Genomic DNA, 87,216 nt, shown 5'->3' with positions numbered 1-87,216 from the left:
TTCTTATTCAGTTCTCAAAGGTCTTTGTCTCTCTTAAGACAACTTCTATATTCTAGCAAATCTAGAATACCTTGTCAACACTTTTTTGAAGTTTTTTTACTTCTCGTGTCCGCTATCTCTCGCGAAACAGCTTATTTATAATATCATCTCTAGCTTGTCTTGTCAATAACTTTTTTTAAAGTTTTGGAACCTTTTCAAGTTTGTGGCAAGTCAGTTAAGACAACTTTTATATCTTATCACCCAAATCAATACTTGTCAATAGGGTTTTTTGAAAAAAAATAAAGGAAGCATGTCTCTCAACCTACTTCCCTTCTTTTTTAATTATTTAGCTTCAATCAAACCGTAGTTTCCGTCTTCTCGTTTATAGAGAACGTTAGTTGTATGATCTTCACTATCGGTATAGATAAAGAAGTCATGACCCAACAACTCCATTTGAAGGATGGCTTCTTCAACATCCATTGGTTTCAACTCAATGTTTTTAGTTCTTACAACTTCAACAGTTGGTGCTTCTTCAACTTGTTCGTTATTAAAATCAGCTGAGAATACTTCTCCTGTTGGAACTTTTTCGCGATGCTTACGTGCAATTTTTGTTTTGTTTTTACGGATTTGTCTTTCAATCTTATCCACCACCAGGTCAATAGAACCATACATATCTTGCGAAACATCTTCTGCTCTTAGTGTTACAGAACCTGTTGGAATAGTAACCTCTACTTTAGCTGTCTTTTCGCGATAAACCTTAAGATTTACACGTGCGTTCAATTCTTGGTCTTCGTTGAAGTATTTTTCAACTTTGCTAAGTTTACTTTCAACATAGTCACGAAGTGCTTCAGTTACTTCGATGTTTTCGCCACGGATACTATATTTAATCATAAAAGACCTCTTTCTCGCTTGTTAGCGTTTTCTTTATCTATATTATATCCTTTTCATGAAAATTTGCAAGGATTTTTATTATCTAGCTAGTGAAAAGGTCAAAACTTCTTTAATACCTATAGCTTCTAATAGTTGAACCATATGATATAAAGTGGATCCTGTTGTATAGATATCATCCACTATAATAATCTTATCTGGTACATCTATACCTTTCTTGAGACAGAAGGCATTATCTTGACTTAAACGCTCCTTGCGTGTTTTTGATGATTGCTTCTCAATATCTCTTTTCTCAAAGATATCCTGATAGGGAATTCCCTCTATTAATCCCTCAACTTGGTTGAATCCTCTTTCTACCAAGCGTTCTTCCGACAATGGGACCGGCACTATGGTATAACCTTTTTTAAAAAATGGTTTTAAATTATTTTTTATATCTTTTTGAAATGTTTTTCTAAGACAATAGTCTCCCATAAATTTATAGCGGCTAAAATAATCTTTCATGTTTTCTTCATAGCGATAAATGGCAAGGTGCTTAGGAATATAGCCTTTTTTCATCCAAAGTTTACAATCAATACAGGTATCTCTATGTAACTCCTTATTACAATTTTGACATCTTTCTTTTGAAAGTTTTTTAAACTGATTTTTACAAGATACGCAGGAGTACTCTTCTCTTTGGTTAAACATAATCAGGTCTCTTAATTTTGGCACTGATTCAATCCAGTCATTACATAGTAGACACTTCATTGTTAAATCCTCCTTTTTTATTCATAACCTTTATTTCTTCTCGACAACGAAGCATTGATTTGGATAGTCCTTCATGAAAGAAATAAAGCTTTCCCGTCGGTCTATCTGGGGATCTTCCAACTCGACCTCCTATCTGAATAAGACTCGAACTAGTGTATAAGTGATGATTTGCCATACAAACAAAAACATCTACTTGTGGAAAGGTTACCCCACGTTCAAGGATAGTTGTTGTCACTAAGATGGATAACTCTTTTTCCCGGAACTGCTCTACGGTAGCTGAACGCTCCTCGCTTTTTGATGAAACAAAGGCCATTTTTTCGTCTGGAAGATATTTTTGCAGAATGCTAGTAAACTTTTCACCTATCGCTATATTTGGAAAAAAGATTAATAGAGGGAATTTGGATTTACGTTGCTTTTTAATCTGATAAACAAGAGGTCTTGGAAGCTTGCCTCTCATTAGAGATTTTTGTAGTCTTCCCTGCCAAAAGAATTTAGGAAGTACTAAAGGATTTCCATGGAAACGTCTAGCAAGGTGATGCTTTTCTAAAGATCCAAGTCGCACTTGCTCCTCTAAAGATAATGTAGAAGTCGCTGTTAAATAAATATAGCGACCGGTTTCCTTCTTTGCCTGCTCCACAGCATGATTTAACATGACATTTCCTACAAAAGGGAATGCATCAACCTCATCAACGATAACTAGGTCAAAGTTCTGGTAAAACTTTAGTAGTTGATGGGTGGTAGCTATTACAAGCGGACTACCATCATATGGTTCACTCTCAGCATGAAGCAGAGAAGTACTACAAGTAAAATCCCTCTGCATACGAAGAAATAACTCTCGACAAACATCAACCCGAGGACTTGCGATAGCTACATTACCTTTACTTTCAAGAACATAGGCAACGATTTTATAAATCATCTCGGTCTTACCAGCACCGGTCACAGCATGTACGAGGCTGTCTTTCTGTTTTTGATATGTTTCTAAAAGCTTCTCTGAGACCTCAGCTTGATAGGGAGTCAGTTCCCCCAACCACTTCAAAACAGGAAATTCAATTTCAGATGTTTTTGAAGGAAAATAATAGAGTTCATTTCCTTCTTGATTTCTACCAAAGACAATACATGCTCTGCAATAATACTGACCTTCCGGTAATTGCCAATCTTCCTCTATCTGACTGTAACATCTTTTACATCTAAGTTGTTTATCGACCTTTATCATGCTTTCTAATGTAAATGCCTCTGAGTGATAGTCCACTGGCAACTGTTCTTTCGTAAATAGCCGTCCATAATATTCTTTAGGTACCATATCTTTCTATTCGAAAATATTTTTGAATTCATCTTTTTATGATAAAATTTTTTTATGGATTACAAAACTATTGCCAACGATGGAATCGTTGAAGAAGAAATCAAAAAATCTCGTTTTATTTGTCACTTGAAACGTATTAGTAGTGAAGAAGAAGGAAGAGAGTACATCGCTCAGATTAAGAAAGAACATCACAAGGCTAATCATTCTTGCTCTGCAATGATTGTTGGAGATGATGGTCAAATTAAGCGTTCGAGTGATGATGGCGAACCTTCTGGAACAGCTGGTGTGCCTATGCTTACTGTTCTAGAAAAACAAGGACTTACTAATGTCGTAGCAGTTGTGACTCGTTATTTTGGAGGAATCAAACTTGGGGCAGGTGGTCTTATCCGCGCTTACTCTGGTAGCGTTGCCCATGCTATTGAAGAAATTGGTCGAGTCGAAGTCAAGGAATTAACAGGACTAACCGTAGAGTTAACCTACTCTCAGTACCAAGTTTTCTCCAACTTCCTTGAAAAAGAAGGACTCCAAGAATTTGATACAACTTTCTTATCAGATGTTTCTACTACTTTATTTGTCGAAGAGTCTGAGATTGAAAGACTCGGTCTGGAACTGACTGAGTTCTATCAAGGGAAAGTTAATTATGAAAAATCTGGAAAGAAAATCGTTGAAATTTCTATCTGATAGTCAAACGTTATCACAGTGATAAAGAAGATGTATTTTACAAGTTGAGCCTACCGTCGTATACTTAAAACCATCAATCAAAGATTAAGAGGATTTTAAATATGACAATTTACAACTCAATCACTGAACTTGTTGGAAAAACACCTGTTATTAAACTTAACTCTATTGTTCCAGAAGGATCAGCAGATGTTTACGTTAAACTCGAAGCCTTTAACCCTGGTTCTTCAGTAAAAGACCGTATTGCTCTTCGAATGATTGAAGATGCTGAAAAAGCTGGTACGATTAAACCTGGTGATACCATTGTTGAACCAACTTCAGGTAACACTGGTATCGGTCTCGCTTGGGTTGGTGCTGCTAAAGGCTATAAAGTTGTTATCGTAATGCCTGACACAATGAGTGTTGAACGTCGTAAAATCATCCAAGCTTATGGAGCTGAACTTGTATTGACTCCTGGTAGCGAAGGAATGAAGGGTGCGATTGCTAAGGCTAAAGAAGTTGCTGCTGAACGCAACGGTTGGGTACCACTTCAATTTGCCAACCCATCAAACCCAGCTGTCCACGCGGCTACAACTGGTCAAGAAATTCTTGAAGATTTTGGTGCAGAAGGTTTGGATGCCTTTGTTGCTGGTATCGGTACTGGTGGTACTATTTCAGGTGTTTCAAAAACCCTTAAGGCTGCCAATCCAAATATCAAGGTTTACGGTATTGAAGCTGACGAATCTGCTGTCTTGAATGGTGATAAACCAGGACCACACAAAATCCAAGGTATCTCAACTGGTTTCATTCCTGACACATTAGATACAAAATCATATGACAGTGTTGTGCGTATTCCTTCTGATGAAGCTATCGCTACATCACGTACATTGGGTAGACAAGAAGGTTTCCTAGCTGGTATCTCATCAGGTGCTGCTATTGCTGCCGCCCTTAAGGTTGCTGCTGAGCTTGGCGAAGGCAAAAAAGTCTTGACACTCTTGCCTGACAACGGTGAACGCTACCTCTCTACAACACTTTACGATTTTCAAGACTAATAAAAAAGAAGCTGGAACATAATGTTCTAGCCTCTTTTTTATTGTATAAAATTTAAGCCTGTAGTTCATTAATTACTAGAAAAAGCAAGGATTATAATCTCATTTCCACTGAACTGTTCCTACAAACTTTCTATTTTTTAGGATAACTGAAGTCTAAAGAATTTGTTTTATCTTCTTTATTAGTCTAACTCTTTTGCTTCTGTCTCTACAATTTCAGTAACTGTAAATCCTGCTTCCACAAAAACTTTCTTGAGTTGTTCAATTCCAATCTCTCCTTCAACTTGGAGTTCGACACGAAGTACGGTGTCATTTTTAGGTGCAACAATTGTACGTTCGATGTTGAGATTCTCACTAGCGATAAGATTCGCAATTTTTTCCAAAACACGTGGAGTATCTGGAACTTCCAGCCCAATACGAATTCCCGCTTGACCATAACCAGAAATTTCCAAGAAAGCACGAAAGACATCTTTATCTGTGATAATTCCTGAAATTTGGTCATTGTCCACAACCGGAAGAACTCCAACTTTATTTTGAAGCATGATATAGATTGCATCCTCAAGGCTAGCATATTTGGAAACTGTAAGGACATTCTTAATCATGATATCTCCTACCTTTGTCTTATTAAGGAGATAGTTCATTTCATAAATTGACAAGCTTGTTGCTTTTGATGGTGAAGCCTCTGCCATTGTACCTTCTGTAATAAGCCCAACAAGTTTATCGTGTTCAATTACCGGCAAACGGCGCAACCCTTTATCACGCATAATATCTGCAGCTGCTGCAACTGTTGTTTCTGGTGAGACATAAACCACACGTTTCGTCATAAAATCTTTTACTGCCATGTTTCATTTTCCTCCGAATGATTTCTTACTTGTATTATACCACACTAATTGTAACCGATTGCAATATTTTACTGAAAAATTAGTATTTTACAATCAGTATAAGACGATAGAAAAACGCCCTCGGGCGCTTTTTCTTATCCTCCAAGATAGGCTTTACGAACTTCATCTGATGCAAGAAGTTCTTCACCAGTACCTGAAAGAACCACTTTACCAGTTTCAAGAACGTAACCACGGTCTGCAATTGACAAAGCCTTATTGGCATTTTGCTCGATCAAAAGAACGGTAGTCCCTTGTGCCTTAATATCTTCGATAATATCAAAAATTTCCTGAATAAAGATTGGAGCAAGTCCCATTGAAGGCTCATCCAAAAGCAAAAGTTTTGGACGACTCATAAGGGCACGGCCCATTGCAAGCATTTGTTGCTCACCACCAGAAAGTGTCGCTGCATCTTGATTCTTACGTTCTTCTAGGCGTGGGAAACGTTGGAAGACTTTTTTCAAGAGAGCTGTGTTCTCTTCTTTATTTGTATGAAGGAAAGCTCCCATTTCAAGATTTTCCATTACGGTTAATCCTGCAAATACATGACGTCCCTCAGGTACTTGAGCTAAACCTTCAGCAACAATCTTACGTGCAGGTGTTTTATGAATATCATTTCCGAGATAAGAAATGGTTCCCTCAGTTGGACGAACAAGACCTGAGATTGTACGAAGAATTGATGTCTTACCTGCACCGTTAGCACCGATTAGAGTTACAACTTCACCTTCATTAACTTCAAAGCTGACGTTTTTAACAGCTTCAATAGATCCATATTTAATTGAGAGATTTTCAACTTTCAACATAGCCATTATGCTTCACCTCCCAAGTAAGCTTCAATAACGCGTTTGTTATTCTTAATTTCATCAGGTGTTCCTTCTGCAATCAAGCGTCCGTATTCCAAAACATAGATACGCTCAGTAACATCCATGACCAAACTCATATCATGTTCAATCAAGATGATTGTAATACCAAAGTCTTTTTGAATTTGACGAATATGAGCAGTCAATTCAGCTGTTTCTTGTGGGTTCATACCCGCAGCTGGTTCATCAAGGAAAAGAATTTTTGGTTCTGTTGCAAGTGCACGAACAATTTCCAAATGACGTTGTTGTCCGTAAGCCAAGTTTTTCGCAAGCGTATCTGCCTCTCCATCCAAGTTGAAGATAGCCAAGAGTTTCATAGCTTTTGCTTTTAACCTTTCTTCACTTGAATAGTACTTAGGCAAACGCAAAAGAGATGCAAAGAAATTTGAAGGTTGCTTATTTGACAAACCAACAAGAACATTTTCAAGCACAGTCATGTCTTTGAAAAGACGGATATTTTGGAAAGTACGTGACAAACCGAGTGAAGCGATTTTATACGGTGCCTTACCATTTAGGACTGTACCATCAAGTGTAACCGTTCCTTCACTTGGCTCATAGACACCTGTCAAAAGGTTGAACAAGGTTGTTTTACCAGCACCGTTTGGTCCGATAAGCCCAACCAACTCACCTTCATTGAGTTCCATTGAAACATCACCAACGGCAGTCAAACCACCGAAGTTTTTAGTTAGATTTTTAACTTCAAGAAGTGCCATTTTTATTTGCCCTCCTTAGATTTATTGAAGAATTTTGAGAGATAGAGTTCTTTTGTTCCAAGAAGTCCACCTGGACGGAAGAGCATTACAAGAATCAAAGCCAAGGCGTAAATAATCATACGAAGGTTTGAAACGTTTTGGAGGAACATGTTGATAATACCAAGAACAACAGCGGCAATGATAGTACCTGTGATAGATCCAAGACCACCAAGAACGGCAATGATAAGGTAATCAATTGATTTCATGATAGTGAAATCTTTTGGCACAACTGTACCGATGTAGCTGACATAAAGTGAACCAGCAATCGCTGAAATCATGGCACCAATAACAAAGATAAGAACCTTCATTTTTGTGACATTAACACCCATTGACTCAGCAGCAATTTCATCTTCACGAAGAGTGATTGCTTGACGTCCAGTTGCTGAACGCAAGAAGTTAAGTACCAAAATTGTAATGATAACGACAAAGAAATAAATTACAGGCCAACTTGTATAAGGAAGGATACCTGTCAAACCAGCGGCACCATTAGTCAATTCTCCACCATTAACGATAATGATACGGATGATTTCAGCCATACCAAGAGTTGCAATGGCAAGGTAGTCCCCTTTCAAACGAAGGGTAGGTAGACCAAAGATAAGGGCAACAATAGCTGCGATGATGACACCGACAACCATTGAGAGGTAGAAACCGTCATATGTTGGCATCATACCAGTGATGATAGCTGATGAATAGGCACCAATTGCCATGAAACCAGCTTGTCCAAGTGTAAATTGCCCTGAGAAACCAAGAACCAGGTTAGTACCAAGCCCCATAAGAATTGAGATTCCAATCCCCATTAAGATTTGGATGTAGTAAAGGTTCATGATACCTGAAAGTTCAAGACCTTTCAAGATAAGGAAGAGCCCAATGATAAGACCAAACCAAATAAGGTTTACTTTTAGATTTTTCTTCATGTCTTACACCTTCTCTTTCACATTTTTACCGAGGATACCCGCTGGGCGAACCAAAAGGATAACGATCAAGACACCATAAACGATGGCATCACGGTAACTTGACAAACCAATTGCAGTTGATAATGTCTCCAAAATACCGATAACAAATCCACCAAGTGCTGCACCAGGGATAATACCGATACCACCAAGAACGGCAGCAACAAAGGCTTTAATACCTGGTGTCATACCCATAAGAGGTTCGATAGAGTTATAGTAAAGACCAATAAGGACACCCGCTGCCCCTGCTAGTGATGATCCAAGAGCAAAAGTGAAGCTGATAGTGTTATTAACATTAATACCCATCAATTCTGCTGCATCACTGTCTACAGATACGGCACGCATAGCTTTACCCATCTTAGTCTTTTTAACAATCAATTGAAGAGCAACCATAAGGACAAGGGCAACTACCAAGATAAGCAATTGCACATTTGTTACAGAGATTGATCCAAGATGATAAGTCTTAATTGCAATCTTTTGAGGGAATGAACGTGTATCTGCACCTACAAAGAGAACCATGATGTACTCAAGGAAGAATGAGACACCGATAGCCGTAATCAAGGCAGAAATACGTGTCGAATTACGGAGTGGGCGATAAGCCAAGAACTCAATGACAACCCCTAAAATCGCACAGACAAGCATAGCAAAGACAAGGGCAACCCAGAAATTCATTCCGAGGCTATTAATCGCATAGTAACCAACGAAGGCACCCATCATATAGATGTCTCCATGGGCAAAGTTAATCAATTTGATAATCCCATAAACCATGGTATATCCAAGGGCAAGTAAGGCATAGATACTACCCAAGATGATACCATTGACTAGTTGTTGGGGAAGTTGTTCAAAAAACATATTTAACCAAACTTTCTAGTTCATTTTTAGTATAGATAACAGATTATTTTTCAATTTCAACGGCTTCCGCTGAAACCTCTTCACCATTATCTCTTTTAACCATAAGAGCTGCTTTAATAGGGTTATGATCCTTATCAATCGTCATTTTACCTGTAACCCCGACAAAGTTTTTCAATTGTGCTAAGTTATCAGCAATATCAACCGATGTTTTCGCATCTTTTGATGCTTCTGCAATCATATAAACAGAATCGTAAGCTAGAGCAGCAAACATATTCGGGTCAGTGTTGTAGGCTTTCTTATATGCTTCGATGAATCCTGATGCCTTGTCAGAAAGAGCAACATTTGTTGAATATCCTGATACATAGTAGACGTTTGAAGCATTCTTTTTACCTGCAAGCTCAGTAAATTTCGCATCACTGAATCCGTCAGGTCCAAGGATTGGTTTATCAATTCCAAGGTCACGTGCTTGTTTTGTAATAATACCAGTCTCAGTATAGTAACCAGGCATTACAATAGCATCATAATCAAGGTCTTTAAATTTAGTCAAGGCTGACTGATAATCCTTGTCCCCTGAAGCAAAGGTAGCTTCAGTAACGATTTGACCTTTATACTCACGCTTGAATTCATCCGCAATACCTTTGGCATAATCTGAAGCATTATCATAGTAGAGAACTACTTTCTTAGCATTCAAATTATTGTAAGAATAAGCTGCCAAAACTTTACCTTGGTAACTATCCTTGAAGGTTGTACGGAAAACGAATTTCTTCGTACCTTTAGCATCTACCGTAAGGTCGTCCTGCGTACCTGAAGGTGTCAGCAAAGGAACCCCTGTTTTTTGTGATACGAGGCTAGCCGCAGCAACAGCACCTGATGTCGCTGGACCAACGATAGCATTTACATTACTCTGAATAGCCAAGTTCGTTGAAGATGTTGAAGCTTCAGCATTTTCAGATTTATTATCTTTTGTGACAAGCTCAAGCTTTTTGCCATCGACGCCACCAGCTTTGTTAATTTCGTCAACAGCCAACTTAATACCATTCTGCTCCGCCTTACCATAGGCTGCAACGGCACCTGTCAACTCCATGTTAACACCAATTTTGATTGTATCGCCAATCTTAGTACCATTGGCATTAGCAGTCACATCTGGTGACTTGCCACAGGCAACCAAGAAAATGGAAGCAAAAAAGGCTAACACAATAAGTGTGATCTTTTTAGACATAAGATTTCTCCTTAATATTTTCTTAAAAAAGTTCATCTTATAGCTTACAGAATTATCAGACAATTGTCAACTACACATAACTAAGCTTTAGCGACAGTAATCGTTTCCATTACTTTAAGAATAACTCTTTAAAAAGAAAAAAACTTTTCTCTTATTAAAGAGAAAAGTTCTTAAACGGTTCAGGGACTGAGGTGTCGTAACGTTCCAGACTACCTACAAAGTCCATATCAATATCAGAATAGTAAGAAGGCAGAACTTTTTTCACTGCTTTCATTCCATCGAGCTCTTTCAAAATATCCTCGACCTTGTCCTCATCTACATAAAGGTGCACATAGCGCATCTTAAAAGAATGGTAGACAACATCCCCAAACTTGGCAATTTTACGTAAGTCTCTATTGTAGTATAAATAAACAATAATGCCTTGACGCTTAATCATGACTCATCTTCTCCTTTATGTTAGTGTCTCCCTTTTTATGATGTGGTTTATGAGGGGCAAGAGGTAGCCCAGTATCAATAAAAATCTGATTTGAAACAGCTTGGGCAATCTCCTCACCAAGATTGGCTAAAATAGTCTGTAAATCGAACTCTGCCTGACGATAGCCAATAACCACCTCGTTTAAATCAATTTGACGCTTCATTCGCAAAACCTGACGTTTCAACTCTCTCACATCTGGTCTAAAAGCCTCATACGCCTTAGCAGTATCATAGCTATCCTTTAATTTTTGAAATGCAAAGAGTTGCTCTTGAAGTTCTCTATCATTTTCGAATTTCTGGCGTTTTAAACGGTAATTTTCTACCTCAGGTAGCTTTAGAAAATACGAAACAAGATACTCTATAGCTTGATCAATCGCAAGCAACTCCTCATTGATTATTAACATGTTTTCTATTATAACACAAAAAGCCAGATGAAACGGTCCTTATACAACCGATTTGCATCTGACTTTTATTTAAGACAAGCTCAGTTTATTTTAATTGGTTATTAGCCATGATTTCATCGATGAAACCATATTCAAGCGTTTCTTGAGCACTCATCCAATTGTCACGTTCAGCGTCTACATGAACCTTTTCAATTGGTTGTCCAGAATTATCTGCTAAGATTTGCTCCAAGTTATTACGTGTCTTGAGCAAGTGTTCAGCTGCGATAGCCATGTCTGTTTGTTGCGTACCGCCACCAGTACCACCCATTGGTTGGTGAATCATGTACTCTGCATTCGGCAACATGAAACGTTTACCTTTTGTACCGCTTGAAGCGATAATTGTTCCCATAGATGCTGCCATCCCCATAACGATAGTCTGAACATCAGACTTGATGAAGTTCATTGTATCAACAATGGCAAGACCTGCCGAAACGGATCCACCTGGTGTATTAACATAAAGATAGATATCTTTTGTATTGTCTTGAGCATCCAAGAACAAGAGTTGGGCGATAATTGAGTTTGCCATATTATCTTCAACAGGACCTGTTAACATGATGATACGATCCTTGAGCAAACGTGAGTAAATATCATAAGAACGCTCACCGCGTGATGTTTGTTCAATTACTACAGGAATCATATGAATCCTCCTTTTAATATTGTCTTGATGCTATTATATGATTTTAGTCAAATTAGGTCAAATAAAAAACATCATTCTTAGCACTCTTTCTGAAAGAGTGCTAAAATTCCCTAAACCAATCTCACTTAAAACTTATTAATCTAGTAAAAAAAGGGAAATTTTCCCTTTTCAACTTATTTTGTACCAAAGAGACGGTCACCTGCATCTCCAAGACCTGGAACAATATAACCGTTTTCATTAAGTTTCTCATCCAAAGATGCTGTGTAGATATCGATATCTGGGTGAGCATCTTGCAATTTTTTGACACCTTCTGGTGCTGCAACTAAGCAAACAAACTTGATATTAGCTGCACCACGTTTTTTAAGTGAGTCTACTGCCAAGATTGCTGAACCACCAGTCGCAAGCATAGGGTCTACTACAAAAATCTGACGTTGATCAATGTCTTCTGGTAATTTAACCAAGTACTCAACCGGCTCAAGAGTTTCCTCGTCACGATACATACCAATATGACCAACTTTAGCTGCTGGTACAAGGCTAAGGAAACCATCGACCATACCAATACCCGCACGAAGAATTGGAACAATCGCCAATTTCTTACCAGAAAGTTGTTTTTGTACAGTTTTGGTAATTGGTGTTTGAATTTCAACCTCTTCGAGAGGAAGGTCACGAGACACTTCGTAACCCATGAGCATAGCAATTTCATTAACTAGCTCACGGAAGTCCTTAGTAGAAGTATCCTCACGACGGAGGATTGAAAGTTTATGTTGAATCAGTGGATGTGAAATAACTTGAAATTTACCCATAATAGTTTCTTCCTTTGCTTTATACTCACTCCATTATATCAAAAAGGCAAAAAAAACGCTTGCTTTACTGCAAACGTTTTTGAAAAGGATTATTTTTTAGGCAAATGAATCTTTCCTGTGACCAAACCATAGCCAAGAAGAGCTAGACTTGCAATTGCTGCAAAGATAGTCGCCAAGATTGAAAGAATGTTGCTCTTTGAACCTTCTGAATCACTTGGTGTCTTAGGAGTCGTAGCAAGTTTGGCAGCAACTTTAGTATTGTTGTCTTTACTTGACTCATCAGACTTAGTTACTTCATCAGCTTTAGCGACTCCGTGAGACTGAACTTCCTCTTCAGACTTCGCTGGTTTTGGAGCTTCTGTTTCAGTGACAGACTCTTCTTTAACAGGAGTCGTTGAAACAGTTGGTCCAGTTGCTACAATAGCCTCTGGTACTGGTGACGCAATCTCTGTAGCTTGAGCTACTGGACGACGGTCACCCACAGAACCCTCTGTTGAAGGTTTCGCAGGAACCTCTACATGATGATCATCTGATGAATTATTATCATTAGATGGGCGATCTGTGAAATAAGGGAACGGATTACGAACTGGAGAATCTGGATTCGTCGGCGTTGCTGGTTTATCTTCTTTATTAGTTGATGGTTGATTATTGTCTGCTGGTTTAGAAGGTGTATCTGGTTTGTTAGACTTATCATCAACAGAATGATTACCTTCTGTTGGACTTACTGGTGTTTCTGGCTTATCTGCCTTCTTGTCTTTACCATCTTTAACAGTTACAGTCAAGACACCGTGAGCTTCAGAAACGCCTGTTGAACCATCAACTGTAGGATAAGTATGTGGTTTAAGACCATAACCCGATACCGCATAATAATCTACATTAAAGTCCTCGTTTGGCAATTTAGCACTGTTTTGATCGCCTACGTGTACCAAGCTTTCACTAGATTTATCCCAAATCCAGTCCCCTTGGTTGGTCATCTTAGGAAGAACTTCTGTAGTATCATCTGCATTCATCTTGATAAGGAAGCTTGGAGCCCACGTTGATTTATTCTCAGCACCGGCAATTCCACCACGGTTAGTCATGTAAGAAGTTACCAAAAGAGTATCTGATGAGCCTTCAACAGGAACCGCATAGTAAGAATAGGTAGATGTACGCCAGTCAGCTGGTACAGAGGCTGTCAAAACCACACCTGAGCCATTAAGTGGACGATATTCTCCACGGAGGCTATCTGATACGAATCCGAGCATGACAACGTCATCACCGACAGCTTCACGCGCTGCTACAGTACCTTCAGCATCCGTAGATTTATTGATACGTGAAGCAGTGAAGAGGTAATACTTGTTACCCATCTTAACAACACTTGGACGTTCTACTTCATCAGTAACCAAGTGGCTAGTAACAAGTGGTGTGTAAAGTTCAGCTACAGATGGATTTTTCTCATTGTCGTCAAGTTTCAAGATACCAATAGAACCATTTGCCCATGAAGCAAGGTTATAAAGGTGTTTATTATTGACAATATTGAGGAATGACTTAAGGTTAAAGGCGTCATCTCCTCCATAGTTTGACCAGTTGTAGATTTGTTTTTCGCCTTGGTAGTTTTCGTCACCTGTATTTGATTCGAAAATAAGGTAGCGGCTACCGTTATCTTCAATGATGTGTGGGTCACGAAGACAGTAGTTATCTGTACGGTCTGGATTTCCATCGTGGTTGTGGTCATCGTTGAAAGTACTCATGAATTTTGGATAACTTTGATAATGATAGTTATCCCCACCAAAGAGAATGTGGTCATTTTCAACTGACTTAATAACAACTTCGTCGTTTTCAACAGCTAGGTTAAGTGTAGCACTAGCCAATTGTTGCCAGTTCAATTTACCGCCACTAGTATCATTCTTAGTGTAGTAAAGTTGGATACTACCGTCAGAGTTTACCGTCGCTGAACCTGACCATTGTTGGTCATCTTCAAGGGCATTATAACCAAAGATTGGACCCGCATTTTTCCAATGCGTAAAGTCATTATCTCCGTATTTACTATAGAGCAAGTAAATGTGGTTTGAGTTTTTATTTGGTGCACCGGCCATTGAGATAACCAACTGATAACCGTTCCAGTTGCTTACTACACCTGACTCAGCATCTTGGACTGGCCAAGAATCCCAAACGTCGATTTCTTCTTTTTTCATCGTTTGGGCATCAACAGTGTTGAAAGCAGGCATATTGATGATTGTATCTGCTTTAAAGTAAGGAACTGCCAATTTGCTGTCTTGCTTCAAGAAGCTAGCAACGATATCTTTCAAGTTACGGTAAGTCAAGCTAGTACCTGTACCCTTGATAGCATCATCGCTAAAGTCAACTTTATTAAGTGCTTTAATTTCTTCCTCAGTCAAGGCAACGATTTGATCTGAGGTCATATTATCTTCAACAATAGACTTGATACGACCGTTAAGTTTGCTAAGGTTTGCATTAGCAGCGCTGTTTTCAGTAGGTTTAAGGGCTACTTCAGTATGTGTATCAGCTGTTTCTGAGCTTGCTGTTGAAGTTGGTGCTTCTACTGCAGCCTCTGATGTATGAGCTGGAGCAGAAACCGCAGCAACTGTTGATGAAGGTGTTGTTGCATCTGATGAAGATGTCACTACTGTGCTAGACGCCTTTTCTTCGACTACTGATGGAGTTGTGTTGCTTGGTTGTGTCTCTGTAACTGGTGTAGTTGTAACCTCTGAATGTGCAACTGAAGATTCAACTGCTTCTGAAGTTGCCACACTTGTTGCTGTTTCACTGGCTACCGTTAGAGATGCTGTGCTTGTTTCTGGTGTTGCTGTCGCAGTAGCTACAGCTGGTGCTGTTTCTGTAACTTGATCAGCTTTTACCTGAGTGGCACCTAAAAATGCCAAGGTACCAACAAGTGCTGATGTTGCCCCTACTGCGGCAACCTTACGGATGCTATAACGCATCTTTTTGCACTCTGCTTGCTTTGGTGCTACTGTATTTGACTGTGAATTAACTGTACTATCCATATAAAACTCTCCTTTTAGGTTTTTACATGTTTTATTCTATCATTTTTTAATCTAAATTCCAATCTTTTTTTAATGACAAATTGATATTTTTTGTAAAAAACTATTTTTTTGTTAAAATAATAACTACAAAATAAGTAATTTTATCAGGAAATATCACTATATGGAATCAAAATATTCACCTCTAATTTTAGCTCTCGTTTTTTTAATTTTATTTTTTGTTTTTATAATAAAAAATGAGAACGCTAACAATCCTTCCCAAAAAACAAATAAGGTTTCTGTGAGTCAAACCTTTCATCTAGCATCTCATAAAGGATGGTCTAACGACCTACAGACTATCGTGTGGAATCAAGAAAAAAATTACTATGATATCTATTTTCTACACTCTGTGGATGGGGCTACTGACCCTTTTGGACCCAACGGTCAAGATTGGACACATACAACGACTAAAGATTTTATCACCTATAGTAAACAAGAGACTGCTATACCAGCAAAGGGTGGTGACCCTAAAGAGGGGTGGCATTCTGCTTGGACAGGTAGTGTAGTCACAGATAGTCAGGGGATTTCTGGTATCCAAAACGAAGAACCTGTCGCCTATTTTACTGGACTCATGGATGATGGAAGCCAGGCAATCTATGCTAGTGCATCAAATGACAAGGGAGCTAGCTTTACTAATTCCCTAAAAGATGGTAAACCTTTATTGACAAAGGAACAATCCTATAACGGTAAAGATTTCCGCGATCCTTATGTCTTCCACTTCAAAGACAAATTACTCATGTATGTCGCTGAAGGTAACGCCTTAGGTGTTTATCAATCTCAAGATGGTATCAACTGGACCAAAGCAGATAGCAAGGGAGACTCCAAAATCCTACCTGAAACATTTTTTAAGGGGCGTAACTGGCAGGACAATGCTCCTATCGAGTGTCCCGTTCTCAAAACAATGACAACAACTGACGGTCAGGACAAGCAAGTTCTCTTTTTTGGAGCTAAGGATACAGCTTCAGGCGAAACAACTGGAACCTACTATACTGTAGGGCATTTAGATGGTAACGGCTTATTTATTGCAGATACAGGAACAAAACGCTTAGATCAAGGCTCAGACTATTATGGCGCTAACTTCACTGGAAGCAATCGAATCGAAGAAAGCAATCATAACCTTATCAGTCTTGGCTGGGTTGGTAATTGGAACTACTTCACGTCAGGCATTCACAGTGACCAAGAGGCCAAGAGTGATTTTCTAAAAACTATCGGTTTTTACGCTACACCCAGACAGCTACAACTGGATAAGGACGGTATTATTCAGTCCGCTCCCCTCTATAAAAATGAACAATTAACCCTCAAAAATCAAAACGGCAACATTTCGAGTCAAAGGCCACTCACCAGTGACAATAGAAAACCTTGGATTGATAAAAGTCACAATCAGAATGCTAATGGCCTTCTTGACCTTGCTGAAAAAAATAGTGCGGGGTATTACCAACTGCATTTTTCAAATATTAAGAAAGAAGGAGGCTATATCTACATTGATATCTGGCAAGGCTCTGATTACGTTAAAATCGCCTACCAAATAACAAGTGGTACCTATCAGGTCTCTGCCTATGCTGCTGAACTGAATAACAGCATGGATGGTAGTCAAACTGCCTCTTCTTACTATTACGATGGTCTCTTGGGTAACGGTCAAGGTTATAAAGCTGACAGTCACTATAAGGAAACTGATAATATCACTATAACGCTTATTACAGATAATCGTAGCTTGGAAATTTTCTTCCCCAATGGTCAAACCTACACTCTAGCCAGATTTAATACCTCTGGCAGGCAGGATGTCAAGGTCTTCTCCACTCAGAAAGATCTTCTATTAAACTTGAAAATCTACGATGTACACTCATAACAATAATAAAAGTGATGCTGTTCGCATCACTTTTATTATTTTCCAAAGACAGAAACGAGACGTTTAACTCCTTCTGCAACAACTGTAGTTGGCGTAGCTACGTTAAAGCGGAAATGTTTTTCTCCTTCAGAACCAAAAGTAATACCGTCATTTAGCACTACCTTGGCTTCTTCTTTAAGCAAACGTCCAAGCTCATTATGGTCTTGATCATAGGCTGAAAAATCAAGCCATACCAAGTAAGTTCCCTCAGGTTTCATGACCTTGATATTAGTCTTTTCACTAAGTTCCTTGGTTAAAAGGTCAATATTAGTTTCAAAGACAGTTTTCAATTCCTCTAACCAAGGTTGCCCATAGGTCAGAGCTGCTTGGGTTGTAATCAAACCAATGGTTGGAATTTCATGTTGATTATTTGCCAATTGCTTTTGTTTAAAGGCTTTACGTAAGTCTTCATTTTCAATGATAGTAAAACTGTTTTTGGTACCAGCAATATTAAAGGTTTTAGTAGCCGAACTAAGCACCAAGGTAAAGTCCTTGTAAGCATCTGAAATGGTATTCATAGAGATGTGCTTATTTCCATATAGAGCTAAGTCTTGGTGGATTTCATCAGATACCAAGAGGACACCATGTTTCTGGCACAAATCTGCCACCTTAGTCAATTCTTCTTTAGTCCAGACACGCCCACCCGGGTTATGTGGGCTACAGAAAACATAAAGTTTAACATCATTCTCGACGATATCACGTTCCAATTGTTCAAAATCAATTTCGAAATGGCCATTAACCTTAACAAGACTATTTTCAATCAACCGACGATTATTCAAGCGGACAGAACGAGCAAAAGGTGGATAAACTGGTGTGTTGATGAGAACAGCATCACCTTCTTTGGTAAAGGCTTGAATAGCCGTTGAAATAGCTGGAACAACACCTTCAATGAGAACAATACTCTCTTTATCAACGACGTAACCGTGTTGATTTTTTTCCCAATTAATGATGGACTGATAAAGCTCTTCACTTGGATAAGGATAACCAAAAATATGTGTCTCAGCATAGTTGATAACTGCATCCCTAATCTCAGGAACAGGTAGGAAGTCCATATCAGCAACCCAAAGCTCAAGTAGTTCTGGATTACTTTCGGCTTCGTGCCATTTCATGGTATTTTGATCCAAGCGATTTGGTTGTGTTGTAAAATCATAACGTGTCATAGATAACTCCTTAAAGACTAAGGGCATTTTCCAAGTCAGCAATCAAATCTTGTGCTGCTTCAATACCAATTGAAAGACGAAGCAAGTCGTCTGTCAAACCATAGGAAGCACGCACATCACCTGGAATATCTGCGTGGGTTTGTGTCGTTGGGTAGGTAATCAAGCTTTCGACACCACCTAGACTCTCCGCAAAGGTAAAGACCTTTAGAGAATTGATAATGGTAGGAATCTTGTCTTGATTAGCCACTTTGAAGGAAATCATACCACCCTTGCCTGGATAGAGGACTTCCTTAACAGCTGGTGACTTTTCTAAGAAAGCTACAACTTCTTGAGCATTGGCTGTCGATGCCTCCATTCGAAGTTTTAAGGTTTTAAGACCACGCATGAGCATATAGCTATCAAATGGTGACAAGGTAGGACCAGTAGTATTGAGGTTATAATAAAGTTTATCGTAGAATTCTTGGTTGCTGGTCACAACAACACCAGCCAAAACATCATTATGCCCTGATAGATATTTAGTAGCTGAATGTACAACGATGTCAGCACCTTGAGTAATCGGGGTTTGATAGATTGGGCTATAGAAAGTATTATCAACAATCACCACCGCACCCTTGTCATGAGCAATTTTGGCCACTTTTTCAATATCAAACTCAATCATAAGTGGGTTTGTCGGTGTTTCGATGTAGACAATATCGGTATCTTCTGTAATAGCCGCAATCATCTCGTCTTCTGTATTAGTGTATTCAAAAAAGAAACGCCCTTCTTTTTCCTTGTCATTAAACCAACGGAAAGAACCTCCGTAAAGGTCACGTGCAGCTACAACCTTACTGCCTACTGGGAAAATTTCAAAGGCCAAAACAATGGCGCTCATCCCTGAACTTGTCGCAATAGCATAATCTGCTTTTTCAATAGCTGCAAGTGTTTTTTCCACTGTTGCGCGTGTTGGATTTTTAGTTCGTGTATAGTCAAAACCAGTAGAATGGCCAAATTCTGGATGTTGGTAAGTTGTTGAAAAATGAATTGGTGAAGCCAAGGCTCCTGTTGCTTCATCCGAATTGATTCCTGCGTGTGCCAAAACGGTTTCTAATTGATATTCTTGTGTCATAATGTGCCCTTTCTACATGGTAAAGTGGATATGCTCCATATCTATGACCTCTATTTTATCACTATTTTCTGAAAATAATGGTAAGTTCATCATACGGATTCTTGATAGTTAGTTATAGTTTATTTCTATAACCTAAAAAGACAGATAGATACTGACTCTAATTTAAAATAAGCCCAATTTTTGAGATTTTCGAAAGTAGGTTTTCAAGCATCAAAAAGTGCCTGAAACATTATCGTTTCAGGCGCTAAGAAATGATTTAAAAGTCTTGCTTCAATCTAAGGTATGCCACTGACTTACTTTTTATCAAATAAGCGATATCTGATTTCTTCCAAAGCCATAATAACAAACGGACAAGCAAGTAAATAGAGCCAATCATCAAGTCCAATAGGTGCAGTGTTAAATAACGTGTGGAAGAAAGGCACGTAAGACAGGAGGATAAAGAGGACAATTTCTAAAACAATCCCTAAGCTAATAATACGATTAGCAAATGGATTAACTTGGAATATAGACCCTCTACCTTTACGACTATTCATAGCCATACCAATTTGGGTAAAGATAATAGCACCTAAGGTCATAGTGGTTGCCTCTCGATAAAGAGGACCTGAGCTGGCCAAATGGTTTAAATTACCTTGATTAACCCAATAATTAAGGAAGAAAGCCCCCATAGCTAAGGCTGCTTCAATCAGTCCATACCAGACAAAAGCTTTAATCAATAATTGTCGATTGAGCAAGCGATCTGAAAGACGTCTTGGCGGTCTATCCATAACGCCCTCTTCAGGTGGTTCAACCCCCAATCCCAAAGCAGGTACCATATCTGTCCCCAAGTCAATAGCTAGGATTTGCATAACCGTTAAGGGAAGAGGTATGCGTCCCAAAGAGAACAAGAAGAAAGCAGAGGGTACGGCTTCTGGCGTGTTGGAATTAAAAATATAAGTCAGGAATTTTTGAATATTTCTATAAACTGCACGACCTTCTTCGACAGCATGAACAATAGAAGCAAAATGATCATCTGTTAAGATCATATCTGCAGATTCCTTGGCAACATCAGTTCCTGATACCCCCATAGCTACACCGATATCAGCTTTTTTAAGGGCAGGGGCGTCATTAACACCATCACCAGTAACAGCGACAACTTCACCAAGCTCTTGAAGGGCATTGACCACACGGTATTTTTGTTCAGGAGCCACACGAGCAAAAACGATTTCGCCTTTAAGAGCTTCTTTAAGCTGATTGTCATCCATACCAGCTAGTTCAAGGCCTGAAACAACACGCGCATCGTCTCCTTGTACAATTCCGATTTTCTTAGCAATGCTAAGAGCTGTCAAACCATAATCACCTGTCACCATGATAATACGAATACTAGCTCTATGGCATTTTTCAATGGCTTCACGCACACCCTGACGTGGCGGATCACTCATGGCAACCAAGCCTAGAAAGACCATATTGTCCTCCAAGGTCTGCATGTCCCATTTGTCTTCTCCAATATGCTCACTGTCTAAAGGTCTATAGGCCACAGCTAAAACACGTAAACCGTCTCGGGCAAACTGGTCGTTGGCCGCAAGGATAGCCTGACGCTCAGTAGCTGTCAATGATTTAATCATTCCTTGATTATCATAATAGTCTGAGCAAAGCTCCATCACTTCTTTCGGAGCACCTTTGGTGATAGAAATATGCTGACTGCCATCTAATCCTAACTCAAGCTTATGCACTGTTGTCATCCGTTTACGATCAGAATCAAAGGGGATTTCCTTGAGGCGAGGGGCCCAAGTATGATTGTCATTTAAATTAATTCCTGCTTTTTCGGCGAGAACATTAAGACAAGCCTCAGTTGGATCACCTAAAATTGTAAAATTGGGATTATCAGCACTAGGGGCCACAACTTGAGCATTACTAGCCAAATGAGAGAATCGTACCAAACGATTAAGAAGCTCATTGTCTTCAAGAGAAATAGGTCGTCCTTCCTGCTCAATCTGTCCTTCTGATGCATAACCTAGCCCAGTTACCTCATAACTGTCTGACAAAGTCCACAGATGGTTAACCGTCATGGCATTTTGCGTCAAAGTCCCTGTTTTATCCGAACAAATAACAGAAGTTGCTCCCAACGTCTCAACCGAAGACAGTTTCTTAACCAAAGCATGGTCCTTAGCCATGCGCTGAACGGCCATGGCTAAAGATAGAGTAACTGTGGGAAGAAGTCCTTCAGGAATAAAGGCCACAATCATCCCCAATGCAAAAATAAAGGCTTGAGACAAAGGCTGATGGACAAATAGAGTCGCTGCCACCATAAAGAAGAGACCTACAGACACCGCAATAACTGAAATCTGTTTAGTCAAATGGTCTAATTCTTTCTGAAGGGGACTCTTTTCCTGAGCAAGATTCTGTGTCAAATCCGCAATCTGTCCAAACTCAGTTTTCATCCCGATAGCAGATACTATAAAATGTCCAGAACCAGAAGAGACAGTAGTCCCTGCAAATACCATATTGTCATACTCTAACTCAGTCTTGTCGGGAGTCAAATCTGCTTGATCTGACTTATAAATAGGATTAGACTCACCAGTGAGGGCAGACTGGTTAACCTGCAAATCTGTCACAGCGACCAAGCGTCCATCTGCAGAAATACGGTCTCCTTCTTCAATGAAAACCAAGTCACCTGGCACCAAGTCCTGAGCTAGAATCTTATCCTCCTTACCATCACGAAGAACTCGCGCATAGGATGGAAGAAGCTTATTAAGAGCTGCCGTAGCCTGACTCGCCCTATATTCTTGAATAAAGCTAAAGAGACCATTAATAATGTTGACCAACCAAATTGCAATCCCCAACTCTAAACTATGAGAAAGCATGGCGATAAAGCCACCACCCCACAATAAGAGTGCCATAAGACTAGTAAAATGTCTGAAAAAGGTCAGCCAAATAGGCTCCTTCTTACTTTCCTTCAATTGGTTAGGGCCATACGTCGCCTGCCTCTCCTTAACCTCTTGTGAGCTCAAACCCTGAGGGCTTGTCTGCAAGACTTGGTAAACTTGTTCGGGAGGATAGGTCCCTAATTTTATATGTTCTTGTCTAGAATCAACCATAATCCTTTCCTCGATTCTAAATCATTAAAACGATTTCATTTTTTCACCCCTATTATACTCCTTTTTCAGAAAAGGTTGAAAAGAAAAAAACCAAGCCACATGACTTGGTTTAGATTTTATTTAATATGTAATTTAGCACGCAGACTAGCAGCTCGGGCACCAAGTAGTTGGTCAGCCATACGAGTTACAAGAGCAAGAACGCCGTAGACACCGATTCCAAGGCCTCCTCCAATGACCAAGTAAATCACACTACCCATACGGCTTGTTGGTGACAATACAAACTGGAACAACCAATAGAAGATCGCAACTGGAATAGCCATGAGTACCGTAAGGATACAGATGAGCAAGGCTTTTCTAAACACTGTCTTACGACTAAAGTGCGTAACAGTGTGGAGGTGATTATACATGAGAGCAATTGGAACACCTAAACCGATGGCTGTTGAAATAACCGGGCCAAGGGCTCCTAAGAAAATAATCAATGGCAGCTGTAGAATAGCCTTAACTAAAACCCCAATCGCAAAATAGTTGATAGCTTTGCGGGTTTCAAAGATTGCCTGAAGCATTGGTGCTAAAACGCTATACAAGGCCAAGAAAATAACTTGAATCAGACTGGCTACAAAGAGCAAGTGGGCCTGACTATCTGGCGCACCATAAAAGACTGTATAAAGTGGTTTAGCTAAAATCACTGATCCTACAATGGCAGGAACAATAAAGAGCAAAAGCAACTGTAAGTTATTAATAATCAGTTTAGCTGCTCCCCTAAGATCCTTCTTAACCATATTTTCAGTCAAGAGTGGAATCCCAACCCCAGCAATGGAGATAGCTACAGCAATCAAAATCATAGTAATCTTACTTGGGTTTGAAGACAAGTAAGCATAGAGAACCTGAAGCTGACTGTTGCTATAGCTTGTAAACTTCTCCATAGTACGGATAAAGGTCCATTGGTCAATCAACTGGAAAAGTTGAACTGCTGACCCAGTAATAATGAAAGGAATGGCTTCCTTAAAGGTTTCAATAACAATTGCAGTTGGATTGATATCCGGATGAACAGCCTGCTTGCCAAAAAGACTCTTGAGTTTACCCTCCTTCCAAAGGTAGAAGAAAAGCACCCCATAACTAGCCAACATACCGATAAAAGCGGCAAAAGTCGATTGGACAACTGCTGTCACATAATCGCCTGTCCCAATTTTCATGATGAAGAAGGTCGCCAACAGCATCCAAATAACACGGATAATCTGTTCCGCAATCTGACTCAAGGCATAAGGTTTCATGTTGTTAAAGCCTTGGAAAAAGCCTCGTAAAACAGACATCGATGGGAAAATAACAACTGCCCAAGAAAGACTACGCATGACGCGAACCAGATCCTCGTCTCCCCCAGAAAGGTAAGACATCCACGGCGAAGCAAAGTACATGAAAACGCCAAAGATAAGTCCGAGACCAATCATGTAATACAAGATACGCTTGAGTAAGAAGAAACTCGTCTCCATCTTTCCAAGTGTGTTGTATTTAGACACCTGTTTGGCAATTGCGACTGGAATACCTGCTGTTGAAATCAAGAGGAAAAGAGCATAAATATTATACCCTTGACCAAAAAGGGCATTGGCTTGGTCACCTTGTTTACCCATCCAAGCATACCAAGGAATAATGTAGAGTGCCCCCAATAGACGACTGATAATATTGGATGCTGTCATCCATGCCGTCCCTCTTAGCATCTGCTGCTGCTGTGTATCAGTTTTAGTTTCAGTCATAACTTTCTTTCTAGAGAATAAAATATAATCTAGTTTATTATAAACTTTTGGCTGTGACTTGTAAAACAAGAACATTAAGGCTAAAATAGGAACTATGATTACTATTGAACAAGTTCTAGAGGTTCTTAAAAAGGACCATAATTTTAGAGATATTATCGACCAAGACAACTACTACTATTCATGGACTGGGGTGACTTTTGATCATCTTTCTTATGATAGTCGTGATGTCACACCATCGTCCCTCTTCTTTGCCAAAGGAGCTGCTTTCAAGCCTGAATTTTTAGAGAATGCTGTCAAAGCTGGCTTGAGTTTCTACGTGGCTGAGAAAGATTATCAAGTGGGAATACCTGCCATTATCGTATCAGATATTAAGCAGGCTATGAGCCTCGTTGCTCAGGCCTTCTACCAATACCCTCAAGACAAGCTTAAATTGCTGGCTTTCACTGGGACAAAAGGGAAAACAACAGCAGCCTACTTTGCCTTCAATATTCTCAAGCAAAGTCATAAACCTGCTATGCTTTCAACCATGAACACGACACTAGACGGAAAAAACTTCTTCAAGTCTACCTTAACAACACCTGAGAGTTTGGACCTTTTCCGTATGATGGCTGAAGCTGTTGCTAATGGCATGACCCATCTGATTATGGAAGTCTCAAGTCAAGCCTATCTGACTAAGCGTGTCTATGGACTGACTTTTGATGTAGGTGTCTTTCTTAACATCAGCCCAGACCATATTGGGCCTATTGAACACCCAACCTTTGAAGACTACTTCTACCATAAGCGTCTTCTCTTGGAAAACAGTCGAGTTGTTATTGTTAATAGCGGTATGGATCACTTTGATTTTATCGCTGAGGAAGTTGTGGATAAAGAGCATGACTTCTATGGTAAAAACTCCGACAACGCTGTTAAACATGGCTCTGGTTTTAGCTTTAAGGCAAGTGGGAAATTAGCCGGTGACTATGATATCCAACTTATCGGTGACTTTAACCAGGACAATGCTATGGCTGCTGGTCTGGCCTGCCTACGTCTCGGAGCTAGCCTTCAAGACATCAAGGAAGGAATCGCTCAAACCTCTGTTCCAGGGCGTATGGAGGTTCTAACCCAAACTAATGGGGCTAAGACATTTGTTGACTATGCTCACAATGGAGATAGCCTAGATAAGCTCTTACAAGTCGTAACCAGCCATCAAGATGGTCGTATTAGTCTAATTCTAGGGGCTCCAGGAAATAAGGGTGAAAGCCGTCGTAAAGACTTTGGACATGTCCTCAATACCTACCCTGATGTTGATGTCATCCTAACAGCCGATGATCCTAACAAGGAGGATCCTCTTGCTATCTGTCAGGAAATTGCTAGTCACATCAGTCGCGAGGTTCGTATCATTGTCGATCGAGAGGAAGCAATCAAAACAGCAATGTCTGAGACTACAGACTCTAAAGACGCTGTGGTTATTGCCGGTAAAGGTGCCGATGCCTTCCAGATCGTAAATGGTAAACGCGATAACTATGCTGGCGATATTGAAGTCGCTAAAAAATATTTGTAAACTAAAAAAAGTCAATTGAGGTAATGAATTTAACCTCAATTGACTTTTTTCTATACAAGGAACTAGTCTTTACCTAGTGTTTTCTTAAAAATATCATAGAAAGGATTTAGGGTTTTATCAAAAGAGCCAACAAGAGTCTCTAATTGCCCACCAAACTGACGCTTGAAGTTAAAATTCCCTTTTCCAGCACTTGCCGCTTCAGTTTCGATTGTCCCATAAAAATTAAACCGCTCTTTTCCCTCACACTTAGCATATTGTAGCATTTCCCAATGAAGAAGGACTGCTCCACCAAAATTAAGGTAGGCTTCATCATTCCCACCGTAAAAGCTGACAATTTCTGAACCATAATCCATAAAAAGATAGGCCGAAAGAGGTAATTTGTCACCAGTGACTTGGTAGGTCTTAAATTGCTCTAAACGTTTATAGTAACTTCTAAGCTGATCTTCGGCATCCGCAATCTGACCCTTGGTTCGTTTTTTCTGTGGGCCATCTTTTAAAGCCTGAATCTTAGCTTCAAAAGATTTAATATTCTCATCAAGATAAGCCAAATAAGCTGGACAATCCAAATAAGCCAACATAAACTTTGCAGATTCTCCAAAGTTCCTCTTCAAATCTTGGAAATAGGTCAATGGATGAACTGAAAATCCTTTTCTCTCTGCTGTCCGAACTAGGATGTCATAAAACTGATTGAGATTGTCCTCACGTAGTTCTTCAACTTTGACATGCAAAGCAGTGAATTTTTTTAAATCTCGCTTCAAAGATGGTGAAAAAGCTGCGAGCATCTCATCAGAAGTCGTAAAGGTATCAATTGGTTTTACAAACATCTGATTAACAACTAGAGCCTGTTCTGGATCTAAATACTGCTCAAAACCTAATTTTTCAAATACCTTGGAGACCTCATCAGCCTTTTCTTCTTCAATGATTTCAAGTTCTTCATTCCTAATAAAATCGGTAAGATAGGGATGGATAGAAAGTGATGCAATATTTTTCTTTTTTAAGTAGAGTATCAAGGCCTCTAGAAGGTCTGTCAAATCAGCTATAGAATTGTAATCTAGCAAGGGTCCATGAAACAAGAGAGCTTTTCTAAAGATACGAAAGCTTCTTCTATAGACAACGATGGCTTGACCTATCCGCAGGCCATCCCTTTCAAAAACCAGAGCCTCTACTTCTCCGATATGATTACGGCTTAGCTGAAGCTTAGCCATCTCAGCTGACTGTAAAAAGTTGGCATCTTTATAGTTTGTCTGTGTTTTTTGATAGTCATCAAAACTCACATGTTTAACCATAATAGACATACTTATCATTCCTTCCATTTCATCCTATATCCCACATTCCCCATAAAAATAAATGATTGGCAAAGTTTTCCTAACCAAGTGGGGTACTAAGTATTCATGGATATTACTCACAGATGATGAGGAAAATTTGTTAAATGATTAAATTTACAAACACTATTATATACAAATCCACCATTTTTGTTAAGGTTTTTTTAGTTAATTTTCTGAAATTTAAAAGAAAAAAATAATTACTAACGTCTCTCCATCAAAAAAGCTCTCCTTTTAAACTTAGAGAGCTAACCTATCATATAAAGTTACCGATAACGTCTCAATTGAGGTGGTTCATAAGACTGGACAAAAGCTGCAATTTCTGAAAAATCATCTGTAAAGAGGAATTTTGCTGCTGTTTCAGCCTCCAAAAAATCATGAGCAACCATGGTATCTAACATCGTTTTCATAGCATCATAATAGCCATTGAGATTGAAGAAAACACAGGGTTTGTCCAACTTACCGACTCGAGCAGCTGCAATAGCTTCAGAGATTTCTTCCAGTGTCCCTAAACCTCCTGGAAGGGCGATAAAGAGATCTCCTTGCTCTAGCATGGCAGTCTTTCGTTCTGCCATAGTTTCTACTATGGTCATTGAGGTTAACCCCTCATAAGCTATCTCCCTATCTTTGAGGAATTGTGGCATAATGCCATGAGCCTGTCCACCATTTTCCAAAACCGTATCACCAAGAACTCCCATAAGTCCCATCCTACTGCCACCATAGACTAGGGTATGCCCATTTTTAGCAATCCACTGACCCAAGGCAATTGTTGCTTTCTTAAAGCTAGGATTGTCACCCATATTAGCACCCAAATAGACCGTTACTTTCATTGAAGTCCTCCTTTTTATTCTATTATAACGCAAAATTCCTGCCATAACTGACAGGAATTTTTTCTTAGTCTTTACGCTCCAAATTACGAAGCATTTCATCAATTTTATTACCGTATTCGATAGACTCATCTTTAATAAAGGTCAAATCCGGAATCTTATACATAGTCAATTTTTTACCAAGTTCACGCTTGATTGTCCCAGTAGCCTTTTCAAGACCAGTTTGTGCTTTTTGGTTATCTGAGGCCAAGGTTGAATGAATGGTGTAAAAAATCTTAGCAGCTGACAAATCACCAAGCATCTGTACATCTGTGATAGTGACATCTTGCACGCGTGGATCACGAACTTTCTTTTGAAGAATTTCATTGACCTCACGTTTGATTTCCATACCAACACGGTCTACACGAAATGAATTTCCCATAGTCTTATCCTTTCTCTCTTATTATGATGGAACAAAAGCCAGGCCAGATGACCTAGCTTTGTCTCCTAAGTAAGCTTTCTTAAAAGCTAACAAAATTAACGTTTAATTTCTTCCATAATGTAAGCTTCGATAACGTCATCAACTTTAATATCGTTATAGTTTTCAATCATCAAACCACCCTCTTGAGCGTTTCCGACTTCTTTAACGTCATCTTTAAAGTGTTTCAAGCTTGCCAATTTACCATCAAAAATAACGACACCATCACGAATCACACGGGCACTTGAATCACGAGTAATTTTACCACTAGTAACCATGAACCCACCGATTGTTCCGACTTTAGAAACTTTGAAGGTTTCACGGATAATAGCTTCACCAATGACTTTTTCTTCAAATTCAGGATCAAGCATCCCTTTCATGGCATCTTCGATTTCTTCGATAACCTTGTAGATGATGCTGTGAAGACGAATTTCAACTTCATCAGTTTCCGCTTGTTGACGTGCTTGTGGTGTAGGACGAACGTTAAATCCGATAACAACAGCATCTGAAGCTTCCGCAAGAGTAATATCAGATTCGTTGATAGCACCTACTGCTGAGTGAACAACATTAACACGAACACCCTCAACATCAATCTTAAGAAGTGATGCTGCCAAGGCTTCAACAGAACCTTGTACGTCGGCCTTGATGATAACATTAACAGTCTTCAATTCACCGGCTTTAAGGGTGTCAAAAAGGTTATCAAGACTAACACGATGTGTTTGTTGACGTTGTTTCATAAGGGCACGTTTGGCACGTTCTTCACCGGCTGCACGAGCTGCTTTTTCATCTTCATAAACGGCAAAATGGTCACCCGCCATAGGCGCTTCGTTCAAACCAGTAATTGAAACTGGTGTTGATGGTGCTGCAGTCTTAATACGACGACCAAGGTCATTGGTCATAGCACGGACACGTCCGAAGGTATTACCAACAACGATTGGGTCTTGAACATGCAAAGTACCTTGTTGAACAAGGAGGGTTGCAACCGCACCTTTACCTTTATCCAAACGCGCTTCAATAACGGTACCGATGGCACGAACTGTTGGGTCAGCTTTAAGTTCTTCCACTTCAGCCACAAGAAGAACTGTTTCAAGCAATTCTTCAATATTTTGACCAAACTTCGCTGAAATTTCAACGAATTCGCTATCGCCACCCCATGCTGTTGAGATAACGCCATGCTCTGCCAATTCACCGATTACACGCTCTGGGTTAGCACCTGGTTTATCAATCTTGTTAATCGCAACAATGATTGGAACACCAGCAGCCTTAGAGTGGTTGATGGCTTCAATAGTTTGTGGCATAACACCGTCATCCGCAGCTACAATCAAGATAGTAATATCTGTAACAGAAGCACCACGGGCACGCATAGATGTAAAGGCCGCGTGTCCTGGAGTATCAAGGAAGGTGATTTTCTTACCACCCTCTTCAATTTGGTAGGCACCAATATGCTGTGTGATACCACCAGCTTCTCCAGTCGCAACACGTGAGTTACGAAGGGTATCAAGAAGGGTTGTTTTACCATGGTCAACGTGTCCCATAATAGTAACAACTGGTGCACGTTCTACCATAGCATCTTTATTGAGGTAGTCTTCGTCAACAAAGAAACGTTCGATATCAGCATTATCGACTTCTTCTTTCTTGGTTGCCTCAATACCGTAGTCAACCATCAACAACTCAATAGTATCCCCATCAAGAGATTGGTTCTGAGTTGCCATAACACCCATCATGAAGAGTTTCTTAACGATTTCAGCTGGCTCACGTTTAATACGTTTTGCGATTTCTGCAACCGTCATGCCTTCAGTATATTCAAATTCTTTTGGTAATTCATGGAATTTACGCTCTGTTACTGGTTTTGGAGCTGAATTACCACGGTTATTTTTACCTTTTTTATTTTTGTTTTTATTCCAGTTACTATTTCGTTGATTTCTCACTTGGTTTTGATTATTCCACTTATTATTTCTTGTTTGCTTAGGTCCATCTTCATTCTCGCGACGATTATCACGTGATTTATCTGGACGTGCCTTTTTACGACGTGTATCTTGTGCTTGCGCAGCTGGAGCTGGTTGAGCAACCGGTGCTGGTTTGGGAGCTGGCTTAGCTTCAGCAACTGCTTTTTGAGCAGTGACTTCAGCCTGTTGTTTTTCTTTTCTTGCCTTTTCTTGCTCTTTCGCACGGCGTTGCTCTGCAGCTTTTTCTTCACGGAAGCGTGTTTCACTTTGACGTGAATATTCTGCATTTTGCTCTGCTTTCAAGGCTGCTGCACGCGCTTTAAAGTCAATACGTGGACCTGCCTGATTGTTGCGGGCAGCATCGTTACGTTTATTTCGACCTTGATCATTGCGCTGTTTACCTTGGAAATTACGGTCACGATTACTATTGTTACCGCGGTTCCCATTATTACGGTTGCCTTGACCATTTCCATTTTGGTTGCGACGATCATTATTCTGACGTTTACCTTGATCGTTCCCTTGTTGATTTCGGTTACGATTACGGTTGTCACGGCCTCCGCCGTTTTGACGACGCTCTGCTTCTGCCTTGGCACGTGCTTCACGTTCTGCCTTAAAATTACGGCTTTGTGGTTTTTTCGGAGTCGCAGGGGCTTCTTTGACTTCAGCCTTTGATATTTCTTTAGCTGGAGCTGATTTGGCAACAGGTACCTTATCAACCTTAGGCGCTACCTTTTCCTCTTTAGGAGTTGGTGTCGCTTTAGGAGCTGGCTTGCTTTCAGCCTTAGCTGTTCCCTCTTTTAAACTTGAAGTGATACGATTAGCATCAGCTTCTTCAACTGATGAGGAATGGCTCTTCACAGAAAGACCTAGTTCTTGAGCTTTTGCAACAACAACCTTGCTTTCTACACCAACCTCTTTTGCGATTTCATATAATCGTTTCTTTGACACGTGATGTCCTCCTATTCTTTAGTCCATAAGAGTCCTCATTTTCTTTGAAAATCCAGCATCAACTACAGCAACCGTTTTTCTTGGTTTACCAATAGCCATGCTTAATTCCAGTGCGTTAAACACTGTGGAGACTTCTATATTATAGTAGTTACATTTATCAGTCGTCTTTTTAGTCACGTTACTACCAGCATCATTGGCAAGAAAAACTAGTCTCGCCTGCCCTGATTGAACTGCCTTGATGACAAGTTCTTCGCCAGAAATAAGCTTTCCAGCTCTTTGTGCTAGTCCCAACATATTTGACAATTTTTCTGTGTTATTCAAGACCTAACTCTCTTCTTTTGACCTTGTGATCCACATAAGCAATGAGTTCATCATAAAAACTTTCAGGAACATCCATGGAGAAACTATGGTTAAAAGCACGTTTCTTTTTAGCTTGGAGAGCTTCTTCATTATCTAGTTTAATGTAAGCACCTCGGCCATTTTTCTTTCCTGTTGGATCAATGAAAATCTCACCATCTTTAGTTTTTACGATGCGGAGCAAATCACGTTTATCAATGATTTCTCCTGAGACAACTGATTTGCGTAAAGGTATTTTTCGTGTTTTAGCCATCAAACACCTCTATGTTCTTCTTATTCTGCTTCTGTTGTTTCAATTACTTCTTCTGTTGTGACTTCAACAGGTGTAGCATCTTCTGCAACAATCTCGTCAACAACTTCCTCAGTAGCAGCCTCAGCTTTTTCAGCTTCGAGTGCTTCATATTCAGAAGCTGACTTGATGTCAATACGGTAACCAGTCAAATGAGCTGCCAAACGAACGTTTTGTCCACGACGACCAATTGCAAGAGATAATTTGTTATCTGGTACAACTACTGTCGCACGTTTGCTATCATCTTCGTCAAAGAGAACATAGTCCACTTCAGCCGGTGCAATAGCATTGTAGATAAATTCAGCTGGATCTTCAACCCATTGAATAACATCAATATTTTCCTCAACAGGAACTTCAATTCCTGTCTTAGCATCCAAACGTGTTGGGTGGAAACGGCTGACAACTTTCTTGATGTTGCTTCCACCACGACCAACGATAGTACCAATAGCATCAACGTTAGGGTTATGACTGCGAACAGCAACTTTGGTACGATCACCAGCTTCACGAGACACGCTCATGATTTCTACAGTTCCATCAAATACTTCAGGAATTTCTTGTTCCATGATACGTTTGATGAATTCTGGATGGCTACGGCTTACAAAGACGTTAACACCTTTAGGGTTGTTTTCAACTTTATAAACATAAACATCGATGACGTCGTGTGACTTAAAGCTTTCGCCAGGAATTTGGTCTTGGCGTGACAATTGAGCTTCTAGCGTTCCAAGATTCACATAAATGAAACGTTGGTCAAAGCGTTCAACTGTTCCTTGCATGATTTCACCTTCATGTTGCTTATAGTCATTATAAGTGATTTCACGCATCTGCTTGCGCATCTTTTCCATAATGGTTTGTTTGGCAGATTGCGCTGCGACACGGCCAAATTCATCGACTGACTCTTCAAAACGAATCTTGTCACCAAGCTCGTAGGCAGAGCTGATAGCAAGGGCATCTTTCAAGCTAATTTCCAAACGACTATCAAAGACTTCGTCTACAACTTCACGAACGGTATAAACTTGAAAATCACCTGTTTTTTCATTGAATTCAACTACAGCTGATTCTGACTGACCATAACGACGCTTGTAGGCTGACTTAAGCGATTCAACCACAGCATCAATGATGTCTTCCTTGTTAATGTGTTTTTCTTCTTCCAAGACACGGAAGGCTTCTAGCATTTCTTTGCTCATATTCTTTGTTGTTTTAGCCTCTAGTGGCCAAAACTGGCATCCTTTCTTTATTTACACTAAGAGTTTTAGAGTTTGACTGCCAAACGAGCTTTAGCAACTGTTTGATAGGGAATCTCAACAGTTTTATGGCGAGTCTTATCAAGGTAATCAATTGTTAGGGTTTCCCCATCAAAGGCCACCAAGTCACCTTGGAAAATCTTGATCTTATCAATAGCCTTGTAAAGACTAACATTGATATATTGACCAACAGCATTTGTCAAAGCTTCTTTGGTTTTTAAGGGACGCTCTAACCCTGGACTAGAAACTTCCAGCATGTATTGATCCGGGAAAGGATCAGGCTGAATAGTATCCAAGAGGGGACTGATAATTTCAGTCAAGTTTGCAGTATCTTCTACAGTAATACCTCCTGGCTTATCAATCAAAACTGACAAGACATAGTCACCGCCAAGCTTTTCGTACTCGATATCGACTAGTTCGTATGGCTCAGGAATAGCTGGAGCTACGACTGCCGTCACGAGATCAATAATTTTTTGCGACATTATGACCTCCTTACACACACAAGAGACGAAGTTTCTACTCCGCCTCTCTTTCGTTATTTTCCTATATTATAGCATAGCTCAAAAGCCATTGCAAGGAATAACCATATTGCTATCATTTCATAACAAAAAGGTTGGGAATCACCCAACCTTATTTATTGCGTCGCTGGAACAGTGCTATAAGTAGTCACACCCGATCCATTATTATTGTATGTAGGGGTTGTCGTACCTTGTTCCTGAACATAATTACCGGTGTTTTCACTATAGTTATTGCTATAGGTAGTGCCTCCATTGTAGGTACTTACCGATCCACCACCTGCTGCCTCAGATGACCCGCCCTCATAATTTGAAGATGCCTCACTCGAAGCCGCACTTCCTTTAGAATTAACGAAATCATCTGAGCCATAGTTAGAGCTACCAGAACCATAGAGAACCAAACTAGTCTTAAGATTAGATTCAGAAACTTTCTTCTTACCAACTTCCTGCTTAATGCGATTTTGCACCTTAAGAATATCCTCAGTGGAGGCTACTTGATAGCTTCCTCCATTGATCATGGCATCCGAACCAGCCAATTGGTATGACTTAATATTTTTAAGGGCATCACTATAACCCATCAAGCTACGCAAAGTATTGGTATCACCAAGATCGATACTGGTTTGAACATTTGAACTTACAGCCGACAAAATTTTCTTGTAAGAACCAATAGAGTCCATCTTCAAAAGCTTAGCTACAACTTTTTGAATAACCTCACGTTGACGTTTTTGGCGACCATAGTCACCATCAGGGTCATCGTAACGCATACGTGAATAGACTAAAGCTTGCTCACCATTGATTTTATGGGTTCCGGGCTCAACTTTTGCCTGAAATTCAGGTTCATTTTCTGCAATCGAAATGGGAAAATCAAAATGATTCGTTACCTCAATACCACCAACAGCATCTACCAGATCAATCATACCCTGCATATTAATCAGTGCATAATAGTCAATATCAATATCTAAAACCTTTTGAATGGTTGAAATAGCCAAGTCAGCACCACCCTCAGCATATGCTGAATTTAGTTTTGCTTCACCCGACCCCTCAATATCTGTCAAAAGGTCACGTTCCAAACTGGTCATGGTTGTTTTCTTAGTCTTAGGGTTCACTGTTACCAAAATCATGGTATCAGAGTTTCCTTCCCAGGTTTCCTTACGTTCTTTGGATCCTGTATCTACCCCCATCAAGAGAATAGTTATAGGCTTAGTCTGTTGAATAGCCTTACTATTCCCCGAAGTTGCTTTAGAAGCCCTAAACGTTTTTGACAATTCGCCTGTGGCATAATTATAAGTTGTCGTTAGGTAAATACCAGCAGCTACTACTGTCGTTGCAAAAATCGCCAACAACATCAATAAAATTTTTCGTCCAAGTTTCATGTTTTTTCCTAATCTATGAGTTTAGCCATAAGGTAAACATCTAGAAATTCTCCATTTTTAGTTCTTGCACCACGTTTCTTAGTGCCTTCAATGTCAAATCCGAATTTTTGATAGAGATGAACCGCCCGTTTATTACGTGCTTGAACCGTCAACTCTAAGCGGCGGATAGTTGGTGTATGATCTGCCCAGTCAATCATTGTTTCCATAAGAAACTGGCCAACACCATTCCCCCAGTAGGGTTTAGAAACCGCAATAAATACGTCGCCGATATGACTGGTCTTAGTATCTTGATCAGAGGTAACATTACAAACACCAATGACCTCATGACCCAATTTTGCCACCAAACAAATCTCATTAAGCCTATGCTGATGACTTTCAATATAAGTGGCTAACTGTTCAACACTCAGTATAGAACTTCTATCATCTTGTGCTAGAAAATCCGATTCCAAGGCTACAGTCTCTAGTAAACGAGCTAGAGAGGCAGCATCCTCTCTTTGAGCTTCCTCAATGACTAATTCTTGCTCAGCCATTTACCATTTCCTCCTGAATCTCCTTACTTCTAGGACCGAAAGATTCAAAAAGCAACTGACGTCCATCTCCATGATGAGATATCGAAATTAGGAGATAATCCCCTAACAGACTCTCGTCTAGGAGCTCACCCCACTCGATGATGGTCACACCTTCACCATACAGAAAATCATCCAAATCAATAGAATCAGGATCATCACCAATGCGGTAGACATCTAAATGATAGAGTGGCAGCCGCCCCTCATACTCCCTTACAATAGTATAGGTTGGACTCTTTATCATCTGTGAAATATCCAAACCTTTGGCAATCCCCTTGGTTAAGGTTGTTTTGCCAGCTCCCAGATCACCTGAGAGAACAATTATATCTCCAGAATCGAGCAGTCGACCTAACTTTTGGCCGATACTAATCAATTCTTCTTCATTTTGACTGTAAATCATGTTTTCATTATATCAAAAAATAAAAATATGGACTAGAATCCACTGTAAAAATACAGTAGAAACTTATAAATATCGAATCATTTAAGTAAGAAGTTAAGATGTGTATTTTAATCTTCAATTTATTTTAACCACATCAACCACTCATAGATTAGAAATCATTTTGTAAAACTTACTATAGATTTGAAAGTTAATCAAAAAAACTCTCTCACATTCCCCAGATAAAATCGCAAAAGAAAAAGCCTGACAAATATACAGACTTTTAACTTTCAAGCTTTAGAACACAGCCATACTGATGAAGTTAAGGATAAACAAGATATCCAAAATCCACATAATAAAGTGGACATCCTTAGTTTGACCTTTGACGATTTTGACCAAAGTATAAGTAAGGAAACCAGCTGCGATACCATAAGTAATACTATATGAGAATCCCATGAAAATAGAAGTGAAGAAGGCAGGAATAGCTTCAGACAAGTCTTCCCAATCGACACTCTTAAGGTTAGAGAGCATCATAACACCTACAATAATAAGAATAGGCGCTGTTGCCGCATTTGGAACGATTGACACCACTGGACTAAAGAAACTAGAAATGGCAAAGAGTACAGCAACCACAAGAGCTGTCAAACCAGTACGTCCACCAGCACCAATACCTGCTGCAGATTCAACGTAAGTTGTAACGTTTGAAGTCCCTGCAATGGCACCAATACTTGTACCAACAAGGTCAGAGTAAAGAGCACGGTCAAGAGCTTTTGATTCGTTGTTATCACCTGTTGAAGCAATGATACCAACCTTCTCACCAGTACCAATCAAGGTACCGATAGTATCGAAGATATCAGTCAATGAAAAGGCAAGAATAGCCATAAAGACACCAGGCAAACGAGAAACATCTGCAAAGAGTGATCCCAATCCCTTAGATCCAAGCGCTGCACCAAAGACCTGACCAAGATCCTTAATAGATGATGTCAAGCTAGCTGCGTGCCAGTCAATGCTTCCAAGATCAACGACACCAGCAAAGATAGCAATGATAGTCGTCACGAGGATTGAAAGAAGAACACCACCACGAATACCTTTAACAATAAAGAAAATCGCAATCGCAAGACCAATCAAACCTACAATTACAGTTGGGTTATTGAAAGCAACCAAACCTGGTGTAGCTGACGATGAAGCTGTAATTGAAGCCTTAGCCATGTCAGCACCTTTGCCTGCTACAGTGTAGGTATGTGGATTAATTGAGAATTTCAAGAAACCAGCATTTTTAATCCCAACATAGGCAAGGAAAACACCGATACCTGCTGAAATAGCAGATTTGAGAGCTGTTGGAATAGACTCAATAATCATCTTACGTACTTTAGTTACCGTGATGATCAATGAAATAACACCACATAGAAAGACCATTGCTAAGGCCTCTTGCCAAGTGTAACCCAAAGAAAAGACCACTGTGTAGGTGAAGAAGGCATTAAGCCCCATACCAGGCGCTTGAGCGTATGGTAGGTTAGCATAAAATGCCATCATCAATGTCCCTGCAACCGCACCAATAATTGTTGCTAAGAAAACACCTTGTGCAGGCATTCCTGTTTGGGCCAACATCGCTGGGTTAACAAAGAGGATGTAAGACATGGCAAAGAAAGTTGTCAATCCGGCAGTCACTTCTGTGCGGACGTCAGTACCATGTTCTTTCAATTTGAAAAACTTTTCCATGAAAGTTTAGACTCCTTAATAAAAAATATTGTCAAAATCCGAATAATTTCGGAACATTCTCATGTAGAATGCAACATTACTATTCTACATGAAATCATTTGACGGTGCAAGGTTTATTTCCTGAGACTTTTCTTATGAAAAACCGAACGTTCTTAGAAAGCTCTTTCTTAATCACCAACAAAGGACAGATTTTTGCTATAATAGGAACATGACAAAAAAATTGATTGCACTAGATCTTGATGGAACGTTATTACGCCCAGATGGAACTATTTCAGAATTTACACAAAAAACGATTAAAGACGTACAAAACAAAGGACACCAAGTCGTTATTGCTACAGGTCGTCCTTATCGTATGGCTATTGAGCATTACAAAACACTAGGGTTAGAAACACCACTCATCACCTTCAACGGCTCTTTGACCAATCTTCCAGACCAAGACTGGGCTTATGAGCATTCGGTTAAATTAGATAAGAAATATCTGATTAGCCTCTTACAACGCCATGATGAATTAGAGATGGATTTTCTGGCTAGTGAATATCGAAAACACTTCTATATCACTATGAATCACCCAGAACGTATCCAACCACAACTCTTTGGTGTTGATAAAATTATTGAGGCTATGCGTTTAGAACCAACTAAAATCACGCGCAACCCAAATGCTCTTCTTATGCAAACTCGTCACGAAGATAAGTACCAGCTAGCCGATGATATCAAGAAAGACTTCAAGGAAGAAATTGAAGTTGATTCTTGGGGTGGCCCGCTTAATATTTTGGAGTTTTCACCTAAAGGTATTAACAAGGCCTACGCCCTAAACTACTTACTTAAGGCTATGCGCAAATCAACGGATGATCTGATTGCTTTTGGAGACGAACACAACGACACAGAGATGTTGGAACTTGCTAAAACTGGTTATGCCATGAAGAATGCTAGCTCTGTCCTTCTCCCCCACGCTAACGAACAAATTGAGTGGACTAATGAAGAGGATGGCGTTGCTCGCAAACTCCAGGAACTCTTCTTATAAATAACAAAAGACACCGAAAATTTCTTCGGTGTTTTTTCTTATGATTAAGGTAAAATAGCCACTGCACGCACTGGGGAGCCTGTCGCCTTGTCCCAGTGAGGAAATGCAATCGAAATCAAAGCACCAACGGCTGGAACTTGATCCAATTGATTCAAAACTTCTACCTGATAAATGTTTTGTTCCAAGAGGTAGTATTCGTTTACCAAACCATGTTCTGCTGCTGGAATGCCAGCATCTGTATCAAAAGTCTCGTGACCGACAGCCTTAACCTGACGTTCATAAATCAAGAATTCTAGAGCTTCACGGCTCCACCCTGGACTCTGTTGAACCCCATTTTCATCAAGGTTGCGCATAGCATCTTGATCTGGCCAACGCTTCGACCAATCACTACGAAAAGCGACAAAGGCCCCTTCAGTAATTTGTCCATATTCTGCTTCAAAGTCTAAGATATCTTGTTTGCTCAAAATAAAGTTTGGATTGGCAGCAACTTCTTTAGACTTGTCGATAACATAGAGTGGTAAAAGAAGATCTTTGAGGGCAATCTCATCCAACCAACGACCACCTTCTACAAAGTGAATCGGTGCATCAATATGCGTTCCGTATTGACCAACCACTGTAAATTTTTGAACATGGAAACCATCTTTTAATGTAAAAAGGTCTTCTTGTTTCAAGGCTGGGAGAGCTGGAAAGTGTGGACTTTCTGCATTAATTTTGTGGGTCAAGTCAACCCATTTCTTAGATTGCAATTCTTTATAAATACTTAGTAAATCTGATATAAGGAGGTCCTCTTTTCTTATAGATTTAACATTAAACAGTTAATTGACAAAAATATAGCAGCCATTACTAGCTATTACAAGCATTTATCTCATTTTATCATAATCCCATTTCCTCTATTTAAATATAGCTTCAAACTATATCTAACACCTTTTGTCTGATTGTCTGAAAAGAAAGTATATTTGCGATAATTTGATATTTTTTTCAATTTTATGACACTTTTATTACGAAAAGCATTGACAAATCTATGATAACGTTTTACAATTAGATTGTTCTAATTTTCGAGGGACTAAAAAAATATTGTTGTCATTTTCATGTCATGAATGATAATACCAATAATCATTTTTCTATTCCTAAGAAGCAATATATAAAAGGAGGAAGAACACTAATGGGTATCGGTATTATTATTGCTAGCCATGGTAAATTCGCTGAAGGTATTCACCAATCAGGTTCTATGATTTTTGGTGAACAAGAGAAAGTTCAAGTGGTTACTTTCATGCCAAATGAAGGTCCTGACGACTTGTACGCTCACTTCAAAGATGCCATCGCTCAATTTGACGCTGACGACGAAATTCTTGTCCTTGCAGACCTTTGGTCTGGGTCACCATTTAACCAGGCAAGCCGTATCAAGGAAGAAAATCCTGATCGCAAGATGGTTATCGTGACAGGACTCAACTTGCCAATGCTTATCCAAGCATATACGGAACGTATGGTAGCTCCTGATGCTGGGGTTGAAGAGATTGTCGCTAACATTTATAAGGAAACAAAAGAAGGCGTTAAAGTCCTTCCAGAAGGCCTTATTCCTAAAGAAGACACTAAACCAGCCGACGCTAAGCCTTCTGTTCCTAAAGGTACCATTCCTGAAGGAACAGTACTTGGTGATGGAAAAATCAAATACGTTTTGGCTCGTGTTGACACACGTCTCCTCCACGGTCAGGTTGCGACTGGTTGGACTCACTCAACTCACCCAGACCGTATCATCGTTGTTTCAGACACTGTTTGTCATGATAAACTTCGTACAAACATGATTAAACAAGCCGCTCCATCTGGTGTTCAAGTTCACGTTATCCCAATTAAAAACATGGTTAAAGCAAACAATGACCCACGTTTTGGAGATACACGTGCTATGCTTCTCTTTGAATCTGTTGAAGATGCTCTTGCTGCTGTTAAAGCAGGTGTTGATGTTAAAGAAATCAACCTTGGTTCTTCAGCTTATAAAGAAGGAAAAGTCAACGTTACTAAGGCTCTTTCATTTGACCAAACAGATGTGGATGCTATCAAAGAGTTGCAATCATTGGGTGTCAAATTTGACGTTCGTGGGGTACCAAGTGATAGCCCAGCAAACGTTGATGCCTTGATTAAGTCAGCTGAAACTAAATTAGCAGAGAAGAAATAATTTTGGAGGATGCATAAATGAGTTTAGTACAAATTATTTTAGTCGTAATTGTTGCTTTCATCATCGGTTGTAGCTCAGTTAACGACCAAATCGAAACATACCAACCAGTTGTGGCTTGTTCCCTTATCGGTCTTGTTACTGGTCATCTCGAACTCGGCGTAATGTTGGGTGGTAGCTTACAATTGATCACTATGGGATGGGCAAACGTTGGTGCTGCCATGGCACCAGATGCCTCACTTGCCGCTGTAGCTTCTACAATCATCCTTATCTTGGGTGGTCAAGGAACTAAAGGGATTGGTCCTGCCATCGCCCTTGCGGTGCCTTTGGCTGTTGCCGGTCTTGCCTTGACAATGGTTGTCCGTACAGCAACTGTCTTCATCGCTCATATTATGGATAGCCGTGCAGAAGCTGCTGATATCGCTGGTGTTGAAAGATGGCACTTTATCGGTATGGCCCTCCAAGGTCTCCGTGTTGCTATCCCTGCCCTCCTCTTGCTCTTGATTCCTGCTCACCTCGTACAATCTGGTCTTGAAGCTATGCCTGAATGGTTAAAATCAGGTATGACAATCGGTGGTGGTATGGTTGTAGCCGTTGGTTATGCCATGGTTATCAACATGATGTCTAGTCGTGAAGTTTGGCCATTCTTCTTCCTTGGTTTTGCTTTGGCTGCCCTCAAAGAGTTGACCTTGATTAGCTTGGGTATCATCGGCCTCTGTCTTGCCGTTATGTACCTTGCGCTTGAAGCTAGTGGTTCAAATGGTTCTTCAAATGATGGAGGATCAGGTGATCCCCTCGGTGAAATTCTGGAAGACTTTTAATTAGGAGGAAAGAAAATGGCTGATTCAAAAATTAAATTAACAAAAGCAGATCGTTTCAAAGCTTTCTTGCGCTCATACTTCCTTTTAGCTTCATTCAACTATGAACGTATGCAAAATGGTGGTGTGGCTTACACCCTTATTCCTGCAATCAAAAAACTTTATCAAACTAAAGAAGACCGTGCTGCTGCGCTTAAGCGTCACTTGGAATTCTTCAATACACAACCTTTCATGGCCAACCCAATCTTTGGGGTTACGCTTGCCTTGGAAGAAGAACGTGCCAACGGTGCTGAGATCGATGATGCGGCTATCTCAGGGGTTAAGGTCGGTATGATGGGACCTCTTGCAGGTGCCGGTGACCCTCTCTTCTGGTTTACCCTTCGTCCAATCTTCCTTTCACTAGGAGCAGGTTTGGCTGTTTCAGGTAACGTCCTAGGCCCAATCGTCTTCTTCGTTCTCTGGAACGTTATGGTTGCCGCTGTTAAATGGTATACTCAAGAATTTGGTTACCGTGCTGGTACTGCGATTACAGACGACTTGTCAGGTAACCTTCTCCAACAAGTAACTCGTGGCGCATCAATGATGGGGATGTTCGTTATCGGTTCTCTTATCCAACGTTGGGTAAGCATTACCTTCACACCAGTTGTCTCTGTTGTTAAACAACAAGAAGGTGCTTATATCGATTGGGATAAACTTCCAAAAGGTATTGCCGGTGTTAAAGCAGCCTTCCTAGAACAAGCTGCTGGTAAATCACTCGAAGCCAACAAGGTAACAACATTGCAAGATAACTTGAACCAATTGATTCCTGGTCTTGCTGCCCTTGGTTTGACTTTCCTCTGTATGTACCTTCTTAAGAGAAAAGTTTCTCCAATCGTTATCATTTTGGGTATCTTTGTTCTAGCTATTGTGCTCCACATTATTGGTGTACTCTAATCGGAGCAAGGTATGGTTAAATCGCTCAATACCGAAATGGCTCACACAACTAAGGGAACTTGGTTTCGTGAAGGGCCTATTTACGGAAATATCATGGTCGGAGATAAGGCTTTCGAATTTTACAATGATACGAAGTTACAAGACTACGTTCAAATTCCTTGGGATGAAATCACTTATGTGATTGCCGATGTCTACTTCGGTGGTAAATTCATCCCACGCTTTGAAATCCGTACTAAGCAAAATGGACGTTTCCGTTTTGCCAGTCGAAAAAGCCGAATAACTTTGAAAGAAATTCAAAAAAGAATTCCTCGAGAAAGTTTAAGAAAAGCACCTAGCTTCATCGTTGTTCTCAAACAAGGCTTTAAGAATCTTTTCCGACTCATTGTCAAGAAGAAATAATCTCCGAATATTATAAAAAGATTGTCCAATCTAATAGTTGGGCAATCTTTTTATAATATTTTGCTCATTTTTGAAAGAAATTGACTTCTTTTGAAATTTTATCTCACTAGCTATTGACATTTACGTGAAAGCGTTTTACAATATAATTGTTCTTGATTTCTTATGTTTAAAAAGATTGAGAGACGCTTTTTTTAGCGTCTTGAAAAAAATCGGAGATAGTCTTTTTAAGCCTAGGAAATAATAATTTATAAGGAGGAGAACACGAATGGGTATCGGTATTATTATTGCCAGCCATGGTAAGTTCGCTGAAGGGATCCACCAATCAGGCTCTATGATTTTTGGAGACCAAGAGAAAGTTCAAGTCGTAACTTTCATGCCAAGTGAAGGTCCTGATGATTTGTACGCTCACTTCAACGACGCCATTGCACAATTCGATGCTGATGATGAAATTCTTGTTTTGGCTGACCTTTGGTCTGGTTCACCATTTAACCAAGCTAGCCGAATTGCTGGAGAAAATCCAGATCGCAAGATTGCTATCATCACAGGACTTAACTTGCCAATGCTAATCCAAGCATACACTGAACGTATGATGGATGCTAACGCTACTGCAGAGCAAGTTGCTGCTAATATCATCAAGGAAGCTAAGGGTGGTATCAAGGCACTTCCAGAGGAGCTTAATCCAGCTGAGGAAACAACAGCAGCTCCTGTAGAAGCTGCTGCACCTCAAGGAGCTATCCCAGAAGGGACAGTTATCGGAGATGGTAAACTCAAGATTAACTTGGCACGTTTGGACACACGTCTCTTGCATGGTCAGGTAGCAACTAACTGGACACCTGCTTCTAAAGCAGACCGTATCATTGTTGCTTCAGATGACGTTGCTAAAGATGAGCTTCGTAAAGAATTGATCAAACAAGCAGCACCAAATGGGGTTAAAGCAAACGTTGTTCCAATTCAAAAATTGATTGATGCTTCTAAGGACCCTCGCTTTGGTAACACACACGCGCTTATCTTGTTCGAAACTGTTCAAGACGCACTTCGTGCTATCGAAGGTGGCGTGCCAATCAAAGAACTTAACGTTGGTTCTATGGCTCACTCAACTGGTAAAACAATGGTTAACAACGTTTTGTCTATGGACAAAGACGATGTTGCTTGCTTCGAAAAATTGCGTGACCTTGGCGTTGAATTCGACGTCCGTAAGGTACCAAATGATTCTAAGAAAGATTTGTTCGACCTTATCAAAAAAGCTAACGTTCAATAACCTTCATTCGGATAAATTAGTTGATAATCTCAGCTAATCACAACTCAATAGAAAAGGAATTATTACCATGTCAGATATGTCAATTATTTCTGCAATTTTGGTCGTAGTTGTTGCCTTCCTTGCTGGTCTTGAAGGTATCCTTGACCAATTCCAATTCCACCAACCACTTGTTGCATGTACCCTCATCGGTGCTGCTACAGGTAACCTCACTGCAGGTATCATGCTTGGTGGTTCTCTTCAAATGATTGCCCTTGCTTGGGCTAATATCGGTGCCGCTGTCGCTCCTGACGCTGCCCTTGCCTCTGTTGCTGCTGCCATTATTTTGGTTAAAGGTGGTAACTTCACAACTGAAGGTATCGGTGTTGCGACTGCAACAGCTATCCCACTTGCGGTTGCCGGTCTCTTCCTAACTATGCTTGTTCGTACAACATCTGTTGCCCTTGTTCACGCTGCAGATAAAGCAGCAGAAAGCGGAAACATCGCTGGTGTTGAACGTGCACACTACCTCGCCCTCCTTCTTCAAGGTTTGCGTATCGCTGTGCCAGCTGCCCTTCTTCTTGCTATCCCAGCAGAATCTGTTCAACATGCCCTTGGATTGATGCCTGACTGGCTCAACCACGGTATGGTTGTCGGTGGTGGTATGGTCGTAGCCGTTGGTTACGCCATGGTTATCAACATGATGGCAACTCGTGAAGTTTGGCCATTCTTCGCCATCGGTTTTGCTTTTGCTGCTATTAGCCAATTGACACTTATCGCTCTTGGTGCTATCGGTGTCGCTATTGCCTTCATCTACCTCAACCTTTCTAAACAAGGTGGCGGAAATGGTGGCGGAACTTCAACTGGTTCAGGCGACCCAATCGGCGATATCTTGGAAGACTACTAGGAAGGGGTGCTCTCATGGCTGAAAAAATTCAATTATCTCAAGCGGATCGTAAAAAGGTTTGGTGGCGCTCACAATTCTTGCAAGGTTCATGGAACTATGAACGTATGCAAAACTTGGGTTGGGCTTACTCACTCATTCCTGCTATTAAAAAACTCTATACTAACAAAGAAGACCAAGCCGCAGCTCTTAAACGTCACTTGGAATTCTTCAATACCCACCCTTACGTAGCTGCTCCTATCATGGGTGTTACCTTGGCTCTTGAAGAAGAAAAAGCTAACGGTACTGACATCGAAGATGCTGCTATCCAAGGGGTTAAAATCGGTATGATGGGACCTCTTGCCGGTATCGGTGACCCTGTTTTCTGGTTCACAGTTCGTCCTATCCTTGGTGCCCTCGGTGCATCATTGGCACAAGCTGGTAACATCGCTGGTCCACTTATCTTCTTCATCGGTTGGAACCTTATCCGTATGGCCTTCTTGTGGTACACTCAAGAACTTGGTTACAAAGCAGGTTCAGAAATCACTAAAGACATGTCTGGTGGTATCTTGAAAGATATTACTAAAGGGGCATCAATCCTTGGTATGTTCATCTTGGCTGTCCTTGTTGAACGTTGGGTTTCTATCGTCTTCACTGTAAACCTTCCAGGTAAAGTTTTGTCTAAAGGTGCCTATATCGAATGGCCTAAAGGCAATGTTAGCGGTGACCAACTTAAGACTATCCTCGGCCAAGTTAATGACAAACTTAGCTTCGATAAGATTCAAGTGGATACCCTCCAAAAACAATTGGATTCATTGATTCCAGGTTTGATGGGACTTCTCCTTACTTTTGCATGTATGTGGTTGCTTAAGAAGAAAGTTTCACCAATCACAATCATCATCGGACTCTTTGTAGTTGGTATTGTTGCAAGCTTCTTCGGAATCATGTAAAAAGAGTAAGAGTTTAGCAAAGCTGAACTCTTTTCTTATGCTATAATAAAGGTACTACAATCAAAAAGCGAGATAGATATGGCACAATCACTAAACAAAACAGTTGAACTACATACAACAGGCGTTTCCTACATGGCTATCGGGGGGAAAGTCGGTAAATTTCTAATCGGAGATGTGGCTCTTGAATTCTACCCAGATGTCAATGTCGAGCAATACATTCAAATTCCATGGACTAGCATCACTCAAATCGGTGCAAATGTATCAGGAAAGAGAATTAGCCGCCACTTTGAAGTGTTGACAGACAAGAGCAAATTCCTCTTTGCTTCTAAAGATTCTGGGAAGATTCTAAAAATTGCTAGGGAACACCTTGGCAATGAAAAAGTCGTCAAGCTACCAACTCTCATTCAAACTATTGGGGCTCGACTCAAAGGTTTATTTGCCAAAAAATCATAATTTTTGTATAATATAACAGACGGATAAGTACTAGCTAGACCCTTACAGAAAGCCTGCGGTTGCTGCGAGCAGGTAGGGTTGACCTACGAAATTCTACCGTTTCTAATAATTAAAAACATAAACAAGTGCACTCCTGTGAAGTTGGATGGAACCGTGGCCTATGTCACTCCAACACTTTCACTGGAGTGTTTTACTTTTTGGAGGAACTTATGTTAGATGTAAAACGTATTCGTAACGACTTCGATGCCCTTGCCGAAAAATTGGCTACACGTGGTGTCGCTGCTGAAACTTTAAATGAACTTAAAGAGCTTGATGTTAAACGTCGCGAACTTCTTATCAAATCTGAAGAACTCAAAGCTCAACGTAACATTGCTTCAGATGGTATCGCTCAAGCTAAGCGTAACAAAGAAGATGCTTCTGAACAAATCGCAGCAATGCAAAAAGTCTCTGCAGCAATTAAGGAAATTGATGCAGAACTTGCTGCTATCGATGAAAAGCTTAATGCCATCGTTGTGACACTTCCAAACACACCAAATGACTCTGTTCCTGTAGGCGCTGACGAAGATGAAAACGTAGAAGTTCGTCGTTGGGGAACACCTCGTGAATTTGATTTTGAAGTTAAAGCACACTGGGATCTTGGGGAAGACCTTGGTATCCTAGATTGGGAACGTGGTGCTAAAGTCACTGGTTCTCGTTTCCTTTTCTACAAAGGCCTTGGAGCAAAATTAGAACGTGCAATCTACAACTTCATGTTGGATGAGCATGCTAAAGAAGGTTACACTGAGATGATCACACCTTACATGGTTAACCACGACTCAATGTTCGGTACTGGTCAATATCCAAAATTCAAAGAAGATACTTTCGAGCTTGACGGTACTGACTATGTCCTTATCCCAACAGCCGAAGTTCCTTTGACAAACTACTACCGTGGTGAAATCCTTGATGGTAAAGAATTGCCAATCTACTTCACAGCTATGAGCCCTTCATTCCGTTCAGAAGCTGGTTCAGCTGGTCGTGACACACGTGGTTTGATTCGTCTTCACCAATTCCACAAGGTTGAAATGGTCAAATTCTCAAAACCTGAAAACTCTTATGATGAATTGGAAAAAATGGTAGTTAACGCTGAAAACATTCTTCAAAAACTTAACTTGCCATACCGTGTCATCACTTTGTGTACTGGCGATATGGGATTCTCAGCTGCGAAAACTTACGACTTGGAAGTTTGGATTCCAGCACAAAACACTTACCGCGAAATTTCTTCATGTTCAAACACAGAAGATTTCCAAGCCCGTCGTGCACAAATCCGTTACCGTGACGAAGCCGATGGTAAAGTAAAACTTCTTCACACTCTTAACGGTTCAGGACTTGCTGTTGGACGTACAGTAGCCGCTATCCTTGAAAACTACCAAAACGAAGATGGTTCAGTAACTATCCCTGAAGTTCTTCGTCCTTACATGGGTGGTGCTGAAGTGATTTCACCAAAATAACAAGGAAAATCTCCAGAAAGAACCTGGAGATTTTTTAGTTTTGATTAGCTTCCTCGTAGTATGGTTTCAACTTATAGAATCCATCAGTAAGTTCTTCTACCAATTCTTCCATTGTTTCACTAGCAGTCACTGTCACATCATACTTGACCAACACCTTACGAACACGACCATCTCTAACCGCTTCTTTAAGCATCTGGCGATTCTCTTCAGTTCCTTCCACACGATGACTGACACCATCTTCTTGAGCAAAATAGTAAAGTGGAAAAGCAATCGGTAAGTCTAGGACCTTATGTTGCTTAGCTAGAGTAGTATCTGATTTTTTACGTTCGACAAAGCTAACTTCTACTGAAATCCCCCATTTTTCAGGCTGACCATAAAGTCGAGTCGCCATGGCCACATCGTCTAAACTATCCTCAGGGGCCCTGTAATAGCACCAAAAGTGTGGCCGACATATTTGTGCCTGATTGGCCCAATTACTGACACGATCCATCTTAAAGGGTGCCAAACGCTCCTCTAGAAGTTTTGCTAAAGTCTGCATCTCCTTACGAGCTGCTTGACCAAGTGACTTGAGTGATTCCATCTCTTCCTGATGTGGACCGGCTTTTTCAGGTTTGATATACTTAACTCCCTGTTTTGACAAATAAGCTTGAATATTTTCTAACATCATTTTCTCCTTACAATGATAAAAGACCAACCCATAAAGATTTTATTCTGGTTGGTCTCTTTTTTATTTACGTTTACGAGCAATCAAATGGATTGGGGTTCCCTCAAAACCAAAGGCCTGACGAATTTGATTTTCCAAGAAACGCATATATGAGAAGTGCATAAGCTCTTCTTCATTGACAAAGATGACAAATGTTGGTGGTTTAACCGAAACTTGTGTGCCATAGAAAATCTTAAGACGTTTTCCTTTGTCAGTTGGTGTTGGGTTGATGGCAATGGCATCCATGATAACATCATTCAAAACAGCTGATGAAATACGACGATTTTGACTCTCACTGATGCGTTTAATCATCTCTGGCAACTTGTTAAGACGTTGTTTCGTCTCAGCCGATACAAAGATAATTGGTGCATAGCTCAAAAATTGGAACTGATCACGGATATCTGCTTCCCAATTAGCAACGGTATGATTGTCTTTCTTAATCGTATCCCATTTGTTAACTACGATGATAATCCCTTTACCAGCTTCATGGGCAAAACCAGCGATACGCTTGTCATACTCACGGATACCTTCTTCGGCATTGATAACCATAAGGACGATATCAGAACGGTCAATAGCACGCATTGAACGCATGACAGAGTATTTTTCTGTGTTTTCATAAACCTTACCAGATTTACGCATACCAGCGGTGTCAATCATGGTATACTCTTGACCTTCACTGTCCACAAAGTTTGTATCAATGGCATCTCGAGTCGTACCAGCAATCGGGCTAGCAATTACACGGTCCTCACCCAAAATAGCGTTAATCAAGCTTGATTTTCCGACGTTTGGACGTCCAATCAAACTGAAACGGATGATATCTGGATTTTCTTCTTCAACTTCTGTTGGAAGATTTTCAACGATAGCATCGAGAACATCCCCTGTACCGATGCCGTGAACAGATGAAACTGGATAAGGATCACCAAGACCTAGAGAATAAAAATCATAGATATCTGCACGCATCTCAGGGTTATCCACTTTATTTACCGCCAAGATAACTGGCTTGTTGGTCTTATAGAGAATACGAGCAACGTACTCGTCCGCATCTGTCACGCCTTCCTTACCTGAAACGACAAAGACAATAACGTCAGCTTCAGTCATGGCAATGTCAGCTTGGTGCTTAATTTGTTCCATAAATGGTGCATCAACATCATCAATACCACCTGTATCAATTAAGCTAAACTGGCGATTAAGCCATTCAGCAGAGGTATAAATACGGTCACGTGTTACCCCTTCAACGTCTTCGACGATAGAGATACGTTCACCCGCAATTCGGTTAAATAGGGTCGATTTCCCAACGTTTGGGCGACCCACGATAGCAACTGTAGGTAATGTCATATGTTTAAGTCCCTGATTAAATAGGGATTCCTTTCTTCATTTAGCAGTCTCACTTCCACCAAAGGAAGCAAACTCTCTTATTCTTTATCATTATTAGATTCAACTTAGCGGCGATTAACACCCTTCAAGTGAACCTCTTTGGCAAGAAAACGAATACGCTCCATCACACGTTTGGCCTGCCAAGTCTCGTCTCCTTGACGTCCATTGGATAGCTTAGCTTCTAGATCCGAAAAACTATAGTTAGACGTAAAGAAGGTAGGCAACTCCTCAATCATGCGATGCTGGAGGATAACTTGCAAAACATCATCCCTAATCCAAGAAGAGAATTGTTCTGCACCGATATCATCTAGAACTAAAACTTCTGCCTGTTTGACAGCATCAATTTGTTCCTTGACAGAACCATCCTTGATTCCATTTTTAACATCAATAGTAAATGATGGGTAATGAATAATGGTCGTCGCAACCTTCTTGGTTTCGGAAAGTTCATGGGCCATAGCAGCCAACATGAAGGATTTTCCAACCCCCATGTCTCCGTAAATGTAGAGGCCTTTCTGGTCTGGACTAGGGTAATTCGCCACAAAATCCACGAGACTCTCAAAGGTATCTACACGCGCCACATCATCTAGAGCAATGTCCGCAAAGGTAATCTTACGATAAGACTGAGGCAGACTCACCAAGTTAATCCGTTTAGCAATAGCCTGTTGTTCTTGTTGCTCCTTGAGCTGACGCGTCTCCTTATAGGTGACATCAGCGTAACCTTCATTCATGGTCAGAATCGGTTCATACCCTTTGGCAATATACGAGGCATCACCTTCTTTGACCTTACGGCATTCCACTAGGAATTGATTAAACTTAGGAAGACTACGTTTGATTTCATCCTGGCTTAGGCTATGCTCTTGAATAAAGCTGGCCACTCTTGGATCCGCCAAAATTTGCTTCGTTAAATCTGTCGCATTGCCAGACCCATGATGCCCTGTTCGGTTTAGGGTTTGTCCAACTCTTTCCATAGGCTACTCCTTTCCTTTTTCTAGTTTTGCCAAAGCCCGACGTCTAATTTCATCCAACTTGGCCTGATCAGCCTGACTGGTTTGATTATCATAATCTGGATTACTCCAGCTCGGCACATTTGTTTTCTTCTTAGAATCAGCTTTTGCTTGCTGTGATTTCTTATCGTAACCACTACGCAAAGCTAAAAGTCCCTGTTCAGCAGTGACGATATTCTTAAAGGCAAAATCGTTGGCAAGTTTAGAGATATACTCTCGATTCACATTCGTCGAACGTGTCCGTCCCAAACTGTAGGCAACCATGAGGTTAATGACCTCATCCATAAAGCCTCTTTGTGCCAAATCCGTGAGAATCTGCTTCTCAGAATTAGTCACAGTCCCGCTTGGGCCTTTAGCACTTTGCAAGTAATCTATAGGTTTTTCGGACCTAACCGCTTTAAGAATCTTTTTCTCCGTCTCCGTCAAAGCAGAATCACCACCCAATGTTTGAGCTTGAGCCTGCTCTAATTGCACCTGCATACGCTTGACAATAATCTGGTGGTTCACGGCTGTCTTCTTAGCTAAGAGATAGGTGTCATACCAATTCATGCCATGAGTTTCAGACAATTTATAGATTTCTGGCACATCTGTCTTTTCATCTTTGAATACAAGCCCATCAGCCTGCATACGATTCCTGAAACTGCTTAAATCAAATGAATTTTTGGGCTTGATTTCAGACACAGACTTTTGAGCCAAACGCTCATCGGTAAAGACATCCGAAAAACGTTTAGATAAATCTTGCAAGCCTTGTAGACCTGCCGGTTTCAAAGCGTCTACTGCTGGTTCACTAATCTTTTGCTCGAGAAGTGAACTATAAACGGCATGTTTTAGAAACTGCTCAATTGATAAGGGAGACTTAAGCTCTATAACATAAAACCCTTGAGGTGAGTGGTAAAAGGCCAAGAGATCTACTGCTGTCAGAACCGCCAGTGCTTCCTGAAGGGGCTGCATTCCAAAGTTAAGGTGGTTCAGAATAGCTGCAAACTTATGGCGGTGATTACCATTGTCATAAAAAGCCACGAAATACTGGTAGAGAGCATATCCCTCACTCCCAATAATAGGATAATAGCAACGCATCAAACTTGCCTGATCGGGAACGATAACCTGATTGCCAACATAGACAAATTCTTCAATAGGTCTCATTTTTTAGACTCTTTTTTCGCACGTACAGTTTTGGTGATTTCTTGAAGTAACTCTTCAATCTCATCAACATCTTTGAAAGAACGGTAGACACTAGCAAAACGTACATAAGTAATTTCATCAAGGTCAGCGAGTTCTTTCATCACTAAATTCCCAATGACATCACTATCAACCTCTCCATCATGGTTACGGCGAATATTTTGCTCAATACGGGTGATGGCATTTTCGATATCCTCACTAGAAACCGGACGCTTCTGAGCACTCATCAAGATACCATTAAAAATCTTATCGCGAGAGAATTGTTCACGAGTACCGTCTTTTTTGACAACCAAAAGTGGAACTTCTTCCACACGCTCAAAAGTTGTAAAACGAGCATGACAAGAATCACACTCACGACGACGACGAATGGTATTCCCATCCTCTGCCTGACGGCTATCGATAACACTAGATTTATTATGTTGACATTTTGGACAACGCATGCACTTCACCACCAATCTTTGAAATTCGGTACTCTATTTTACCATAAAAACACACAAAAAGCACGCTCTAAACGAGGCGTGCTCACGACCAAGAATCACTCTAAGACTCTTATAAATTGATTTAAAGCTCAAGTTGAGGTGTCGTCGTTTCTCCATCCGCAAATGGAATGTAAAGGTCGAAACGTGTTCCAACACCAAGTTCAGAACTAACATCGATACGGCAGCGATAAGCTTCCACAATTTGGTAAAGGATTGACAAACCAATACCGACACCAGATTGCGTTGTCGTACGATTACGTGCCTTATCTGAACGATAGAAACGTTCAAAGATATGCTCAATATCTTCTTTAGAAATCCCTTCACCATTATCTTGTACTTGTACCAACATTTCATCTTCTAGAGCCTTAATTGTAACCTGGATTTCCTTGTTAACAGGAGAATACTTGACCGCATTATCAATCAAAATAGTAATCGCCTGTTCAAAGTGTTGGCTGTAAATCTGTGCTGGACGCTCTGAGCTCTCAAAATCATTGAGATAGAATTGGTAATCTTCATGCAAGACACGGAAGTTACCAATAACCGTACGGATTGAAGAATTCAAATCACACGTATCATTTCTATGATTTTCAAATGATCCTTTGACACGGATAGAATCCAACATATCATTAATCATAATCGTCATACGGTTGGCCTCGTGACTTGCAGCCTCAAGACTCTCCTCAAGAATCTCAGGGTCATTTTTACCCCAACGTTGCAAGAGGTCCATATGGCCCTTGATAACCGCAATCGGCGTACGTAATTCATGACTGACGTCACTCAAGAAACGCATCTGCATCTGATTATTTTCTTGGATTTTATCCATCATACGGTTAAAGTTAACCGCCAAATCACCAATTTCATCGTGACTTTCAATCTTAGAACGAAGTTCCAAATCACTTGGCGAATCGGTGATAACTCCCATCGTTTCGTGCAACTGTCTCATCGGACGAAGAATAGATGTCAAGACAACCACAGTTGCTGCGATAACTAGGACCGTCATCCCCACTTCTAGGAAAATCAATAAGAAAATCAAACGCTCTTTCAGAGCATAGTAGAATTCCAAATCATGGAAAATCTGGGCATAACCAACGATGGTCTTTTTATCCTTACCGTAAATTGGAACTTGTAGTAAGAAACCACGCTTTCCTTTATAGGACACTGACTTCAGTTTGTTTACTTCAGACATGCCTGGAGGAGAGTCTGTGTTTTCCTCAGAAGTAAAGATAAACGTTCCCTTTTTGTCATAAACAAAAACAGATTGGTTAGAAAATAATTTATTAGAAATTGCAACTTGACCATCCAAAGAGTGCTTTTCAGAAAGCACACCATTAATGATTGATGCATAGATATTTTTAGGCGAATAAAGGGCCGCTAAAAGCGGTTCTGGACTCAACTCTTCATCAGAATCCCAGTCCTTTTCGATATAAGTAACAACTTTCGAAATTGTGTTATTTACATTTTGACGTTCACGTTGCAAAAGAAGCGTATTGGCCGAGAAAACAACAACCAGAGTGAACATCGACAATACAAGAAAGAAGACCACAGCAGTTGTCATGGTCAACTTTTTTCTAATGGTTACTTTACCAAATAATTTATCTTGTAATTTACTCATTTTTCACGGATAACGTAACCCATTCCTCGCACTGTTTGAATGTATGATTCCTTACCTGGAACATCGATTTTTCCACGCAAGTAACGAATATAGACATCTACAACGTTTGTTTCGATTGCATCATCATATTTCCAAACTTGAAGCAAGAGTTCCTCACGGGTCATCACTTGGTTCATATTGCTCAAAAGTGTGTTCAACAAATCAAACTCACGTTTTGTCAATGGAATTGCTTCATCACCACGAACAACTGTACGGTTTTGAACATCCAATTTCAAATCACGATAAGTTGACGCTTTAGCTGGTGCATTCTTAGCAGCTTCGATATCTTGGCGACGGAAGGTTGCTCGAATACGTGCCAATAGTTCTTCAATCGCAAAAGGTTTTACAATATAGTCATCAGCACCACGGTCCAAACCAGCAACAATGTCCATGATTGAATCGCGGGCTGTCATCATCATAATATAAGTATCTTTTTCTTGTTGGAGACGACGTGTTACTTCAAAACCGTCCATCTCAGGCAACATAAGGTCCAAGAGAATAAGATCGAAATCTTTCTCGAGTGCCATTTCAAGTCCTTCACGTCCGTTGTCTGCTGTCACAACGTCGTATCCTTCGTGTTGAAGTTCAAGAGAGACAAAACGAGCAAGGTTTTTCTCATCTTCAACAATCAAAATGCGTTTGCTCATAATAAGTATTTACCACTTTCTTAAAATTTTTTGACTTCTATTTCCCTTAAAAAGTCTGTAGATTTACCCTATAAATAAATCCGAAAATTAACTTCTAATGATATAATAATACAGATTTTTAAAATTGTCAAACATTTTTAGTTTATTTTTTTGAATTAATTTTCGTCAAATAGACCGTTCAATTGGGCAAAGGGATTACTTGCCTCTTTTTTCTCCTGTTGAAGTGCGGCAAAGTCCTCTTCTGACAAGACTTCCCAGTCATTCCCTGAGAGCGAAATTTTTCCTGATTCTTCCTCAGGTGTTAATACTCTCAAAGGAATATTAAGAAGAATATTATCTAGAATACTCTCATCAAGATTAATGGTATCCCCATCCAAGATAAGAACTAGATTTTCTTCGACTAATTCCTTTTGAAGAGCAGCATCTGCCTCTTGTATAAAGGTTTCTGAAACCGGATAGTTAAAGCTAAGTGTCACAGGTTCAAGTGAACGGCTAGATGGCAAGGTAATATCATAGCTAAGTTGATAGTCCAAAAGGTACAAGCCATTATCATAGGCTACCTGACCACTTGCTTGAATCTTTTCAAGATTTAAAACTTGATCATAGCGTTCTTTAATAGACTCCAACAAAGAAGGTGCTTCGCTAAAGGCGAGCCCCTCTGGAGACTTTCTAACTTCTGAAAGATAAATCATTCTTAATCCTCAAATTAAATTTCCCCATAGGGATCTATTTTCAATCCACAAGACCATAATCCCCTACATTCACGTTTCATTAGAGAGCATGATTATGATTTTAGACTTAATTAGTATTATATCAAATTTTTAAGAAAAAATAACACCTTTAATATTACATATTTCTTAAACTTAGAACTTTTTTCAAAGCTAATGAGAAACTTACTCGGACCCAGTTTTCATCTGTCCTATAGAGTTAGATGAAAGCTCTTAATTATGGTAAAATAAGAGCATTGAAACTAGATAAAAGGAATATATAATGACACCTGAAGATTTTTACAAGGCTTTGAAAGAACTGGGGTTCAATCTCAGCCAAAAACAAAAAGACCAATTCCAACGCTACTTTGAGCTTTTGGTAGAATGGAACGAAAAGATCAACCTTACTGCAATCACAGAAAGAGACGAGGTCTACCTCAAACATTTCTATGATTCTTTGGCTCCTGTTCTTCAAGGGCATATTAAAAATCAAAGTATTCGACTTCTGGATATCGGAGCTGGAGCTGGATTTCCAAGTCTCCCTATGAAAATCCTTTGCCCTGAGCTTGATGTGACTATCATCGACTCTCTTAATAAACGCATCAATTTCCTCAATCTCTTGGCTGATGAACTTGAGCTCAGCGGTGTTCACTTCTATCATGGACGTGCAGAGGATTTTGGACAAGACAAGGCCTTCCGTGCTCAGTTTGATATTGTTACTGCCCGTGCCGTCGCACGCATGCAGGTTCTCTCAGAATTGACTATTCCTTTCTTGAAGGTTGGTGGACAACTTATTGCACTTAAAGCTGCAGCAGCTGATGAAGAGTTAGCCGATGCTAAAAATGCCTTGAACTCGCTTTTTGCCAAGCCTATTCTCAACGAGAACTACAGACTGCCAAATGGGGATGGACGTAATGTCACTATTGTCGATAAGAAAAAAGAAACCCCAAATAAATACCCACGTCGTGCTGGAATTCCTAACAAGAAGCCGCTATAACGTTTATCCAAGGAGGTGTCTTACTCCTTGGATTATTATTTACTCTTATGATAACTCGGAGGTTTTCATTGATCAATCGTCTTTCTGTCACGCAAAAGCTGGTGCTCAGCTTTGTCTTTGTCATTATAGTGGGAAGTATTTTACTTAGCCTTCCCATAAGCCACTATGCTAATAGTCCAGAAACAAGCTACCTAGATCATCTCTTCAATACTGTGTCAATGGTCTGTGTAACTGGACTTTCTGTTGTCCCGGTCAGTAAGGCTTACAATGGTCTCGGTCAAATTTTCTCTATGCTTCTCATGCAGACGGGAGGACTTGGACTAGTCTCTCTTATAGCCTTTAGTACCTATACCCTTAAAAATAAATTAGGACTGAGCGATCAAGATCTCCTTCAATCCGCACTTAGTAGGGATAACCAAAAAGATTTGAAGGCCTATCTTTTTAAGGTCTATAAAATAACTTTTTCTATTGAAGCTTTAGCAGCACTCGTGATTATGACTGACTTCATTCCTCGTTTTGGACTTGGTCATGGCATCTTTAATAGTCTCTTTCTAGCTGTCTCTGCCTTTTGTAATGCTGGATTTGATAACTTAGGTTCTAACAGTTTACAAGATTATGCAACCAATCCAACCATTAACCTTGCTGTAGCTTTTCTCATCATGTCTGGAAGCTTGGGATTTGCAGTTTGGATTGATTTGATTCAACTAATAAGACGTTATATTAAAGATCGTCCAAGGAATTGGAAATTAGCTTGGAGACCTTTCAGTAATCAAAGCCGTCTTGTGCTTATAAGCACAGGTTGTCTCCTATTAGGAGGAACACTACTTGCTTGGTTACTGGAAATGGATAACTCTAAGACAATCGGTACTCTCAATGTCTGGCAACAACTTCTGGTAAGTTTCTTTCAGACTGTAACCATGCGTACCGCTGGCTTTGCAACTATTTCCTATACCAATGCAGATTTCTCCACAAATCTTCTTTTTATGATTCAAATGATTATTGGGGGTGGTCCTGGAGGAACTGCGGGTGGTATCAAGGTGACAACTGCCTCTATCATGTTCCTACTTTTTAAGTCAGAGCTATCTGGTAACTCGAGCGTGGTTTTTCGAAACCGTATTATATCTAACAAAACCATTTTGCAAGCATTCACAGTTATACTCTTTTTCCTAACGATGCTCTTTGTCGGCTATGTTATTTTGCTGGAAACTAATCCTACTCTCTCACCACTAGGCCTACTTTTTGAGAGTGTGTCAGCCATTGCTACAGTTGGTGTTTCAATGGATTTGACCCCTAATCTAAATACCCTAGGACGCCTCGTTATCATGGCTCTGATGTTCATTGGCCGTGTCGGACCTATCACTGTTCTCTTGAGCTTGATGACCAAAAAAGAAAAACATATCTCTTATGCCCCAACTGACATTTCAGTCGGCTAAACTATTTTATTAAATGACAATATTCTGAAAGGATTGTATATGAAAACACAAATTATTGGGGTCCTCGGTCTGGGAATCTTTGGACAAACCATTGCAACCGAACTCTCCTCTTTTGGACAAGACGTTATTGCCTTAGACAATAACTCTACAACAATTGATTCCCTTGCTGATCAGGTGACTAAGGCCGCTGTTGGTGACATTACTGACATTGACTTTCTACGTTCTGCTGGTATTGATACTTGCGATACGGTCATTATTGCAACTGGAGAACACTTAGAATCTTCTGCACTGGCGCTCCTGCAATGTAAAAAACTTGGCATTACAAATATTATTGCTAAAGCTATGAATAACAATTATGAGGAAGTCCTTTACGGAATGGGGGCCAACTGGGTCATCACTCCTGAGCGTAGCACAGCAAAAGAATTGGCTTCAAACATCCTCCGTTATAACATTTCAAATGTTTTTCATTTAGAGGACGACGTGGCTTTAATTGAACTTAAAATTCCAAAGGAATGGGCTGGAAAGTCTTTGCATACATTAAATCTAAGACAAAATTATAACGTCAACGTTATTGGTTTTAGAGATGAGCAAAATGGCAAGTTAAACACTCACTTTGACCCAATTAAGAAACTACCTGACGAAGGAATCATCCTAGTTGTCGCCGACAATCGGACGCTAGAAAAATTTGATTATTTAGGCTATTTGAAATAACAAAAAACGTTCCAATCTCGTTCATCTGGACAAGACGGGAACGTTTTTTTATTATGCTTAATGGCAGATTCTCTCTATGCTAAGAGCATTATCTCCATGGATTATAAAAACGACCATGATTGAAGAAAATTAATCCAATACTAATCCCCAATATAAGGATAGCTGATAGGATGACAAGGTAATCTTGTTTCATCAAAGATTTATGCACATACCATGTACGTTTTTTGTAGCGACCAAATCGTCGTAACTCCATGGCTGTCGATATGGTATCAATTCGTTCGAGAGATGAAAAAATTAGTGGAAGAACAATTTGGAGATTCCCGCGAATGCGTTTGACCAATCCCACCTTTTGCGACAAATCCAAACCACGAGCCTCCTGAGCCTTACGAATCGTAAAGAATTCTTCTTGAACATCTGGAATATAACGCAAGGTTAAACTCACGGAATAGGCAAATTTATAAGGAACCCCAATTTGATTCAGGCTAGCCGCAAACTGACTCGGATGAGTGGTCATAAGAAAAAGAATAGCAAGAGGGACCGTTGAAAAATACTTGAGCAATAGATTTGCAAGGTAAAAAAGCTCCTGACTGGTTAGATAGAAACGCCCCCAGCCTTCAATAATAACTGTCTTAGCCCCGTAAATTTCTTCACCATAACCAGGTGCGAAAAGGTAGACCATAAGTAAATTAAAGAGAGCAATCGATCCAATAATCTTAACAACGAAAGAAATATCTCGCCAACGAATCTTGGCCAAATAAAAGAGATAAATAGAAAGTAAGCCTACTGCTAGAATAAAACGTGGGTCATAGGTTGCCATACAAGCAACTGAAACCAAGATAAAGAAAAGCATCTTACTTGCCCCAGACAAATCATAGAGGAAACCTTGACCTGACTGATAACCAATTAAACGATTAGACATTAGGGCCTCCTTTTTCGATATAATACTGGGTTACTTCTACTGGATCACTTGACAATTTCTGACCCAAAGTATAAAGAGATGTCTGCTTGAGATTAGCCGACTCAAGTAACTCCTTCTGATTAAGAATTGTAACAGGATTGTCGTCTGCAATGATTTTCCCCTCAACCACAACGAGACAACGATCACTATATTCCAACATGAGCTGCATATCATGGGTAATCATCACAATGGTATGGCCTTGCTTCTGAAGACTGTCCAAGAAATTCATGATATCCGTGTAAGTCTTGTAATCTTGACCAGCGGTTGGCTCATCCAAAATAATGATTTCAGGTTTCAAAACCAAGATAGATGCAATGGTCACGCGCTTTTTCTGACCAAAGGAAAGCGCAGAAATAGGCCATTTACGAAAACTATAGAGACCACAAGTCTTCAGGACCTCATGAACACGCTCTTCAACCTCAGTTTCTTCAATCCCTCGCAAGCGTAAACCAAGAGCCACTTCATCAAAAATCATAGTTTGGCTAATCATCTGATTAGGGTTTTGCAAAACAAAGCCTATACGCTCTGAACGCTCGGCGATGCTATCCTGACTGATATCCTGACCCTTGTAAGTTAATTTCCCTTGACTAGGGACAAAACCGCATAGAGCTTTGGCAAGCGTCGACTTTCCAGCTCCATTTTTACCGACAATCGCTAGTCGTTCACCTTTTTTCAAGCTAAAAGACATATCCTCTATAATCGCTGGATTATCCCCATAGGAAACGCTAAGCCCCTCAACCTTCAAAATAGAATCACTTGAACTGTCTCTTTTATCTTTCAAAACTCTATCTGGCAGAACAAGGTCAGATAAGTCTAAAGCATCCAATTGACTAAGATTTTGTGCACTCCTTGTGTCAAATCCCAACTGACGTAAAACCGTCACATATAGAGGTTCGCGAATCCCATTTCCCAGTAAGAGAGTACTTGATAAAAGCTCATCTGGGCTACCGTTAAAGAGGAGGGTGCCATCATTGACCAGTAAAATCCGGTCAACAGGACGATAAAGAACATCTTCTAGACGATGCTCAATAATAATTGTTGTAGCTCCCACCTCTTTGTGGATTTTATCAATGAGGTCAATGGTTTCCTGTCCTGATTTAGGATCTAAATTTGCTAGAGGCTCATCAAATAGAAGAATAGGACTCTCATCAATCAAGACACCAGCCAAACTAACTCGTTGTTTTTGGCCACCTGATAAGTCTTGAGGGCGGTGATTCAAAAGAGAAGTCAAGTCTAGACGTTCAGCCCAGAGAGCTACCTTATCCTTCATCTCACTTTGATTAGCACAATCATTTTCCAAGGCAAAAGCCAAATCCTCGGCTACTGTTAAGCCAATAAACTGACCATCTGGATCCTGCAATACCGTAGATACTAACTGTGACTTATCATAGATAGATTGCTTGAAAATATCCTGACCATCTATCCTTACCTGGCCTTTTGCCTGACCTTTATGAATATTAGGTATGATACCATTGAGACACTGAGCCAGGGTCGACTTTCCGCTACCAGAAGGGCCTAAAATGAGCACTTTCTCGCCTTTGACAATATCAAAGCTGATATCTTTAAGCGTCGCTTCTGCTTGCGCATCATATTGAAATGTAAACTGATTAAAACTAATGTATTTATCCATGTTTCTACTAAAAAAGAGAGGAGGTATCAAAGCAAACTGACAGTCCCACTCTCCTATGATTCATGCTAGTCTTTGGTAAGACTACCAGATTGTGTACGTGAGCCAGCATAGATTGCAAGAAGGAGGGTTCCTCCGATTGCAATTGTAATAAAGTTAGCTACGCCAGCTACAAAACTTTGTGCATAAAGATATGACCAGGCTTGTGCGAATTGGAGTCTATCACCAATAGGGGTAACGATACCATAGGCAATAAGGAGGGCCAATGCTTGTGCTAGGTTAAACCAAATCATACTCATCAAAGAAAACTTGCCAGTTGTCACATCATATTTTTTGTTGAATAGACCAATTACAAGACCTGTAATGGCACTTGCAAACACCCAAGCCCATGAGATATTTCCGTATTGAATACCATCTTTAAGCGCATGCCCAATAAAGCCCATAAAGAAACCTGTAATAGGCCCAAAAATCACTGAGAATAGGGCTTGAACAGCATACTGAAGTTGGATGCTGGTATTCCCAAAAATAGGAATATTAACAAACATACCAATGATAATAAAGAGTGCTGCACCAATACCTGTCGCAACTACTGTACGAATTGAATTATTTTTCATAATCTTACTTTAATCTCCTAAACGTTTGATTTCAATGTGCCAGTTAGACCCCACACCAACATTATAGGCCTTGGCAAAAGACCCCTGGTTTATGGCTAAGCCAACACGATAGAGGGAATTAATATAAATAATTGGCTGACCGATACGAACATCCGCAAAAGATTTCCCATAGGTAACTTGATTTTGGTAGACCAACATATCATTGTTAAAGATGGTCACCTCGAATCGATCACCAAAGTTTGGTTCCAAGGCATAAAAGTCATCACGTGTGATAGAGGTCCAAAGAGAGCCGAAACGGACGTCCAAAATGTCAATTGCACCACGAACCAAATTATCCTCTATGATGGTTTCAACCACTGGAAGCTCTAGAATTTTGTCCACAGGTAACTCAGGACCTACTTCTTCAAAACTGATATGACCAGAAGCTAATTTGGCACCTGTATAGGCATAAACATCACGACCATGGAAGGTATAAGATAGCTCCGTATTACTACGACGATTCTCAACTTCTGAAATTTCACGGACAGCAACGATACCGACATCCTTCTTGATATAAGAAAGTGTTCCGTTATCTGGTGTGACGATATATTGCCCCGTCTTTGTTAAGGCAACCACACTTTTACGTGATGAGCCTACACCCGGATCAACCACCGAAACAAAGGTTGTTCCCTTTGGCCAGTACTCGACAGTCTGAAACAGACGATAGGAAGCTTCAAAAGTGTTGTAGGGAGTAATATCATGTGTAAGGTGATGAACTCCCAAACTTGGTTCTTCTTGAAAAGCCACACCAATCATGGCCGAAACAGCACCGTCAACCAAACCAAAGTCTGATTGAAGCACCAATAAATTATTAGTCATAAATGTCTCACCTTTTCTCTTTGAACGGTTTATTTTACCATATTTTATAGGCTTTTTAAAGATGATAGATTCTTGAGCTAGCTATAGTCTTTGACTATGTTTTCTCCAAAATCAAAAAGCCAGCCAAATAGGCCGACCTTATACAATTATCTATACTTTCTTCCAATGGCTCTTTTCCGCTACTGCTGTAAAAAGCACGTCTGTTGAAGAGTTAAGGGCTGTTTCACAAGAGTCTTGGATGACACCTACGATAAAGCCAACACCAACAACTTGCATGGCCAAATCATTTGAGATACCAAAGAGACTACATGCTACTGGCACTAATAGAAGGGATCCTCCAGCAATACCTGAGGCACCACAGGCAGAAATAGCTGAAACCACACTAAGAATGAGTGCTGTCGCAAAATCGACCTGAATTCCCAAAGTCGTTACTGCAGCAAGAGTTAAGACATTGATTGTCACGGCTGCCCCAGCCATATTAATAGTTGATCCCAAAGGAATAGAAACTGAATAGGTATCAGGATTTAAACCAAGATCTTTACAAAGCTGAAGGTTAACAGGAATATTAGCTGCTGACGAGCGAGTAAAGAAGGCTGTAATCCCAGAGTCTTTCAAACAACGGAAAACCAGTGGGAAAGGATTTTTGCCCATCATCACAAAAGCAATGATAGGATTAACAACCAAGGCAACAAAGGCCATTGTTCCCACTAAAACAAGGATTAGGACACCATAATCCGCCAAAACACCAACACCATTCTCAGAAATAGTATTAAAGACAAGACCAAGGATACCAAATGGTGCCAAGTTAATAATCCAACGAACGATTTGTGAAGTCACTTCTGCCAAGGTATGTAGCAAATCTTTCGTGTGAGTGCTAGCTGTTCGCATGGCGAAACCAAAGACAACCGCCCATACTAAAACACCAATGTAGTTGGCTTGAGCCAAGGCATTGACAGGGTTATCCACCATCTTAAGCAACAAATCTTTAAAGACTTCTCCCACACCTTGAGGTGCCGTCGATTTAGTCGCTGCCGCTGCTCCCAACTTCAGAGAAATTGGAAAAATATAGTGAGAAATAACAGCCGTCAATGCTGCCGCAAAGGTCCCAAAGAGATAAAGAACAATAACTGTCTTCATGTTGCTTTGTTGCCCTTCTCGCGTTTGGGAAAGGGCATTGGCAACTAAGGCAAAGACCAAAAGTGGAGCAATTGCCTTCAAGCCACCAACAAACATATCCCCTAAGAGACCAATAACCGTAAACTTAGGAACAAGCAAACCAAGTACAGCACCAATTACCACACCAATGGCAATACGCTTGATTAGACTGGTCCTATTCCAAGTTGAAATAAATCGTTTCATAACTCATTAACTCCTTTTTATGGGTAGCTCAACCATAAAGTATTCGATAGCTTCCATACTATGATAAATATCTGAAATCGTCAAGACATGAGAAAAGCCTGTGGCAAACAGGCTCTCAAATCCTATTTATGACTCAATTTACGGGTCAAGAAATCACCCAAGAATTGGATAAGGAAAATCAAAATCAAAATCAAGAAAGTTGCCAAAATGGTAACTGAGGTACTAGAACGGTTATATCCATAGTAGATAGCGATGTAACCAAGACCACCGGCACCGATAGCACCGGCCATGGCAGTTTCACCCACAAGGGAAATCAGAGTTACGGTTGATACACGAACCAATTCTGGAAGCCCTTCACCAAGGTAAACTTTAATCGTATCCCAAAGTGTTGCGCCACTAGCTTGTGCTGCTTCAATAACGCCACGGTCAAGATCTGCAAGTACCACCTGTACTTGACGTGCAAAGAATGGGAAAGTCGCAGCTGACAATGGAACCAAGGCTGCTGTCATACCAAGGTTAGTCCCCACGATAAAGTAAGTGAAGCCTTTCAAAATTGCCAAGAGGATGATGAAAGGAATGGCACGGAAGATTGAAGTGATTTTATCCAAGATTTGGAAAACAAATTTATTTTCAATGACTCCACGAGGACCTGTCAATACCAAGAAGAGCCCCATAACAAGACCAAGAAGCCCCCCAATGATGAAGGAAATAACCGTCATATAGAGAGTCGCATAGATGGCGTCTGGCCAAGAGTTAACCCCCTGCATACCAATACGATAAATATCTGGAAAGTTTTGTTGAATCCAATCTGCCATTATTGGGCTCCTTTCTTAAGTACTTGCAAGCTGACACCTGCATTTTCAATCGCTTTTTGAGCAACAAGAACCTTATCTGCCTCACCATCCAATACAACGACCAATTCACCAACAGGTGTATCACCTAGAATTTCAAGGTTACCGTAAAGGATGTTACTTGAAACTCCGTAATCTTTGAAAATTTCAGTCAAGAGTGGCTCATCTGTTGAAGAACCTGCATATTTAAGTTGAACGAGAAGGGCTGAGCTTGGTAAGTTTTTCACTACGGGTTGTGCATTAATCTTAGCCAAGGCATCTTCAATCCCTGCAGCAGTTTCAATAAATTCTTGTGTCAAATCTTCTTGTGGATTTGAGAAGATGTCAAGAACACTGCCCTCTTCCAAAAGTTGACCATTTTGCATAACAGCCACACGGTTACAAATGTCTTTAACAATTTGCATTTCGTGGGTGATCATAACCACTGTCAAACCAAGCTTTTTATTCAAATCCTGCAAAAGTGAAAGGATCTGCTTAGTTGTTTTTGGGTCAAGAGCTGAGGTAGACTCATCTGAAATCAAGATTTCAGGATCATTAGCCAAGGCACGGGCAATCGCTACACGTTGTTTTTGACCACCTGACAACTGTGCAGGATAGTTTTCGGCACGATCAGCCAAATCAACCAATTCCAAAAGACCACGAATTTTTTTGTCTTTCTCTTCATTGCTTAATTTAGAATGACGAAGAGCAAAAGCTACATTTTCATAAGCCGTCTTTTGAGCCATAAGGTTAAAGTGTTGGAAAATCATCCCAATCGTTTGACGTTTCTGGCGCAATTCTTTTGTCGTCAATTGGACCTGACCGTCCTGAAAAGTCACATCTTTACCAATAGTGATTTTACCAGCTGTAGGTACTTGTAAAAGATTGATCGCACGCACAAGGGTAGATTTACCAGCCCCTGAATAACCAACAATTCCGTAAATATCACCTTTCTCAATCTGGATAGACACATCCTTAACCGCTTGAATAGTGCGGCGTTTCTGCGTAAAGGTGATATCAATATTTTTCAAATCAATAATGACATTACTCATAACTTGCAATTAACTCCTTAATTAGTTCAATGTGGGTGTAGTAATCTGCTAGACTAACATTTTCATCCCCACCATGGTCACGACTGTTAGCATTCCCTATACCAAAGGCTGCCATAGGAACACCCAAAGCCTGATGAATCATATGCATAGGCCCCGTACCTGCTGCTGTTGGAAGGACAGCGACACCTTCTTCATAAAAGCCTTTTGCTAACTCAATAACATTGACAATAGCTGGATCAGACATATCACTACGATAACTTTCTTCACCAAGAGTGAAGGTCACCTTGATACGGTCAAATCCTTCTTTTTTGAGGTGTGCCTTGATGCACTCCAAAACGTACTCAGGTGTCAAGCCAGGGACCAAACGCATCTCCATCTTAGCTCTGGCTTGAGCTGGTAAGATAGTCTTAACCCCTTGCCCCTGATAACCTGTTGAAATGCCTTCAATGGAAAGGGCAGGTTCAAAATAGTAAGTTTTTAAGAAAGCTCGGCGGTCACTTTCTAAAATGGGTAGTTTTAAGCCGTAAATCTTACGGAGACTATCTGCATTTTCAATGGCATAAGTTTCAATAAGATCCATCTCTCGTTCGTTTGGTTGGACAATCTTTTCATAGATACCGTCGATAAGAATACGTCCCTGATCATCTCTCATGCTTGAAATAGCATTGAGCAAGTACCATGAAGCCGATTCAATCACGGCACCAAATTTAGAATGAATATCAACGTCAGCACTCTCGACAGACAAATCAAAGGTAATAATTCCCTTGTTGCCCCCTGTGATTTCCACTTGACCTTTACTATTTCGATTTCCTTGCTCCCAAACCAATAGGTCTGCTGGAAGAAGGTCATCTCGGTATTTTTCCAAATATTTTTCAAGGTCGGTTGAAGCAGATTCTTCAGCTCCTTCCATCATAAACGTAATATTTACAGGAAGATCGCCAACCTCTCGAATATATTTCCGAAGGGCTGTCAGACGAGCTGTAATATGCCCCTTATCATCATCAACACCACGACCATACATGTAGCCCTTACGAACAGTCAGACGGAAAGGTTCATCTGTCCATGGCTGATCATTATCCGCAGGAACCGTATCATAGTGTTGATAGAAAATAATTGTTTTCGCATCTGGATTTGGACTCTTGAATTTCGCCAAGACAAAAGGTGCTGTATAGGTCTCGTCAATTGTCACCTCTGCGCCAACACCAGAGAAAATCTCACCAAGGTAAGCAGCCACATCATAGAGACCAATATTTTGAGCAAAAATAGATTTTTTAGAAATCAAAGTCCGCAGGACTTCAAAATAGTGCTGAGCAATTTCATCGTTACGAAATTTTCGTAACTGCTCTTCTTCACTTGAAAATGCCATCAAATCGTCTCCTTCATACACGACAAAATGGCGTGCTCTCACACGCCCTCTGTCCTTAGCTTATTTCTTTGAATTAGCTTTCAATTGATCTTGTGTTGGGGCACCTTTCCATGCTGGAAGGTCAACCTTGTTAGATGCATCATAGATGATTTGTGCTACTTCATCGTTTTGGTAGGCTTTAATCAAAGTCTTGATAGCATCAGCTTTATTTGATTTTTCCCAATCTTTATTAGCTGCAATGATGTTAACCCAATCTTTCAAATCTTGACTTGGTTCTTCTTGGAAGAGAGTTGTATCATAGTTAACGTTTTGTTGTTGTGCGTATGAGTTATTAACAACCGCTGCATCTACTGATGAGAGAGTTTGGGCAGCTTGTTCAGCTGAGATTTCTTTGATATCCAATTTCTTTGGATTCTCAGAAATGTTCTTGATAGTTGCCAATTCACCATCTTTAACATCCAACTTAATCAAACCAGCTGTTTGAAGAAGTGTCAAAGCACGGCTTTCGTTTGTACCATCGTTAGGTACTGAGATTGTAGCTCCTTCTGGAAGCTCTTTAACATCTTTATACTTAGCTTTTCCGTTTTCAGTACCTGAGAAAAGGTGGATTGGGCTAAGAAGTGTGTCAGCTGCCGCAACAACATCACCTTTATTTTCCTTGTTCCAGTTGTTCAAGAAATAAATGTGTTGGAAAGCATTAACATCGATTTCACCGTTTTTAAGGGCTTCATTTGGTTGGTTGTAGTCTGTGAACTCTTTCAACTCGATAGTAACACCCTTGTCTTTAGCCAATTCTTTAACTTTATCCCACAATGGCTCAGTTGTATCATCCAAAGTCATGATACCAACTGTCAAAGTTTTATCATCTTTAGCCGATTTATTACCACCAGCACCACAAGCAGCCAAAGCTACTGTTGAAGCGACTGCCAATCCCGTAATTCCAAGAATTTTTTTAAGTTTCATAACGAACTCCCTTTAATTGTTTTAAGTGTAAAATTATTATCCCATAGGTTGAGAATTGTAGCAAATTGTTTATAATTGTATATCTCTATAGTTTTTAACTATAACGCGTCCTAGATTTTAATTATATGAAAAAGCTGAGAATCACTCCCAGCCTCCCTTATTATTTTTTACTAGGAACTTTCAAAGCGTCTTTAGTTGGAATATAATCTTTATTTCCAAGGAATTTTTCAGCCAACTTAGCCAAAGTACCATCTTTTTGGAGTTCTTCCAGGCGTTTGTTTACAAATTTTTGAAGATCTTTTTGGTTATCTGCGAACAAGAAGTAGATGTATGGTTGTTGATCAGATTTAAGCTCAATCGTCTTCAAGTTGCTCAATTTATTGTTTTTGATGATTGCATTAACAGTTGGTGCATCAAAAATCTTGAAGTCGTACTTGCCTTCATTCAAACTTGTCAACATTTGTGTAATATTTTCATTTGTGTAGTTAAGTTCAACTGGCTTGTCTGAATGTTTATCATTAAACTCTGTCAATTGAGTAGCTGTCGATGTTCCTTGAACAACCTGCGTTGAGTGTCCAGCAATATCATCATATTTCTTAATATTACTATCTTTTGGAACAGTCAAAACAGCTGGTGTGGTACCAATTGGATATGAGAAGAGGTATTTTTGGTCACGTTCTTCAGAATAAGAGATATTGTTCCCAGCCATTTGGTATTTAGCTGAGTCAAGACCTGTGAAGACTGAAGACCATTCTGTTTTTTGGAATTTCACTTCATATTTGTCAGAGTCCTTGAAGACTGCTTTGGCCACTTCCACATCGTAACCAGTCAACTCACCGTTTTCTTCATATGAGAACGGTGCTGTTGTCCCAACTGTGGCAAAGTTAATTGTTTCTTTAGCACCTGAAGATTTAGAGGCTTCTTTTGATGATTTAGATGAACATGCAGCAAGCAAAGCTACTGAAGCAATGGCTACACCTGTAATTCCAAGAATTTTTTTAAGTTTCATAATATTCTCCTTTGAGATTGATTGTTTTTATTGTAACAGAATTCACTAAGCTTAACTAATACTTAAACATAATCAAGGTGATAAGAAAATACTATCACCTAAAAATATCAATTGTTTGACAAAGAAAAAGTAGAAAACCAATAACGATTTCCTACTTCTCCTTATTAATAATGTGACAAACGCTCAATCACTTGCTGGTTATTGAGCACTTCCTGGGCAGGAAAGAAATCAGCCTTGCCATCTTCAAAAAGAAGAACATCAGCCTTTTCATGATGAAGGTGCTTAAAGTGATGAGCAGACATGATAATAGTTTTCCCAGCTGAATGAAGTTCATGTAGAAGTTCCCTAAAAAATTCTTCATATTCTTTAGAAAGATTATTGAAGGGTTCATCAAGAATATACACATCTGGATTCGTTACCATGATACTGGCAAAGGCCACTTTCTTCTTTTCTCCACCAGACAGTTGATAGGGAACGCGATCCCTTAAATCTTCAATTTTAAGCAGGGACAGTGTGTCTTGGACCCGCTGTGAGACCTCTTCTTCGGTCAGACCTAGCTGACGAGGACCAAAAGCAATCTCATCATAGACAGTACTATTAAATAATTGACTATCCACATCCTGAAAGAGGATTCCGAGGCGGCTATAAAAATCTCGTTTTTGACGTTTGTCCTTCAACCATTCTTTGAGGTCCTTCCCTAAGAAAAGAATACGTCCAGATTCTTCCTGCTTGAAGCCAGTTAATAAACTGATAAGACTTGATTTCCCAGTCCCATTTTCCCCCATCAACATCACATATTGTCCTTGTCTAATCTCCAAATCAAGACCAGTAAAGACCTTTTTTTGTTCATAGGCACAGGCCACTTGATTCAATTGAAACATCTCATCCTCCTAACAGAATCTGTCCTAAAATCACTGCTACTAGACTTATCAAGGCCAGCCAGTCTTTCCATGTGAATGACTGTGATGACTTGACATACTCACCAACAAAGCAACGTGCTTCCATGGCTTGAGTCAGTTCCTCACCATAGCGTATGGCTTTAAGGTATAAAATTCCCCAGATATTACTTCCAATCCGGAAACGATGATTGCCACCAAAACTTCGCGCTTCAATCCCTTTGAGCAAATCCATCAATTGTTTTCCAAAAACATCAATATATTTTATGGTGATATCTAACTGGAGCAGAACAAGATCAGGAAAATGCAATCCTTTTAATGCCGCCAACATCTCACTTATTGTACTCGTTTCTGAATAATAAGCAATGGCTACAGCAATCAAAGGAAGTCTAAAAAGAAAGAGCGATTGACCTCCGCTAAGTAAGAGATGCGGTAGATAAAGAACTAAAGGGAAGATCAACAACACTACAGTTTTTTTCAAAGTTCTTACTAAAACAGAATGCGGTAAAAAAGCCACGCCAGCTCCTAAAAACAAGGCTACAATCCACAAAACTGTGAGATTTCGGCTAATTCCCACTGAAACAAGTAAGAAAAAGAGAAGTAAAACCTTAGCTGTTGGATGAAAAACTGATGCTACTTTTAAAGGATGCGTTTCAAACTTTTGAAGAAGAGCTTCCAGATGGTGACGATTCCGGATAAGAAAGTTATTTCTACCGACTTTAGTGACTACTGGGCGCTCTTCCGACATCCAATCTGGCAGAATCATTTTTCAACCTTTCTACCGAAAATCAAGCGATAGAGGATGAAGAAAATCAAAACAGCAGAGGCAGCGCTCAGGATATAACCCAAAACTTCTGGAATGCCTGCGATACTATAATCTGGGAAGAGGGCATTGAATGAAAAACCATTCAACATTCCTTTTGGCGCTTGGGCTTCCACATGGTAATGAGACAATTTTTCTACCAACTCTTTGACATCCCATTCTGCAAAAGCTGTTCCCGTCGCCAATAAACCAAGTGGCGTTAGGATAATTAAGGCTAGGATAAAGAGCAATAAAGGACGTAGTTTTTTAGTCGTTATTTCCTGAGTATTATCAATATTCAAACGTTCAATGAATTCTTGAACACCGGCTGTGAAAAATCCTTCTACCAAGCCGATAAGCAGGTGAGTCAAGCCCATTACTGGAAGCGTCACTCTCAAAGGGTATGGATTGTAAAGCGGATTACCACTGCTATCTTTAAAGAGAATCGGTTGAATTCCTAGTAAAACCGCAACAGTTAGGGCCGCAACTACAATTCCAATATAACCTCCAAAAAAGCTAGCAATTATCCTGTTCTTCGTCCACTTATTCAAGAGTTTATAAACAGCATAACCCACAAATGGCATGACAACAGCCATACAAAAGGCATTCGCACCAAAGGCCAAAATCCCACCATCACCAAATAGCAAAGCCTGCATAGCTAGAGCCACACTAACTGCTAAACAGGAGGCCCAAGGTCCTAATAATATAGCAATTAGCACTGCCCCAACAGCATGGGCACTCGTTCCACCTGGGGCTGGAAGATTAAACATCATGATAAGGAAGGACAAGGAAGTCCCGATTCCCAACATAGGAATCGTTTTTTTATCAGTGTCAACCTTTACCTTCACTTCCTTGACAGCCTTATACCAAATAGGCAACATAACTGCCCCCATTGCCGCACAAGTCATAGGGCTTAAGTAATTTTCAGGAATATGCATTTTTTATCTCCTCATATCATTTTTTCTCAAATTCAAAGGGGTTAATCCATGTATTTCTTGTCTAAAATAGTCTGCACAAGAATAAATGACGCGACGATTATCCTCAGCAGTTTTTCCTAAGATACGTAACACCAGACCCGGGATATCTAAGGATGAAATAGCAAAATCAGACTCTAAATTCAGATTTTCTAAGTGCTTCTGCAAAGCCTTAACAAAAGCCTCGTCAATATTTGGTGACACCATTACCAAACTATTATAATTACGCCAGCCTTCAAAATAACCAAGTTTAAACATATCTTGTTTCTGAGGCTCTAAGAGGGTCTGATCGCTATAAACAAGCTCATCATCTTGGTAGATTTGTGTCAAATTACGAAAATAATGGTATTGAAACGGCAAATCCTCATGAGACCAACCTGCCGTCACACCATCTGAATAAATCAAGTGGGCAGACTTATCCATATCAATACGACTTGTTTGGAAATAGCGTGATTTTAAATAGGGAATGACTTCATCAGCCATGTACTCCAAATAGCTATTTTCTTCAAGTGTGATGGACGTATTCTGATGTGTCAACTGTCCTTTCTCACACTTGTAAACATAGGTAGGTGTTTGGGTTGTTACCAAGGCATGAGCATCTTTATTAACATCAATGGTCACTTGATACTGCTCACCCTCGACAAATCCCCCACCCATATTAATGAGGAAATAGTAAGGAACACCGTTGGCATCTGAATTATCCGCCGATACTCGAGAGTTGCCTTCTTGGTATTTCTTGTGGGAAATTGTACGACCATTTCGGTTTGAAAATCCAAGATGGACAAAGCCATCGTATGCTTGTGTCATCTTACAAGTCCTCTAGTAGGAAATTCTTACGAATCCATTCTTCCACTTCCTTAACATTGTCATCATTATTCAAATTTGTGAAAATGAAAGAATCTTCGTTACGGAAATGAAGGGTATCTTCACGCATACGGTCTAGGTTGGCTCCAACATAAGGAGCAAGGTCAGTCTTATTGATCAAGAACAAATCACTCTTAATCATCCCTTGACCAGCCTTACGTGGGATTTTTTCACCCTGAGCAACGTCAATAATATAAATGGTGAAATCAACCAAATCAGGACTGAAGGTCGCAGCCAAGTTATCCCCACCACTTTCAAGGAAAATAACATCCAAATCATGGTTAAAGCGCTCTTGAAGAGTTTCAATCGCTTCAAAGTTCATAGAGGCATCTTCACGAATAGCAGTATGAGGACATCCACCAGTTTCTACACCAATGATACGGTCTTCATCTAAGCTTGAATTTTTAGCCAAGAAAAGAGCATCTTCTTTTGTATAGATATCGTTAGTAATAACTGCTAAATTTAAGTCGGACATACGTCGTGTAAGACGCTCAAGCAAAAGGGTTTTACCTGAACCAACAGGTCCACCAACTCCAATAATTACAGTACGTTTTGTCATTGTTTTTTCCTCTCAACCTTGTTGATATTTTAGGACATGAATAGGCGGAATACCTGTGTTTCATGTTTCATCTGAGCTAATTCAAGACCAGGCGTATTGGCCCCAAGGTAGGACGCATCCAGTTCTTGAATTTCTTGTGTCATTTTTTCTAATTGTGAAAAGCTACGTAAAACAATCTCTTGTCCAGCAAACTGTCCAAGTGGAATGGCACGAACAGCATTTTGAACCATCGTCGAAATCACGCTATAGCCATAAAGTGCAATAGCTTCACTACATCCCAAGCCCTTGTTAAACACATAGAGTGCAAAGACAATAGCTGGATTGCCGAAGACCTCACCCTTACGTATTTTGGACTGATAGTCATCCAATACCGGAATAGCATGGAGCCTTTGAATAAGTCGAAGCATTTGTTTAGCAATCATTTTAGTCCCCTGTCTTGTTTCACGCGCTTGCGTCGAAACTGTCAAGACCTTATCATAATGCCAAACCTGCTCTAAGTTGTCTGTAGCCATAGCATCATAAACCAATTTGATTACAAGACCTTCACCATATTTAAACTGACTAGCTAAATAGGCTTCTTGCCACTCCTCGTAACCTTTATCATCTGTTACAGTGTCTTCGCGCAGATAATTTTCCATCCCAAAAGAGTGGTTAAATGATCCAATTGGAAAGGTTGAATCGACAATTTGCACAATTTCAAGATAATCTTGCAAAGACACATTAGCAAAGGGATTAATGTTCATGGGCAGTTAAATTCACATGGCGTAGGGGCTTATCAAGGACCACTTCTTCAATCGTGTAGGCAATCTCTTTTTGAGTCAAGACTTGCTCTACAACTGGATCAACCTCTAAATAAATCTTGGCGTCTTTCACCTCAATCGGTTTATGAGTATTCCCAAGAATGTGAGCTGTGATTCCCATTTCATCCATATCTTTAGGTGAAATGACAATCAAATCCTGTGACTCAACACCAATAGCTAGGACATGGTGATCATCGATAAAAAAGGCAGAGCCATTTTGCAATTTTTGTCCCTTATCAAGACGAATACCAAATTCATTCCCATGATCACTCTTCACACGAATAATTTTTTTGTTAAGGTCATCGCTCGAAAGAATGACTGTTTCAATATGGTATTTGTCCACATCGATATCTTTAACAAGAGCATCTACTTTTGTAAAAATCATACTTTTTCCTTTTCTATTACATTTTAAAAGTCTAGCATCAGACTCATATAGCAACCTAATAAAGTACTAAAAACGTTACGGCTGTAAAATACAAAAGAGGTTGGAGGAAAAATTCCAGCCTCATTTATATAGCGTCTTCCTTAGAACAAGAAATAACGTTGAGACAATGATGTCGTATGGATTGGCTCACAAGTAACCAACTCATCATCAATAAAGACATCAAAGGTCTGTGGATCAATACGGATTGTTTTTGGAGCGTAGTCATTATGCTTCATATCACGCTTAGTCAAGTTACGCGTATTCTTAACAGGAAGAACAATCTTATTCAAACCAATTTCTTCTTTGATACCGTGATCATAAGCATATTGAGAGACAAATGTAAGATTTGTTTCATGAACCGCTTGACCGTAAGCACCATATAATTTACGCATGATACGTGGTTGAGGTGTTGGAAGACTTGAACCAGCGTCACCCATAACACCATAAGTTAACATACCACCCTTAAGCACCAACTTAGGTTTTGCACCAAATTGTGCTGGTTCCCAGATAACCAAATCTGCAAATTTACCAACTTCTACAGAACCGATATAGTCTGCAATACCGTTAGTGATAGCAGGGTTAATTGTATATTTAGCCACGTAACGTTTGATACGGTTATTATCGTTAAACTCTGAATCCCCTTCAAGTGGACCACGCTGAGCTTTCATCTTATCAGCTAGTTGCCAACAACGCATTGCTACTTCACCGACACGTCCCATTGCCATAGCATCTGAAGTCATGATACTAAGGGCTCCCATATCGTGAAGAACATCTTCTGCAGCCACAGTTTGTTTACGAACACGTGATTCGGCAAAGGATACGTCTTCTGGGATTTTTGGATCCAAGTGGTGACAAACCATAACCATATCTAACAACTCACCAATAGCATTTGTAGTATATGGGTTAGTTGGGTTAGTTGATGATGGCAAAATATTTTCCTTACCTGCAAAGACCATAATATCTGGAGCGTGCCCACCACCAGAACCTTCGGTATGGAAGGTATGAACGGTACGACCTTGGAAAGATTCCAAAGTATTTTCCATAAATCCACCCTCATTCAAAGAGTCGGTGTGGACCGCAAAAGAAACATCGTATTTATCCGCAACTTTAAGGGAATTATCAATTCCTGCGTAAGTCGCACCCCAGTCCTCGTGTGTCTTAATTCCTGCCGCACCAGCTTTAATTTGCTCTTCAACCACTTCAGTCTCAGAACCAACACCTTTGGCAAGAAAACCAAAGTTAGCAGGCATATCATCAACAGCTTGCAACATACGAGTAATATGGAATTTACCTGGTGTACATGTTGTCGCATTACTACCGTCAGCGGGACCAGTACCACCACCAAAGAGGGTCGTAATTCCATTATCCAAACCAAATTCAGGAAGGTCAGCAGAAATATAATGTACGTGGAGATCAATACCACCAGCAGTCACAATCAAACCTTCTGCAGCAATGGCTTCTGTACTAGCACCCACAACAAAGTCCACATTGTCCATTGTATCTGGGTTACCACCGCGACCAATAGCAACAATCTTACCATCACGAATACCGATATCTGCTTTAATAATACCTGTATAGTCAATGATGGTTGCACCTGTAATAATGGTATCAACAACTGATGGATTGTCACGTGTTTCCGTAGCACTAACACCCATACCATCACGCAAAACTTTACCGCCACCGAACTTAGATTCCTGTCCATAAACAGTAAAGTCTTTTTCAATGGCTGCAAAAAGATTGGTATCTCCAAGACGTACGCTATCCCCTACAGTTGGTCCATAGTGTTGAGCATACTCTTCACGATCCATTTTAAAACTCATCGATTTGTCCTCTTTCTAGTCTAAGAAACCATTGACCTTGTTATTGAAACCAAAAATACGACGTTTCCCTCCAAAGTCAATAAGTTGTACTGTTTTCGTTTCACCTGGCTCAAAACGAATAGCTGTACCTGCTGGAATATCTAGACGTTTGCCTCGCGCCTTTTCACGATCAAATTGAAGACCAGCTTCGTTTGCTTCATAAAAATGGTAGTGAGAACCCACTTGAGCAGCACGGTCACCCACATTTTTCACTTCAAGACTAATGGCTTCGTAACCACCGTTATAATCAATTGGCTCACTCGCCACATGGTATTCACCTGGAATCATTACACTTCTCCTTACTGAATAGGATCATGAACAGTAACCAGTTTTGTACTGTCCGTAAAAGTAGCTTCAACTTGAATCATTGGAATCATTTCTGCAATACCTTCCATAACATCTTCACGTGTTAAGAGATTGCGAGCTTCATCCATCAGTTGGGCAACAGTTTTACCTTCTCTTGCACCTTCAAGCACATAGTCAGTGATTAAAGCAACTGCTTCTGGATGATTCAATTTGATTCCTTTGTCTTTACGTCGTTGAGCAATCATAGCCGCAAGGCTAATCATCATTTTTTCCTGCTCGCGCATTGTCAATTGCATCGTTTTTCCTCCTTAAATCAATGCTTACCACTTGCCCCAAAGCATCAAAAGCCCTGGAATCCAAGCTGTTACAATTCCTTCAAAAATAGCTAGGTAAGGGACAAATTTTCCTAGATTCTTCTTAAGATTAATTTCAATAAAGGCAGTTAGCCATAGGATACCCCACAAGAACCAAATAATACCATACCAAGCATTACCACCGTATCCAGATGTTAAGCAAAGAATCCCTGCTGGTAGCGTATTAATTGCCACAAATAAACTAAACCACCCATACAAACGTTGATCAAAATCGAAAATCGTATTGATTGCTGAGTAAAGATAGGTGAAAGCAAATAAAAGACCAGTAGCGCTACCATAAAACCATTCAGCGCCTTGCCCTGTACAAGCTCCGTAAGCAATGACAATAATGTTGAGAATCAAACCCAGACCACCCGTAAAGATATTCATGACAACATTTGATTTATCAGGAATACCCTCTAAACGATGGAGTCCATTACTCATCAAAACCATACCAACATAGAGTAGGATGACACCTAACATAAGAACCTCCTAAGTTTTTTATGTTAATATCATACTACTTTGACAACACATGTCAACGAATTTTCAGAAATTTTGCAACATTTAGATGGCAGTCAATCTAACATATAGTGTCAAAAAATGACATCACCTTTGGTGATCCTCGATAGAAGTCCTTTGCTTAATCCCAGATAAATAAACAGTTAATCTATAAAAAGCTTCCTTTAGTATTTGACTGTTTCTGACAATATAGTCCGTACAATCTATCATCCAATGTGAGCATTATATTTTTTTCTCGCCTATTTTTCCAACTCATTCTCCAGACCTAAGTCCATAGACCTATTTTTAGTAATTTTACAGTTGGGTAACAAAGTCAAACGTTTTTTATGATAAAGTCTTTTTTGGACAAAAATCCAAAAGGAGAATTATGATGGAAACAAATAACTACACTACTGATTTACAGCTAGTCTCCCAGGAATATTCCGACGAAAAGACTAGTCTTCAAACCAAAACCAAGAAATTCTTGGAACATTTTTCACCAAAAGACATTTGGAAAATTAAGGGACTGATTGTCGCCTGTCTTGTGTCCTGCTTCCTGTATGTCACTTACTTGACCCATTTTTCCTTTGCCTTTCCAGCAACCCTTGTCTTGATCAGTACGATTGAGCTAGGCTGTCGCCTATTAGGTGGAAAAGCAAAGGGAATGCGACTTGAATCGGGAATATTTATGGTCACTAGTCTCCTCCAAGGCTTGCAAATTAGTCTCTGGGGTCTGCACGACAACTGGGGCAGCGCTCAGATTCTTTGCCTTCATGCAAGTATCCTCCTTTACTTAATGGCACGCACTGGACAAAGTAGTCAAGATCGTTTAGGAATTATGGTTTGGCTAGACCTCATATACACCAGCTGCATCTTCCCGCTAAAATATTTCTTTATCGGAGCCTGGACACTCCTATATAAAACAGCACCTAAACAAGAACTCTCCGAAGAAGAAAAACACGTAATCAAGAACCACAAATGGATGATTCTCATTAGTATCATGATTGCCTTGGTACTAACTGTATTCGCTGCTAGTCAGCTTAGTCAGGTCTTACCTGCTTTCGGACAACTTTGGCGACAGTTCTTCCAGACACTAACTTCTCTACTTGATTTCACCCTCACCTTCAAGGACAACGGATTATTGTTCTCTCGTTTAATAACCAGTATCCCTCTGGCTCTAGGACTTTTTGCTCAACTCGTTGCAACCTATTTGGCAAAAGAAAAGCCACTTAGTCGAAAACGATTTGAAGGCCGTCTTAAAACAACCCGTCAGTTTCCAAAAGTAGCAGCTTATATCGTACTCGGAAGCCTCTGCCTCACTTATGCCCTATTCATATTAACTGCCACTAGTCAAATGGGAGAACTCCTTTCTCTCAACCAAGCCAACATTCCAGCCCATCAAGCCTCACATATTGCTGTTCAGGGCTTCTGGCAATTAGTTCGAGTCTCTACCCTTAACTTGGGAATCCTAGCTGGACTTTACATTTTTTCTAAAGAAAACTTCTTCACCCACAAGGGGCTTCGTTTGTTGAGTACCCTACTCTTTACTTTTGCTAGCCTCTTTGCCCTTATCGCCGGCTGGAAACTCTTTGGCGTTTATATAGCACTCTATGGTGTAACGCCACGTCGCTTACTATCAGGTTGGTTTGTCACAGTACTCTTTATTTGGTGTGTCCTAACACTTATTAGACTTTATAAGCCTATCCAGGCAACCCGTCTCGCTGTATTTTATGCAACTATCAGCTTCACCTTGGTTAGCCTCTTAGGTAGCTTTATTTTATAAGAAAAAAGAGTGGAACTAGATTAACTAGTTTCACCCTTTTTATATTGGAGTTATTTTGAATCTCTTGTAGGAAAGGCATACATCACCCAAAGTACTACTAGTAGTGGTGTCGCTTTTAATACAATCCAAGCAACATTGAAATTGGCATCACGTAGACGACGAATCTGCATAGAAATGGTAGGAAGCGCCGTTGCTGCTATAAATAGAATGAAAGCTGTCAATGTAAAGCCAGCAGCTCTTGTTTCCCCAAGTAAGTCCATCAGTAGGAAAATCAAACTACCGATAATTCCATTAATCAAGACAACCCACCAATAGTCTGATCGTTTTGTACGACCATAAAAATCGAGATAGCCTAACCAAAAATTTTTATATGCCTCTAACATGTTTACACCTCTTAATAGTATGCTACCAGTATACTATATTAATAAGATAGGTGCAAGATGTGAAAATTTAGACTTCTTAAGTTTTCTACTTATATAATAGGAAGATTATTTTAAATAAACTGGAATGGATTGAAATTAGGACTGTCTGACTCAATCTGGCCACTCACCATGGTCACTACACGACTGACATGTTGACGGACACTATTGCGGTGAGCAATAAAAATCATTGTTCGTTTAATCTTAGCAAGATTAGCCATGACCCTGCTTTCAGTATCACTATCGAGACCACTGGTAGCTTCGTCAAAAATCAAGATAGGCTGTTTGGACAAGAGAGCCCTCGCTATAGCCAAGCGTTGTTTTTGACCACCTGATAGACCACCGTCTTCAGATACTTGGGTCTGAAAGCCTAGTGGCATTTTTTGAATATCCTCTAAGATATCAGCTTGTTGGCAAACTTTAAGAAGCTTTTTCTCGTCAACTTCTCCTTCAAATCCTAATAGCAGATTTTCTAAAATGGTTCCCGTAAACACATAGGTCTGCTGAGGAACGTAAGTCACCATTTGACGCAACTCCGCATGGCTAATAGCATCTTTATCTAGGGTTACATGACCACTAGATTTCGTATAATAACCTGACAACATTTTAGCTAAGGTCGTTTTTCCAGATCCACTTTTACCCATGAGGGCGATTTTCTCACCCTTATGAATCGTTAAATCAATCTTACTAAGAGTCTCTTGCTGATAACTAAAACGGTGACTGACTCCTTTAAAAGCAAGTTGTTTAAAAGATAACTCTTTAAGTTTTCCTTTTTCTTCCTTGTCCACAACATAAACTTCTTGAAGACGATTATTGGCGACTTTGGCTTGCTGAATTTTAGATTGGAGATTGATGATATTAATTAAAGGAGTTGTAAAATAATTCAACAACATATTATAGGTAATCAACTGACCTGCAGATAGTTGCCCTTCTATGACCAATTGTGCCCCATAGCAGAGGATAAAGACATTGGAAACTAACTGAACCCCTGTCTTTAGACCATCCTGCGTTAATTGCCACTTGGCCTTAGACAAAGACTTCTTCAAATAGTCATGGAATTTCACCTCAATTTCCCGATAGCGTCTTTCCTCAACCCTCAAGGATTTTAAGGTTTCAATACCTCGCAAATCATCAATAACAGCGGTATTGACCTGACTATTTGCCTCCATCAATTGATAATTTTCCTTTTCAAAAAGCTTATAGAATGCCAGAATGATTAAAACATAAAGAGGAACTACTGTGAGAGTCATCACAAAAAGTGACTGATTTTGTACAATAAGAGCCACAGCTAGAGTCATCACAATGGTCACATCTAGGAAAATCGATAAAATCGTTGAAGCTAGAGCATCGATAATGGTGTTGGCATCTCCAAAACGTGACGTGATTTCACCAGTACGACGTGAACTAAAGAAACTAATAGGTAAGGAAAGGACATGCTTGATATAAGGAAGAATGACAGCAATGGACAGGTAATTACCCAATCGATGTAGAAGATAATCTTTGAAAAAAGTAAAAACTTGTTGAGCAAGATAAGAGATACATAAGCCTAGCGAAATCATGGTCAGAAGATTATAGGCCCCCTGAGGAATCAAGCGGTCGATAATAGCTTGCAAATAATAAGAACCAATAATATTAACAAGGGTCACTAGAAAACTTAATAAGACAATAACCGCAATCAAACCCTTACGACGAAACAAAATTGGTAAAAATGAAAGAAGTCCAGGTACATCTTCTTTGTATTTAGTATAGGCTTCTCCTGGAACAAAAAAGAGAGCAACTCCCGTCCACTCTTTGGCAAATTCCTCTAAGGGCATTTTAATGACCTTCTTGCTAGGATCTGGATCACCAATAACAAGCTGCCCCTTGATTTGACCAAACACCGTATAATAATGTTGCAGCCCACCTTCTTTAACCACATGTACAATAAAAGGATAAGATAGGTTTTCTTGTTTAAATAAGTCTAAATCCGCACGAATAGCCTGAGTTTCAAGACCCAACTGCTTGGCCGCTTCCACCAAACCAAGCGCAGAAGTACCTTCACGAGAAGTCTGAGCCAACTCTCGCAAATAAGCTAAACTATAAGATGAACCATAGTGTTTAAGAATCATGGCCAAGGCAGCGACACCACAATCACGCTGATCAACCTGTGAAATATATGGATATTTTGACATGGTGACTCCTTATTAAAGACAACCTGCAAAATAAGGCAAGATAGTGATAAGTAGTGAGAATAGTGTAAATAATTTTAGTTTTTTCAAAATAAAACTCCTTTTAACTGTTATTTATGTTTCTATAGTAAACATTTAACCATTAAAAAAGTAGTGACATTTATGTCACCACCATTTCTATAAACCATCTGCCGCTTTCCCTGCTCTTATACTTTCTTCTAAAACCGAGTCTTCTAAAACGGAAGCAAACATTATGGCCTTATCGTAATTCTCTGCAGCCTCTTTCTTGTTTCCTTTATGAAGAAGTTCATATTTGGCTTTGAGAACAAAAACACTAGGTTTATAGCTATAGAATTGTGATTTTTCTATAACAGCTAAGGCTTTATCCACAACTGTTAAGAAGTCTGAGAAGGAATTGTGAAAAATCTTCAAAGCAGCGATAGCCATCAAATCATTAAACAAAACAATATTATAGACGTCATCTGTCCAAATTTCCTGATTTAATACTCTCTTTACGATTCTTTCAAAAAGTTTTTTGTCATACTGTTTTCTTCCATAAAGATGGAAGAAATAGTAGTCAATAACTAATAAATCGTTAGTTGAGAATTTCCTCTTCCTTTTGACTTGTTCAAACAAGTCTTCATATATCTCCTCAACTTTAGGACTCTCTTCCCAACTAGTAAAACTCAAAATATTTTCCAAAATATCTAGAGTTAACAATTCTTCTTCTGGGAGAAGTTCAAAGAATTTCTCATAGACCTCCTCAATTAAGGCAAGTTTAGCCTTTATTCTTTCTGGATTTCTATACGTTGGAAACTTAATCAGACGATTCTTCATCTCGTAGTATTCGTCAGGGATAGTAATATTATCATGATCCAATAAATCGGTCATATTTTTTCCTAGACGTTTTGCAATATAAGATAATTTATCCAAAGACGGGAGCGACTCCCCTTTTTCAATGCGAATTAACTGACGAACAGTCAATTCCGCACCATCTAAACATAGCACTTCACGTGACATCTGCTGGCGTTCACGCTCAGTTTTGATTCTTAGTCCAATGCTGTCTTTTATGTTCAAGAGACACTCCTTTATTTCGAAATTTTAAAAACATTATATCATAATTATAATATAATTAATATACAGTTAATGCATTTTTAACAGAACAATAGTCAAAATAAGCTATTTTTATACATTTTATATAGGAAAGACCTTCCTTTGTATCAAAAAAACATGCAGTTCAAAACTACATGTTTTTTTATTTCTGTTTACTTTGGAATCGCCATTCAAAGCGAATACGATCATAAGTTGGATAAATCGCATTAAGCAACCCAAAGGCTAAGGTAAAGCCAGCTAAAACATCTGTTGGATAATGAACACCTACATAAATACGCGAAAGTCCAACAAGGAAAATCAGAAGCCCAGTAATAGCATAAACTACTATTTTAGATTCTTTTTTCTCCAAACGCTGAGCAAGGACAATGGCAATTGCTCCAAGAATCATAAAAGTTCCCAAAGAATGACCACTAGGGAAAGAATAACCACTAGCATGCACTAAATGCGTAATTGATGGACGCTGACGCTGATAAATATACTTCAAACTTACAATCAAGATACTAGCGAGAAGCCCACTAGCTCCCACAAAGATAGCTTCTGATTTATACTGACGTAGATAAAGCCAGATGACTGCTACGATTGCAATAATAGCCTGTACAGGCGTATTCCCAAGCATGGTAATAGTTTTAAAAAAGCGTGTCAATCCTGCTGGTAATCCTCCTCGAACCCAAGTTTGAATGTTGCTATCAAATCCTGTCAAGGCTTCAGGATAGAACTTAACCATATAACCGAGAGCAACAAATAACAATAAGGCAAAAGAAGCATAAGTATAATGTGTGTGTTTGTGTTTCATATTTATAATTTTACTAGAATAGACTTAAGTGGAGCATAAATCAAAGCAAAGGCTAGCGCAAAAATCAAACCTTCAAGTAAATTGAAAGGTACTACCATAGCGAAAAGGTATTTATAGAGACCTATAAATTGCGCAATATCAAAGTTGGCAAATTTAGCATAGAGTGGTACTGCATAAATATAGTTAAGAATAACCATAACAACTGTAAGCAAGACAGTTCCTACAACAGAACCAAGAATATAATTCTTGCTTGTTTGATTTTTCTTCCAAAAATAGCTTAGGCCCCAAACAAAGACGCCTAGAGCAACAAAATTCATAGGAAGTCCAATCATTGATCCTGGTCCACCATTGTTTAGCAAGAGCTTCAACAATGAACGAAGCAAGAGAACACCAATGGCACTCTTAAAATCAAAGATAACCAAGGCAATAAGAACAGGAAGGATTGAAAAATCAACCTTCAAAAAATCTGCTGCTGGAATCAATGGAAATGAAAAATAAAGCAACAAGAATGAAACTGCGGATAAAATGGCAATGTAAGCCAATTTACGTGTGTTTGTCATAAAAAAATTCCTCCAAATTTTAACAATTTGAAAGAAGTTCCCAATGGATTTGCCCATGCCAAAAAAAGCCTACGCAAAAAGACTGGTCTTCTTCCATCCAGACTATACTGTCGGTTGAGGAATCACACCTCATCAGCTTGCGCTCGCGGACTTATCCAAAGAATCACCGCCGGTCGGGAGTTTCACCCTGCCCTGAAGACCTTTTAAGGATAACATAAAAAAACCTTGGTGACAAGGTTTTCAAATTATGGATTTCTAATCTGTTGATAGTCAATGACTATAATTATTCTTTTAAGACAAAATAAAGTATCTATTTTAACTTATCATGCTGATAACGGTGACTCAGCTCTAGCCCCTCAAATTGTTGCTGACGAAGCGCTTCGTAAACAATCATACAAACAGTATTGGACACATTTAGACTACGCACATGTTCATCATTCATCGGAATACGAATAGCTTTTTCAGGATGCTCACGCATAAAATCTTCAGGTAGGCCTGTATCCTCACGACCAAACATAAAATAGTGGTCCTCACCATCGGCATAGGCCTCTTCTGAATAAGTCTTATCCGCAAATTTCGTGACTAAATGCAAACGCCCCTCTCGATTTTTAGACATGAAATCTGCCAAATTGTCATAATAAGTGATGTCAAGCTTATCCCAGTAGTCTAAACCTGCACGTTTCATTTTCTTGTCATCAATTGGAAAGCCCATAGGACGGATGATATGAAGAGGGCTATTAGTCGCTGCACAGGTACGTGCAATATTTCCGGTGTTTTGTGGAATACGAGGTTCAAACAAGACAATATGATTACGTGACATCTCAATTCTCCTAGACATAAAAAATACCATGTCGCCCGGAGTCAAGCTCAGCAGACGACATGGTTGTGGACGTTCATTAGCTTAAATCATGACAGGTTAGATTTAAAATAACGAATCTTTGAATATATTTTAGCACTTCTGGTCTAAAAGTCAAGACAATTTAAAGAAAAATTTCACCTTTATTTACTTAAATAGGAATAGTTGATAAAGCTAGCTGAAAAGGATGATTTTTCCGCTAAAATAGAGTATCATAGTAATGATTATTTGGAGGTAACTCATGCGTATTATTGTCGTAGGTGCCGGTAAAGTCGGTACCGCACTCTGTCGTTCTCTTGTTGAAGAGAAGCACGATGTTATTTTAATTGAAGAAAAGGAAGAGGTCCTCAAACGCCTCAGCAAACGCTATGATGTTATGGGCTTTGCTGGAAATGGAGCTAATTTTAAAATTTTGGAACAAGCCGAAGTTAGCAACTGTGACGTCTTTATCGCGATGACTGATAAAGATGAAGTGAACATGATTTCAGCAGTTCTGGCTAAACAAATGGGTGCCAAAGAAACTGTTGTTCGCGTACGTAACCCAGAATACTCTAATGCTTATTTCAAAGACAAGAACTTTCTTGGATTCTCATTAGTAGTTAACCCTGAACTTTTAACAGCTCGCTATATTGCCAATACAGTTGAATTTCCAAACGCCCTATCAGTTGAAACTTTTGCTAATGGACGCGTTATTCTTATGGCATTTAAAGTTACTGAAAATAGCCAATTATCTGGTATGACAATGGAACAATTCCGTAGGAAATTCGGCAATATTCTAGTTTGTACGATTCACCGTCAGGGTGAACTCATCATTCCAGATGGAAATGCTACCATGCAAATTGGGGATAAGATTTATGTCACTGGTAAACGTGTTGATATGGCACTTTTCCACAGTTACATCAAGCCAAAAAGCATCAAAAAACTTTTGTTGATTGGTGCTGGGCGCATCTCCTACTACTTGCTCAATATCTTGAAAAACAATCGTATTAAGGTCAAATTGATTGAGCAAAAAATGGACCGTGCGCAAACCTTTAGTCAGGTCTTCCCTGAAGTTTCTGTTATCTTAGGTGACGGTACTGCTAAAGACCTTCTTCTCGAGGAAAGTGCAGCCAGTTATGATGCCGTAGCTACCCTAACCGGAGTAGATGAGGAAAATATCATTACCTCTATGTTCCTCGAAAGCCTTGGTATTCACAAGAATATTACTAAGGTTAACCGTACTAGTCTCTTAGAGATTATCGATCCACGTGAGACAACAACAATTGTCACTCCTAAGAGTATCGCTGTTGACACTGTAATGCACTTTGTACGTGGGCGTTTTAATGCCAAAGACTCTAGTCTTGATGCCC

85 protein-coding genes and 1 riboswitch (1 of these 86 cut by a window edge) are annotated in these 87,216 nt (G+C 39.8%); of the genes, 19 read left to right on the top strand and 66 right to left on the bottom strand.

Translation table 11 applies throughout. The features are described 5' to 3' along the window. Positions 1-321 precede the first annotated feature (321 nt). The 3 genes from hpf to HMPREF1517_RS01220 all read right to left on the bottom strand — a co-directional run bounded on the left by hpf (position 322) and on the right by HMPREF1517_RS01220 (position 2,911). A complete protein-coding gene (gene hpf, locus HMPREF1517_RS01230) occupies positions 322-870 on the bottom strand; it encodes a ribosome hibernation-promoting factor, HPF/YfiA family (RefSeq protein ID WP_037599051.1) in 549 nt (182 codons plus the stop codon). 78 nt (positions 871-948) lie between these two features. Next, positions 949-1,611, bottom strand: a complete 663-nt coding sequence (locus tag HMPREF1517_RS01225; RefSeq protein ID WP_037599050.1) for a ComF family protein — start codon at positions 1,609-1,611, stop codon at positions 949-951. Beyond that, positions 1,592-2,911, bottom strand: a complete 1,320-nt coding sequence (locus HMPREF1517_RS01220; RefSeq protein ID WP_037599049.1) for a DEAD/DEAH box helicase — start codon at positions 2,909-2,911, stop codon at positions 1,592-1,594. Before HMPREF1517_RS01220 ends, HMPREF1517_RS01225 begins: the two co-directional genes overlap by 20 nt. A 54-nt stretch (positions 2,912-2,965) precedes the next feature. Between HMPREF1517_RS01220 and HMPREF1517_RS01215 the strand changes: the two genes are divergently transcribed. Continuing rightward, the gene (locus HMPREF1517_RS01215) at positions 2,966-3,592 is read left to right on the top strand and encodes a YigZ family protein (RefSeq protein ID WP_037599048.1); all 627 of its coding nucleotides are present in this window, start codon (positions 2,966-2,968) and stop codon (positions 3,590-3,592) included. Positions 3,593-3,693: 101 nt separating this feature from the next. Then, on the top strand, positions 3,694-4,620 hold the full coding sequence (cysK, locus tag HMPREF1517_RS01210) for a cysteine synthase A (RefSeq protein ID WP_037599047.1): 927 nt from the start codon (positions 3,694-3,696) through the stop codon (positions 4,618-4,620). Between the two features lie 179 nt (positions 4,621-4,799). Here cysK and HMPREF1517_RS01205 read toward each other — a convergent pair whose 3' ends face one another. The 11 genes from HMPREF1517_RS01205 to HMPREF1517_RS01155 all read right to left on the bottom strand — a co-directional run bounded on the left by HMPREF1517_RS01205 (position 4,800) and on the right by HMPREF1517_RS01155 (position 15,490). Further along, on the bottom strand, positions 4,800-5,459 hold the full coding sequence (locus tag HMPREF1517_RS01205; protein WP_002883751.1) for a CBS and ACT domain-containing protein: 660 nt from the start codon (positions 5,457-5,459) through the stop codon (positions 4,800-4,802). A gap of 134 nt (positions 5,460-5,593) precedes the next feature. Continuing rightward, positions 5,594-6,304 (bottom strand): ABC transporter ATP-binding protein, encoded by a 711-nt coding sequence (locus HMPREF1517_RS01200; RefSeq protein WP_014633927.1) that lies wholly within the window; start codon positions 6,302-6,304, stop codon positions 5,594-5,596. Then, positions 6,304-7,068 (bottom strand): ABC transporter ATP-binding protein, encoded by a 765-nt coding sequence (locus HMPREF1517_RS01195; RefSeq protein WP_014633926.1) that lies wholly within the window; start codon positions 7,066-7,068, stop codon positions 6,304-6,306. The genes HMPREF1517_RS01200 and HMPREF1517_RS01195 overlap by 1 nt, the downstream gene beginning before the upstream one ends. A gap of 2 nt (positions 7,069-7,070) precedes the next feature. Next, complete coding sequence (locus tag HMPREF1517_RS01190) at positions 7,071-8,021, bottom strand: branched-chain amino acid ABC transporter permease (RefSeq protein ID WP_002883720.1); 951 nt, start codon at positions 8,019-8,021, stop codon at positions 7,071-7,073. A 3-nt stretch (positions 8,022-8,024) separates the two neighbouring features. Then, positions 8,025-8,909 (bottom strand): branched-chain amino acid ABC transporter permease, encoded by an 885-nt coding sequence (locus HMPREF1517_RS01185; RefSeq protein WP_002883743.1) that lies wholly within the window; start codon positions 8,907-8,909, stop codon positions 8,025-8,027. Positions 8,910-8,952: 43 nt separating this feature from the next. After that, the gene (locus HMPREF1517_RS01180) at positions 8,953-10,128 is read right to left on the bottom strand and encodes an ABC transporter substrate-binding protein (RefSeq protein ID WP_037599046.1); all 1,176 of its coding nucleotides are present in this window, start codon (positions 10,126-10,128) and stop codon (positions 8,953-8,955) included. Positions 10,129-10,282: 154 nt separating this feature from the next. Then, positions 10,283-10,564 carry a DUF2129 domain-containing protein gene (locus HMPREF1517_RS01175; RefSeq protein WP_037599045.1) on the bottom strand — a complete coding sequence of 94 codons (282 nt, stop codon included), beginning with the start codon at positions 10,562-10,564 and terminating at the stop codon, positions 10,283-10,285. Further along, positions 10,557-11,006 carry a YlbF family regulator gene (locus HMPREF1517_RS01170; protein WP_037599044.1) on the bottom strand — a complete coding sequence of 150 codons (450 nt, stop codon included), beginning with the start codon at positions 11,004-11,006 and terminating at the stop codon, positions 10,557-10,559. The genes HMPREF1517_RS01175 and HMPREF1517_RS01170 overlap by 8 nt, the downstream gene beginning before the upstream one ends. A gap of 85 nt (positions 11,007-11,091) precedes the next feature. Further along, a complete protein-coding gene (locus HMPREF1517_RS01165; protein ID WP_002883818.1) occupies positions 11,092-11,682 on the bottom strand; it encodes an ATP-dependent Clp protease proteolytic subunit in 591 nt (196 codons plus the stop codon). Positions 11,683-11,855: 173 nt separating this feature from the next. Continuing rightward, on the bottom strand, positions 11,856-12,485 hold the full coding sequence (gene upp / locus HMPREF1517_RS01160) for a uracil phosphoribosyltransferase (protein WP_002883819.1): 630 nt from the start codon (positions 12,483-12,485) through the stop codon (positions 11,856-11,858). An 89-nt stretch (positions 12,486-12,574) separates the two neighbouring features. After that, the gene (locus HMPREF1517_RS01155) at positions 12,575-15,490 is read right to left on the bottom strand and encodes a glycoside hydrolase family 68 protein (protein ID WP_037599043.1); all 2,916 of its coding nucleotides are present in this window, start codon (positions 15,488-15,490) and stop codon (positions 12,575-12,577) included. A gap of 160 nt (positions 15,491-15,650) precedes the next feature. Between HMPREF1517_RS01155 and HMPREF1517_RS01150 the strand changes: the two genes are divergently transcribed. Further along, positions 15,651-17,372 carry a glycoside hydrolase family 32 protein gene (locus HMPREF1517_RS01150; protein WP_037599042.1) on the top strand — a complete coding sequence of 574 codons (1,722 nt, stop codon included), beginning with the start codon at positions 15,651-15,653 and terminating at the stop codon, positions 17,370-17,372. Between the two features lie 35 nt (positions 17,373-17,407). Here HMPREF1517_RS01150 and HMPREF1517_RS01145 read toward each other — a convergent pair whose 3' ends face one another. The 4 genes from HMPREF1517_RS01145 to HMPREF1517_RS01130 form a co-directional block, all read right to left on the bottom strand. After that, positions 17,408-18,571: a MalY/PatB family protein gene (locus HMPREF1517_RS01145; RefSeq protein WP_021151464.1), complete on the bottom strand. Its 1,164-nt coding sequence runs from the start codon at positions 18,569-18,571 to the stop codon at positions 17,408-17,410. Positions 18,572-18,581: 10 nt separating this feature from the next. Then, entirely contained in the window at positions 18,582-19,676 is a 1,095-nt protein-coding gene (locus HMPREF1517_RS01140; RefSeq protein ID WP_037599041.1) for a cystathionine gamma-synthase, read from the bottom strand. Positions 19,677-19,969: 293 nt separating this feature from the next. Beyond that, on the bottom strand, positions 19,970-22,750 hold the full coding sequence (locus HMPREF1517_RS01135; RefSeq protein ID WP_037599040.1) for a cation-translocating P-type ATPase: 2,781 nt from the start codon (positions 22,748-22,750) through the stop codon (positions 19,970-19,972). Positions 22,751-22,866: 116 nt separating this feature from the next. Then, complete coding sequence (locus tag HMPREF1517_RS01130; protein WP_014633916.1) at positions 22,867-24,498, bottom strand: putative polysaccharide biosynthesis protein; 1,632 nt, start codon at positions 24,496-24,498, stop codon at positions 22,867-22,869. 94 nt (positions 24,499-24,592) lie between these two features. Here HMPREF1517_RS01130 and HMPREF1517_RS01125 point away from each other — a divergent pair, with 94 nt between their 5' ends. Then, positions 24,593-26,038, top strand: coding sequence for a UDP-N-acetylmuramoyl-L-alanyl-D-glutamate--L-lysine ligase (locus HMPREF1517_RS01125; RefSeq protein ID WP_021143575.1), 1,446 nt, complete (start codon positions 24,593-24,595; stop codon positions 26,036-26,038). 62 nt (positions 26,039-26,100) lie between these two features. On the opposite strand, the gene HMPREF1517_RS01120 is transcribed toward HMPREF1517_RS01125, so the two are convergent. The 12 genes from HMPREF1517_RS01120 to HMPREF1517_RS01065 form a co-directional block, all read right to left on the bottom strand. Beyond that, a complete protein-coding gene (locus HMPREF1517_RS01120) occupies positions 26,101-27,333 on the bottom strand; it encodes a lipid II:glycine glycyltransferase FemX (RefSeq protein ID WP_037599039.1) in 1,233 nt (410 codons plus the stop codon). A 293-nt stretch (positions 27,334-27,626) separates the two neighbouring features. Then, entirely contained in the window at positions 27,627-28,190 is a 564-nt protein-coding gene (locus tag HMPREF1517_RS01115; protein ID WP_014633913.1) for a TIGR00730 family Rossman fold protein, read from the bottom strand. A 64-nt stretch (positions 28,191-28,254) separates the two neighbouring features. Further along, on the bottom strand, positions 28,255-28,608 hold the full coding sequence (gene rbfA / locus HMPREF1517_RS01110; RefSeq protein ID WP_002883798.1) for a 30S ribosome-binding factor RbfA: 354 nt from the start codon (positions 28,606-28,608) through the stop codon (positions 28,255-28,257). 95 nt (positions 28,609-28,703) lie between these two features. Then, positions 28,704-31,538, bottom strand: a complete 2,835-nt coding sequence (gene infB / locus HMPREF1517_RS01105) for a translation initiation factor IF-2 (protein WP_037599038.1) — start codon at positions 31,536-31,538, stop codon at positions 28,704-28,706. Between the two features lie 18 nt (positions 31,539-31,556). Further along, positions 31,557-31,859: a YlxQ-related RNA-binding protein gene (locus HMPREF1517_RS01100; RefSeq protein WP_002883776.1), complete on the bottom strand. Its 303-nt coding sequence runs from the start codon at positions 31,857-31,859 to the stop codon at positions 31,557-31,559. Next, entirely contained in the window at positions 31,852-32,148 is a 297-nt protein-coding gene (gene rnpM / locus HMPREF1517_RS01095) for an RNase P modulator RnpM (protein WP_002883779.1), read from the bottom strand. Before rnpM ends, HMPREF1517_RS01100 begins: the two co-directional genes overlap by 8 nt. A gap of 20 nt (positions 32,149-32,168) precedes the next feature. Next, positions 32,169-33,368 carry a transcription termination factor NusA gene (gene nusA / locus HMPREF1517_RS01090; protein WP_002883755.1) on the bottom strand — a complete coding sequence of 400 codons (1,200 nt, stop codon included), beginning with the start codon at positions 33,366-33,368 and terminating at the stop codon, positions 32,169-32,171. Positions 33,369-33,433: 65 nt separating this feature from the next. Further along, positions 33,434-33,907 carry a ribosome maturation factor RimP gene (gene rimP / locus HMPREF1517_RS01085; protein WP_037599037.1) on the bottom strand — a complete coding sequence of 158 codons (474 nt, stop codon included), beginning with the start codon at positions 33,905-33,907 and terminating at the stop codon, positions 33,434-33,436. Positions 33,908-34,059: 152 nt separating this feature from the next. Beyond that, the gene (lytR, locus tag HMPREF1517_RS01080; protein ID WP_037599036.1) at positions 34,060-35,313 is read right to left on the bottom strand and encodes a glycopolymer--peptidoglycan transferase LytR; all 1,254 of its coding nucleotides are present in this window, start codon (positions 35,311-35,313) and stop codon (positions 34,060-34,062) included. Positions 35,314-35,321: 8 nt separating this feature from the next. Next, a complete protein-coding gene (locus tag HMPREF1517_RS01075; protein ID WP_037599035.1) occupies positions 35,322-35,843 on the bottom strand; it encodes a GNAT family N-acetyltransferase in 522 nt (173 codons plus the stop codon). Beyond that, positions 35,836-36,279, bottom strand: a complete 444-nt coding sequence (tsaE, locus tag HMPREF1517_RS01070; RefSeq protein ID WP_014633907.1) for a tRNA (adenosine(37)-N6)-threonylcarbamoyltransferase complex ATPase subunit type 1 TsaE — start codon at positions 36,277-36,279, stop codon at positions 35,836-35,838. The genes HMPREF1517_RS01075 and tsaE overlap by 8 nt, the downstream gene beginning before the upstream one ends. Positions 36,280-36,552: 273 nt before the next feature. Beyond that, positions 36,553-37,974 carry an NCS2 family permease gene (locus tag HMPREF1517_RS01065; protein WP_037599034.1) on the bottom strand — a complete coding sequence of 474 codons (1,422 nt, stop codon included), beginning with the start codon at positions 37,972-37,974 and terminating at the stop codon, positions 36,553-36,555. A gap of 208 nt (positions 37,975-38,182) precedes the next feature. On the opposite strand from HMPREF1517_RS01065, the gene HMPREF1517_RS01060 reads away from it, so the two are divergent. Continuing rightward, a complete protein-coding gene (locus tag HMPREF1517_RS01060; RefSeq protein WP_037599033.1) occupies positions 38,183-38,995 on the top strand; it encodes a Cof-type HAD-IIB family hydrolase in 813 nt (270 codons plus the stop codon). A 44-nt stretch (positions 38,996-39,039) separates the two neighbouring features. Here HMPREF1517_RS01060 and HMPREF1517_RS01055 read toward each other — a convergent pair whose 3' ends face one another. Next, complete coding sequence (locus HMPREF1517_RS01055; RefSeq protein WP_037599032.1) at positions 39,040-39,771, bottom strand: cyclase family protein; 732 nt, start codon at positions 39,769-39,771, stop codon at positions 39,040-39,042. A gap of 386 nt (positions 39,772-40,157) precedes the next feature. Here HMPREF1517_RS01055 and HMPREF1517_RS01050 point away from each other — a divergent pair, with 386 nt between their 5' ends. The 9 genes from HMPREF1517_RS01050 to serS all read left to right on the top strand — a co-directional run bounded on the left by HMPREF1517_RS01050 (position 40,158) and on the right by serS (position 48,319). Next, on the top strand, positions 40,158-41,165 hold the full coding sequence (locus HMPREF1517_RS01050) for a PTS sugar transporter subunit IIB (RefSeq protein WP_021143568.1): 1,008 nt from the start codon (positions 40,158-40,160) through the stop codon (positions 41,163-41,165). Between the two features lie 17 nt (positions 41,166-41,182). Then, the gene (locus HMPREF1517_RS01045) at positions 41,183-41,983 is read left to right on the top strand and encodes a PTS mannose/fructose/sorbose transporter subunit IIC (protein ID WP_002886606.1); all 801 of its coding nucleotides are present in this window, start codon (positions 41,183-41,185) and stop codon (positions 41,981-41,983) included. 15 nt (positions 41,984-41,998) lie between these two features. Further along, a complete protein-coding gene (locus HMPREF1517_RS01040; RefSeq protein ID WP_014633903.1) occupies positions 41,999-42,913 on the top strand; it encodes a PTS system mannose/fructose/sorbose family transporter subunit IID in 915 nt (304 codons plus the stop codon). 12 nt (positions 42,914-42,925) lie between these two features. Then, on the top strand, positions 42,926-43,312 hold the full coding sequence (locus HMPREF1517_RS01035) for a DUF956 family protein (RefSeq protein WP_014633902.1): 387 nt from the start codon (positions 42,926-42,928) through the stop codon (positions 43,310-43,312). A gap of 265 nt (positions 43,313-43,577) precedes the next feature. Then, positions 43,578-44,570, top strand: coding sequence for a PTS sugar transporter subunit IIB (locus tag HMPREF1517_RS01030; RefSeq protein ID WP_002883770.1), 993 nt, complete (start codon positions 43,578-43,580; stop codon positions 44,568-44,570). 67 nt (positions 44,571-44,637) lie between these two features. Beyond that, positions 44,638-45,453 carry a PTS mannose/fructose/sorbose transporter subunit IIC gene (locus HMPREF1517_RS01025; protein ID WP_037599030.1) on the top strand — a complete coding sequence of 272 codons (816 nt, stop codon included), beginning with the start codon at positions 44,638-44,640 and terminating at the stop codon, positions 45,451-45,453. Between the two features lie 14 nt (positions 45,454-45,467). Further along, positions 45,468-46,379, top strand: a complete 912-nt coding sequence (locus HMPREF1517_RS01020) for a PTS system mannose/fructose/sorbose family transporter subunit IID (protein WP_002883717.1) — start codon at positions 45,468-45,470, stop codon at positions 46,377-46,379. A 78-nt stretch (positions 46,380-46,457) separates the two neighbouring features. Continuing rightward, a complete protein-coding gene (locus tag HMPREF1517_RS01015; RefSeq protein WP_002883765.1) occupies positions 46,458-46,832 on the top strand; it encodes a DUF956 family protein in 375 nt (124 codons plus the stop codon). A gap of 209 nt (positions 46,833-47,041) precedes the next feature. After that, positions 47,042-48,319 carry a serine--tRNA ligase gene (serS, locus tag HMPREF1517_RS01010; RefSeq protein ID WP_037599027.1) on the top strand — a complete coding sequence of 426 codons (1,278 nt, stop codon included), beginning with the start codon at positions 47,042-47,044 and terminating at the stop codon, positions 48,317-48,319. A gap of 34 nt (positions 48,320-48,353) precedes the next feature. Here serS and HMPREF1517_RS01005 read toward each other — a convergent pair whose 3' ends face one another. From HMPREF1517_RS01005 to HMPREF1517_RS00970, 8 genes are all read right to left on the bottom strand, one after another. Next, the gene (locus HMPREF1517_RS01005; protein WP_037599025.1) at positions 48,354-48,983 is read right to left on the bottom strand and encodes a hypothetical protein; all 630 of its coding nucleotides are present in this window, start codon (positions 48,981-48,983) and stop codon (positions 48,354-48,356) included. Between the two features lie 63 nt (positions 48,984-49,046). After that, entirely contained in the window at positions 49,047-50,357 is a 1,311-nt protein-coding gene (gene der / locus HMPREF1517_RS01000; RefSeq protein WP_002886596.1) for a ribosome biogenesis GTPase Der, read from the bottom strand. 104 nt (positions 50,358-50,461) lie between these two features. Continuing rightward, positions 50,462-51,364, bottom strand: a complete 903-nt coding sequence (dnaI, locus tag HMPREF1517_RS00995) for a primosomal protein DnaI (RefSeq protein WP_037599023.1) — start codon at positions 51,362-51,364, stop codon at positions 50,462-50,464. Between the two features lie 3 nt (positions 51,365-51,367). Next, positions 51,368-52,543 (bottom strand): DnaD domain protein, encoded by a 1,176-nt coding sequence (locus tag HMPREF1517_RS00990; RefSeq protein WP_037599021.1) that lies wholly within the window; start codon positions 52,541-52,543, stop codon positions 51,368-51,370. Further along, entirely contained in the window at positions 52,540-53,019 is a 480-nt protein-coding gene (gene nrdR / locus HMPREF1517_RS00985) for a transcriptional regulator NrdR (RefSeq protein ID WP_002883820.1), read from the bottom strand. Before nrdR ends, HMPREF1517_RS00990 begins: the two co-directional genes overlap by 4 nt. Before the next feature lie 121 nt (positions 53,020-53,140). Beyond that, complete coding sequence (locus tag HMPREF1517_RS00980; protein WP_002889963.1) at positions 53,141-54,670, bottom strand: HAMP domain-containing sensor histidine kinase; 1,530 nt, start codon at positions 54,668-54,670, stop codon at positions 53,141-53,143. Beyond that, positions 54,667-55,356: a response regulator transcription factor gene (locus HMPREF1517_RS00975; RefSeq protein ID WP_002883757.1), complete on the bottom strand. Its 690-nt coding sequence runs from the start codon at positions 55,354-55,356 to the stop codon at positions 54,667-54,669. The genes HMPREF1517_RS00980 and HMPREF1517_RS00975 overlap by 4 nt, the downstream gene beginning before the upstream one ends. A gap of 155 nt (positions 55,357-55,511) precedes the next feature. Beyond that, positions 55,512-56,048: a DUF177 domain-containing protein gene (locus HMPREF1517_RS00970; protein ID WP_037599019.1), complete on the bottom strand. Its 537-nt coding sequence runs from the start codon at positions 56,046-56,048 to the stop codon at positions 55,512-55,514. Between the two features lie 298 nt (positions 56,049-56,346). Between HMPREF1517_RS00970 and rsmG the strand changes: the two genes are divergently transcribed. The 3 genes from rsmG to HMPREF1517_RS00955 all read left to right on the top strand — a co-directional run bounded on the left by rsmG (position 56,347) and on the right by HMPREF1517_RS00955 (position 59,204). Further along, complete coding sequence (rsmG, locus tag HMPREF1517_RS00965) at positions 56,347-57,060, top strand: 16S rRNA (guanine(527)-N(7))-methyltransferase RsmG (protein ID WP_037599017.1); 714 nt, start codon at positions 56,347-56,349, stop codon at positions 57,058-57,060. A 68-nt stretch (positions 57,061-57,128) separates the two neighbouring features. Continuing rightward, a complete protein-coding gene (locus tag HMPREF1517_RS00960; RefSeq protein WP_082160342.1) occupies positions 57,129-58,493 on the top strand; it encodes a TrkH family potassium uptake protein in 1,365 nt (454 codons plus the stop codon). Positions 58,494-58,532: 39 nt separating this feature from the next. Then, positions 58,533-59,204, top strand: a complete 672-nt coding sequence (locus HMPREF1517_RS00955; protein WP_002889958.1) for a potassium channel family protein — start codon at positions 58,533-58,535, stop codon at positions 59,202-59,204. 88 nt (positions 59,205-59,292) lie between these two features. Here the strand turns inward: HMPREF1517_RS00955 and HMPREF1517_RS00950 are convergent, their stop codons facing one another. The 21 genes from HMPREF1517_RS00950 to HMPREF1517_RS00850 form a co-directional block, all read right to left on the bottom strand. Next, complete coding sequence (locus HMPREF1517_RS00950) at positions 59,293-60,123, bottom strand: energy-coupling factor transporter transmembrane component T family protein (RefSeq protein ID WP_037599013.1); 831 nt, start codon at positions 60,121-60,123, stop codon at positions 59,293-59,295. After that, positions 60,116-61,792, bottom strand: a complete 1,677-nt coding sequence (locus tag HMPREF1517_RS00945) for an ABC transporter ATP-binding protein (RefSeq protein WP_037599011.1) — start codon at positions 61,790-61,792, stop codon at positions 60,116-60,118. The genes HMPREF1517_RS00950 and HMPREF1517_RS00945 overlap by 8 nt, the downstream gene beginning before the upstream one ends. Positions 61,793-61,857: 65 nt before the next feature. Further along, a complete protein-coding gene (locus HMPREF1517_RS00940; RefSeq protein ID WP_002889953.1) occupies positions 61,858-62,403 on the bottom strand; it encodes an ECF-type riboflavin transporter substrate-binding protein in 546 nt (181 codons plus the stop codon). Positions 62,404-62,412: 9 nt separating this feature from the next. Then, positions 62,413-63,261 (bottom strand): SAM hydrolase/SAM-dependent halogenase family protein, encoded by an 849-nt coding sequence (locus HMPREF1517_RS00935; RefSeq protein WP_037599009.1) that lies wholly within the window; start codon positions 63,259-63,261, stop codon positions 62,413-62,415. A 150-nt stretch (positions 63,262-63,411) separates the two neighbouring features. Further along, positions 63,412-64,620: a serine/threonine transporter SstT gene (gene sstT / locus HMPREF1517_RS00930; protein ID WP_037599007.1), complete on the bottom strand. Its 1,209-nt coding sequence runs from the start codon at positions 64,618-64,620 to the stop codon at positions 63,412-63,414. A 122-nt stretch (positions 64,621-64,742) separates the two neighbouring features. Then, entirely contained in the window at positions 64,743-65,435 is a 693-nt protein-coding gene (locus HMPREF1517_RS00925; protein WP_002883771.1) for a methionine ABC transporter permease, read from the bottom strand. Then, complete coding sequence (locus HMPREF1517_RS00920) at positions 65,435-66,502, bottom strand: methionine ABC transporter ATP-binding protein (protein WP_037599005.1); 1,068 nt, start codon at positions 66,500-66,502, stop codon at positions 65,435-65,437. The genes HMPREF1517_RS00925 and HMPREF1517_RS00920 overlap by 1 nt, the downstream gene beginning before the upstream one ends. Beyond that, entirely contained in the window at positions 66,495-67,868 is a 1,374-nt protein-coding gene (locus HMPREF1517_RS00915) for a M20/M25/M40 family metallo-hydrolase (protein ID WP_037599003.1), read from the bottom strand. Before HMPREF1517_RS00915 ends, HMPREF1517_RS00920 begins: the two co-directional genes overlap by 8 nt. Before the next feature lie 60 nt (positions 67,869-67,928). Continuing rightward, complete coding sequence (locus HMPREF1517_RS00910; RefSeq protein WP_014633605.1) at positions 67,929-68,831, bottom strand: MetQ/NlpA family ABC transporter substrate-binding protein; 903 nt, start codon at positions 68,829-68,831, stop codon at positions 67,929-67,931. Between the two features lie 160 nt (positions 68,832-68,991). Further along, a complete protein-coding gene (locus HMPREF1517_RS00905; protein WP_014633606.1) occupies positions 68,992-69,840 on the bottom strand; it encodes an amino acid ABC transporter substrate-binding protein in 849 nt (282 codons plus the stop codon). A gap of 164 nt (positions 69,841-70,004) precedes the next feature. Continuing rightward, positions 70,005-70,721: an ABC transporter ATP-binding protein gene (locus tag HMPREF1517_RS00900; RefSeq protein ID WP_014633885.1), complete on the bottom strand. Its 717-nt coding sequence runs from the start codon at positions 70,719-70,721 to the stop codon at positions 70,005-70,007. Position 70,722: 1 nt separating this feature from the next. Then, entirely contained in the window at positions 70,723-71,502 is a 780-nt protein-coding gene (locus HMPREF1517_RS00895; RefSeq protein WP_014633608.1) for an energy-coupling factor transporter transmembrane component T, read from the bottom strand. After that, on the bottom strand, positions 71,499-72,476 hold the full coding sequence (gene cbiM / locus HMPREF1517_RS00890) for a cobalt transporter CbiM (RefSeq protein ID WP_013990045.1): 978 nt from the start codon (positions 72,474-72,476) through the stop codon (positions 71,499-71,501). Before cbiM ends, HMPREF1517_RS00895 begins: the two co-directional genes overlap by 4 nt. Positions 72,477-72,479: 3 nt before the next feature. Then, a complete protein-coding gene (locus HMPREF1517_RS00885) occupies positions 72,480-73,319 on the bottom strand; it encodes an urease accessory protein UreD (RefSeq protein WP_037599000.1) in 840 nt (279 codons plus the stop codon). Between the two features lies 1 nt (position 73,320). Continuing rightward, positions 73,321-73,935: an urease accessory protein UreG gene (ureG, locus tag HMPREF1517_RS00880; protein ID WP_002889928.1), complete on the bottom strand. Its 615-nt coding sequence runs from the start codon at positions 73,933-73,935 to the stop codon at positions 73,321-73,323. Positions 73,936-73,964: 29 nt separating this feature from the next. Next, positions 73,965-74,678, bottom strand: a complete 714-nt coding sequence (locus HMPREF1517_RS00875) for an urease accessory protein UreF (RefSeq protein WP_002886562.1) — start codon at positions 74,676-74,678, stop codon at positions 73,965-73,967. Next, complete coding sequence (gene ureE / locus HMPREF1517_RS00870; RefSeq protein ID WP_002949549.1) at positions 74,668-75,120, bottom strand: urease accessory protein UreE; 453 nt, start codon at positions 75,118-75,120, stop codon at positions 74,668-74,670. Before ureE ends, HMPREF1517_RS00875 begins: the two co-directional genes overlap by 11 nt. 140 nt (positions 75,121-75,260) lie before the next feature. Beyond that, positions 75,261-76,979 carry an urease subunit alpha gene (gene ureC, locus HMPREF1517_RS00865; RefSeq protein WP_037598997.1) on the bottom strand — a complete coding sequence of 573 codons (1,719 nt, stop codon included), beginning with the start codon at positions 76,977-76,979 and terminating at the stop codon, positions 75,261-75,263. A 15-nt stretch (positions 76,980-76,994) separates the two neighbouring features. After that, positions 76,995-77,306: an urease subunit beta gene (locus HMPREF1517_RS00860; RefSeq protein WP_002886559.1), complete on the bottom strand. Its 312-nt coding sequence runs from the start codon at positions 77,304-77,306 to the stop codon at positions 76,995-76,997. Between the two features lie 11 nt (positions 77,307-77,317). Further along, complete coding sequence (locus HMPREF1517_RS00855) at positions 77,318-77,620, bottom strand: urease subunit gamma (protein WP_002886558.1); 303 nt, start codon at positions 77,618-77,620, stop codon at positions 77,318-77,320. Between the two features lie 24 nt (positions 77,621-77,644). Further along, entirely contained in the window at positions 77,645-78,160 is a 516-nt protein-coding gene (locus tag HMPREF1517_RS00850; protein WP_002886548.1) for an AmiS/UreI family transporter, read from the bottom strand. A gap of 403 nt (positions 78,161-78,563) precedes the next feature. On the opposite strand from HMPREF1517_RS00850, the gene HMPREF1517_RS00845 reads away from it, so the two are divergent. Continuing rightward, a complete protein-coding gene (locus HMPREF1517_RS00845) occupies positions 78,564-79,958 on the top strand; it encodes a DUF4153 domain-containing protein (protein ID WP_229058229.1) in 1,395 nt (464 codons plus the stop codon). 50 nt (positions 79,959-80,008) lie between these two features. Here the strand turns inward: HMPREF1517_RS00845 and HMPREF1517_RS00840 are convergent, their stop codons facing one another. The 6 genes from HMPREF1517_RS00840 to HMPREF1517_RS00815 all read right to left on the bottom strand — a co-directional run bounded on the left by HMPREF1517_RS00840 (position 80,009) and on the right by HMPREF1517_RS00815 (position 85,831). Further along, entirely contained in the window at positions 80,009-80,341 is a 333-nt protein-coding gene (locus HMPREF1517_RS00840; RefSeq protein WP_002886546.1) for a DUF805 domain-containing protein, read from the bottom strand. A gap of 110 nt (positions 80,342-80,451) precedes the next feature. Further along, positions 80,452-82,548 carry a peptide cleavage/export ABC transporter gene (locus HMPREF1517_RS00835; protein WP_037598988.1) on the bottom strand — a complete coding sequence of 699 codons (2,097 nt, stop codon included), beginning with the start codon at positions 82,546-82,548 and terminating at the stop codon, positions 80,452-80,454. Positions 82,549-82,722: 174 nt separating this feature from the next. Further along, positions 82,723-83,622 (bottom strand): helix-turn-helix transcriptional regulator, encoded by a 900-nt coding sequence (locus tag HMPREF1517_RS00830; RefSeq protein ID WP_037598985.1) that lies wholly within the window; start codon positions 83,620-83,622, stop codon positions 82,723-82,725. A 178-nt stretch (positions 83,623-83,800) separates the two neighbouring features. Continuing rightward, positions 83,801-84,451, bottom strand: coding sequence for a phosphatase PAP2 family protein (locus HMPREF1517_RS00825; RefSeq protein WP_037598982.1), 651 nt, complete (start codon positions 84,449-84,451; stop codon positions 83,801-83,803). Positions 84,452-84,453: 2 nt separating this feature from the next. Further along, positions 84,454-85,011 carry an ECF transporter S component gene (locus tag HMPREF1517_RS00820; RefSeq protein WP_037598980.1) on the bottom strand — a complete coding sequence of 186 codons (558 nt, stop codon included), beginning with the start codon at positions 85,009-85,011 and terminating at the stop codon, positions 84,454-84,456. A gap of 81 nt (positions 85,012-85,092) precedes the next feature. Beyond that, positions 85,093-85,215, bottom strand: a riboswitch (FMN riboswitch). Between the two features lie 106 nt (positions 85,216-85,321). Continuing rightward, positions 85,322-85,831: a tRNA (cytidine(34)-2'-O)-methyltransferase gene (locus tag HMPREF1517_RS00815; RefSeq protein ID WP_002886541.1), complete on the bottom strand. Its 510-nt coding sequence runs from the start codon at positions 85,829-85,831 to the stop codon at positions 85,322-85,324. Between the two features lie 277 nt (positions 85,832-86,108). Between HMPREF1517_RS00815 and trkA the strand changes: the two genes are divergently transcribed. Continuing rightward, a protein-coding gene (trkA, locus tag HMPREF1517_RS00810; RefSeq protein ID WP_037598979.1) for a Trk system potassium transporter TrkA crosses the window boundary here: on the top strand, positions 86,109-87,216 show its 5' portion. 242 nt of this gene lie beyond the right edge of the window; the window shows 1,108 of its 1,350 coding nt (coding positions 1-1,108); its start codon is at positions 86,109-86,111; its stop codon lies off the right edge, out of view.

The sequence above is a fragment of the Streptococcus sp. ACS2 genome (genome assembly GCF_000525585.1).
GTDB lineage: Bacteria > Bacillota > Bacilli > Lactobacillales > Streptococcaceae > Streptococcus.
This window is presented reverse-complemented; position numbering and strand designations above follow the sequence as displayed.

Coding starts and splice junctions, on each gene's coding strand:
- hpf (WP_037599051.1), bottom strand. CDS start 870: ATGATTAAATATAGTATCCGTGGCGAAAACATCGAAGTAACTGAAGCA.
- HMPREF1517_RS01225 (WP_037599050.1), bottom strand. CDS start 1,611: ATGAAGTGTCTACTATGTAATGACTGGATTGAATCAGTGCCAAAATTA.
- HMPREF1517_RS01220 (WP_037599049.1), bottom strand. CDS start 2,911: ATGGTACCTAAAGAATATTATGGACGGCTATTTACGAAAGAACAGTTG.
- HMPREF1517_RS01215 (WP_037599048.1), top strand. CDS start 2,966: ATGGATTACAAAACTATTGCCAACGATGGAATCGTTGAAGAAGAAATC.
- cysK (WP_037599047.1), top strand. CDS start 3,694: ATGACAATTTACAACTCAATCACTGAACTTGTTGGAAAAACACCTGTT.
- HMPREF1517_RS01205 (WP_002883751.1), bottom strand. CDS start 5,459: ATGGCAGTAAAAGATTTTATGACGAAACGTGTGGTTTATGTCTCACCA.
- HMPREF1517_RS01200 (WP_014633927.1), bottom strand. CDS start 6,304: ATGGCTATGTTGAAAGTTGAAAATCTCTCAATTAAATATGGATCTATT.
- HMPREF1517_RS01195 (WP_014633926.1), bottom strand. CDS start 7,068: ATGGCACTTCTTGAAGTTAAAAATCTAACTAAAAACTTCGGTGGTTTG.
- HMPREF1517_RS01190 (WP_002883720.1), bottom strand. CDS start 8,021: ATGAAGAAAAATCTAAAAGTAAACCTTATTTGGTTTGGTCTTATCATT.
- HMPREF1517_RS01185 (WP_002883743.1), bottom strand. CDS start 8,909: ATGTTTTTTGAACAACTTCCCCAACAACTAGTCAATGGTATCATCTTG.
- HMPREF1517_RS01180 (WP_037599046.1), bottom strand. CDS start 10,128: ATGTCTAAAAAGATCACACTTATTGTGTTAGCCTTTTTTGCTTCCATT.
- HMPREF1517_RS01175 (WP_037599045.1), bottom strand. CDS start 10,564: ATGATTAAGCGTCAAGGCATTATTGTTTATTTATACTACAATAGAGAC.
- HMPREF1517_RS01170 (WP_037599044.1), bottom strand. CDS start 11,006: ATGTTAATAATCAATGAGGAGTTGCTTGCGATTGATCAAGCTATAGAG.
- HMPREF1517_RS01165 (WP_002883818.1), bottom strand. CDS start 11,682: ATGATTCCTGTAGTAATTGAACAAACATCACGCGGTGAGCGTTCTTAT.
- upp (WP_002883819.1), bottom strand. CDS start 12,485: ATGGGTAAATTTCAAGTTATTTCACATCCACTGATTCAACATAAACTT.
- HMPREF1517_RS01155 (WP_037599043.1), bottom strand. CDS start 15,490: ATGGATAGTACAGTTAATTCACAGTCAAATACAGTAGCACCAAAGCAA.
- HMPREF1517_RS01150 (WP_037599042.1), top strand. CDS start 15,651: ATGGAATCAAAATATTCACCTCTAATTTTAGCTCTCGTTTTTTTAATT.
- HMPREF1517_RS01145 (WP_021151464.1), bottom strand. CDS start 18,571: ATGACACGTTATGATTTTACAACACAACCAAATCGCTTGGATCAAAAT.
- HMPREF1517_RS01140 (WP_037599041.1), bottom strand. CDS start 19,676: ATGACACAAGAATATCAATTAGAAACCGTTTTGGCACACGCAGGAATC.
- HMPREF1517_RS01135 (WP_037599040.1), bottom strand. CDS start 22,750: ATGGTTGATTCTAGACAAGAACATATAAAATTAGGGACCTATCCTCCC.
- HMPREF1517_RS01130 (WP_014633916.1), bottom strand. CDS start 24,498: ATGACTGAAACTAAAACTGATACACAGCAGCAGCAGATGCTAAGAGGG.
- HMPREF1517_RS01125 (WP_021143575.1), top strand. CDS start 24,593: ATGATTACTATTGAACAAGTTCTAGAGGTTCTTAAAAAGGACCATAAT.
- HMPREF1517_RS01120 (WP_037599039.1), bottom strand. CDS start 27,333: ATGTCTATTATGGTTAAACATGTGAGTTTTGATGACTATCAAAAAACA.
- HMPREF1517_RS01115 (WP_014633913.1), bottom strand. CDS start 28,190: ATGAAAGTAACGGTCTATTTGGGTGCTAATATGGGTGACAATCCTAGC.
- rbfA (WP_002883798.1), bottom strand. CDS start 28,608: ATGGGAAATTCATTTCGTGTAGACCGTGTTGGTATGGAAATCAAACGT.
- rnpM (WP_002883779.1), bottom strand. CDS start 32,148: ATGGCTAAAACACGAAAAATACCTTTACGCAAATCAGTTGTCTCAGGA.
- nusA (WP_002883755.1), bottom strand. CDS start 33,368: ATGAGCAAAGAAATGCTAGAAGCCTTCCGTGTCTTGGAAGAAGAAAAA.
- rimP (WP_037599037.1), bottom strand. CDS start 33,907: ATGTCGCAAAAAATTATTGATCTCGTGACGGCAGTCGTAGCTCCAGCT.
- lytR (WP_037599036.1), bottom strand. CDS start 35,313: ATGAAACTTGGACGAAAAATTTTATTGATGTTGTTGGCGATTTTTGCA.
- HMPREF1517_RS01075 (WP_037599035.1), bottom strand. CDS start 35,843: ATGGCTGAGCAAGAATTAGTCATTGAGGAAGCTCAAAGAGAGGATGCT.
- tsaE (WP_014633907.1), bottom strand. CDS start 36,279: ATGATTTACAGTCAAAATGAAGAAGAATTGATTAGTATCGGCCAAAAG.
- HMPREF1517_RS01065 (WP_037599034.1), bottom strand. CDS start 37,974: ATGGAAAAGTTTTTCAAATTGAAAGAACATGGTACTGACGTCCGCACA.
- HMPREF1517_RS01060 (WP_037599033.1), top strand. CDS start 38,183: ATGACAAAAAAATTGATTGCACTAGATCTTGATGGAACGTTATTACGC.
- HMPREF1517_RS01050 (WP_021143568.1), top strand. CDS start 40,158: ATGGGTATCGGTATTATTATTGCTAGCCATGGTAAATTCGCTGAAGGT.
- HMPREF1517_RS01045 (WP_002886606.1), top strand. CDS start 41,183: ATGAGTTTAGTACAAATTATTTTAGTCGTAATTGTTGCTTTCATCATC.
- HMPREF1517_RS01040 (WP_014633903.1), top strand. CDS start 41,999: ATGGCTGATTCAAAAATTAAATTAACAAAAGCAGATCGTTTCAAAGCT.
- HMPREF1517_RS01035 (WP_014633902.1), top strand. CDS start 42,926: ATGGTTAAATCGCTCAATACCGAAATGGCTCACACAACTAAGGGAACT.
- HMPREF1517_RS01030 (WP_002883770.1), top strand. CDS start 43,578: ATGGGTATCGGTATTATTATTGCCAGCCATGGTAAGTTCGCTGAAGGG.
- HMPREF1517_RS01025 (WP_037599030.1), top strand. CDS start 44,638: ATGTCAGATATGTCAATTATTTCTGCAATTTTGGTCGTAGTTGTTGCC.
- HMPREF1517_RS01020 (WP_002883717.1), top strand. CDS start 45,468: ATGGCTGAAAAAATTCAATTATCTCAAGCGGATCGTAAAAAGGTTTGG.
- HMPREF1517_RS01015 (WP_002883765.1), top strand. CDS start 46,458: ATGGCACAATCACTAAACAAAACAGTTGAACTACATACAACAGGCGTT.
- serS (WP_037599027.1), top strand. CDS start 47,042: ATGTTAGATGTAAAACGTATTCGTAACGACTTCGATGCCCTTGCCGAA.
- HMPREF1517_RS01005 (WP_037599025.1), bottom strand. CDS start 48,983: ATGTTAGAAAATATTCAAGCTTATTTGTCAAAACAGGGAGTTAAGTAT.
- der (WP_002886596.1), bottom strand. CDS start 50,357: ATGACATTACCTACAGTTGCTATCGTGGGTCGCCCAAACGTTGGGAAA.
- dnaI (WP_037599023.1), bottom strand. CDS start 51,364: ATGGAAAGAGTTGGACAAACCCTAAACCGAACAGGGCATCATGGGTCT.
- HMPREF1517_RS00990 (WP_037599021.1), bottom strand. CDS start 52,543: ATGAGACCTATTGAAGAATTTGTCTATGTTGGCAATCAGGTTATCGTT.
- nrdR (WP_002883820.1), bottom strand. CDS start 53,019: ATGCGTTGTCCAAAATGTCAACATAATAAATCTAGTGTTATCGATAGC.
- HMPREF1517_RS00980 (WP_002889963.1), bottom strand. CDS start 54,670: ATGAGTAAATTACAAGATAAATTATTTGGTAAAGTAACCATTAGAAAA.
- HMPREF1517_RS00975 (WP_002883757.1), bottom strand. CDS start 55,356: ATGAGCAAACGCATTTTGATTGTTGAAGATGAGAAAAACCTTGCTCGT.
- HMPREF1517_RS00970 (WP_037599019.1), bottom strand. CDS start 56,048: ATGATTTATCTTTCAGAAGTTAGAAAGTCTCCAGAGGGGCTCGCCTTT.
- rsmG (WP_037599017.1), top strand. CDS start 56,347: ATGACACCTGAAGATTTTTACAAGGCTTTGAAAGAACTGGGGTTCAAT.
- HMPREF1517_RS00955 (WP_002889958.1), top strand. CDS start 58,533: ATGAAAACACAAATTATTGGGGTCCTCGGTCTGGGAATCTTTGGACAA.
- HMPREF1517_RS00950 (WP_037599013.1), bottom strand. CDS start 60,123: ATGTCTAATCGTTTAATTGGTTATCAGTCAGGTCAAGGTTTCCTCTAT.
- HMPREF1517_RS00945 (WP_037599011.1), bottom strand. CDS start 61,792: ATGGATAAATACATTAGTTTTAATCAGTTTACATTTCAATATGATGCG.
- HMPREF1517_RS00940 (WP_002889953.1), bottom strand. CDS start 62,403: ATGAAAAATAATTCAATTCGTACAGTAGTTGCGACAGGTATTGGTGCA.
- HMPREF1517_RS00935 (WP_037599009.1), bottom strand. CDS start 63,261: ATGACTAATAATTTATTGGTGCTTCAATCAGACTTTGGTTTGGTTGAC.
- sstT (WP_037599007.1), bottom strand. CDS start 64,620: ATGAAACGATTTATTTCAACTTGGAATAGGACCAGTCTAATCAAGCGT.
- HMPREF1517_RS00925 (WP_002883771.1), bottom strand. CDS start 65,435: ATGGCAGATTGGATTCAACAAAACTTTCCAGATATTTATCGTATTGGT.
- HMPREF1517_RS00920 (WP_037599005.1), bottom strand. CDS start 66,502: ATGAGTAATGTCATTATTGATTTGAAAAATATTGATATCACCTTTACG.
- HMPREF1517_RS00915 (WP_037599003.1), bottom strand. CDS start 67,868: ATGGCATTTTCAAGTGAAGAAGAGCAGTTACGAAAATTTCGTAACGAT.
- HMPREF1517_RS00910 (WP_014633605.1), bottom strand. CDS start 68,831: ATGAAACTTAAAAAAATTCTTGGAATTACGGGATTGGCAGTCGCTTCA.
- HMPREF1517_RS00905 (WP_014633606.1), bottom strand. CDS start 69,840: ATGAAACTTAAAAAAATTCTTGGAATTACAGGTGTAGCCATTGCTTCA.
- HMPREF1517_RS00900 (WP_014633885.1), bottom strand. CDS start 70,721: ATGTTTCAATTGAATCAAGTGGCCTGTGCCTATGAACAAAAAAAGGTC.
- HMPREF1517_RS00895 (WP_014633608.1), bottom strand. CDS start 71,502: ATGATTCTGCCAGATTGGATGTCGGAAGAGCGCCCAGTAGTCACTAAA.
- cbiM (WP_013990045.1), bottom strand. CDS start 72,476: ATGCATATTCCTGAAAATTACTTAAGCCCTATGACTTGTGCGGCAATG.
- HMPREF1517_RS00885 (WP_037599000.1), bottom strand. CDS start 73,319: ATGACACAAGCATACGATGGCTTTGTCCATCTTGGATTTTCAAACCGA.
- ureG (WP_002889928.1), bottom strand. CDS start 73,935: ATGACAAAACGTACTGTAATTATTGGAGTTGGTGGACCTGTTGGTTCA.
- HMPREF1517_RS00875 (WP_002886562.1), bottom strand. CDS start 74,678: ATGAACATTAATCCCTTTGCTAATGTGTCTTTGCAAGATTATCTTGAA.
- ureE (WP_002949549.1), bottom strand. CDS start 75,120: ATGATTTTTACAAAAGTAGATGCTCTTGTTAAAGATATCGATGTGGAC.
- ureC (WP_037598997.1), bottom strand. CDS start 76,979: ATGAGTTTTAAAATGGATCGTGAAGAGTATGCTCAACACTATGGACCA.
- HMPREF1517_RS00860 (WP_002886559.1), bottom strand. CDS start 77,306: ATGATTCCAGGTGAATACCATGTGGCGAGTGAGCCAATTGATTATAAC.
- HMPREF1517_RS00855 (WP_002886558.1), bottom strand. CDS start 77,620: ATGCAATTGACAATGCGCGAGCAGGAAAAAATGATGATTAGCCTTGCG.
- HMPREF1517_RS00850 (WP_002886548.1), bottom strand. CDS start 78,160: ATGTTAGGTGTCATCCTACTCTATGTTGGTATGGTTTTGATGAGTAAT.
- HMPREF1517_RS00845 (WP_229058229.1), top strand. CDS start 78,564: ATGATGGAAACAAATAACTACACTACTGATTTACAGCTAGTCTCCCAG.
- HMPREF1517_RS00840 (WP_002886546.1), bottom strand. CDS start 80,341: ATGTTAGAGGCATATAAAAATTTTTGGTTAGGCTATCTCGATTTTTAT.
- HMPREF1517_RS00835 (WP_037598988.1), bottom strand. CDS start 82,548: ATGTCAAAATATCCATATATTTCACAGGTTGATCAGCGTGATTGTGGT.
- HMPREF1517_RS00825 (WP_037598982.1), bottom strand. CDS start 84,451: ATGAAACACAAACACACACATTATACTTATGCTTCTTTTGCCTTATTG.
- HMPREF1517_RS00820 (WP_037598980.1), bottom strand. CDS start 85,011: ATGACAAACACACGTAAATTGGCTTACATTGCCATTTTATCCGCAGTT.
- HMPREF1517_RS00815 (WP_002886541.1), bottom strand. CDS start 85,831: ATGTCACGTAATCATATTGTCTTGTTTGAACCTCGTATTCCACAAAAC.